97 protein-coding genes and 1 pseudogene (1 of these 98 cut by a window edge) are annotated in these 114,049 nt (G+C 71.7%); 52 read left to right on the top strand and 46 right to left on the bottom strand.

Features of this window, described 5'->3' with window-relative positions; translation table 11 throughout:
• Positions 1–421 carry the 5' portion of a glycoside hydrolase family 127 protein gene (locus tag EXU48_RS08485; protein ID WP_235856915.1) on the bottom strand. The gene continues 1,943 nt to the left of window position 1, outside the view, so the window shows 421 of its 2,364 coding nt (coding positions 1–421); its start codon is at positions 419–421; its stop codon lies off the left edge, out of view.
• 363 nt (positions 422–784) lie between these two features.
• Between EXU48_RS08485 and EXU48_RS08480 the strand changes: the two genes are divergently transcribed.
• The 4 genes and pseudogenes from EXU48_RS08480 to EXU48_RS24990 form a co-directional block, all read left to right on the top strand.
• The gene (locus EXU48_RS08480; protein WP_133107232.1) at positions 785–2,242 is read left to right on the top strand and encodes a lipase maturation factor family protein; all 1,458 of its coding nucleotides are present in this window, start codon (positions 785–787) and stop codon (positions 2,240–2,242) included.
• 23 nt (positions 2,243–2,265) lie between these two features.
• A complete protein-coding gene (locus tag EXU48_RS08475; RefSeq protein WP_235856914.1) occupies positions 2,266–2,607 on the top strand; it encodes an L-rhamnose mutarotase in 342 nt (113 codons plus the stop codon).
• A 52-nt stretch (positions 2,608–2,659) separates the two neighbouring features.
• A complete protein-coding gene (locus tag EXU48_RS24995; RefSeq protein WP_235856913.1) occupies positions 2,660–2,923 on the top strand; it encodes a hypothetical protein in 264 nt (87 codons plus the stop codon).
• Between the two features lie 52 nt (positions 2,924–2,975).
• Positions 2,976–3,350 (top strand): annotated as a pseudogene (locus EXU48_RS24990) (PIN domain-containing protein); the annotation flags it as partial.
• Here the strand turns inward: EXU48_RS24990 and EXU48_RS08465 are convergent.
• Positions 3,323–4,606 (bottom strand): outer membrane protein assembly factor BamB family protein, encoded by a 1,284-nt coding sequence (locus tag EXU48_RS08465; RefSeq protein WP_133107230.1) that lies wholly within the window; start codon positions 4,604–4,606, stop codon positions 3,323–3,325. The pseudogene EXU48_RS24990 and the gene EXU48_RS08465 overlap by 28 nt on opposite strands.
• 85 nt (positions 4,607–4,691) lie before the next feature.
• Between EXU48_RS08465 and EXU48_RS08460 the strand changes: the two genes are divergently transcribed.
• From EXU48_RS08460 to EXU48_RS08450, 3 genes are all read left to right on the top strand, one after another.
• Positions 4,692–5,426, top strand: a complete 735-nt coding sequence (locus tag EXU48_RS08460; protein WP_133107229.1) for a hypothetical protein — start codon at positions 4,692–4,694, stop codon at positions 5,424–5,426.
• Positions 5,427–5,629: 203 nt separating this feature from the next.
• Positions 5,630–9,829 carry a DUF11 domain-containing protein gene (locus EXU48_RS08455; RefSeq protein ID WP_133107228.1) on the top strand — a complete coding sequence of 1,400 codons (4,200 nt, stop codon included), beginning with the start codon at positions 5,630–5,632 and terminating at the stop codon, positions 9,827–9,829.
• A 144-nt stretch (positions 9,830–9,973) separates the two neighbouring features.
• The gene (locus tag EXU48_RS08450; RefSeq protein WP_133107227.1) at positions 9,974–11,599 is read left to right on the top strand and encodes a helix-turn-helix transcriptional regulator; all 1,626 of its coding nucleotides are present in this window, start codon (positions 9,974–9,976) and stop codon (positions 11,597–11,599) included.
• Positions 11,600–11,607: 8 nt separating this feature from the next.
• On the opposite strand, the gene EXU48_RS08445 is transcribed toward EXU48_RS08450, so the two are convergent.
• On the bottom strand, positions 11,608–11,850 hold the full coding sequence (locus EXU48_RS08445) for a ribosomal protein L7/L12 (protein WP_133107226.1): 243 nt from the start codon (positions 11,848–11,850) through the stop codon (positions 11,608–11,610).
• A 73-nt stretch (positions 11,851–11,923) separates the two neighbouring features.
• On the opposite strand from EXU48_RS08445, the gene EXU48_RS08440 reads away from it, so the two are divergent.
• From EXU48_RS08440 to EXU48_RS08430, 3 genes are all read left to right on the top strand, one after another.
• Complete coding sequence (locus tag EXU48_RS08440) at positions 11,924–13,582, top strand: nuclease-related domain-containing DEAD/DEAH box helicase (protein WP_133107225.1); 1,659 nt, start codon at positions 11,924–11,926, stop codon at positions 13,580–13,582.
• 49 nt (positions 13,583–13,631) lie between these two features.
• Positions 13,632–14,525, top strand: coding sequence for a sugar phosphate isomerase/epimerase family protein (locus EXU48_RS08435; RefSeq protein WP_133107224.1), 894 nt, complete (start codon positions 13,632–13,634; stop codon positions 14,523–14,525).
• 145 nt (positions 14,526–14,670) lie between these two features.
• Positions 14,671–15,783, top strand: coding sequence for a DnaJ domain-containing protein (locus EXU48_RS08430; protein WP_328591634.1), 1,113 nt, complete (start codon positions 14,671–14,673; stop codon positions 15,781–15,783).
• A gap of 130 nt (positions 15,784–15,913) precedes the next feature.
• Here the strand turns inward: EXU48_RS08430 and catA are convergent, their stop codons facing one another.
• Positions 15,914–16,567 carry a type A chloramphenicol O-acetyltransferase gene (catA, locus tag EXU48_RS08425; RefSeq protein WP_133107223.1) on the bottom strand — a complete coding sequence of 218 codons (654 nt, stop codon included), beginning with the start codon at positions 16,565–16,567 and terminating at the stop codon, positions 15,914–15,916.
• Positions 16,568–16,641: 74 nt separating this feature from the next.
• Between catA and EXU48_RS08420 the strand changes: the two genes are divergently transcribed.
• Positions 16,642–17,175, top strand: a complete 534-nt coding sequence (locus tag EXU48_RS08420) for a GNAT family N-acetyltransferase (RefSeq protein WP_133107222.1) — start codon at positions 16,642–16,644, stop codon at positions 17,173–17,175.
• 49 nt (positions 17,176–17,224) lie between these two features.
• Positions 17,225–21,691, top strand: coding sequence for an ATP-dependent RNA helicase HrpA (gene hrpA / locus EXU48_RS08415; RefSeq protein WP_235856912.1), 4,467 nt, complete (start codon positions 17,225–17,227; stop codon positions 21,689–21,691).
• Between the two features lie 25 nt (positions 21,692–21,716).
• Here hrpA and EXU48_RS08410 read toward each other — a convergent pair whose 3' ends face one another.
• From EXU48_RS08410 to EXU48_RS08400, 3 genes are read right to left on the bottom strand one after another with little or no spacing between them, the layout of a single operon-like run.
• The gene (locus tag EXU48_RS08410; RefSeq protein WP_165962730.1) at positions 21,717–22,616 is read right to left on the bottom strand and encodes a carbohydrate ABC transporter permease; all 900 of its coding nucleotides are present in this window, start codon (positions 22,614–22,616) and stop codon (positions 21,717–21,719) included.
• The gene (locus EXU48_RS08405; RefSeq protein WP_133107220.1) at positions 22,613–23,551 is read right to left on the bottom strand and encodes a carbohydrate ABC transporter permease; all 939 of its coding nucleotides are present in this window, start codon (positions 23,549–23,551) and stop codon (positions 22,613–22,615) included. Before EXU48_RS08405 ends, EXU48_RS08410 begins: the two co-directional genes overlap by 4 nt.
• Positions 23,548–24,948, bottom strand: a complete 1,401-nt coding sequence (locus EXU48_RS08400) for an extracellular solute-binding protein (RefSeq protein ID WP_235856911.1) — start codon at positions 24,946–24,948, stop codon at positions 23,548–23,550. Before EXU48_RS08400 ends, EXU48_RS08405 begins: the two co-directional genes overlap by 4 nt.
• 358 nt (positions 24,949–25,306) lie before the next feature.
• Between EXU48_RS08400 and EXU48_RS08395 the strand changes: the two genes are divergently transcribed.
• A complete protein-coding gene (locus tag EXU48_RS08395) occupies positions 25,307–25,780 on the top strand; it encodes a SprT-like domain-containing protein (protein WP_133107218.1) in 474 nt (157 codons plus the stop codon).
• A gap of 70 nt (positions 25,781–25,850) precedes the next feature.
• Here EXU48_RS08395 and EXU48_RS08390 read toward each other — a convergent pair whose 3' ends face one another.
• Positions 25,851–28,406: a glycosyl hydrolase gene (locus tag EXU48_RS08390; RefSeq protein ID WP_133107217.1), complete on the bottom strand. Its 2,556-nt coding sequence runs from the start codon at positions 28,404–28,406 to the stop codon at positions 25,851–25,853.
• A gap of 196 nt (positions 28,407–28,602) precedes the next feature.
• On the opposite strand from EXU48_RS08390, the gene EXU48_RS08385 reads away from it, so the two are divergent.
• Together EXU48_RS08385 and EXU48_RS08380 are read left to right on the top strand one after the other, a co-directional pair.
• Positions 28,603–29,214, top strand: coding sequence for a protein-L-isoaspartate O-methyltransferase family protein (locus EXU48_RS08385; RefSeq protein ID WP_133107216.1), 612 nt, complete (start codon positions 28,603–28,605; stop codon positions 29,212–29,214).
• 67 nt (positions 29,215–29,281) lie between these two features.
• Positions 29,282–29,764 (top strand): NUDIX hydrolase, encoded by a 483-nt coding sequence (locus tag EXU48_RS08380; protein WP_133107215.1) that lies wholly within the window; start codon positions 29,282–29,284, stop codon positions 29,762–29,764.
• Positions 29,765–29,814: 50 nt separating this feature from the next.
• On the opposite strand, the gene EXU48_RS08375 is transcribed toward EXU48_RS08380, so the two are convergent.
• From EXU48_RS08375 to EXU48_RS08365, 3 genes are all read right to left on the bottom strand, one after another.
• Positions 29,815–30,519, bottom strand: coding sequence for a DUF998 domain-containing protein (locus tag EXU48_RS08375; protein WP_133107214.1), 705 nt, complete (start codon positions 30,517–30,519; stop codon positions 29,815–29,817).
• A gap of 117 nt (positions 30,520–30,636) precedes the next feature.
• Complete coding sequence (locus tag EXU48_RS08370) at positions 30,637–31,188, bottom strand: hypothetical protein (RefSeq protein WP_133107213.1); 552 nt, start codon at positions 31,186–31,188, stop codon at positions 30,637–30,639.
• A gap of 90 nt (positions 31,189–31,278) precedes the next feature.
• Positions 31,279–34,191: an FAD-binding and (Fe-S)-binding domain-containing protein gene (locus tag EXU48_RS08365; protein ID WP_133107212.1), complete on the bottom strand. Its 2,913-nt coding sequence runs from the start codon at positions 34,189–34,191 to the stop codon at positions 31,279–31,281.
• Between the two features lie 194 nt (positions 34,192–34,385).
• On the opposite strand from EXU48_RS08365, the gene EXU48_RS08360 reads away from it, so the two are divergent.
• From EXU48_RS08360 to EXU48_RS08350, 3 genes are all read left to right on the top strand, one after another.
• A complete protein-coding gene (locus tag EXU48_RS08360; RefSeq protein ID WP_133107211.1) occupies positions 34,386–34,958 on the top strand; it encodes a hypothetical protein in 573 nt (190 codons plus the stop codon).
• A gap of 110 nt (positions 34,959–35,068) precedes the next feature.
• Positions 35,069–35,941, top strand: a complete 873-nt coding sequence (locus tag EXU48_RS08355) for a carbohydrate ABC transporter permease (RefSeq protein WP_133107210.1) — start codon at positions 35,069–35,071, stop codon at positions 35,939–35,941.
• Entirely contained in the window at positions 35,938–36,810 is an 873-nt protein-coding gene (locus tag EXU48_RS08350; protein WP_133107209.1) for a carbohydrate ABC transporter permease, read from the top strand. The genes EXU48_RS08355 and EXU48_RS08350 overlap by 4 nt, the downstream gene beginning before the upstream one ends.
• Positions 36,811–37,172: 362 nt before the next feature.
• On the opposite strand, the gene EXU48_RS08345 is transcribed toward EXU48_RS08350, so the two are convergent.
• The 3 genes from EXU48_RS08345 to EXU48_RS08335 are packed head-to-tail and all read right to left on the bottom strand — an operon-like array spanning position 37,173 to position 40,237.
• Entirely contained in the window at positions 37,173–38,387 is a 1,215-nt protein-coding gene (locus EXU48_RS08345; RefSeq protein ID WP_133107208.1) for a Gfo/Idh/MocA family protein, read from the bottom strand.
• A gap of 51 nt (positions 38,388–38,438) precedes the next feature.
• Complete coding sequence (locus EXU48_RS08340; protein ID WP_133107207.1) at positions 38,439–39,260, bottom strand: ABC transporter permease; 822 nt, start codon at positions 39,258–39,260, stop codon at positions 38,439–38,441.
• Positions 39,257–40,237 carry an ATP-binding cassette domain-containing protein gene (locus tag EXU48_RS08335; protein WP_133107206.1) on the bottom strand — a complete coding sequence of 327 codons (981 nt, stop codon included), beginning with the start codon at positions 40,235–40,237 and terminating at the stop codon, positions 39,257–39,259. The genes EXU48_RS08340 and EXU48_RS08335 overlap by 4 nt, the downstream gene beginning before the upstream one ends.
• A gap of 126 nt (positions 40,238–40,363) precedes the next feature.
• Here EXU48_RS08335 and EXU48_RS08330 point away from each other — a divergent pair, with 126 nt between their 5' ends.
• Entirely contained in the window at positions 40,364–41,017 is a 654-nt protein-coding gene (locus EXU48_RS08330) for a UPF0158 family protein (RefSeq protein WP_133107205.1), read from the top strand.
• Between the two features lie 2 nt (positions 41,018–41,019).
• On the opposite strand, the gene EXU48_RS08325 is transcribed toward EXU48_RS08330, so the two are convergent.
• Complete coding sequence (locus EXU48_RS08325) at positions 41,020–41,466, bottom strand: hypothetical protein (protein WP_133107204.1); 447 nt, start codon at positions 41,464–41,466, stop codon at positions 41,020–41,022.
• 148 nt (positions 41,467–41,614) lie between these two features.
• Between EXU48_RS08325 and EXU48_RS08320 the strand changes: the two genes are divergently transcribed.
• Positions 41,615–42,562, top strand: a complete 948-nt coding sequence (locus EXU48_RS08320; RefSeq protein ID WP_133107203.1) for a helix-turn-helix transcriptional regulator — start codon at positions 41,615–41,617, stop codon at positions 42,560–42,562.
• An 18-nt stretch (positions 42,563–42,580) separates the two neighbouring features.
• On the opposite strand, the gene EXU48_RS08315 is transcribed toward EXU48_RS08320, so the two are convergent.
• A complete protein-coding gene (locus tag EXU48_RS08315) occupies positions 42,581–44,143 on the bottom strand; it encodes a peptidoglycan DD-metalloendopeptidase family protein (protein ID WP_133107202.1) in 1,563 nt (520 codons plus the stop codon).
• A 90-nt stretch (positions 44,144–44,233) separates the two neighbouring features.
• The gene (locus EXU48_RS08310; RefSeq protein WP_133107201.1) at positions 44,234–46,036 is read right to left on the bottom strand and encodes a gamma-glutamyltransferase family protein; all 1,803 of its coding nucleotides are present in this window, start codon (positions 46,034–46,036) and stop codon (positions 44,234–44,236) included.
• A gap of 244 nt (positions 46,037–46,280) precedes the next feature.
• Here EXU48_RS08310 and EXU48_RS08305 point away from each other — a divergent pair, with 244 nt between their 5' ends.
• On the top strand, positions 46,281–46,736 hold the full coding sequence (locus EXU48_RS08305) for an Hsp20/alpha crystallin family protein (protein WP_133107200.1): 456 nt from the start codon (positions 46,281–46,283) through the stop codon (positions 46,734–46,736).
• Between the two features lie 188 nt (positions 46,737–46,924).
• Entirely contained in the window at positions 46,925–48,265 is a 1,341-nt protein-coding gene (locus EXU48_RS08300) for an ABC transporter substrate-binding protein (RefSeq protein ID WP_133107199.1), read from the top strand.
• A gap of 112 nt (positions 48,266–48,377) precedes the next feature.
• On the opposite strand, the gene EXU48_RS08295 is transcribed toward EXU48_RS08300, so the two are convergent.
• Positions 48,378–50,117, bottom strand: a complete 1,740-nt coding sequence (locus EXU48_RS08295; protein ID WP_165962729.1) for a collagen-binding domain-containing protein — start codon at positions 50,115–50,117, stop codon at positions 48,378–48,380.
• Positions 50,118–50,286: 169 nt separating this feature from the next.
• Between EXU48_RS08295 and EXU48_RS08290 the strand changes: the two genes are divergently transcribed.
• A complete protein-coding gene (locus EXU48_RS08290) occupies positions 50,287–50,706 on the top strand; it encodes a GNAT family N-acetyltransferase (RefSeq protein ID WP_133107197.1) in 420 nt (139 codons plus the stop codon).
• 12 nt (positions 50,707–50,718) lie between these two features.
• On the opposite strand, the gene EXU48_RS08285 is transcribed toward EXU48_RS08290, so the two are convergent.
• The 3 genes from EXU48_RS08285 to EXU48_RS08275 are packed head-to-tail and all read right to left on the bottom strand — an operon-like array spanning position 50,719 to position 52,511.
• Positions 50,719–51,510, bottom strand: a complete 792-nt coding sequence (locus EXU48_RS08285; RefSeq protein WP_133107196.1) for a deoxyribonuclease IV — start codon at positions 51,508–51,510, stop codon at positions 50,719–50,721.
• Between the two features lie 45 nt (positions 51,511–51,555).
• Positions 51,556–52,011, bottom strand: a complete 456-nt coding sequence (locus tag EXU48_RS08280) for a hypothetical protein (RefSeq protein WP_133107195.1) — start codon at positions 52,009–52,011, stop codon at positions 51,556–51,558.
• Positions 52,012–52,067: 56 nt separating this feature from the next.
• Positions 52,068–52,511, bottom strand: a complete 444-nt coding sequence (locus EXU48_RS08275; RefSeq protein ID WP_133107194.1) for a methylglyoxal synthase — start codon at positions 52,509–52,511, stop codon at positions 52,068–52,070.
• A 129-nt stretch (positions 52,512–52,640) separates the two neighbouring features.
• On the opposite strand from EXU48_RS08275, the gene EXU48_RS08270 reads away from it, so the two are divergent.
• Entirely contained in the window at positions 52,641–53,237 is a 597-nt protein-coding gene (locus EXU48_RS08270) for a hypothetical protein (RefSeq protein WP_133107193.1), read from the top strand.
• An 88-nt stretch (positions 53,238–53,325) separates the two neighbouring features.
• On the opposite strand, the gene EXU48_RS08265 is transcribed toward EXU48_RS08270, so the two are convergent.
• Positions 53,326–53,955: a transcriptional regulator gene (locus EXU48_RS08265; RefSeq protein ID WP_328591633.1), complete on the bottom strand. Its 630-nt coding sequence runs from the start codon at positions 53,953–53,955 to the stop codon at positions 53,326–53,328.
• Positions 53,952–54,350, bottom strand: a complete 399-nt coding sequence (locus tag EXU48_RS08260; protein WP_133107191.1) for an SANT/Myb-like DNA-binding domain-containing protein — start codon at positions 54,348–54,350, stop codon at positions 53,952–53,954. Before EXU48_RS08260 ends, EXU48_RS08265 begins: the two co-directional genes overlap by 4 nt.
• A gap of 70 nt (positions 54,351–54,420) precedes the next feature.
• On the opposite strand from EXU48_RS08260, the gene EXU48_RS08255 reads away from it, so the two are divergent.
• The 3 genes from EXU48_RS08255 to EXU48_RS08245 all read left to right on the top strand — a co-directional run bounded on the left by EXU48_RS08255 (position 54,421) and on the right by EXU48_RS08245 (position 57,262).
• Positions 54,421–55,674, top strand: a complete 1,254-nt coding sequence (locus tag EXU48_RS08255; protein WP_133107190.1) for a PEP/pyruvate-binding domain-containing protein — start codon at positions 54,421–54,423, stop codon at positions 55,672–55,674.
• A gap of 373 nt (positions 55,675–56,047) precedes the next feature.
• Positions 56,048–56,356: a DUF6412 domain-containing protein gene (locus EXU48_RS08250; RefSeq protein ID WP_133107189.1), complete on the top strand. Its 309-nt coding sequence runs from the start codon at positions 56,048–56,050 to the stop codon at positions 56,354–56,356.
• Positions 56,357–56,464: 108 nt separating this feature from the next.
• Complete coding sequence (locus EXU48_RS08245; RefSeq protein ID WP_133107188.1) at positions 56,465–57,262, top strand: YidC/Oxa1 family membrane protein insertase; 798 nt, start codon at positions 56,465–56,467, stop codon at positions 57,260–57,262.
• On the opposite strand, the gene EXU48_RS08240 is transcribed toward EXU48_RS08245, so the two are convergent.
• On the bottom strand, positions 57,244–58,338 hold the full coding sequence (locus EXU48_RS08240; protein WP_133107187.1) for a hypothetical protein: 1,095 nt from the start codon (positions 58,336–58,338) through the stop codon (positions 57,244–57,246). The genes EXU48_RS08245 and EXU48_RS08240 overlap by 19 nt on opposite strands.
• A gap of 300 nt (positions 58,339–58,638) precedes the next feature.
• On the opposite strand from EXU48_RS08240, the gene EXU48_RS08235 reads away from it, so the two are divergent.
• Both EXU48_RS08235 and EXU48_RS08230 read left to right on the top strand, forming a co-directional pair.
• Positions 58,639–60,588: a hypothetical protein gene (locus tag EXU48_RS08235; protein ID WP_133107186.1), complete on the top strand. Its 1,950-nt coding sequence runs from the start codon at positions 58,639–58,641 to the stop codon at positions 60,586–60,588.
• 73 nt (positions 60,589–60,661) lie between these two features.
• Complete coding sequence (locus EXU48_RS08230) at positions 60,662–61,417, top strand: phosphotransferase (protein ID WP_133107185.1); 756 nt, start codon at positions 60,662–60,664, stop codon at positions 61,415–61,417.
• A 7-nt stretch (positions 61,418–61,424) separates the two neighbouring features.
• On the opposite strand, the gene EXU48_RS08225 is transcribed toward EXU48_RS08230, so the two are convergent.
• Positions 61,425–63,170 (bottom strand): ABC transporter ATP-binding protein, encoded by a 1,746-nt coding sequence (locus tag EXU48_RS08225; protein ID WP_133107184.1) that lies wholly within the window; start codon positions 63,168–63,170, stop codon positions 61,425–61,427.
• The gene (locus EXU48_RS08220; RefSeq protein WP_133107183.1) at positions 63,167–64,876 is read right to left on the bottom strand and encodes an ABC transporter ATP-binding protein; all 1,710 of its coding nucleotides are present in this window, start codon (positions 64,874–64,876) and stop codon (positions 63,167–63,169) included. Before EXU48_RS08220 ends, EXU48_RS08225 begins: the two co-directional genes overlap by 4 nt.
• A gap of 256 nt (positions 64,877–65,132) precedes the next feature.
• On the opposite strand from EXU48_RS08220, the gene EXU48_RS08215 reads away from it, so the two are divergent.
• Genes EXU48_RS08215 through EXU48_RS08185 form a run of 7 tightly spaced genes read left to right on the top strand, consistent with a single transcriptional unit; the run spans position 65,133 to position 74,408 of the window.
• Positions 65,133–66,335 carry a glycosyltransferase family protein gene (locus EXU48_RS08215; protein WP_133107182.1) on the top strand — a complete coding sequence of 401 codons (1,203 nt, stop codon included), beginning with the start codon at positions 65,133–65,135 and terminating at the stop codon, positions 66,333–66,335.
• Positions 66,322–67,614: a glycosyltransferase family 4 protein gene (locus EXU48_RS08210; protein WP_207947668.1), complete on the top strand. Its 1,293-nt coding sequence runs from the start codon at positions 66,322–66,324 to the stop codon at positions 67,612–67,614. Before EXU48_RS08215 ends, EXU48_RS08210 begins: the two co-directional genes overlap by 14 nt.
• Positions 67,611–68,810 carry a glycosyltransferase family 4 protein gene (locus EXU48_RS08205; RefSeq protein ID WP_133107181.1) on the top strand — a complete coding sequence of 400 codons (1,200 nt, stop codon included), beginning with the start codon at positions 67,611–67,613 and terminating at the stop codon, positions 68,808–68,810. The genes EXU48_RS08210 and EXU48_RS08205 overlap by 4 nt, the downstream gene beginning before the upstream one ends.
• Positions 68,797–70,653: an ABC transporter ATP-binding protein gene (locus tag EXU48_RS08200; protein ID WP_133107180.1), complete on the top strand. Its 1,857-nt coding sequence runs from the start codon at positions 68,797–68,799 to the stop codon at positions 70,651–70,653. The genes EXU48_RS08205 and EXU48_RS08200 overlap by 14 nt, the downstream gene beginning before the upstream one ends.
• Entirely contained in the window at positions 70,637–71,932 is a 1,296-nt protein-coding gene (locus tag EXU48_RS08195; protein WP_133107179.1) for a phosphotransferase family protein, read from the top strand. The genes EXU48_RS08200 and EXU48_RS08195 overlap by 17 nt, the downstream gene beginning before the upstream one ends.
• The gene (locus tag EXU48_RS08190; protein ID WP_133107178.1) at positions 71,929–73,044 is read left to right on the top strand and encodes a phosphotransferase family protein; all 1,116 of its coding nucleotides are present in this window, start codon (positions 71,929–71,931) and stop codon (positions 73,042–73,044) included. Before EXU48_RS08195 ends, EXU48_RS08190 begins: the two co-directional genes overlap by 4 nt.
• The gene (locus EXU48_RS08185; protein ID WP_133107177.1) at positions 73,041–74,408 is read left to right on the top strand and encodes a UDP-glucose dehydrogenase family protein; all 1,368 of its coding nucleotides are present in this window, start codon (positions 73,041–73,043) and stop codon (positions 74,406–74,408) included. The genes EXU48_RS08190 and EXU48_RS08185 overlap by 4 nt, the downstream gene beginning before the upstream one ends.
• Before the next feature lie 89 nt (positions 74,409–74,497).
• Here the strand turns inward: EXU48_RS08185 and EXU48_RS08180 are convergent, their stop codons facing one another.
• Complete coding sequence (locus EXU48_RS08180; RefSeq protein WP_133107176.1) at positions 74,498–75,379, bottom strand: Fpg/Nei family DNA glycosylase; 882 nt, start codon at positions 75,377–75,379, stop codon at positions 74,498–74,500.
• Between the two features lie 160 nt (positions 75,380–75,539).
• Between EXU48_RS08180 and EXU48_RS08175 the strand changes: the two genes are divergently transcribed.
• The gene (locus tag EXU48_RS08175; protein WP_133107175.1) at positions 75,540–77,597 is read left to right on the top strand and encodes an elongation factor G; all 2,058 of its coding nucleotides are present in this window, start codon (positions 75,540–75,542) and stop codon (positions 77,595–77,597) included.
• Positions 77,598–77,609: 12 nt separating this feature from the next.
• Here EXU48_RS08175 and EXU48_RS08170 read toward each other — a convergent pair whose 3' ends face one another.
• From EXU48_RS08170 to EXU48_RS08145, 6 genes are all read right to left on the bottom strand, one after another.
• Positions 77,610–78,989, bottom strand: coding sequence for an ABC transporter substrate-binding protein (locus EXU48_RS08170; protein ID WP_133107174.1), 1,380 nt, complete (start codon positions 78,987–78,989; stop codon positions 77,610–77,612).
• 11 nt (positions 78,990–79,000) lie between these two features.
• Positions 79,001–79,945, bottom strand: a complete 945-nt coding sequence (locus EXU48_RS08165; protein ID WP_207947667.1) for a carbohydrate ABC transporter permease — start codon at positions 79,943–79,945, stop codon at positions 79,001–79,003.
• A 19-nt stretch (positions 79,946–79,964) separates the two neighbouring features.
• A complete protein-coding gene (locus EXU48_RS08160; RefSeq protein WP_133107173.1) occupies positions 79,965–80,879 on the bottom strand; it encodes a carbohydrate ABC transporter permease in 915 nt (304 codons plus the stop codon).
• Positions 80,880–80,958: 79 nt separating this feature from the next.
• Positions 80,959–82,200 (bottom strand): Gfo/Idh/MocA family protein, encoded by a 1,242-nt coding sequence (locus EXU48_RS08155; RefSeq protein WP_235856910.1) that lies wholly within the window; start codon positions 82,198–82,200, stop codon positions 80,959–80,961.
• A 79-nt stretch (positions 82,201–82,279) separates the two neighbouring features.
• Positions 82,280–83,476 carry an ROK family transcriptional regulator gene (locus EXU48_RS08150; RefSeq protein ID WP_165962728.1) on the bottom strand — a complete coding sequence of 399 codons (1,197 nt, stop codon included), beginning with the start codon at positions 83,474–83,476 and terminating at the stop codon, positions 82,280–82,282.
• 39 nt (positions 83,477–83,515) lie between these two features.
• Positions 83,516–84,964 carry a Gfo/Idh/MocA family protein gene (locus EXU48_RS08145; protein WP_165962727.1) on the bottom strand — a complete coding sequence of 483 codons (1,449 nt, stop codon included), beginning with the start codon at positions 84,962–84,964 and terminating at the stop codon, positions 83,516–83,518.
• Between the two features lie 113 nt (positions 84,965–85,077).
• Between EXU48_RS08145 and EXU48_RS08140 the strand changes: the two genes are divergently transcribed.
• A complete protein-coding gene (locus EXU48_RS08140; protein ID WP_133107169.1) occupies positions 85,078–87,192 on the top strand; it encodes an alpha/beta hydrolase family protein in 2,115 nt (704 codons plus the stop codon).
• Here the strand turns inward: EXU48_RS08140 and EXU48_RS08135 are convergent.
• The 5 genes from EXU48_RS08135 to EXU48_RS08115 all read right to left on the bottom strand — a co-directional run bounded on the left by EXU48_RS08135 (position 87,181) and on the right by EXU48_RS08115 (position 94,764).
• Entirely contained in the window at positions 87,181–89,112 is a 1,932-nt protein-coding gene (locus tag EXU48_RS08135) for an ABC transporter ATP-binding protein (RefSeq protein WP_133107168.1), read from the bottom strand. The genes EXU48_RS08140 and EXU48_RS08135 overlap by 12 nt on opposite strands.
• Positions 89,112–90,293, bottom strand: coding sequence for an ABC transporter permease (locus EXU48_RS08130; protein ID WP_133107167.1), 1,182 nt, complete (start codon positions 90,291–90,293; stop codon positions 89,112–89,114). The genes EXU48_RS08135 and EXU48_RS08130 overlap by 1 nt, the downstream gene beginning before the upstream one ends.
• A 4-nt stretch (positions 90,294–90,297) precedes the next feature.
• Entirely contained in the window at positions 90,298–91,290 is a 993-nt protein-coding gene (locus tag EXU48_RS08125) for an ABC transporter permease (protein ID WP_133107166.1), read from the bottom strand.
• Positions 91,291–91,390: 100 nt separating this feature from the next.
• A complete protein-coding gene (locus EXU48_RS08120) occupies positions 91,391–93,346 on the bottom strand; it encodes an ABC transporter substrate-binding protein (RefSeq protein ID WP_133107165.1) in 1,956 nt (651 codons plus the stop codon).
• 191 nt (positions 93,347–93,537) lie between these two features.
• Complete coding sequence (locus tag EXU48_RS08115; protein ID WP_133107164.1) at positions 93,538–94,764, bottom strand: Gfo/Idh/MocA family protein; 1,227 nt, start codon at positions 94,762–94,764, stop codon at positions 93,538–93,540.
• Positions 94,765–94,998: 234 nt separating this feature from the next.
• Between EXU48_RS08115 and EXU48_RS08110 the strand changes: the two genes are divergently transcribed.
• On the top strand, positions 94,999–95,988 hold the full coding sequence (locus tag EXU48_RS08110) for a LacI family DNA-binding transcriptional regulator (protein ID WP_133107163.1): 990 nt from the start codon (positions 94,999–95,001) through the stop codon (positions 95,986–95,988).
• A 45-nt stretch (positions 95,989–96,033) separates the two neighbouring features.
• On the top strand, positions 96,034–96,537 hold the full coding sequence (locus EXU48_RS08105; protein ID WP_133107162.1) for a hypothetical protein: 504 nt from the start codon (positions 96,034–96,036) through the stop codon (positions 96,535–96,537).
• A gap of 23 nt (positions 96,538–96,560) precedes the next feature.
• Here EXU48_RS08105 and EXU48_RS08100 read toward each other — a convergent pair whose 3' ends face one another.
• The 3 genes from EXU48_RS08100 to EXU48_RS08090 form a co-directional block, all read right to left on the bottom strand.
• Positions 96,561–97,853, bottom strand: a complete 1,293-nt coding sequence (locus EXU48_RS08100; protein ID WP_133107161.1) for an N-acetylglucosamine-6-phosphate deacetylase — start codon at positions 97,851–97,853, stop codon at positions 96,561–96,563.
• Positions 97,854–97,965: 112 nt separating this feature from the next.
• Positions 97,966–98,745 (bottom strand): 6-phosphogluconolactonase, encoded by a 780-nt coding sequence (locus tag EXU48_RS08095; protein ID WP_133107160.1) that lies wholly within the window; start codon positions 98,743–98,745, stop codon positions 97,966–97,968.
• Positions 98,746–98,990: 245 nt separating this feature from the next.
• Positions 98,991–99,725, bottom strand: coding sequence for an HAD family hydrolase (locus EXU48_RS08090; RefSeq protein ID WP_133107159.1), 735 nt, complete (start codon positions 99,723–99,725; stop codon positions 98,991–98,993).
• A 521-nt stretch (positions 99,726–100,246) separates the two neighbouring features.
• On the opposite strand from EXU48_RS08090, the gene EXU48_RS08085 reads away from it, so the two are divergent.
• Together EXU48_RS08085 and EXU48_RS08080 are read left to right on the top strand one after the other, a co-directional pair.
• On the top strand, positions 100,247–101,167 hold the full coding sequence (locus EXU48_RS08085; RefSeq protein WP_133107158.1) for an LLM class F420-dependent oxidoreductase: 921 nt from the start codon (positions 100,247–100,249) through the stop codon (positions 101,165–101,167).
• A gap of 4 nt (positions 101,168–101,171) precedes the next feature.
• Positions 101,172–102,155, top strand: a complete 984-nt coding sequence (locus EXU48_RS08080; RefSeq protein ID WP_133107157.1) for a hypothetical protein — start codon at positions 101,172–101,174, stop codon at positions 102,153–102,155.
• A gap of 22 nt (positions 102,156–102,177) precedes the next feature.
• Here the strand turns inward: EXU48_RS08080 and EXU48_RS08075 are convergent, their stop codons facing one another.
• Genes EXU48_RS08075 through EXU48_RS08055 form a run of 5 tightly spaced genes read right to left on the bottom strand, consistent with a single transcriptional unit; the run spans position 102,178 to position 105,757 of the window.
• A complete protein-coding gene (locus tag EXU48_RS08075; RefSeq protein WP_133107156.1) occupies positions 102,178–102,585 on the bottom strand; it encodes a helix-turn-helix transcriptional regulator in 408 nt (135 codons plus the stop codon).
• On the bottom strand, positions 102,582–102,968 hold the full coding sequence (gene fliW, locus EXU48_RS08070; protein WP_133107155.1) for a flagellar assembly protein FliW: 387 nt from the start codon (positions 102,966–102,968) through the stop codon (positions 102,582–102,584). Before fliW ends, EXU48_RS08075 begins: the two co-directional genes overlap by 4 nt.
• Positions 102,965–103,846 carry a flagellin N-terminal helical domain-containing protein gene (locus tag EXU48_RS08065; protein WP_133107154.1) on the bottom strand — a complete coding sequence of 294 codons (882 nt, stop codon included), beginning with the start codon at positions 103,844–103,846 and terminating at the stop codon, positions 102,965–102,967. Before EXU48_RS08065 ends, fliW begins: the two co-directional genes overlap by 4 nt.
• 5 nt (positions 103,847–103,851) lie before the next feature.
• On the bottom strand, positions 103,852–105,267 hold the full coding sequence (gene flgK, locus EXU48_RS08060) for a flagellar hook-associated protein FlgK (RefSeq protein WP_133107153.1): 1,416 nt from the start codon (positions 105,265–105,267) through the stop codon (positions 103,852–103,854).
• Positions 105,268–105,274: 7 nt separating this feature from the next.
• A complete protein-coding gene (locus EXU48_RS08055; RefSeq protein WP_133107152.1) occupies positions 105,275–105,757 on the bottom strand; it encodes a flagellar protein FlgN in 483 nt (160 codons plus the stop codon).
• A 186-nt stretch (positions 105,758–105,943) separates the two neighbouring features.
• Between EXU48_RS08055 and EXU48_RS08050 the strand changes: the two genes are divergently transcribed.
• The 10 genes from EXU48_RS08050 (at position 105,944) to fliG (ending at position 113,903) form a co-directional block, all read left to right on the top strand.
• A complete protein-coding gene (locus tag EXU48_RS08050) occupies positions 105,944–106,747 on the top strand; it encodes a sigma-70 family RNA polymerase sigma factor (RefSeq protein ID WP_133107151.1) in 804 nt (267 codons plus the stop codon).
• A gap of 119 nt (positions 106,748–106,866) precedes the next feature.
• A complete protein-coding gene (locus EXU48_RS08045; RefSeq protein WP_133107150.1) occupies positions 106,867–107,697 on the top strand; it encodes a flagellin N-terminal helical domain-containing protein in 831 nt (276 codons plus the stop codon).
• A 147-nt stretch (positions 107,698–107,844) separates the two neighbouring features.
• The gene (fliD, locus tag EXU48_RS08040; protein WP_133107149.1) at positions 107,845–109,236 is read left to right on the top strand and encodes a flagellar filament capping protein FliD; all 1,392 of its coding nucleotides are present in this window, start codon (positions 107,845–107,847) and stop codon (positions 109,234–109,236) included.
• A 57-nt stretch (positions 109,237–109,293) separates the two neighbouring features.
• Positions 109,294–109,713: a flagellar export chaperone FliS gene (gene fliS / locus EXU48_RS08035; RefSeq protein WP_133107148.1), complete on the top strand. Its 420-nt coding sequence runs from the start codon at positions 109,294–109,296 to the stop codon at positions 109,711–109,713.
• Positions 109,713–110,069: a hypothetical protein gene (locus tag EXU48_RS08030; protein ID WP_133107147.1), complete on the top strand. Its 357-nt coding sequence runs from the start codon at positions 109,713–109,715 to the stop codon at positions 110,067–110,069. Before fliS ends, EXU48_RS08030 begins: the two co-directional genes overlap by 1 nt.
• A 190-nt stretch (positions 110,070–110,259) precedes the next feature.
• Entirely contained in the window at positions 110,260–110,601 is a 342-nt protein-coding gene (locus EXU48_RS08025; RefSeq protein WP_133107549.1) for a flagellar basal body rod protein FlgB, read from the top strand.
• Positions 110,601–110,990 carry a flagellar basal body rod protein FlgC gene (locus EXU48_RS08020; RefSeq protein ID WP_133107146.1) on the top strand — a complete coding sequence of 130 codons (390 nt, stop codon included), beginning with the start codon at positions 110,601–110,603 and terminating at the stop codon, positions 110,988–110,990. Before EXU48_RS08025 ends, EXU48_RS08020 begins: the two co-directional genes overlap by 1 nt.
• Positions 110,990–111,298: a flagellar hook-basal body complex protein FliE gene (locus tag EXU48_RS08015; protein WP_133107145.1), complete on the top strand. Its 309-nt coding sequence runs from the start codon at positions 110,990–110,992 to the stop codon at positions 111,296–111,298. Before EXU48_RS08020 ends, EXU48_RS08015 begins: the two co-directional genes overlap by 1 nt.
• The gene (gene fliF / locus EXU48_RS08010; RefSeq protein ID WP_133107144.1) at positions 111,298–112,887 is read left to right on the top strand and encodes a flagellar basal-body MS-ring/collar protein FliF; all 1,590 of its coding nucleotides are present in this window, start codon (positions 111,298–111,300) and stop codon (positions 112,885–112,887) included. The genes EXU48_RS08015 and fliF overlap by 1 nt, the downstream gene beginning before the upstream one ends.
• Positions 112,884–113,903 (top strand): flagellar motor switch protein FliG, encoded by a 1,020-nt coding sequence (fliG, locus tag EXU48_RS08005; RefSeq protein WP_133107143.1) that lies wholly within the window; start codon positions 112,884–112,886, stop codon positions 113,901–113,903. Before fliF ends, fliG begins: the two co-directional genes overlap by 4 nt.
• Positions 113,904–114,049: the final 146 nt, after the last annotated feature.

Below are 114,049 nucleotides of genomic sequence, written 5' to 3'. Positions count from 1 at the left end.
GCCACCAGCCGTCCTCCATCCAGCCGAACAGTTCGGGGTCGTCGTCGACCACGCTGTTCGCGAGCGGAGCGAGGAGCTGCAGGTACTGGCCGAACACCTGCTCGTTGGGGGCGAACGCCGCCCGGTCCGGTGCACCGTCCGGCAGCGGGTCGACCAGCGGCAGCACGGTGCCTTCCGAGGTGGCGAGGGCGTCCGGGGCGACGAGGGCGCCCGCGCCCAGGGCGGTGAGGGTGGCGGCGCCGATCCCGAGGAAGCCGCGCCGGGTCAACGGCGCCAGCCTGGCGCCGGGCCCGGCCGGCGGTGCGACCGCGGCCCCATGGCTGCCCGGTCGACCTGCTCCGCGCGGGCGCCCAGCCGTCGGCTCCGTGGCGCGCCGGGCGGCGGTGACGGCGGCGGGTTCGAACGGATCTGGCTTCGACATGGTGACCTCCCGGTTGCGGCTCTGCACGACGGTGCGGCGAGCGGACCCGCCTGACTTCGACCGGTGATGCAACGTTGCCATCACCAGCCGGATGCAAGGTTGCATCATCCGGGCCGCGATGTCAAGACACCAACCCGCCCCCCAGCCAACCATCGGGCCCGCTCGGCTCCGCCTCACTCCCCGGCCAGCCCCCGCATCCCAGCCTCACGCCCTCCACCCGGCCCAACTCGCCCACCCCCCACTTCGCCCCAACGGCCCGGGCGAGCGCATCGGTGACCGTTGCGCGGGGTCGGCGGACGGTCAGCACAGCTGCCGTCCGGGACCGCGGTGGCGTCTCGGTTCGCGAGCGAGCAGGCTTGGCCCATGGAGGCCTGGCTCGCCCCGGGCGGGTCGTTCGGGTGGTTCGGAACCGAGAACTACGACGCCGCCAGGTTCGTGCTGCAGCGCGGCATCGCCGCGATCTACCTGGTCGCGTTCGTGGCGGCGCTGCGGCAGTTCCCGGCCCTGCTCGGCGAGCGCGGGCTGCTTCCGGTGCCGCGGTTGCTGGACCGGGTGCCGATGAAGGGCGTGCCGACGTTGTTCCGGCTCGGCTACACCGACCGCAGGCTCCGGGTGATGTGCTGGGCCGGCGTTGCGCTCGCCGCGAGCGTGGTCGTCGGCGTGCCGCAGGCCGGCCCACCGTGGCTCCCGATGATCACCTTCCTGGCCATGTACGGGCTCTACCTCTCGCTGGTGAACGTCGGCCAGGTGTTCTTCGGATTCGGCTGGGAGTCGCTGCTGCTCGAGGCCGGGTTCCTGGCGGCGTTCCTCGGCTCGGACCAGACGCCGACCCCGATCATCGTGATCCTCGCGTTCCGGTGGCTCGCCTTCCGCGTCGAGTTCGGCGCCGGGCTGATCAAGATCCGCGGCGACCCGGTCTGGCGGGACCTGACCGCCCTGTACTACCACCACGAGACCCAGCCGATGCCGGGCCCGCTGAGCTGGTACTTCCACCACCTGCCCAAGCCCCTGCACCGGGCGGAGGTGGCCGCGAACCACGTGGTCCAGCTCGTGGTTCCGTTCCTGCTGTTCGCGCCGCAGCCGGTGGCGACCTGGGCGGCCGCCGCCGTGATCGCCACCCAGGCCTGGCTGGTGATCTCCGGGAACTTCGCCTGGCTCAACTGGCTCACCATGCTGATCGCGTTCTCCGCGACCGGCGACGGCGTGCTCTCGGCGCTGATCCCGACGCTCGCCCCGACCGAGGCGACCCGGGCCACCCCGGCCGCGTTCGCCGTCGTCGTCGCGGGAGCCGGCCTCCTGACCCTCGTGCTCAGCTACTGGCCGGTCCGGAACCTGCTCTCGCGGCATCAGCGGATGAACGCCTCGTTCAACCACTGGCACCTGGTCGGCGCGTACGGAGCCTTCGGGTCGATCACCCGGCGGCGGCACGAGATCGTGGTCGAGGGCAGTGCGGTCGCCGACCCGGGCGACGGCGACTGGCACGAGTACGTCTTCGCGGGCAAACCCGGTCCGGTCGACCGCAGGCCGCGCCAGTTCGCGCCCTACCACCTACGCCTGGACTGGGGCATGTGGTTCCTCGGGCTCGGGTCGGCCTCGCAATACGCGTGGTTCGACCCGTTCCTGGACCGGCTGCTGCTCGCGGATCCGGCGGTACTGCGGCTGCTCGCCGATGACCCGTTCGACGGCGCCCGGCCGGCCTGGGTGCGTGCGCGGGTGTTCGCGTACCGCTACTCGACGCCGGCCGAACGCCGCGGGAGCGGCGCGTGGTGGGTGCGGCGGGAGGTCGCGGACCTGGCCCGGCCGCGACGCCTCACCCCCTGAAGGGCGCCGCTACGATGCCGGGCGTGGAGACCGAACCAGCACCGATGAAGCGCGTCGCATCCGTGATCGGGGTGGCGCCCGAGCACATCGAGGCCTACGAGCGGCATCACGCCGCCGTCTGGCCCGGGGTGCTGGACCGCCTCGCCCGCTCGCACATCCACAACTACTCGATCTACCGGTTCGGCGAGATCCTGTTCTCCTACTTCGAGTACCGCGGCGAGGACTACGAGGCGGATCTGGCCGCGATCTCGGCCGACCCGACCACGCGGGAGTGGTGGTCGGTGGTGAACCCGCTGCAGCGACCGATGAACGAACAGGCGGCGGGGCAGTGGCTGGACCTGCCCGAGGTGTTCCACACCGATTGACGTGGGCGCACCGAAGTGGGTCACCTCTAGCGTCGGTGGCACACTTGCGTTCATGCCCACCAGCCGGCGTCGGCACCAGATCACGGAGACGGCCGAGGTGGAACGCGCCATCGACCTGGCGTTGCGCCGCTGGCCGGGACAGTCGCGCTCGCGGGCGCTGCTCAAGCTGATCGACGCCGGGGCGGCCACCATCGATACCGACCTCGGAGCCAAGTCGGCCGACCGCCGGGTGCGGCTCGAGCGGATGGCCGGCACGTACGGACCCCTGCTCTCGACCGAGGCACTCGCGGGGTTGCGCGCGGAGTGGCCGCGGTGATCGTTCTGGACGGGAGCCTGGTGCTCGCGGCGCTCACCCGAACGAACGCCGACACGCCGAGGCGGTCGACCTGCTGTCCCGACCCGGCGAGGACTTCCTGACGCACTCCGTGAATCTCGCGGAGGTGCTCGTCCTCGCCGAGCGAGAGGGTCACGGTGAGCACCTGGCCGACGACCTGGCCGCCGCCGGCATCCGTTCCGCCGAGACCGAGCCGCTCCGGCTTGCCGGGACGCGCGTGCGGAGCGGCCTGAGGATGCCCGACTCCTGCGCCCTGAGCCTGGCCCGGGCGCACGGTGTTCCGGTCGCGACGTTCGACGGCGCACTCGGCCGGGCCGCCGTGACCTGGGTGTCCCCGCCCTGCCCTGATGCCGACACGGGTGGAATCCGCGCCCGTCGGCGTCAGTTCCGCGCGTACAGGCTGAGTTGATCGTCGAGGAGCACGGCGACGGCGTCCTCCGCGTCGCCGATGACGGCACCGTCGGGCATCGGCATCTCCCAGAGGATCTTGCCATCGGCGATGCTCATGCCGACGAGTCGGGTATTCGTCAGCGCGCCGTCGGGATCCACCTCGAAGGCGTAGAGCAGGAGCCCGGACGCGTCGCCCCGACACGGGCACAGCATGTTCTCGGGGGTGGTCCAGAGCAGTTCGCCGGTCCGCGGTTCCCGCCCCGAAACGGTACTGGAGCCGAGGATCACCAGCACGCCGCCGAGACGTGCCAGGGGGATGCCGTATGGCACCTGCCAGAGCACCTGACCGTCCGCATCCATCGCCTCCATGACGTCACCGGTTCCCTGGGCGAGCGTCACGGGCGGAACCGAGCCGTCATCGACCAGCGCCGGCCAACCGAGACCGGGTAGATCGAGCACCCGATCGGTGCCGGGCGGGATGTACTGGGATCGGCCACCGCCCCACGAAATCAGCGGAGCGTCCTCGAGCTGGTACGACCAGGAACCCGGGATGTGTTCGCCGGTCCGGGCGCGGTAGAGCGCACCGTTGGACACCAGCACCAGGTCGTCGCGCATGATGACGCCCGGCCGCCCCAGGCTCCTGAACTCGTCGGCGGCCTCGACCGCCGTGGACCATCTCAGCTGGTCCAGATCGAGACCGACGTGGAGCGTGAGGTCGTCCCCGGCGGCGGCACCCTCGGTCAGGAGGATGAGGTCGCCACGGTACAGCGTCGCGGCCAGCGCGCCGGGTGCCGGCACCGTCCGCACTGTGCCATCGTCGTCCACCACCGAGACCACGGCATCGGCGCCCGACCCGGACAGGCACACGAAGAGTTCTGCACGCACGCAGTCATGCACCTCGGCGATGGACCAACGGAGTTCGCCGTCGGTGCGGCCATAGGCATCGATGCGACCGTCGTCCGCAACGAACACGTGGGCATCCTCCACCACCAGGCGGGGCGACGACATGGTGGCGGACAGGGGCACGCTCCAGCGCTGCTCCGGTGGCTGCGACCAGGCCGGACCCACCCGCCAACTCGGGACCGGTGGCGGCGGCGCGACCACGATCCCGAGGACCACGAGGAGCACGGCGAAGGACCCCCAGAGCACCGGTGAGCGCCAGCCGGCCGAGGCGCCGGCGCTTCGGCTAGTCGTTCCGGCGGGCCGACCAGGATCGGCGGCGAGGGCGGGCTCGTCGAAGTCCAGCACGAACTCGTCGACCCGGCCCCGTCCCATCGATTCATCCTGCCACCCCTCCCGGGGCCGGGTGTGGCCTCATCCGACCTTGACGCCGGAGTGCCGCGACTGGTGGGATCCGCCCATGAACCGTGCCCGGGCGCTGGTCGCCGGCAGTTGTCTCGTCATGGCCGCCCTCGTCGGCTGCTCGCCGACCGAGCCCTCGGCGATCGGGCCCAGGTCCGGATCCGCAGCCGAGGTGGCGCCCGTCCAGGAGAACCCGGCCCCCGAGCCGACCGCGGACGTGAGCACGACACCGGCCGAGGAGCCGAGCCCGTCGGACGTCGACGAGGTCGCAGACGCGTGCTCACATCTGGGCGCGGATGCCGTAGCCACCCTCGCCGGCGCGGAACTGGAGCCGCGGCCCCACGACGTCGGTGGGGTACCCGCTTGTATCTGGGGCAATCTCAACACGATCGGCGTGCAGGTCATCCTGGTCGGAGCCGAAGTCTGGGCGACCGGTCTGCCATCGAACGCCGAGCAGTTGCTCGCCGAGCCGCTGTATGCCGACCAGATCTCCGAGGACGAGCGCGCCACCTTGGAGGAGGCCATCGCGGCGGTCGAGGCCGGTGAGCAGATCGAACCAGCCCGAGCCTGCGAGATGTTCGAGCTCATGCTGTTCCACGACGCCCAGCTCGACGGCGCGAACTACACCGTTCGGATCGTTCCCAGCGCGGACGACCCGCAGGCGATCACCGCCCAAGGATGCATCGAGGGTGTCTTCGGCTCGGTGTTGCTGGTGCGGCCCGACCTCACCGGCAGCGACCACGAGGCCGAGCGGGTCGGCGACGTGGCCCTGACCCTGCTCGACGCCGAGTGAGCTGACCGGCCCGGCGGAGCGAGCACCTGCCCACACGTGCCCGCGGGGTGCCCACGCTCCCCGGGTGAGATCCGGGGTGAGATGCCCCGGAAACGATTGCCCACTCGGATCCCGGGACGATTGGCTGGCCAGGACGTCGTGTTGAGCCGCTTCGAGCGAGCCTTCGGCGTCGTCATCACTGGACAGCGGGGGAGGACTCATCCATGGGTATCGCAGGTGTGCGCTCGGAGCGCGATGGGCATCGCAGGAACACAGCACGGCCGCGACGGCCGCGACGGTCTCGAGGCTCCGGCGGCGGCGTCCTGTCCCGTCTGGCGCGTGGAGCTCTCGCCGTCGCGCTGACGGCGACCGCACTGACGGCGGCGGGCACGCTGGCGACGACGACGGCTGCCAACGCGGCCGACGGCGACCCGTTCGACCCTGACGTGGCAGCGGTCTTCCTGGCGCAGGACCGACCGACGACCCTCTACCGGGCGGAGCAGGTCGGTGCCGACCTCACCTTCGTCGCCGAGGGCACGGCGGCCGTCCCCTACAACGCCATCGGCTACAACACCGTGGACAACTACCTCTACGGCGTGCAACAGGACACCCAGCGACTGCTGCGTATCGGGCAAGGCGGTGCCGTGACCGACCTGGGTGCGATCACCGGACTGAACGTCGATTCGTACTACCAACAGGGAACGTTCGGCGCCGGCGACGATGACGCGAACACGCTGTACGTGCGTGGCACGCTCGACCTCGGCACGGTCTACGCGATCGACCTCACCACGCGCGTGGCCACCCCGATCACGCTCAGCGAAGAGGTACCGAACACCTCCGACCTCGTGGTCCTGGAGGGCTACCTCTGGGGGATGGGCAACGACAGCCGCATCTGGCGGGTGGATCTCGACTCCGGAGCGGCTGCCTCCTGGGAGACGAACGTTCCGGCGGTCACCTACGGCGGGCAGTGGGTCTACGGAAACGGGAACCTCGGGCTCTCCGCCAACGACTCGGGCGACGTGATCCAGCTCGGCATCACGAACGCGACCTCGGCGAACCCAACGTTCACGATCCTCTCGACGGTCAACGGCCCGACGCCGAACTCGAACAACGACGCGACCAGCAACCCCGGACCTGACGTCGACCTCGCGATCCTGAAGACAGTGCGGAGTGCCCACACGCCAGGCGGCACCATCACCTTCGGCATCCACGTCATCAACGACAGCGCAGTCACGTCGTCCGGCCACTACTTCCAGGACGAGCTGCCGGCCTCGCTCACAGACCTCTCCAGCCCGAACACCGAGTGCTCGTTCGTCGGCAACCTCATGACCTGCGCGTACGGCACGATGGCACCAGGGGAGCAGCGCAACTTCGAGGTGACCGCAACGGCGCCGAACAGCATCGACCCGATCACGAACACCGTGACGGTCACGGGTAACGAGAACGACCCGAACCTGGACAACAACACCGCGACGGTCACGACCACCCCGGACTACGCGCCGGGCGTCTCCGTGGTGAAGTCGGCCGTGCTCGACGACGGTTCGGTCTTCGCCGACGGCGGCACGCTCGAGTACAGCTTCCTCGTCACGAACACCGGCAACACGGACCTCACCGCGATCACCATCGACGAAGGCGCCTTCACCGGCACCGGTGAGCTGGGCGACATCAGCTGCCCGACCACGACGCTGGCATCGGGGGCGTCCACGACCTGCACCGCGGACTACACCCTCACGCAGGCCGACGTCGACGCCGGCGGCGTCACCAACACCGCCTCGGCGAACGGCACCCCGCCGCTGACCCCGCCGATCACGTCGGTGCCGTCGACCTTCGACTACGAGGACGAGGCGGACGACGCTCTGACGGTCGTCAAGACCGCCACCCCCGCCTCCAGCGGCACGGTCGGGCAGGAGATCACCTACCGGTTCGCCGTCACCAACACCGGCGGGACCACCCTCACGGGCGTGGCCATCGACGAGGGCGACTTCAGCGGCTCCGGCGACCTGTCCGCGATCGAGTGCCCGGCCACGACGCTGGCCCCCGGCGCGACCACGACCTGCACGGCGACGTACGTGCTCACGCAGGCGGACGTCGACGCGGTCGGTGTCACGAACACCGCCACCGCCACCGCAACCCCGCCCGGCGGCGGCACGGTCGACTCACCGCCGTCCTCGGTCACGGTTGAGACACCGGACTCGCCGGCGCTGACTCTGGTGAAGTCGGCGAGCCCGGCCGAGGTATCCGCCATCGGCGACACGATCACGTACGGCTTCGCGCTGACGAACACCGGCAACGTCACGCTCACCGGCGTGCACGTCGACGAGACCGCGTTCTCCGGCTCGGGTGAGGTGTCGGCGATCACCTGCCCGACGACCACCCTGGCTCCGGACGCCTCCACCATCTGCACGGCGTCCTACACGCTGACGCAGGCCGACATCGACAACGGCGGGGTCACGAACACCGCGACCGGCGGTGGCACGCCGCCGGGCGGCGGCGACACCCAGACCCCGCCGTCGACCGTCACGGTCGACGCACCGGAGAACCCGGCGCTGACGGTGACCAAGACCTCGTCCCCGGTCGGCGCCGCGGCCGGGAACACCGTGACGTACTCGTTCCTGGTGACCAACACCGGCAACGTGACCGTCGACGCGATCGCGATCGTGGACGAGGACTTCTCGGGAACGGGTCAGCTGTCCGCCATCAGCTGTCCCGCCACGACGCTCGCCCCGAACGCGAGCACCACCTGCACGGCGACCTACACGCTGACGCAGGCGGACGTCGACAGCGGAGAGCTGCACAACGGGGCCACCGTCACCGGGAACACCCCGTCGGACGGTGAGGTCGACTCGCCGCCGTCGGAGGTGCAGGTGGAGCTGCCGCCGAACCCGTCGCTGAGCGTGGTGAAGACCGCGACTCCGGCCTCGGTCGACGACGCGGGTGCTGAAGTCAGCTACAGCTTCCTGGTGATCAACACCGGCAACGTCACTCTCGACGGCATCGCCGTCCAGGAGCAGGACTTCACCGGCACCGGGGAGCTGTCCGAGATCGTCTGCCCGACGACCACGCTGGCTCCCGCGGCGCAGACCACCTGCACGGCGACGTACGAGCTGACGCAGGCCGATGTCGATGCCGGTGGCGTCACCAACGTGGCCACGGCGACCGGAAACCCGCCGGGTTCCGATGTGCCGGTGACCTCTCCGCCGTCCGAGACGACGGTCGGCAGCGAGCCCGCCCCCGGTCTCAGTGCCGTGAAGACCTCGAGCCCGGCCTCGGTGGCGGCCGCCGGCGACGTGATCACGTACAGCTTCCTGCTGACGAACACCGGCAACGTGACGCTGTCGGACGTGGCGCCCGTCGAGGGCGAGTTCTCCGGTACCGGCGAGCTGTCCGACATCGAGTGCCCGACCACCACTCTGGCCCCGGGCGAGGACGTCACCTGTACGGCGACGTACGAGGTCACGCAGGAGGACGTGGACGCCGGCGGTGTGACCAACACGGCGACGGCCACGGCGACCCCGCCCACGTCGGACCCGGGCGGCACCCCGGTGGAGGCTCCGCCGTCGGAGACCGAGGTGGACGTGCCGCCCGCGCCCGGCGTCAGCCTGGTGAAGTCGGCCGACCTCGAGCGGTTCACGAGCGCCGGGGAGGCGGTCGTGTTCACCTTCCTGGTCACGAACACGGGCAACGTCACGCTCCGTGATGTCGTCGTCGACGACAGCGACTTCTCCGGCACCGGCGACCTCGGTGAAGTCGTCTGCCCGGCCGGCGTGCTGGCCCCGGCGGAGTCGGTCACCTGCGAGGCGACCTACGTCGTCACGCAGGCGGACGTGGACGCCGGGCTGCTGAGCAACACGGCGACGGCGGTCGGCACGCCACCGGGGACCGGCACCCCGCCGGTCGACTCGCCGCCGTCGCTGGTCACCATCGAGGCGCCGCACACGCCGGGACTGACCCTGGTCAAGACGGCGGACGTCCCGACGGTCACCTCCGTGGGCCAGACCGTCACGTACAGCTTCCTGGTGAGCAACACCGGGAACGTCACACTCGGTGACGTGGCCGTCACGGAGGGCGCCTTCTCCGGTGCCGGCGATCTCTCCGAGGTCACCTGCCCGCAGGGCGCCGTGCCGCCCGGCGCGCAGATCGTCTGCACGGCGACCTACGCCGTGCAGGAGGCCGACCTGACGGGTGACGCCCTGTCGAACACGGCCACGGCCAGCGCGACGCCACCGGGCCAAGGCGAACCGATCACCTCGGACCCGTCGACGACCGAGTCCGGTTCGCAGGAGCCGGACGCGAGCCTGCCGACGACGGGCACCCGAGCCGGCTCGGTCATCGCCCTGGTCGCCGCGGTTCTGCTCCTGGCCGGCGGTTCGCTCCTGTTCCTCGGCCGCCGCGGACGCGGATACCACGGCGTGCGCCCCCGCTGATCCGGACCGGTGGGCCCCGCGCACGACTCGGCGCGCGTGGGGCCCACCGGGCGCATGCCCTAACCTCAGTCCTGGACCTCGGAGCGCGGCCACCCGGCCGGCGCCGAGCAACGAACGTCTGCTAGGACCTGCCGAGGGGGCAGCATGTCTTCGTACGACCTGACCACCCAGCTCCTGAGCGCGCAGCCTCGAGCCGGCGCCCCGCGGCCGCGGACGCGGGAAGCCGACCCCGTCACCGCCTTGCGGGACGCGCTCGCGACCGGCCGGTGGTCGGATGCCGCGAGGATCATCGGCGGCGCCTGGGGGATGCTGATCGAGGAGTTCCCCGCCGACCTGGACGCCGCCTTCCAGACCCTCCCCCTGGAGTCGCTGCGCACGGCCCGCGGCGTGGCCGCCGTTCGCGAGATCTGGCTCGCCACCAGCATCGAGCCGCAGCACATCGTCCCGGCGGACGCGCCGACCCCGCCGATGGCCTACGCCGAGTCGCTGCACGACAGCGATGCCCGGCACCAGGCGCTGGCCGACCTCACGCTCGCTTGCGCCCACATGGTCGCGGCCCGCATCGGCGGCCGATATCCCGAGGCACTCGAGCACGCGGACCGGGTGGGTGTCCTCAGCCACCTCGTGGAGACGACGGTGCCCGCGGCGCGGCGGGTCCGGCAACCGCTCGCCCTGCTGCAGGCCGGCATCACCCGCGGGCTGGCCGGCGACGTCGACGGCGCGGTTCCCCTGCTGCAGAGCGCGTACGAGCGGTGTCCCTACGGGCGCTCCCCCTACGTGGCCAAGGGCGCCGCCGGCAATCTCGCCCTCCTCAACGCGATCCGCGGTGACGTCGACATCGCCCGCCGGTGGCTGGCCCGGCACGACGAGATCCCCTCGACCGCCTCGCCGCACACCGAGCGCGTCCTGTTCACCGGGGACCTCGCCCGTGCGCTCGTCGCGATCGAGACGCTCGACGGCGTCGGCGCAGCCGAGGCGCTCTCGCGGCTCGAGCAGGGCGTCAACGTCGAGCAGAGCTGGGGGCCGGTGGTGACGTTCCTGCACGCGCGGCACGCCCTGGTGTGGGGCGACCGGCACCGGGCCCTGTCCTGGCTGCGGCGCGACTCCGAGCGCTACGCGGCCCGGCTCGGGCCGGCCAGCACAATGGGGCCACTGCTCGCCGCGGCACAGGTCGATCTGCTGCTCTCCGTGGGGCGGGGCGACCAGGCCCTGGCCCGGCTGAACCGGATGGCGCCCGATCCGATCCTGACGGTCGGCCGCGCTCGCCTGGAGCTGCTCGCCGGCTGCCCGGAGGAGGCGGACCGGCTGGCCGCCGAGGCCGTCGCCGTCACGCACACCTCGCGGGTCCGCCTCGAAGGGCTTGTCGTGCGGGCGGCCGCGGCCGTGCGTGGTGGCCGACTCCGCGAGGCCCGTGAGGCGTTCGCCCTGGTGCAGGAGGTGACCGGTTCGACGGGGCTGCGGCTGCCGCTCGCGGGGCTGGCCGACCCGGACCGGCGGGTCCTGCTGCCGGAGTTTGGAACGGCCGCGCCACCCGCGGACGGCCGGGAGCGGTCGATGTTCCCGTCCGAGGTCGCCGTGGTCCGGCTGACCAACCAGGAGTTGCTGATGCTGCGCGGGCTGGCGTCGTTCCGCTCCCAGAGGGAACTCGCCGACGCCATGTACCTGTCGCTCAACACCGTGAAGACGCATCTGCGCGCGGCCTACCAGAAGCTTGGCGTGTCCAGCCGCGCCGAGGCATTGACGGTCGCGGCGGGCGCCGGACTGCTCTGACGCGGGGCTCAGCGCTCGAAGCGGTCGACGGCGTCCTTGGCCTCCTTGAGACCGGCCCCGGTCTCCTCCCGGTAGGCCTTGATCGCCTCGATCTTCTTGCCGCGGGCCAGCAGGTCGGCGACGCGCGACGAGGGCCCACCCTCGGCGACCCAGCCGTCGAAGGAGTACGGCGCCTGCAGGCCGGCCTTGTTGTAGAGGACGTCGATGTGGTGCTCGATCGCGCTGAGGCGGGCCTGGATGTCGTCGGTCATGGGTCATTCCTACCTCAACGTCCGGGCGACCGTTGTGGCCCGGGACCGGCCCGTCTCCGCTAGAACTGAGGTCATGGCGATCCTGTGGCCCGAGGCGCCCGACTTCGGGCGGAACACGGCCGAGGAAGTGCTCTGGCGGGCGCTGGCGGAGCAGCTGCCGCCGGATGCCACCCTGCTCCACTCGGTCAACCTGCTCGAGGAGAGCACCGAGCGGGAGATCGACCTGCTCGTCCTCTGGCCGGGCGTCGGCATCGCCGCGATCGAGGTCAAGGGCGGTCAGGTCTGGCACAACGACCAGGGCTGGCACCAGGGCTCGGGAACCGACTCGCATCGGATGAACCCGGTCCGCCAGGTCCAGGACGCCCGGCACCTATTGCAGGAGAAACTCCGCCGGCGCGGGATCGGCGCCGGCGAGGCACGCACCGCCCACCTGGTCGCGTTCCCGCACACCCGGTTCGGGCCGGACTTCGAGACCAGCGACTGCCCGCGGTCGATGATCATCGACGCCGTGGACGTGGCCGCGGCCGCCGCTCGGGTGTTCCGGGCGATCGGAACGCACGGCCAGGGCGAACGCGGGCTCGACGCCCAGGACGCCCAGGATCTGTACGACGTGCTCGCCGGCCAGCTGGGCGCGCAGACCGACGTGCTCGGCGAGGTCCGCGCGGAGCTCGACCGGCTGGATCTGCTCACCCGGGACCAGGCCGACGTCCTGCGCTTCGTCGCCGGCCAGCAGCGGTTCCAGGTCGTGGGTGGGGCCGGGAGCGGCAAGACGTGGCTTGCCCTGGAGCAGGCCCGACGGCGGGCGCGCACGGGTGAGCGCATCGCCCTGCTCTGCTACTCCCGCGGGCTGGGCCGCTACCTGAGGCGGGTCACCGACGCCTGGCCGGCCAGGAGCCGGCCGGCGTACGTCGGCCTGTTCCACGACCTGCCGCGGAGTTGGGGCGCCGAGCCCGGCACCGATGACGACCCCGACTACTGGGAGCGTCGGCTGCCGCTCGCACTCGCCGACCTCGCCGCCGAGCGGCCGCCGTCGGACCTGTTCGACTCCGTGGTCGTGGACGAGGCCCAGGACTTCGGGGACCTGTGGTGGACGTCGCTGCTGCGCTGCCTGAAGGATCCCGAGCGCGGCGGGCTGTTCCTGTTCGGCGACGCCGGACAGCAGGTCTTCGCCCGCGGCGGCACGGCACCGATCGACCTGGCCCCGTTCGAGTTGCACGAGAACCTGCGCTCCACGAAGCCGATCGCCCAGCTGAGCGGCTCCGTCAGCGACCGCCGGATCACCGCGCGCGGCGGCGCGGGCACGCCCGTCCGGCTCATCGACGTGCCCGCCGCGGACGCCGTCGAGGCCGCGGACGACGCCGTCGACGCACTCCTCGAGGAGGGCTGGGACCCGGGCGACGTCGCCCTCCTGACCACCAGGCGAAGGCACCCGGAACAGATCAACCGGATCGACGCCGTCGGGCATGACGCGTACTGGGACGACTTCTTCGAGGGCACCGACGTCTTCTACGGGCACGTGCTCAACTTCAAGGGCCTGGAACGGCCGGTCGTGGTGCTCGCCGTGAACGGCTTCCGGGAGCAGGAACGGGCCCGCTCGATGGTGTACACGGGCCTGTCCCGGGCGAGGAGTCTGCTCGTGCTGGTCGGGCCGCGCGAGGAGATCGCGAGCATCGGTGGCGAGGCCGCTCGCCGACGGCTCATGGAGGCTGAGGCCTGGACGCCGTCGGCCTGAGCGGTGCCTTCCCAGGCGACTCCCAGCCCCAAGCCATAGGCTGCTGCGCATGGGCGAGGCGACCGTGACCGACCCGGCGACTGCCGACGGCGCACGGGCGCCGGGCATCCGGGTCACGCTGTCGAACATCAGCGTCTACCCGCGCAAGACCCCGTTCGCGTTCGAGGTGGCGGCCGAGCTCGGCTACGACGGCCTCGAGATCATGGTGCTGCCCGACTCGACCACGAAGGACGCGAAGGCCCTGAACCGGCTCGCGGCCGATCACGGGCAGCCGGTGACGAGCATCCACGCGCCGTCCCTGGTGCTCAGCCAGGGGGTGTGGGGTCGGCTGCCCGGTCCGAAACTCGAGCGCTCGGTCGACCTCGCGCTCGAGGTCGGCGCCGAGGTCGTCGTGGTGCACCCGCCCTTCCGGTGGCAACGTCGCTACTCGAACGGCTTCGTCGAGCACGTGCGCGAGCTCAGCGAGGCGACCGGGGTGATCGTCGCCGTCGAGAACATGTACCCGTGGCGTGGCCGCAAGCGCGAGGTGATGCGCGCCTACCTGCCCGGCTGGGACCCCACGGAGCATGACTACGACAACGTCACCCTGGACCTGTCGCACGCGGCCGTGGCCCGGCAGGACAGCCGCGCCCTGGCCCGGCAGTTCGGCCCCCGGCTGCGGCACGTCCACCTCACCGACGGCACCACGTCGATCATGGACGAGCACCTGGTGCCCGGCCGGGGCACGCAGCCGGCCCGGGAGCTGCTCGCCGATCTCGTCACCGGCGGCTGGTCCGGGGACGTGTGCGTGGAGATCTCGACCCGTCGGGCGCGCTCCGCTGCGGAGCGGCACGAGGACGTCGCCGCGTCCCTGAAGTTCGCCCGGACCTACCTCACTCCCGGCCCGCACTCCGACTACACCCCACCGGAGGGGGCGCCGCATCGACACCTCGATGCCTGGTGAACCGCGAAGGTCGGGTCGAGCGGTCCGGACGTCCTGACGGCACGAGTCGCCAGCGAGCGGGTTCCGACGTGGTGGGCGGTGCGGTACCCGAGCGCCAGGGTCACACCTGCGGCTCCCAGGGATTGCCCAGTGGCGCGAGCTAGTCTTGACCGCAGCATTCACCGACCCGCCGAAGGCCCTGATGACCGAACGCTCCCTCGGGGCCACGCCCTACGAGGTGCTCGGTGTTGACGCCGATGCGTCCACCGAGGAACTTCGGCGCGCCTACCGGCGGCGGCTTCGCGAGTCCCACCCGGACGTCGGTGGGGACCCGGAACTCTTCCACGAGGTACAGACCGCGTGGGAGCAGGTCGGCACGCCGGCACACCGGGCCCGCTACGACCGCGCCCACCGGCCGGGTGGAACGTCGGGAGCCTCCGGCTCGAACTGGTCGCGACCGACGGGCCCGGCCCGGCCCCCCGGCGGCGGGCCGCGGGCGACCGACACGTCGGGCAGCTCGGGTGGCGGCGGTGTCTACGGCGGGTCCGGCCCGGTCTGGACCGCCGGCTCGAGCCGGGGCAGCACGAACGTGCCGTCGCGAGCCCGCTCCCACGGGCACCCCGGTGGGTGGTCCCGCGAGCGCTACCTGACGCTGCTGCGCGAGTGGGTCGGTCGCGGAGTCGAGATCGGCGACCCGTACGCGCCCGACCTCGTGGCCCGCGCGCCCCGGGAGATCCAGCACGCGCTCGCCGACGCGCTCGCCGAGGAACGCACCGCCCGCACCCTCGGCGACCTCAGCTCGGCGTTCACGGTCTGGAACGACGTGGCCACCGGCGCCGGCAGCGGCGGCTGGGCGCGCGACGCCACCGCACCGACCACCGACCCGGCGAAGATCGACCACGTGGTCCTCGGGCCGACCGGGCTGTGGGCGGTCCAGTCCGAGGACTGGGGCGCACCGGTCACGGTGCGCCGCGGCGACCTGGTCAGCACCGGGCTGGCCACCGGCGAGCACCCGATGGCCGCCCTGGAGCGCCGGGCGAAGGTCGCGAGATCCTGGCGCACCCGCTTCGACGCCCTGCTCCTGGTGCTCCCGGACGAGGCGCTCGCCGATCCGGCCGACTGGGTCCTGGTCCGCCGTCGCGGCACGCCGCGCCTGGCCGTCCGCGCCCGCGGGCTCGCCCGCCTGATCACGGCCGGGCACCCGGCCGTGGCCCGGCCGTCGGAGGAGCACATGTTCGCGCTGCGGCCCCAACTGCGGTCCGCGATCCGGTTCGTCTGAGCCCGCGCCGCCGACAGTGCTGACGAGGCGACCGATTCAGCACTCTCACGGAAGGGTGCCGCGCACCGGCCGTCGGTGAAGGTGCCGATTTGGCGACCGATCCAGCACTCTCACCGGGCGGCCGGGTCGGTCAGGGCACCCAGGACGGGTCGGCGAACACGGCCTGGAGCTCGTTCACGAACCGCGCCGAGTGGAAGCCGTCCGCGGCGGCGTGGTGGACCTGCAGCGCGAGCGGCAGGAACACGCGGCCGTCGCCCTCCTGATAGCGCCCGAGGGTGAAGATCGGCGCGAGGTGGCGCCACGCGTCCCGGATGTTCAGGTTGAACCCGGTGAACGAGGCCCAGGGCAGGCTCGACACGTCGAACGTGTTCGGTGGCCCACCACCCACCGGGAAGAACTCGGTGCTGTCGCGGTGCCGGTCGAGCAGCGCCGCCGCGCCGTCATGGAAGGTGGCGAAGTCCGGGTCGTAGGGCGCCCAGACGCTGGAGAACGTCTCCCGCTCGGCGTTGAAGAGGGTGAACGAGGGGTGCAGCACCGGCCAGACCGCGGGGGCGTCGGACTCGGTCAGGCACATCCGGAACTCCTCGCGGGCGTTGACGATCGTGCCGAGCGCCCAGATCTGGGCGACATACGTCCGCCGGGGAGAGTTCCGCAGCGCCCTGACGAACTCGGTCACGTCCAGTTCGACCGTCATCGAGTACGTGCACGGCACCGCGTGCAGGTAGTGCTCGAAGTGCTGCCTCCGCGGCCAGGTCGCCAGGTCGATCGGGATCGGGCTGTCCATCGCTCCATCGTGACGTCCCACGCGCTGCCGATCGAGTGAATTACCCCCGATCACGGTGCTGAGACAATGCCGGAATGCCACCGCTGCCCGTTCTGACCCCGCTCGAGACCGATCGCCTCGTGCTGCGAGGCCAAGTCGCCTCCGATGCGGCCGTCCTCCACCGGTTGTGGACCGAGCGCGACGTGCGCGTCCCCGCGCACCGACAGCTCGATCCGCAGGGGCGCCCGACCGAGGCCGAGATCGCGGCCCGGATCCGCGAAGGTCAGGGATCGCCACCGGGACCGGGCCTGCTGGCCGTCGAACGCAAGGACACCGCCGACGTCATCGGGTACTGCGGGCTGGTGGTCCCGTCGGAGGGGGCACCCGACGAGCCCGAGCTCGCCTTCGAGTTGCTGAGCGCCGTCCACAACCGCGGCTACGCGACCGAGGCCGGGCGGGCCGTGATCACCTGGGCGGAGGAAGCGGGCTATCGACGGTTGCGGGCGAGCGTGTGGGACTGGAACGTCGCGTCCCGCCGGGTCCTCGGCAAACTCGGGTTCCGCGAGACGGGCGAGCCCGGCCCGCTCACCGCACACGGCCGCAGCCTGATGACCGTCCGAGAGGCCTGACCGGAACCGGCGGCGGAAAGCACTGGCGCCGTCGGGAACAATGGGGGCGGTGACGGACGCGGAGAATCGGGCGACGGACGAGACGGGGCGCGCCCCCCGCCGTCGGCGACCCCGCCGGAGGCGCACCGGAGGGCGACCCGCCGAGCAGGCGGTCCCGCCCGCGAACGCAGGCGGCGGGTCGCCCGCGGGCGAGACGTCGAGCGCGAGCGAACGGTCCGAGGGCCGCCGCCCGAGCAGGAGGCCCGACGGCGCAGGTCGCCGCGGGCGCGGAGCGTCCGGCCGCGCGGCCGGCTACCGGGCGCCGAGTGCCGAGCTGCTCGCCAAGCGCCGGGCGGCGCTGCCCACGATCGGCTATCCGGCACAGCTGCCGGTCTCGGCCCGCCGGGAGGAGATCGCCGACGCGATCCGCGACCACCAGGTGGTGATCGTGGCCGGGGAGACCGGGTCCGGCAAGACCACCCAGATCCCGAAGATCTGCCTCGAGCTGGGCCGCGGCATCACCGGCACCATCGGGCACACCCAGCCCCGCCGGATCGCCGCACGCACGGTCGCCGAGCGCATCGCCGAGGAACTGGGCGTCGAGCTCGGCGGCGCCGTCGGGTACCAGGTGCGGTTCACCGACCAGGTCTCCGAGACCACCCTGGTCAAGATCATGACGGACGGCATCCTGCTCGCCGAGATCCAGCGCGACCCGCTGCTGCGCCGCTACGACACGATCATCGTGGACGAGGCGCATGAGCGGACCCTGAACATCGACTTCCTGCTCGGCTTCCTGCACCAGCTGCTGCCGAAGCGCCCGGACCTGAAGGTCATCGTCACCTCCGCGACCATCGACTCGCAGCGGTTCGCGGACTACTTCACCCAACCCCGGCACACGGTGCCGGTCGTCGAGGTGTCCGGGCGGACGTACCCCGTCGAGGTGCGGTACCGGCCGCTGCTCGCGGACCTGGGCGACGAACTCGACGGGCCGCTCGACGACGATGCCCCGCCGTTGCCGGACGAGGACGCGATCGACCAGAACACGGCGATCTGCCGCGCGGCCGACGAACTGATGGCCGAGGGCGGCGGCGACATCCTGGTGTTCCTGTCGGGCGAGCGGGAGATCCGGGACGCCGCGGACGCCCTGGCCGACCACCTCGGGCCCCGGCACGTCGCCCCCGGCGGAGCCCGCGCCTCCGCGCACGCGGCCAACGCCGTCGAGGTCATCCCGCTGTACGCACGGCTCTCGGCCGCCGAGCAGCACCGCGTGTTCGAGCATCACACGACGCGGCGGATCGTCCTGGCCACGAACGTCGCCGAGACCTCCCTGACCGTGCCCGGCATCCGGTACGTGATCGACCCCGGCACGGCCCGGATCTCCCGGTACTCCAACCGGACCAAGGTGCAGCGGCTGCCGATCGAGCCGGTCAGCCAGGCGAGCGCGAACCAGCGTGCCGGCCGGTGCGGCCGGCTCGCGGACGGGATCTGCATCCGGCTGTACTCCCAGCGGGACTTCGAGGGCCGCCCCGAGTACACCGAGCCGGAGATCCTGCGCACCTCGCTCGCGTCGGTGATCCTGCAGATGACCGCGCTCGGCCTCGGCGACGTCGCGAAGTTCGACTTCCTCGACTCCCCCGACTCCCGCGCCGTGCGGGACGGCCTGCAGCTGCTGCACGAGCTCAACGCGATCGAGGCGGAGTCCGCGACCACCTCCAGCAACCAGCTCACCACGGTGGGCCGGGCCCTGGCCCAGCTGCCGATCGACCCGCGGCTGGGCCGGATGATCATCGAGGCCGGCCGGCTCGGCTGCGTGCGCGAGGTCATGATCATCGTCGCCGGGCTCTCCGTCCAGGACGTCCGCGAGCGGCCAACCGAACACCAGCAGGCCGCCGACGACAAGCACCGCAGGTTCGCCGACCCCACCTCGGACTTCCTGTCCCTGCTCAAGCTCTGGGACTACCTCAAGGAGCAGCAGGGGGAGATGGGGTCCTCGGCGTTCCGGCGGCTGTGCCGGTCCGAGTACCTGAACTTCCTGCGCGTGCGCGAGTGGCAGGACGTGCACACCCAGTTGCGGCAGATGGCCAAGCCCCTGGGCCTCGAGGTGCACCACCGCCCGGACACCTACCGCGACGCCACCGATCCCGATCGGGTCCACCAGGCCCTGCTGTCCGGGTTGCTCTCGCACGTCGGGTCCTGGGACGAGCGTCGCCGCGACTACGCCGGTGCCCGCGGCACCCGGTTCGTGATCTTCCCCGGCTCGCACCTGGCCAAGAGGAACCCGGCCTGGATCATGGCCGGCGAGCTCGTGGAGACGTCCCGGCTGTTCGCGCGCACCGTGGCCCGGATCAAGCCGGAATGGGCCGAACCGCTGGCCGGGCACCTCGTCAAACGCACGTACTCCGAGCCGTACTGGTCCACGAAGCAGGGCGCGGCCATGGTCAAGGAGAAGGTGCTCCTGTACGGGGTCCCGATCGTGGCCGAACGCGCCGTGCCGCTGGCCCGGGTGGATGCCCCGCTCGCCCGGGAGCTGTTCCTGCGGCACGCCCTCGTCGAGGGCGAGTGGCGCACCCACCACGCGTTCTTCGCCGAGAACACCCGGCTGCTCGAGGAGGCCCAGTCCCTCGAGGCCAGGTCCCGGCGCCGGGACCTGGTGATCGACGAGGACGGGCTGTTCGACTTCTACGACGAGCGGATCCCCGAGGACGTCACCACCGCTCGGCACTTCGATGCCTGGTGGAAGGATGCCCGACGCGAGAACCCGGACCTGCTCACGTTCACCACCGAGTTGCTGGTCCCGGACGCCGACACCCTGGACGCGAACGCGTTCCCGGACACCTGGCGCCAGGATGACCTGACCCTGCCGCTGACCTACCAGTTCGAGCCGGGCACCGAGGCCGACGGGGTCACCGTGCACATCCCGATCTCGATCCTGAACCGGCTCCGACCGGACGGCTTCGACTGGATGGTGCCGGGACTGGTCGACGAGCTCGCGGTGGCGACGATCCGGTCGCTGCCGAAGGCGCTGCGCCGCCAGCTCGTGCCCGCGCCGGACGTCGGCCGGGAGATCGTCGCGCAGCTGCCGGCGTGGTCCGAGGCCGCGCCTGCCGGGTCCCCGACGTTCACGGAGGCGTTCGCCGAGACCGCCCTGCGCCTGCGTCAGGTGGAGATCGGTCCCGACGACTGGGCCCCCGACCGGCTGCCCCCGCATCTGCGGATGACGTTCCGGGTGCAGACCGACCGCGGCGCCACCCTCGCCGAGGGCAAGGACCTGGTGCTGCTGCAGCGTCAGCTCGCGCGCGAGTCCCGCGATGCCGTGCGCACCGCCGTCCGCACCGCGCTCACCGAGGCGCAGACGGCGCACCCACGCCCGGGTGAGCACGGCCCGATGCCCGACGGCGCAGGTCACCATGGCGCGACCGGCGCCTCGGGTGGTCGTGGCCCCGGTGGTGGACCCGTGGGGTCCGGTGGCGGCCGCGCCGGGGCAGCGGCCGGTCAGGACCGCGACAGTGGGCACCCAGGGCCAGCAGGGTCGGCCGGGTCAGCAGGGTCGGCAGGGTCGGCAGGGTCGGCACTGACGCCGGGCCTCGCCGAGCAGACCGGCCTGACCGGCTGGCCGGACCTCCCGGGCGGCCGGATCCCCGAGACGGTGTCCTCCGTCGGCGCCGCCGGCCTGGAGATCCGTGGCTACCCCGCCCTGGCCGACGAGCCCGGCGCGTCCGGCCAGTCAGGCAAGTCAGGCACGTCAGGCACGTCGGGCACGTCCGGCACGTCCGGCACGTCAGGCACGGTCGCGCTGCGGGTGCTCGCTAACGCCGCCGACCAGGCGGTCAGCCACCGGGCCGGGGTGCTGCGGCTTCTGTACCTCGGCTCGGCCCTGGCCGTCGGCCGGGTCACCTCCCGGTGGAACGCCGCGCAGTCCCTGGCCCTGGCGGCGAGCCCCTACCGGAACACCGACGCCCTCGTCGCCGACCTCCAGGTGAGCGCGATCTCGGCCCTCGTGGCCGGCACGGACCTCGCCGGGGTCCGCGACCGCGCCGCGTTCGACGCCCTGCTGGCGCGCATCAGGCCGGCGCTCGAGGACGAGGTGCTGCGCGTCGCGGACCTGACCGTGCGGATCCTCACCCGGTCCCGGGAACTGGAGGAGACGATCCGCGCCACCACGTCGATGACGCTGCTGAACGTGCTCACCGACGTGCGCGACCAGCACGCCGCCCTCGTCCACCCGGGCTTCCTCGTCGACACCCCACCCGAGCACCTGGTGCACCTGCCCCGCTACCTGCGGGCCGCCGTCGTCCGCTTGGAGAAGGCGGCCGAGAACCCGAACCGGGACGCCGACCGCGCCTGGACCCTCGGGGAACTGCAGGAGGCGTGGTGGTCGGCGAAGCAGGCCGCAGCCCACGACCCGGTGCGTGCGGCCCGGCTCGCCGAGATCCGCTGGCAGCTCGAGGAACTGCGGGTCAGCTATTTCGCGCAGCAACTCGGGACGCCGAAGACCATCTCGGACAAGCGGATCCGCAAGGCCCTCGCCGACGCCTGAGGCGTCCGCTCGGCGCCGCCGTGCCTCAGCCCTTGATGCCGCCGGCTGCGGCGAACCCGGTGCCGAGGCTTCGCCCCATGAACAGGTAGAGCACCACGACCGGCAGCGAGTAGAAGATCGAGAACGCCGCGAGCTGCCCGTACGCGACCTGCCCGTACTGGGAGGAGAACGTGTACAGGGTGACCGCAGCGGGTAGCTGGTCGGGGCTCAGCAACAGCATGAACGGAACGAAGAAGTTCCCCCACATGCCCACGAACGTGAAGATGGTGGCGACCGCGAGCCCGGACCGCATCAACGGCAGCACCACCGACCAGAGGGTCCGGAGCAGGCCCGCACCCTCGGTCCAGGCGCTCTCCTCGATCTGGATCGGGACCGCGTCGATGAACCCCTTGGTCAGGAAGATCGCGTACGGCAGCGCGGACGCGCCGAGGAACAGGATCGCGCCGACCATCGAGTCGATCAGGTTGACCCGGACGAACAGCGAGTAGACCGGGATCATGATCGCGGTGATCGGCAGTCCGGTGGAGAAGATGATGGTCAGCAGCAGCGGGCGCTTCGCCCGGAACCGGTACCGGGAGAACGGATAGGCGCACAGCACGGCGGCCGTCATCGTCACCAGGGTCGCCCCACCGCACAGGATCAGCGAGTTCGTCAACGGCCGGAATGTCGTCTCGGCGTTCCAGATCGCCTGGAAGTTGCCGAGACTCCATTCGGAGGGCCAGCTGACCGCGAGGCTCGCCTCGGTGTCGAAGGCGGCCAGCACCACCCACAGCAGCGGGATCACGAAGGCCGCGCCGAGCACGATCATCGAGATCGACGCGGCCAGGGACATGCCGCCGGCGCGTGGCGCACCGCGGTCCCGGACCCCACGGCGGGGCGACGCCGGCTCGGTTCCGGACCGCTCGGTGGTCGCGGTGGTCGTCATCGCTTCTCCTCCTCCGGCAGCAGGCGCAGATAGACGATCGAGGCCAGCGCCCCGATCCCCAGCAGCAGCAGGGCCACGGCCGTGCCGTAGCCGAGCTGCCCGTACGAGAACGCCTGCTCGTACATGTACAGCGGTAGCGTCTGGCTGCGCTGGGCCGGCCCGCCGCCGGTCATGATGAAGATCAGCCCGAACACCGAGAGCGTCTGGAGCGTGATCAGCATGAGGTTCGTGGCGATGGCGGGGCGCATCAGCGGGATCGTCACCGACCGGAACCGCCGCACCGGGCCGGCGCCGTCGATCGCGGCCGACTCGTAGATGTCGGACGGGATGGCGCTGAGCGCGGCCGAGTACACCAGCATCGAGAACGCGGTGCCGCGCCACACGTTGGCGAAGCTGACCGCAAGGATCGGCAGCGCGAACAGCAACTCCTGGGGTGGCAGGCCGAGCGAGGTGATGATCGCGTTCAGACTGCCCTCGTCCGCGAAGAACGTGTACAGCAGGTACCCGGCCACCACCTCCGGCAGGATCCAGGCCGCGATCACGATCGAGGTCACCACGAAGCTGATCGCCCGGTTCGACTTCTCCATCAGCAGCGCCAGCAGCATCCCGAGACAGTTCTGCCCGATCACCGCCGAGACCACCGTGAACACGATGGTCAGCACGACCGAGTTCCAGAAGGCGTCGTCGGCGAACGCGTTCGTGAAGTTCTCGAAGCCGATGAACGAGGTCTCGGCCGCGCCCTCGCCACGGATCGCGTTGTCGGTGAAGGCGAGATAGAGGGAGTACAGGATCGGGCCGGCCATGAACAGCAGGAGCAGCACCAGGGCGGGGACCATCGGGACCGCCCGCCGGGTGGTCAGACCGTTGCCGAGGGTACGTCTGTTCTTGCGCGGCGTCGCCTGGGCCGGCCGCTCGGTGGTCGCGGTGGCGCTCATCGGGACTCCTCCTGCACGTTCTCGGGTCCGACGATGTCGGTGACCGCCTGGTCGTATGCCGCCTGCGCCTGCTCGGGGGTCTGCGCCATGGTCATGACGACCTCCATCGCGTCCTGGATGGCGGCGGAGACCTCCGGGTAGTTCGGCAGCGCGGGACGGTAGTAGGCACCCTCGAGCAGGCCGGTGAAGAACTCCGCCGTGGGCGAGTAGGTCCGGTACTCCTCCACCTCGGCGACGTCCGCCCGCACGGTGATGTGGTTGTCCTCGATCGCGCGCTGCACGGAGTTGTCGGTGGTCAGCAGCGCCTCGATGAAGCTGAACGCGATCTCGGGGTCGGTGCAGTACTGGGGCAGCACCCAGGACCAGCCGCCGGCGAGCGTGACCCACCCGGTGCCGTCCCCGTTCTGCGTGGGCATGCGGGCCAGGCCCAGCGTGTCGGCCCACTCCGGCCACGGGCTCGGGGCATCCTCGACCCAGTTCTGGGAGATCCATGAGCCGTCCAGCAGCATCCCCAGCTCCCCGGCCGGCATGACCGTGCTGTAGATGCTCTCTCCGATGTTCGGGTCGAGGTGCCGCGACACGGGCAGGGTGAGTTCCTCCTCGAAGACGGTGCGCAGGAAGGTGAGCGCGTCCAGGAACCCCTGGGAGCCGATGACCCACTTCTTCGCGTCGGCGTCGTAGAGGCCGACCCCTCCGCCGGTGCCGTAGAGGAGCATCTCGAAGCCCTGCATCGAGGCCTTCTCCCCCTGCGCCTTGCCCGAGAAGATGAAGAACGGTGCGACCTCGGGCAGCTGTTCCTTGATGGTGCGGGCCGCCTCCAGGATCTCCTCCCAGCTGGTCGGTGCCCAGTCCTCGGGCAGGCCGGCCTCGGCGAAGACGTCCTTGTTGAACCAGATCGCACGAGTGTCGGTGTGGGTCGGGATCGCGTAGATCTCGCCGTCCTCACCGGTGACGGCTTCCCTCGAGGCGGGCGCGACGTCCTGCCAGTGCTCCCACTGCTCGGCGTACTCGGTCATCGGCTGGACGTAGCCGGCGCCGACGTCGGAGAGCAGGATGAAGGTGTCCTCGTAGACGAGGTCCGGCGACGTCCGAGGTGAGGACATCAGGAGTTCGTTCTTGGTGAAGTAGTCGTTCTCCGCCGCGACGATCGGCACGAGTTCGACGGACCGGTCCTGGTACTCCTGGGTGTAGGCCTGAGCGGTCCGGTCGATCCAGTCCTCCATCAGGGTGCCGGATCCGAACTGCTGGTAGGCGATCCCGATGACGTTCGGATCCTGGGTGCTGGACGACCCGCAGCCACTCAGGGCGGCGAGCGGCACCACCGCACCGATGCCGGCCGCATACCGCAGGAACGTGCGCCGGTCGGTGCCGGCGCGCGGGGCTGTCGGAAGGTTCACGGGCGGGTCCTCCTCCTCGAGGGACGCGTACGAACTCGCGGACGAGTCATCGACGCTACCTCGGGGGTCCCCGGACGGCGCGGCGAGATGACTCGCCGGCCGCACCGCACCGTCCGCACGACACATCCGGCGCGACCTCCCCGGGCGCGGCATCGTCGAGCGCAGTTCCCCCGGCCCGTGCGGCCGGCACCCGTGGCAAGCGCGCGGTGGCCGGCGTGACCGGTCGGCGTGACTGGCCGGCGTGACTGGCCGGTGTGACTGGCCGGTGTGACTGGCCGTTCCACAGGTCGGATGCACGATGTCGGACGGCCCGCATAGCGTGGGTCCCAGCTGCCCCTTCGCACGAACGAGGATCGTCATGGACCTCCAGAACGCCCACGCCCTCGCTCACGAACTCCTGGCCGAGCACGGCCTGACCGGCTGGACCTTCGGGTTCGACAACGCCAAGCGCCGGGCCGGCGCCTGCCGGTATGACCGCCGTCGGATCACGATCAGCCGGTATCTGACCGAGTTGCATGCGCCGGACCAGGTGCGGGACACACTGCTGCACGAGATCGCGCACGCGCTCGCCGGCCACGGGGCCGGTCACGGGCCCCGGTGGCGCCGGATCGCCCTGTCGATCGGCTGCAGCGCGCAGCGTTGCGTGCCGGCCGGTGCCGGTGCGGTGCCGGCCCCCTGGGTCGGGCTCTGCCCGGCCGGGCACGAGCATGGCCGCTTCCGGCGCCCCAGCCGGCCGCTGGCCTGCGGACGCTGCTCGCGGCGGTTCTCCACCGCGCACCTGATCGTCTGGCGCCGACGGGAGCCGCTGGGCGCGGCACTGAACGCTCGGTGAGTTGGGGGCCGAGCCGGGTCGGGTGCGGCCCCGCGGCCGGGATCGGTCCGGGCTCAGTCGGTCGAGGCGGTCAGCGCAATGCCGGCACCACGAAGATCCCGGTTCGGGTCGGCTCGAAGGCGCGGTCGATCTCCTGCATCGTGAAGCGGTGGCCGTACGCCCGCTCCGCCGACTCGTACACCGCCCGCCACTGCGGCGACCGCATCCCGGCAACCGAGGTGCCGCTCACGTCGAGCTCGATCCGGTTCGGACCCGGTCGCAGCAGGTGGCCGACGCCGATCTCGAACGGGTGGTCCCAGAGCACGCCCGCCACCTGTCCGTTCACGCGAACCGTCGCGACGACCCCGACCGGGGCGGGATCGAGGGCCTGGTACGACTGCGACCGCGACGCGGTGCGAGCCGGGATCAGCAGCGCGGAGGCATCGAGCACGAGCCGCGTCGGGACCGCCTCGCCGAGCGTCACGGTGGTGACGTAGGTCCCGGTCCCGACGGCGTCATCGAGCCCGTCCTCCTCCCAGACGTGCGGCAGGGTGACGGCGCGCACCGCCCGGTCCGGCCCCGTGAACTCCCACGTGGGGAGCGGGATCGGGGCCGACCCGGCCTGCGCCTCGGGCCCCGGCTCCGGCGTCGCTGCGGCGCACGGATGTGGCGACGTCACCACCACGACCGCCTCGTACGGGCCCAGTTCGGCACGGATCGGACCGCTGCGAGGCGCGTCGGCCGAGCCGTCATGGGCGTTCCAGGTCTGCCAGCACGCGTGCGCGGTGCGGGGTGTGACCGCGGTGACCACGCGCCGTGGACCGGTGTTGACGACCAGGTACAGCTCCCCGTCGTCGTGCCGACGGTGCAGCACGGCCACCTCGGCGTCGTCCGCCACGACGTCCGGGGCCAGGACGGCGCCGACGGCCGCGATCAGGCCACTCGTGTCGTTCGTGTCGTTCGTGTCGTTCATGTCGTTCATAGCGACGTGGATCGCCTCGGGCAGCACCTCGGCGTCGACGACAACGACCGCGATCCCGCGCCGCGCCAGCTCCTGCAACCGTTGAGAATCCGCCTCGGGGAGGGTCGCCGAGCCGGCGACGACGATCACCCGGTGCCGGCGCAGGATCGAGTCCGCCGAGGTCTGCTCGTCGATGACGTCGAAGTCGTAGCCGGCCTCGCGCAGCGCGGCCGGAACCGCGGCACCGATGCGTTCCGTGGCCGCACGCCAGAGGTTGAGGTGCCGGCCGACGCCGAAGGCGGCGAACGTGTCCTGGTACGGCAGCCACAGGGCGACGTCGGCGACGTGTTCACCTCGCCGCAGGAGGGCGCACAAGCGTTGCAGATAGACGAACAGGTCCGGCGCTGCGGACCACCAGGCGTTGCGGTCGCTGATCGCGCCGGCGGCGTAGAAGGCCCATCCCGGTTCGACCGCATCCCGCGGCGAGTAGGGCCAGCCGTGGCCGATGAACTGGTTGATCCCGGAGAGCAGGTGCTCGTGCGCCTCGCCCTTGAGGTCCACGGGTCGGGCCCGGAACGAGGGCGAGTTGACCCAGGTCCAGGTCTCCGACGACACCACCGGGACACCGAGATGATGGGCCGCCGATGCCGCCCACTTGGTCTCCGGGATGCCGCGCCAGCCCCAACCCTCGCCCTCGATCAGGTCGACCTTGCGGTAGCTGCTGACGCGAGCCGGCGGCGCCCCGTAGCTCTGGACGCGCAGGAGCACCCCGTGCCCTCGGGCCCACGCGTGCAGCGGGGCCAGGAAGTGGTCCTCGTAGAGGTCCGAGAGAGTCCGATGGAAGTCGGCGCGGAAGTCCGCGCCCTCGGATCGCTCGCCGCGCAGGTGGAACAGCAGCGGCAGGGGGTCGTAGCCGCGCCTGGCCCGGAACTCCTCGACGATCGCCGGGGTCCAGTCGGCCTGGTAGACCTCCAGGCTGTCGCAGAAGACGGCGGTCACGTGCTCGGCTCCCGCGGCCTCCAGCAGGGGGTCGGCGAGCGCGCTCAGGTGGTGCTCGGTCGCCGCCCGCGAGTAGTGGTCGAGCACCGGCCCCTCGGCCCCGCCGGATGCCCGCTTGACCTGCTGCCCGGTCGGTCCGGAGGTCGCGACGAGCAAAGACCGCGGTCCGGTTCCGGCCGGGACGATCACGATGTCGCCGTCGATCGCTGCGGGCGAATAGGCGTGCGGGTTGTCCTCGGGAACACCGTCGGCGAGGTAGGCCGCGACCAGGCGGTCCTCGGGCCAGCGTCCCGGCAACGACACCTGCTGCGCGCCCGGACCGACGGCCCGCTCCTCCCAACGCAACCGCTGCGCGGCGTGCGCGGGTGGGATGTGCCCGCCGCCGAACGACCAGCCGCTGCCCAGCGTCAGGTCGAAACGCAGGCCGAGATCTCGGGCACGGCGCGCGGCATACCCGATCAGCCGCCCGAACGCCGGCGAGCCGAACCCGGGCTGTGGCCCCACCTCGAGCGGGTACACGAAGGCGAGTTCGACACCTCCGAGCCCGCTGCGCGCCATCGATCCGAGCTGATCGTCGATCCCGCTCTCGGTGACGGCTCCCCCGAACCACCACCAGCGCACCATCGGGCGCGCGTCCTCCGGCGGGTCCGTCAGATCGGTCAGCAACGAGGGCAGCAGGACATCCATCGGCGTTCGGCTCACTTCATCGGGTCACGAAACTGAATCGTTACAACCTATCGTTCGGGTGGTCCCATGTCACCCCCGCTGCCTGCCCGGCCTCGACCCAACGGTCCCGTTCGCTCGGCCGCCCGGCCGGGCCTCGAGGGTCCGAGTCGGTCGAGCGGGGCTAACCTGGCCTGATCCGACCGGGAGCAGGTGCTCGATGGAACCGTCGGCGTGCACGAGGGTCACCGCTGCGATGCGGTCGGTCTCGCGCGCCGATTTCCTCCCACCGCGCCAACGGCGCAACACCGCCCTGGACCAGCCCCTGCACCTGACCGACGGTCAGACCTGCTCCCAGCCGACCACGGTGCGGATCATGCTCGAACTGCTTGCCATGGAACCGGGACAACGCGTGCTGGACGTCGGCAGCGGGTCCGGGTGGACCACCGCCCTGCTCGCCCGACTCGTCGGGCCAACCGGTCGCGTGGACGGCGTGGAACTGCGGCCGGAGCTCGCCGAGTTCGGGCGCTCGAACCTCGCCCGGGCCGGTCTGCCGCAGGCCCAGATCCACCTGGCGGTCGACGGCGTGCTCGGTTGGCCGTGGCTCGCACCGTACGACCGGATCCTGGTCTCGGCCGAGGCCCGCGCGGTGCCCCGGGCCCTGGCCGAACAACTCGCCGACGGCGGCCGCATGGTGATCCCGGTGCGTGGCCGGATGACGGTCGTGACCATGGCCGATGGCGTCCCGTCCGCCGAGCAGGCACCTGGCACCTATCGGTTCGTGCCCCTCATCGAGCCCGAACCGGGAGCAGGGCAGGTCGATGGCGGGTGAGGGGCGCCCGACGTCCGGCCACGGCACCCCGCGCAGTGCCCGATGACAACGCCGCTACCGTGAACCCGTGACCGGTCGCTTCCGGGTGGTGCCCGCCGCCTACGTCCTGCTCCGCCGCCCCGCCCCTGCCGGCGAGGAGGTGCTGCTGTCGCTGCGCCGGGGCACCGGGTACATGGACGAGCACTGGGCCCACGCCGCGGCCGGGCACGTCGAGGCCGACGAGTCGGTGCACGCCGCGGCGGTGCGCGAAGCCCGGGAGGAACTCGGGATCACGATCGCCCAGTCCGACCTGGAGCCCCTGTGCGCCATGCATCGCACGCACGGCAACGGCCGCGCGATCGACGAGCGCGTCGACTTCTTCTTCTCCTGCCACACCTGGTCCGGCGAGCCGCGCCTGATGGAGGCGGACAAGGCCGCCGAGCAGGCCTGGTTCCCGCTCGATGCCCTGCCGGACCCGGTGGTCCCGCACGAACGGACCGTCCTGGAGGCCATCCGCACGGACAGCATGACCCCGATCATGACGTTCGGGTTCCGTGCGCCGCAACCGTGACCGACCGCGACGGTCGGGCCGGCCACGGCTCGCCCGAGATACCGCGCGCCTCAGGCGGAACCTGAACGAGCGGCAGCGGTAGCACTGGGGAGCGGAGGCCGACCGGTGAGCACCGAAAGGCCGGTGAGCATCAGCCACACGATCACCGCATAGACCGTCAGTCGCTGGACGGTGCCAGGGCCGACCGTGGCGATGTTGAGCGTATCGATCGCGATACCGAGCAGCCCCGGGCAGGCGAGCACCGCGGAGGCGAGGGCGTACCCCCTCCAGATGTGCCGGGTCGCCACGGCGGCGAGGAGCATCAGCAGAAGCCCACCCCCGATCGCCGCCAGGGTGCCGACCGAGTGCCACAGCATCCGTCGGGTGTCCCCGCCGATCGCCTCCACGATCGAACCTGGGAACAGGCCGACCATCGCCACCCCTGCGGCGTGCACGAGAGCCACCGCGAGCACCGGCCCACGCCACCGGGGACTGAGGACGGGCGCGAGCGCGATCGATCCCAGCGCGATGAGGACGCCCATGAGCACCAGGGCAGTGTTGAAGAGCAGGTGCCACGGCGAGCAGACGCTGCCTCGCGTCAGGTCCGCGCACTGGGTCAGGCCGAGGTCACTGATGAAGTTCGTCGACCAGCTGTAGCCGCCCGCCCAGGCAAGCGCCACCACGATCTCGACCACCGGATAGAGCATGCCCGCAAGGTAGGCGAGAGCCCCCAGAGTGCGCCGCATCGACCCCAGTTCCCGGCGGACGTAGGTCACGGTGTCGAGCCGAGTCGGCACGCTATGGGAGGCGAGGGCGGCGACCGGAGCCCGATCGGGCACCCGGGCGGGGCACCGGCGTTCCGCCCGACCCCCGGGTCGAACGACACAGTCAGGTCAGGCCGGCGGGCGTTCCGTGCGGCGGGGTTCGACGTCGGGCTCGTCCTTGGTGGCCACATCGCGAGCGCTGCGCCCGGCCGTCGGATCCGCGACGCGGGCGTCAGGGTCCGGATCCGCCGACCGCAGGGCTTCCGCCCGGCCTTCCGACACATCCGGATCGGCCCGGTCGGCCTCGCGCAGCCGCTCGTCGGCCTCGGCCCGGGCCGCCTGTGCGTCGGCGTCACGGACCTGCGACTCGCGCCGGCGGGTCTCGGCATCGACTCGGGCACGCTCGGCATCGGCGACCGCACTCGCCGCCTCCGCCTCCGCGACGGCCGCGTTCGCTTCCTGCTCCTTCGCGTCGGCGGCCGACCTGGAGACCTCGGCCTCCCGGCGCTGGGCCTCCAGGGCCGCAGCCTCACCGTCACGCCGGATCTCCGCGGCCTCGTGGCGCTGCTGGGCCAGGGCTCGCTCCCTGCGGCTACGGCCGGTGAGGCCCCACACGATCGCGACGATCAGGAGCAGCGCCACCACAGCGACCACGATCCAGATGATGCTCGAGGTGTCCATGTCGATCTCCCTTCACAGGCATCCAACCGCGGTCCGCGCCCGTCCGCACGACGAGATGCCGCCGCTACGCCCATCCGGCCGGACGCCGACCTAGGAGATCGACGGCCGGGAGACCTCCTCCAGGAGTTCGAGCACGTGCCGGTACGGTCGGCCGGTGGCCCGGGTCATGCCCATCTCGCAGGTGCGGTTGCAGGAGGCATGGGCCGCGAACGGCCCGTCGGTCGCCTCGAGCTCGGCGAGTTCGGCCGCCTCGGCCTCGGTGGCGCCCGCGGTCAGCTCGGGGTGCAGGAGCCCGCGGTCGCCGGCGAAGCCACAGCAGCCCCAGGTGTCCGGGACGCGCACGTCGCGGGCCACCGCGCCGGCGACGACGACGAGATCATCGGTCGCGCCCAGGTGCACGGTGGAGCAGGTGGGGTGCACCGCGAGCCTCGACAGCCGTTGGTCGGTGGGCACGTCGAGCCGGGGCAGAACCTCCCGGCGGACGTAGGTGACGGTGTCGAGCACCCTGAGCGTGTCCCACCTCGCCGCGCGCATCGGGTCCAGGTGCGCGGCCAGGGTGTCCAGGCCGTGCGTGCACGAGGACGCATCGCAGACGAGCGGACGACGCCCGTCGTCGGTGGCCGCCCAGACCCCGTCGAACACCCGGGCGGCCATCGCGGCCTGCCCGTCCACGAATCCCTTCGACTCCCACGGGGTGCCGCAGCACAGCCCATCGACGCCGTCGGGCAGGACGGCCCGCAGCCCGGCCCGCCCGCAGAGCGTGAGGAAGGCCGCCGCGGCGCCCTCCCCGCCGCCCTCGGGGCCGAACATGGCGCCCGTGCAGGACGGGAAGAACACCAGATCGACGTCCGGCGACTCAGCAACGGAGCGGCCGCCGTCGCCGGCCCCGGACGGATGCGCGGGCGGCGGGGCGACCACGGCGGGCAGCTCCGCCAGCCCCGACCGGGCCGCGCCCGGGCCGGGCAGATCCGCCCCGAGCTGGGGCACCAGTTCGTGGGGCAGCACCGTCCGGGCCGCGGAGGTGGCGCCGGCGAGGAACGCCGACGGCAGGGCTCCCGCGAGGCCGAGACCCAGGCGCAGGCCGGTCGTCGCCGGGCCCCAGGCACCGGTGGCGGCGGCACCGGCTCGCTGGGCGGTCCGACCGTGGCCGGCGGCCCGGAAGGACTTCATCACCTTGCCGGTGTCGATCCTCACCGGGCAGGCGGTGACACAGAGGGAGTCCGCCGCGCAGGTCTGCACGGCGTCGTAGTCGAACGCGGCCTCGAGCTCGGCACGGCGCTCAGGTCCGGCGGCGGCGATCTCGCGCATCAGGATGATCCGCTGCCGCGGCGTGGTCGTCGTGTTCCGCGACGGGCAGCCAGGCTCGCAGAAGCCGCACTCGACGCAGGAGTCGACGGCGCGGTCGACCTCCATGACGGTCTTGAGGTTCTCCAGGTGCGCCCTCGGGTCGTCGTCCAGGACCACGCCGGGGTTGAGGATCCCGCGCGGGTCACACAGCCGCTTGAGTTCGGCCATCACCTCGTAGAGCTCGTCGCCGTACTGGCGGCGTACGTAGGCGGACATGATCCGGCCGGTGCCGTGCTCGGCCTTCAGGGTGCCGTTCGCGCCGAGGATCAGGTCGACGAGGTCCTCGGTGAAGGCCTCATAGGTGGCGACCTCGCGGGGGTCGTCCAGGCGCGGGTTGATCATGAAGTGCAGGTTCGCGTCCCGGGCGTGCCCGAACGTGACCGCATCGTGGTAGCCGTGCCGAGCGAGCAGGGCGCCGAGCCCACGGACGGTCTCGGTGAGCACCGCCGCCGGCACCGCGACGTCCTCGAGCAGGTTCGTGGTGCCCGGCGGGCGGGCGCCGGCGACGGTCGCGTACAGCCCCTTGCGCACGGCCCACAGGCCGGCCCGCTCGGTCGCATCCCGGGTGAGTGCGGCCGGGGCGGACAGGTCGAGGCCGCGGATCACCGGGTCCGCGGCGTCGGTGAGGGCCGCGAGCGCCGGAGCGTCCGCGGCCTGGAACTCCACCAGCAGCGCCGTGTGGTCGAGGACCGGGATCGACGCGATCGAGGCCGGGGCGTCGCCGCCGGCCTGGGCCACGCGCAGCGACGCCGCATCCATCAGCTCGACGGCACGGGCGCCGGCAGACAGGAGCGCGGGCAGGGCGTCGGTGGCCCGCTCGATGGAGTCGAAGACCAGCAGCGTGGTGGCGGCCCGAGTCAGGACCGGCACCGTGTCCAGCACCACCGACGCGACGTACCCGAGCGTGCCCTCGGAGCCGATCATCAGGTGCGCGAGCATGTCGGCGGGCTCGTCGTGGTCGAGGAGGGCGTTCAGGCCATAGCCCATCGTGTTCTTCATCGAGAACTGGTGGGTGATGATCTCGCGCAACCGCGGGTCCGCTCGGACGGTGTCCCGGAGCCGGATCAGGCCGGCGTGCAGAGTGGGTTCGAGGGCGCGCAGGCGGGCATCGGCATCCGGGTGGGCGGTGTCGATCGTGGTGCCGGACGGCAGCACGAACTGCATCGAGTGCAGCGTCCGGTAGGCGGTGGCGGTGAGCGAACTGGTCATCCCGGAGGAGTTGTTCGCGACCACGCCGCCGATCGTGCACGCGATCTCGCTGGCCGGATCGGGTCCCAGCTTGCGCCCGTACCGGGCGAGCGTCGCATTGACGCGCCGGAGGACGGCCCCCGGTCCACACCGGACCCGAGCTCCGCCGTCGAGCACCTCCACCTGCGCGAGGTGACGGCGCACGTCGATGAGCACCCCGGATCCGCCCGCCTGCCCGGACAACGACGTGCCGCCGGCGCGGAACGTGACGGGCTGCCCGGCGCCGTTCGCGGCCACCAGGGCGGCGACCAGTTCGGGCAGGGAGGCGGGCGTGAGGACGGCCTGCGGGCGGAGCAGGTAGTGCGAGGCGTCGTGCGCCATGACGGCCAGGTCGGCGGCCCGCTCACTCCAGGCCAGGTGGCCGGCGGCACGGCGCACCTGAGCGAGGGACTCCGTGGTGACGGTCATGGGCCAAACCTAGACCGAACCCCGCGGGGCCGTCGTTCGCGCCCACCCGGTGTGCTGCCGCACCGCCGGGACAGGTCGCTCGACCGCCCGTCACCCATGAGCAATGTCATACCGAACCCATGAGCGAGCGCCCTGGCGACCAACCCGGGTCGCCGCGAGACTGGAGACATCCCAACCGAAAGGCGTGCTCCCCGATGTCCGACCTCCTGATCGATCTCCAGGCGTTCACCGAGTCCCTGCCTCCGCTGCTGCGCTGGGTGGGCGTCCTGCTCGCCGGGCTCATCCCGTACGTCGAGGCGGAGGGTGCTTCGGTCATCGGGATCGTCGCGGGTATACACCCTGCGATCGCGATCCCCGCGGCGGTGATCGGGAACGCCATCGCACTCCTGGTGGTTGTCAGCGTCACGTCGGCCGTCCGCTCGGGCGTCAAGGCCGCCGCCGGTGCCGCGAGCTCGGCCGGCAGCGCGCGCTCAAGGACCGCCGCCGGCTCGACCGGGGCCGTGGACACGATCGACACCACCGCGACGGCGGTCGATGAGTCCAACCCCAAGCGGCAACGCATGCGGCGGGTGTTCGACCGCTGGGGCGTCCCCGGGGTGAGCTTCCTCGGCCCGCTGCTGCTGCCCAGCCACGTCACCGCCGCTGCGATGGTTGGATTCGGCGCCCCGAAGGCGCGGGTCTTCGTCTGGGGGGTCGTGGCCGTGGCGGCCTGGGCCGTGGTGATCGGGGTGCTGGTCTACCTCGGCGTTCAGGTCGCGCTGCACTGAGACCGTTGCCGCCGGTGGCACGTCACGGCGCGAGACGATCGCCGCGCCGGCCGTGCCCACCGGCCCGATCTGGCTAGGCTCGCTCCACCGACAGCCGGGGGAGTGACCGCATGAACGCACGCCAGCGCCACGAGGCGCGTTCGGCGTACGCGATGCTGCTCCCGAGCCTGATCGGCGTGATCGGCTTCCTGTTGCTGCCGGTGCTGATCGTGCTGGCCCTGTCCTTCATGCGGTGGAACCTGATCAGCCCACCGGAGTGGATCGGGCTGGAGAACTACGCCTACATCCTCACCTGGCCCCGGTTCGGCAACTCCCTCCTGGTCACCGGGCTGTTCGTGCTGATGGCCATCCCGGCCTCGATCGCGATCGGCCTGCTGCTCGCGATCGCGATCAACCGGGGCCTACCCGGGACGAGTTGGCTGCGGGTCCTGTACGTGCTGCCCTGGGTGTGCGCCCCGCTGGCTCTCGGCGTCGTCTGGAAGTGGATCTTCGACCCCACGAACGGCGCCCTGAACGCGATCCTCGGGCGCCGGATCGAGTGGCTCACCGACCCGGACCTCGCGCTGCCCGCCGTGGTCTTCGTGCAGATCTGGTCGACGGTCGGCTACATTTCGCTGTTCTTCCTGGCCGGGCTGCAGCAGATCCCGCGCGCCGTGTACGAGGCAGCCATGCTCGACGGCGCGGGGAGCGTCCGCACGCTCGTGTCGATCACGCTGCCGCTGCTGCGTCCGACGATGTTCTTCGTGACGGTCACCTCGGTGATCTCCTCGTTCCAGGTGTTCGACTCGATCTACGCCATGACCGGGGGTGGCCCCGCGTTCCGCACCGACGTGATCGCCGCCCGGATCTACGACGAGGCGTTCGTCGGGCTGCGGCTGGGCCGGGCCGCCGCGATGGCCGTGGTCCTGTTCGTGGTCCTGGTCGGCGTGACCCTCGTCCAGCAGCGCTACTTCCAGCGCCGGATCACCTACGACATGTCATGACCGAGCCCACCCGCACCCGTCGGTCGGCGACCGCCTCCTGGGGCTCGTCCCGGCTGTTCGCGAACGTCCTGACCTACGCGTTCCTGATCGCCGGCGGCCTGCTGATGCTCGGCCCGTTCGTGTTCTCCGTGATGACGTCGCTGAAGACCCCGAAGCAGTTCAACACCAGCTGGCCGCTGACCCCGCCGGCCCCGGTCACGGGCGAGAACTTCGCGGCGTTGTTCTCCGAGCAGTACAACTTCGTGGTGCCGATCGCGGTGACCGCGCAGGTGGTGCTGGTCCTGGTGGTGGGCCAGATGCTCACCTCCATCCTGGCCGCGTACGCGTTCGCGCAGCTGCAGTTCCCGGGCCGGGACACCCTGTTCTGGGTGTACCTGTCCACCCTGATGATCCCCGCCGTGGTCACGGTCATCCCGCTGTACTCGATGATGACCTCGCTGGGCCTGAAGAACTCCTTTGCGGGCCTGGTGGTGCCGTTCCTGTTCGGCTCCCCGTACGCGATCTTCCTGCTCCGGGAGAACTTCCGGTCCACGCCCTCGGACGTGCTGGACGCCGCCAAGATCGACGGGGCCGGGGTCCTGCGGCGACTGTGGCAGGTGATGGTGCCGATGAACAAGCCGATCCTGGCCACGCTGCTGCTGATCACCGTGGTCAGCCAGTGGAACAACTTCATGTGGCCGCTGATCATCGCGCCGGCGCCGGAGTGGAACGTGATCACGGTCGCCACCGCCGCACTGCAGACCCAGTACAACGGGAACTGGACTCTGGTCATGGCCGCGACCACGATCGCCCTGGCGCCACTGGTGATCCTGTTCCTGGTGTTCCAGAAGCAGATCACGTCCTCGCTCGGGGTGACCGGAGTCCGCTGAACGGACCCCTCGCGGCCCGCTCTCCGCGCCCGCCCCGCCTCGTGCGGTGTGATTGCGACGCACCAGGTACGTCGCAATCACACCACTAGCGCTGCGCGGTTACGGATGCCCGATCGCGCGCCCACCCCTGTGGACCGCCACGCGTCGGCGTCGCGCCTGTGCGGTACGGGTCGAGCGTCACCGGCGTGCCGACGGTGGCACACGCCAGGCCGCGAGCACCCCGGGGATCGCTGCCCCTTCGCCCGCGCCGCGCACCGGTTCGAGCGTCAGCCGTGTGACTCCGACGCACCGGGTACGTCGGAATCGCACCACAACGGTCGGGCCCACCACCAGGGGATGGCGGGCCCACCAGGTCCCGGCGTCTACCAGGCTGGGGCCGGCCCCGCTCCCAGGTCCGGGATCGCCAGGCGGGCGCCGCCCTGCCTCGCCGACTCGTAGGCGATCACACCGGGCAGGGTGAACCGGGCCGCCGTCCATGCGTTGACCGGCGGCTGCGTGTTCGTGGTGACCGCGCGCACGAAGTCGTCGGCGAGGAAGTGGTGGGCGCCCTCGTGACCGTTGTGGGCGCCGTCGAACTCCTTCGGCAGCCGCGAGCGGTCGTGGACCTTCGCCAGGCCCGAGCTGAAGCTCTGCATCAGGGCGGGGTCGACGTCGCCGAAGCCCTCGGGCACCTGGCCGGCCTTGGTGTAGAACAGGTCGCTGATGTCGAGGGTGTCGCCCTTGGCGTAGTCCTCGCCCTCGGTCTTGATGCTGAGCGTCGCACCCTCGCCGGTCTGCTCCATGACGGCCTCGGTGCCATAGAACCGGAACCGCGACTCGTGGCCCTTCCAGTACCCGACCCGACGGAACTCGTTGGTGCGCATGGCCCCGCCGTCGGCGAGCTCGAAGAGCGCGCTCATGTTCGAGAACGTGTTGCCCCACCGGGACACCTCGGCGTCGAACACGCCGTCACCCCGGTCGTCCGGGATGCCGATGCAGCTGACGCTGGTGGCATACGTGGGCAGGGCGCCGAGCACGCCGCCGAGCGCGTGGGTCGGGTACAGCATCGGCGGGTAGCTCGCCGTCGATTTCCAGTCGTCCCCGCCGCTGTAGCGGTACGCGGCGTAGAAGCCGTTGTCCATGTCGTGGACGTAGTCGCCCTCGGCGTAGAAGACCCGCCCGAGCTCCCCGGCGGCGATCTTCTGCCTCGCCCACACGACGGCGGGGTTGTAGTAGCTCGTCTCCCCCATCATGTAGATCAGCCCGGTGGCCTCGACCTCGGCCACGATCGCGGTGATCTCCTGCTCCGTCATCGCCATCGGCACCGAGGAGTAGACGTGCTTGCCGGCCCGTAGTGCCTGCAGGACGAGCTCACCATGGCTCCACCGCTGCGTCATCACGGCGACCGCGTCCACGTCCGAGGCGAGGAGCTCCTCCGCCGTCGCGAACGAGCCGGCCAGGCCGTACTTCTCCACGTGCTCGGCGGCCCGCTCCGGCACGAGGTCGCACACGTACACCGCGTCGACCTCGGGATGGAGCTGCCACAGGGAGATGAAGCTGCGCGCGAACTGGCCGGTTCCGATGACACCGATCTTCATGTCGCAATCCAACCATGTATGCGCGCCCCGGGCAGCCACGGGTCCGATGGCTCAGCCGGCGCTGCGCCGCATCCCACGGATGCCGACCGCGAGCCCGACGGCGAGGGTCGCCACCGCGGCGAGCGCGCCCCAGGCCACTCCTCCCGAGGCGAGCTCGCCGGAGAACAGGGCCCGCTCGGCGTCGACGATGTAGGTGAGCGGGTTGAACCGGGACAGCACCTGCATCCAGCCGGGCCCGGACTCCAGGGGCAGCAGCATCCCGGACAGGATCATCAGCGGGAACAGGAACGTCTGCTGCACCACCCAGAACATCCAGTCCTGCTTGCGCACGGCGATCGCGAGCGCGTAGCTGAGCGAGCCGAGCCCGATCCCGAACACCGCGAGCAGCACCAGGCCCAGGAGTGCGCCGGCCGGGTACAGCCGGAATCCGAACGGCACCATCACGGCCACGATCAGGACCGCCTGCGCGCCGAGGGTGACCATCTCCTTCAGGGCCCGGCCCACCAGCAGCGACGAACGGGACAGCGGCGTGACGAGCATCCGTTCGTGCGCACCGGTCTGCATCTCGTAGAGCAGGTTCGACCCCACGGTCGAGGATCCGAACAGCGCGGTCATCACCAGGATGGCGGGCACGAACCACTGCCACACGCTGCCGCCGGGGACCGAACCGGCCAGGCTACCGCCGAGCAGCGGGCCGAACAGGGCCAGGAACACGATCGGCTGCACCAGCCCGAAGATCAGCGAGAACGGGTCCCGGAGCATCGGCCGCAGCTCGCGCATCAGCACGATGCCGGTGTCGCGCGCCAACGAGCTCCGCTCCGCCGTCGCCTCGGTCGCCACCATCGGGTTCGGGGTCAGGGTTGTCGTACTCATGCCGCCACCTCCTCGTTCTCGGTCCCGCTCTCGCGCAGGCTCCGTCCGGTCAGATTCAGGAACACGTCGTCAAGGGTGGGGCGGCGCACCTGCACGTCGGCGAGCCCGACGGCGGCCGCGTCGGCCGTGTGCACGAGCTCGGCCACGCGGGTGGTGCCGTTCGCGATCCGCGCGGTGATCCGGGTGCCGGTCACGGCGACCTCGGTCGCGCCCTCCCAACGCTCGACGATGTGCGCGAGGTGCGCGGCGCCGTCGGGCTCGTCGGCGATGACCACGAGCAGGTCGCCGGCGAGTTGGGTCTTCAAGGCGTCCGGTGTGTCGTCGGCGATCACCTCGCCGTGGTCCACCACGACCACCCGCTCGGCCATCGAGTCGGCCTCGTCGAGGTAGTGGGTGGTCAACAGCACGGTGATGTCGAACGCGGTCCGCATCGCGGTGATGTGCTCCCACAGGTTGGCCCGGTTCTGCGGGTCCAGTCCGGTGGAGGGCTCGTCGAGGACGAGCAGCGGCGGGGCGTGCATGAGTCCCATCGCCACGTCCAGACGGCGTCGCTGACCGCCGGAGAGGTCGGTCACCTTGCGCTGTGCTTTGCCGGCCAGATCGAGGGAGTCCAACAGTTCGCCGGCCCGGCGGCGCGAGTCCGCACGGGACAGCCCGTACGTGACGCCCTGGGAGTACAGCTCGTCCGCGGCGCGCTGGTTGTGGCCAGCCCCGTTGCCCTGGCCGACGTAGCCGATCCGGCGGCGCACGTGACCCGGCTGGGTGAGCACGTCGAACCCGGCCACCCGCGCCGAGCCGGAGGTCGGCGCGAGCAGCGTGGTGAGCATCCGCATCGTCGTGGTCTTGCCGGCCCCGTTCGGCCCGAGGATCGCGACGAGTTCGCCGGGTGCGACGTCGAGATCGATGCCGCGCACGGCGTGCACGGTCTCCTTGCGGCTGACGACGAAGTCCTTCGTCAGGCCTTCGGTGTGGATCATGTGGTCCCTCCTCGGTGGTGGTGAGGACCACGCTAGGGACGGTAGAGGTCAGCTCCGGTCCGCTACTTTGGACGATGTTCGGGCTGGTCCTGTCGAGGATGGCGGCGCGCGGGCACGATTGGGCAGATGAACGAGGAACGCCCGACACTCGACCCTGAGAGGGTCGACCTCGACATGCTGGCCCCTCTCATGGACGCCTCCGACTACGGTGCCGGGCACTTCGATCCGGCTACCGGTCAGGTGATCCCCTCCTTCGAGGGCGAGGCTCTCGACGCGGACGGCGAGCCGGCAGACGCCGGCGAACAGGACTGGGTCCCGGTCGAGCCGGTCGGTTCCCGAACTGGCTACGGGGACATGGAGGTGTTCACGGCTGCCGTGGCCGACCCCGCGGTGCGGCGTCGCCTGGAACTCGCACTCGAGGGACATGGTCCGTTCCGACGATTCCGGGACGCGCTCCACGAAGCCCCCGAACCGCTGCGCGCCGCGTGGTTCCGGTTCCGGGACGCCCGGGCCGAGTCGCGTGCGATCGAATGGCTCGTTCGACTCGACCTGGTCGAAGCCGAGCCCGCGGCAGCGATCGTGCGAGACCGGGCGGAGACCGCCGATCGCGCGCTGACCGAGGTCGCCAAGCGCGATGGACTGCAGGTCGAGGAGCGGGACGCCCCGCGCCGCTGGCCCGAGATCCTGCGGGCGCTGGGCGACGGCCGGCCCGTGCGGTTGACCAGCGGCGGCGAGCCCTGGGCCGTGATCGAGCCGTTGAACCGGCCCGGGACTCGTTAGCGTCAGGAGGCTGCGTCGACCTCGAACGGCTCCTCGGGGGTCTCGCAGTACACCAGTGGGTCCTCGCCGGCGCCGTGGTAGGCGTACTCCTCGCCGCCCGAGGTGAGGATCAGCCGCCGGCCCTCGACGAGCGCCTGCGTGTACGCCTGGTCCGGCACCGGGCAACCGATCGCGCCGTCCCGCCAGGTGACGGATTCCAGAGAACCCGCCTCGATGTCGTCGGCGGCCACGTCGAGTCGCTCGGCGAGATCGTCGACGGCGGCGCTCACCGCGGGATCGACGTCGTCACCCGGGTCGTCGGTGTCGTCATCGGTCGGTTCCTCGGACCCGGTCGGCTCAGTGGTCCCGCTCGGTGGATCGTCGACGGGCTCCTCGACGCCACATCCGGACAGGCCGAGCAGCGCGCCGAACAGGAACGCTGCCACCACCACGGTTCTGGTACGCCTCACGCTGACCACCCCTCGTTGGCTCCCGAGTCTAGGTCGCCGCGCGCCCGGTTGCGATGCCGCGCACGCAACGATCCGGCCACGAACCTTCGTCGACGGCGCTCCACGGAAGCGGACAGGTGCTGGCCGCTTCCGGTGCCAGACTGGTGGCATGTGGGAGACGTCCGGACGGTTGCTCAAACTGCTCTCGTTGCTGCAGGCGCGCCGGGACTGGCCCGGCGCGGACCTCGCCGAACGGCTCGACGTCAGCCCCCGCACCGTCCGCCGGGACGTCGACCGGCTGCGCGAGCTGGGCTATCCGGTGCAGGCCACGAAGGGACCCGACGGCGGCTACCGCCTCGGCGCCGGCACCGAACTGCCACCGTTGCTGCTCGACGACGAGCAGGCCGTCGCCGTCGCCGTCGCCCTGCAGACCGCGAGCAGCGGGGTCGCCGGTATCGAGGAGGCGGCGCTGCGCGCGTTGACCACCGTGCGCCAGGTGATGCCGTCCCGGCTGCGGCACCGGGTGGATGCGCTCCAGTTCACGTCGGTGCCGACGGCGGCCCAGGCGCCCCAGGTCGATGCCGAACTGCTCCTGGAACTCGGTGCGGTGTGCCGGGACCACCAGGTCCTTAGGTTCGACTACGTGGCCAAGGACGGAACGCCGTCGTTGCGGCGGACCGAGCCACACCGGCTGGTCAGCTGGGGCACCCGCTGGTACCTCGTCGCCTGGTGCCTGGACCGCCAGGCGTGGCGCACGTTCCGGGCGGACCGGATGACGCTGCGGATCCCGCACGGTGCCCGGTTCACCCCGCGGGAGCTGCCCGAGGAGGACCTGGCCGACTACCTCCGCAGCCAGGTGGCCGGATCCACCCAGTGGCCGGCCCGGGGCCGGGTCCTGCTGCACGCGCCGGCGACCACCGTGGCCCCATGGATCCGCCAGCAGGGCACGGTCATGGCCCGTGACGAGGAGTCCTGCTGGGTCGAGGCCGGCTCCTGGACCTACACCGCGCTCGCCGCCTGGTTCTGCATGTTCGACGCGGAGTTCAGCGTGGAGGGCCCCGACGAGCTCCGTGCGGCGGTCGGCACCCTGACCGCTCGGCTCGGCCGAGCCGTCTGAACTGCCGGGCCACCTGACCTACAGCACCTGGGCGAACGTGGCCCAGCCCCTCCCGACCGGCACCGCCGATCCGACCCGTCCCTTCCCGTCGCCCCGGTACAGGTAGGCGGCGCCGGTGGTGTTGTTGATGCCGAGGAAGTCGGAGTAGGTGTCCCGGTTGAAGTCGCCGACCGGCACGAGCGTGAAGTTCCCCCAGCCCTGGCCGATCTGCTGGGCGGAGTTCATCGCCCCCTGCGAGTTCGCGTAGTAGACGAACAGTCGGCCATTGGCGTCGATGGCGATCAGGTCGGACGCGCTGTCGTCGTTGAGATCGCCGCCGGCCAGGATCCGGGAGAATGCCTGCCAGCCGTGCCCGATCTGGGTCCGGGCGCCGACCCGTCCGTTGCCGAGCCCGGCATAGCGGAACATCCGACCCGAGGAGTCCACGGCGATCAGGTCGGTGCGCAGGTCGCCGCTGAAGTCGGCGATCGCGAACAGGTGGGTGAAGGAGCCCCAGCCGTGCCCGATCTGCACACGGCCGGCGAACCCGCCGCGCCCGGTGCCCGGGTACAGGAACAGCCGCCCGGACGGGTCGACACCGAGCAGGTCGGCGCGCCGGTCCCCGCTGAAGTCCCCGGTGGCAATGATCTCGAACCCCGTCCAGCCGTTGCCGACCTGCCGCATCGACAGGAAGCCGCCGCTGCCGTTGCCCGGGTACTGCAGCAGCGCGCCGGACGCGGTCACGGCCAGCACGTCCGGGACGCCGTCGCCGGTGTAGTCGTGATCACCGAGCAGGTGCCGCCGGGTGTAGATGTCGTCGGTCGGCGTGACGTTCGCGCGCGGCGCCCACCCGGTGATCCGGCCGGCGGTGACCTGGATGAAGTTGCCCGAGGACGCCCCGGGCGTCGACGTCAGCACGGTGCGTGCCGGCACGGTCCCCCGGACCGTGGAGGAGGTCGACGCGCTCCGGTAGATCGTGGTGGTCCCCTGCGCGTAGTAGAGGCACTGGGTGGGCGTGCGGACCTGGGTGATCAGGTCCGCGTTCGCGCGCAGGTCGATGCCCTGCTGACGGAACCAGGCCTCCGGGTCGAGCAGGGTCCCGCCGTAGTCGCCGCGCCAGACCTCCAGGTGCAGGTGCGGGGACGTGGAGACCCCGGTGTTGCCCATGGTCGCGATCCGCTGCCCCTGCGAGACCCGCTGACCGACCCGCACGTACTGGGTGGCGTTGACCACGTGGGAGTACCCGATCGTGATCGTGACCCCGTCGATGACGTGCCGGACCGTGATCCACTGGCCGGCGGCGGAGTCAGGCTGGGCCCGGGTGACCACGCCGTCGGCGACCGCGTACAGCGCGTTCCCGACCGCGCCCCCGAGGTCCTGGCCGTTGTGCCAGGTCGTCGCATTGATGATCGGCAGGCAGCGGGGTCCCTGCGCCGAGGACATCCGGTACGTGCCGGTGTCCACCGGGGCGGTGACGTTGCCGGACGTGGCGGGCGCCGCCGTCGCCGGCATCGCGCCGAACAGGGACGCGACCAGCGCGAGGGCAAGGGCGGCGGTGACCGATCGACGCAGCCGACGGGGGCCTGGGGGCGCAGGACGCACGAGGTTCTCGCTTCCTCGGGAGGGACGACTCGTTGCGTGGACGGTACCAGCGCCGTTCGTCGAGGCGAGGACGGCGCGTCGGCCGCGTGGTCAGCGCCCGACCGCGTAGCCCTGCATGCCGCGCGGGTTGGCGGCCGCGACAAGGAGGCCGTCGGGACGGATCCCGGCGGCGCTGACCCGCCCGAGCGACCACGGGTCGGCCTCCGTCAGTTGATGTCCGCGACGGCGCAGGTCCGCCAGCACGCCGGCGCCGAGCCGGGACTCGGCGCGCACCCCGAAGGGCTCGGCGACCCGGGGCGCGAACGAGGACGGGCCATGGGTGGTGTGCCAGGTCGGGGCGTCGATCGCGGCCTGCAGGTCCATCCCGAAGACGAGGTGGTTGATCAGGAACGGCACCGTCCACTGGTCCTGCTGGTCCCCGCCGGGGGTTCCGAACGCCAGATACGGGCGACCGTCCCGCAGCAGCATGCTCGGGCTCAAGGTGGTCCGGGGACGCCGGCCCGGCGCCAGCGAGGACGCCAAGCCCTGCTCCAGCCAGAACATCTGGGCCCTGGTCCCGAGCGCGAACCCGAGGTCCGGGATGCTCGGCGAGGACTGCAGCCACCCGCCCGATGGGGTCGCCGACACGACGTTGCCCCAGCGGTCGACGACGTCCAGGTGGCAGGTGTCCCCGCGGGCCACGGTCGGCTCACCCTGACCCGGCACGGGCGGCGTCGCCAGACCATCCGGCCACGCGCCGCCGTCGGCCATCGCCGCGAGCACTGCCCGTGGAAGGTGCGGCTCCCGCCCGCCGGGTGAGCCGGGGCGCAGCGCGCCGTCCGCCATCGGCCCGATCAGCCGTGCGCGCTCGGCGGCGTAGGAGGGTGAGGTCAGTTCGCCGGTCGGGACGTCCACGTGATCCGGGTCGCCGTAGCAGGCCTCCCGGTCGGCGAACGCGAGCTTCGCGGACTCCACAACGGTGTGCACCAGGTCCGCCGAGCCGGGGCTCATGGAGGCGAGGTCGAAGGTCTCGAGGATCCGCAACTGCTGCAGCAGGACCGGGCCCTGCCCCCAAGGCCCGGTCTTGGCGACCTGGACCCCGGCGAAGTCGGCGACCAGCGGCTCCTCCTCGCTCGCCCGCCATCCGTCCAGGTCGGCACCGGTGAGCAGGCCACGGTGGGTGCCGGTCGGATCCCACTGCTCGGTGGCGGCGAAGTCGTGGATCGCCTCGGCGACGAAGCCGGCGTAGAACGCGCGCCGGGCCCCCTCGATCTGCGCCTCCCGGGTGGTCCCGGCAGCCTCGCCCTCGGCGACCAGGCGATCCAGGGTGTCCGCGAGCATCGGGTTGGCGAACCGTGACCGCGGCTCCGGTGCCCGCCCAGCGGGGGTATAGATCTGCGCGGAGGTCTGCCAGTGCTCGGCGAACACCGGGGCCACCGCCGCGATCGTGTTCACGGCCTGCGCCACGAGGGGGTAACCGTCCCGGGCGTAGCCGATCGCGTAGCCGAGCACCTCCCGCAGCCGCATCGTGCCGTACCGCTCCAGCATGAGCATCCAGGCCCCGAACGTGCCGGGCACGGTCGCGGCGAGGAGGCCGGTGCCGGGGATCTCGGCCAGGCCCTCGTCGGTGAAGACCTCCGGAGTGGCGGCGGCCGGCGCAGTGCCCTGGCCGCAGACGACGAACGTCCGTCCGGTCCGGGCGTCGTGGCAGATCGCGGGCATGTCCCCGCCGACACCGTTGAGGTGCGGCTCGACCACGTGCAGCACGAAGCCGGCCGCGACGGCGGCGTCGTAGGCATTGCCGCCCGCCTCCAACACGGCCATCCCGGCCGCCGAGGCGAGCCAGTGGGTCGAGGCCACCATCCCGAACGTGCCGAGCAGTTCCGGGCGGGTGGTGAATGCGCTGGCGGGCATCGGGCCAGTATCGCAGCGGGCCGGGCCGGCGACCACGGTGCCCCGGATGACCAGCAGAAGGGTCCTCCGCGGGGCGTCGGCTCAGGCCGACGCCTGTTCGCGGGCAGCGAACAGGTCAGGCTGGCACTCTCGGGTGCCTAGTGCTAAATCTATGCGTCGTAGCCACCCGTCATCGGAATCCCGGTGACGGGATCGTGACCGGGCCTCGAAGGTCGGGGCCCACCTGATGAGGAGGTGATGAGCGATGGCTACCCGCTTCGACCCGTTCCACGAGATCGACAGGATGCTCACGGCGCTGTCCACGAGCAGCCGAGACGCGGCGGTGATGCCGATCGATCTGCAGCGCGAGACCGACCACTACGTGCTCTCGATGGATCTGCCCGGGGTGGACCCGGGATCGATCGATATCTCGGTCGAGGACCGGATTCTGACCATCCGAGCCGAGCGCACGGCTCCCTCGGCCGAGGCCGACTGGCTGGTCCGCGAGCGCCCTTCCGGCACCTTCGCCCGGCAACTGACGTTGGGTCAGGGGCTGGCGCTCGACCAGATCTCGGCTAGCTACGCAGACGGTGTCCTGTCACTCACGATCCCGGTCAGTGAGCAGGCCAAGCCTCGCCGCATCGAGGTCGCCCATACGACGTCGCCGTCGCAGATCGGTGCAGGTGCGTCGACAGCCGGCGAGACTGCGTCGACCGGCTGACTCTCGCCCGTGGCGGCCCCGGGCTCGGACAGGGCCGAGCCCGGGGCGTCAGCGGTCCGGCGGCCCCGGCCGCCGACCTCCGTATCACGATTCGGTCGCGACTCGGGCTGCCGTGGGCTCCTGGGACCGCACCGGGCTACCGTGCCTCGAGGGGACGGGCACACCGCCCGGCGCGAAAGGAATGACCGATGAACATCCGTAGGAGCAGGCTGCTCGGTGCCGCGGGCGCCATCGGAGTCACCGCGGTGGTGCTGGCGGCGTGCTCGCCCGGCAGCTCCGGCGACTCCGGGGACGACGGCTCCGGGGACGGCGATTCGACCACCGTCACGTTCCGGCTCTGGGACGACGCCGCGGCCGCGGCCTACGAGGAGTCGTTCGCGGCGTTCACGGAGGCGAACCCCGAGATCACCGTGGACGTGGAGGTGGTCCCCTGGGCGAACTACTGGGAGCGGCTGCCGCAGGACATCGGCTCCGGCACGATGGCGGACATCTTCTGGACGAATACCTCGAACTTCGCCCTCTACGCGGACAACGGCAACCTCATCGACATCACCGAGGCGCTCGGTGACGACCACGACGAGTGGACCCAGTCCGTGGTGGACCTGTACACCCGGGACGGTTCGCTGTGGGGGGTACCGCAGCTCTCGGACTCGATCGCACTGTTCTACAACAAGGACCTCGTGGACGCGGCCGGGATCGACCCGACCACGCTGCGGTGGGACCCCACGGGCGCGGACGACACATTCCTGCCTGCCGCCCAGCAGCTCACGCTCGACGCCGCCGGAGTGACCGCCGCCGATCCCGCGTTCAACGCCGACGACATCGCACAGTTCGGCTTCAACGCCCAGAATGACCTCCAGGCCATCTACATCGACTTCCTGGCCTCCAACGGGGGCGTGTTCCAGGACTCCGACAACCAGTTCGCGTTCAACTCCCCCGAGGGAGAGGCCGCCTTCCAGTACGTCGTGGACCTGATCAACACCCACCACGTCTCCCCCTCGGCCGCGGACACCAGCCAGAACGGCGACCTCGCCCGCGACCTGTTCGTGCAGGGCAAGATGGCGTTCTTCCAGTCCGGTCAGTACTCGCTGCCGGCGATGGCGGACGCCGAGTTCGAGTGGGGCCTGGCCCCGATGCTCGAAGGACCCGAGGGCCGTGTCGGCGTGGTGCACGGGGTGGCCGCGCTCGGCAACGCCGCGACCGAGCACCTGGAGGCGACCACCGCCGTCCTGGCATGGCTCGGCTCCGCCGAGGGCCAGCTCCCGCTCGGCGCCAACGGGGCCTCGTTCCCGGCGGCCGTGGACGCGCAGTCCTCGTTCACGGACTACTGGACCGAGCAGGGCGTCGACACCCAGGTGTTCCTCGACGCCGCCGCCGGTGACACCGCCGCCGCGCCTGTCGGTCCGCGGGTGCAGGCCGGCATGAACGCCTACGGCCCGTTCTTCGAGGAGATGTTCGCTGGTCGCCTCGACGTCCCGACGGCGTTGCAGCAGGGGCAGGACGCCGGCAACGAGGCACAGGCCGAGTAGGGCGGCGCCTGCGGCGCAACGCACGACGGCGGCCCGTCACCTCGTGGGGTGGCGGGCCGCTCTCGTTGTGGTCGGCTCAGGGGCCGCTGGCGCCGGCCTTGGCCCGGTCGGGTCAGGACCTCCGGATCCGGGCCAGCCGCCGCACGCCGAGCCCGGTCCCTGCGAGGGCCCCGGCCAACAGGAGCAACGCGGCTGCGTCGGCTCCGGTCGTCGGCAGCTCCTGCGTGGATCCGGTCGAATCCGACTGATCGCTGTCGGCCGGTGTGCCGCCCGGCTCCTGGGCGTCCGGGCTCGGCGGGACCTGCTCGTCGGGGCCGTCGGGTTCAGTGGGGTCCGGGTCGACGGGGACCGGGTCCGTGGGATCCGGGTCCGTGGGATCCGGGTCCGTGGGATCCGGGTCCACCGGTGTCGCCGTGTTCGTGACGGTGAGTTCGACGACGGACGAGCCCGTCACCGCGAACCCCACCGAGCCGTCGGCGTCGGGCGCCAGCCCGGCACCGTCGACGCTCCAGGTCGGCGCCGCCCACGCCACCTCGTCGCCGTCGGCCGGCCGAACCTCCCGCAAGCTCACCTCGGTCCCGATCGGGAGACCGGCGATCACCGCGGACGTCTCGCCCGGGGCGAGCGTCAGGGAGACCGGTGCACCGCCGTCGAGCGCGTACTCGACGGTGAACACGGCGTCGGCCGGCACCAGGTCGGCACCGTCACCGGTGACGACCTTGGTCACCGTGAAGCCGCCCGTCTGCTGCGGCACGGCGCACGGGAGCGAGCCGCGGAAGAAGTACGCGTGCGCCTCGCCGGAACTGTCGGACAGGTGCAGGTCGTCGGCGATGATCTGGCCGTCGATCGGCTGGGCGTGCAGGGTGAGGTCCACGTTCGGTGCATAGACCGACCCATCGATGCGGGAGTTCGCGGCCCGCACCTCGACCGCTCCGGTGACTGCCGAGAGGTCCCACATGAGGTACGGCGCGTACCCGGCCGGGTCGGCGCGGGCCGCGAGCACGGAGGTGGTCCCGGCGTCGACGCGAACGATGAGAGGGTTGGTGACACCCGGGGTCACGCCACCACTGAACTGGATGACGCCGGCGCCGACGAGGTCCCCGTAGTTCACGACGTTCACGCGGTCCGCGGCGAGCGGCTCGAGAACGACCCGGTCACCGGTGTCCTCGGCGACTGCGACGTGGTTCGCCAGACCGGTGTCCGGATCCGTGACATCGGCCAGGCACCGGGCCGCCTCGTCGTAGGTCCAGGACATCTGCGACTCGACATAGGTCGCCACCGTCGGTTCTGCCGTGGTGAGTTGGGCCGCAGCGGACTCGGCGTCCCCCGGCCAGGCCTGGCCCCTGGCGTCGATGAGCGGCGGCTGGTCGGCCTCGGCGCCGGCGAGCCGGTAGCGGATCCACCCACCCCGCTCTTCGTACCCGAAGGGTGAGTCCTGCGGCTGCGGGGTCAGCTTGACCGTGCCGACCTCGCTCGAACCGGCGCCACTGACCTCCACGCGACCGTTGTCCTCGGCCGCGAAGCCTCCGATCAGCAGCCGGTTCGGCTCACCGTCCACGACCGGCAGGATGTAGTCCCCGGTGCCCGCCGCGACGTGCAGGACCCCGTACCCCCCGCCGTCGGAGCGCACGGCGAGGGTGCCCCCGACGGCGATCGCACCCTCGGTCTCGGCGTTCCCGAGCAGGGCATCGGATCGGGCGTAGATGCTGTAGCCACCGGCGGCGGTGAACGGGTTGAAACCCTCCTCCGGCACGGCCGCATCGGCCGGCGCGCTCACGGCGAAGCTCGCCCCGAGCGCAAGCACCATTGATGTTGCCAGGGCCACTCCACGGGCCCGGCGGATCGCACGCATTCCTGTCATCTCCTCGGTCCGGACACTGCCGTCCGGTTCTGATTCAATGGAACGCCACGGGAAGCGGCATGAGCCGGGCCCTACGTCCCGCGCGGTCTGATCAGCGACGTGTGCCTGGTCACAGACTGTGCGGACCGGCCCGTCCGGCACTGTCCGGCAGGATCGGGATATGACCGCAGACATCCGTGTGGCCGGGGACCACGACCTGGCCTTCCTCGGCGCCCACGACCAGCACATCGCCCGGGGCGAGCTGGACGCCGTCGTCTCACGTGGCCGGGTATTGGTCGCCGTCGACGGCGGCACACACCTCGGGTGGTTGCGCTGGGGCTTGTTCTGGGACGAGGTCCCGTTCATGAACCTGCTGTTCGTCGTCGAGGCCGGGCGCGGGCGAGGCCTCGGGCGCCTCCTCGTCGACGACTGGGGGGCCCGGATGCGGCACGCCGGTCGCGCCAGGGTCATGACGTCGACGTTGTCGGACGAGTCAGCGCAGCACTTCTACCGACATCTCGGGTACCGCGACTTCGGGGCACTCCTGCTCCCCGGGGAGGCCACCGAGCTCATGCTGCTCAAGGAACTGACGGGCCGGTGATCCACTGGCAGATCAGAGGCGCTCGCGCAGCCAGGCGATGTCGGCGGCGTGCTCGGGCGCCGCGCCCGGCGTCTCCACGATCACCGGGGTGCCGGCCTCGCGGATGAGGTCGATCAGGTCCGCCTCGGGCAGGGAGCCCTGGCCGAGGTTGGCGTGCCGGTCGGCGCCGGAGTCGAAGGCGTCCCGCGAGTCGTTGGCGTGCACCAGGTCGACCCGGCCGGTGACGGCCTTGACGCGTTCGACCAGGCCGGCCAGTTCCTCGCCGCCGGCGTAGGCGTGGCAGGTGTCCAGACAGAAGCCGACGTCGGCGCCACCGTCCGCCTCGAGCACCGAGGCCCACAGCCGCTCCAGCTTCTCGACCCCGCGGGCCATCGAGTTGGTCCCGCCCGCCGTGTTCTCGATCAGCACCGGGATCGGCATGTCCAGACCGTCGACGCACTTGCGCCAGTTGTCGAACCCCTTGGCCGGGTCGTCCGCGGCCAGCACCTGCCCGCCGTGCACCACGATGCCCGCGGCCCCGATCTCGGCCGCGAGGTTCACGTGCTGCTGCAGCAGTTTGCGGCTCGGGATCCGGATCCGGTTGTTCGTGGTCGCCACATTGATGACGTACGGCGAGTGGACGTACAGGGTGACCCCCGCCTCGGCGGCGGCCGCCTTGAGAGCCGATGCTCCGCCGTCGTAGGCGACCTCCGGGCCCTTCCACCCCTGCGGGTCGCCGAGGAAGATCTGCACCGCGTCCGCGCCACGGGCGCGGGCCTCGGCGATGGGATCGGTCTGGTCGACGTGGGCTCCGATGACGGTCATGCCGTCGAGCCTAATCGCCTCCCCAGACACCGCGCCGGGGAGCGGTCAGCTGGTGAAGTTGAGGAAGATCGGGATCAGGCCGACGGCAGCGAGCACGATGCCGAAGTACTGCATCGGGATGAAGAAGATCGTGTGCCGGTTGCGCAGTTGCTTCCTCGCGGTCGCCCGCTCGTTCTCGAGCATCTGTCCGGCGAGCTGCTGGGCCTCGGCGTGGTCGCGCGGCTGATAGCCGGGCACCGGCTGGAACCGGCCCGAGGCGACGGTCGCCTCCACCTCGGCCTGCCGGGCGAGCATGTAGTTCTTCGTGCGTCGCTCGGCGTCCCAGTCCTGGAACCAGCGGCCGGCGAAGAAGCACGCGACGCCGCCGAGGATCAGGCCGATCCCGACGGCGAGCGAGGAGTTCTCCTCACCGAGGATGAGCGTGAACAGTCCGCCGAACGCGATCGCGCCGAGCGGGATGAACAGGATTGCGAGGATTCCCCATCCCCTCCAGATGACCATGAGGCTTGAGATTAGCCGGTCCAGGTGACCGAAGTGTCGGCGGCCGATGGGGAGCACTACCCGCCTGCGGGACGGCCGTCCTCCCAGGCACGCGGGGTGAGGTCCGGGCGGCGGTTCTCGTAGTCGCTACCGAGCAGCGGGGAGGAGATCATCAGGTCCGCCGAAGCCACGTTGCACGCCATCGGCACGTTCCACACGGTGCCGATCCGCAGCAGGGCCTTGACGTCCGGGTCGTGCGGCTGCGGCTCGAGCGGATCCCAGAAGAAGATCAGCATCGTGATCTGGCCCTCGGCGATCTTGGCGCCGATCTGCTGGTCGCCGCCGACCGGGCCCGAGAGGAACCGGTGCACGGGCAGCCCGAGCTCGAACTCGAGCATGGTGCCGGTGGTGCCGGTCGCGTACAGGACGTGCTCGGCGAGGGTGTCCCTGTTGAACTCGGCCCAGCGCAGGAGTTCGACCTTCATGTTGTCGTGGGCGACCAGTGCGATGTGGCGGGGCATGAGGTCTCCGTCGGTCGACGTCGTGGGTCTCCAGCGTAAGGATCCCGACGTCGACGTACAGGCGATCCGACCGCGTCGGAGCACGCGGCAGGCGCCCCGTCGGAGCGGCCCACGTGCTCTACTGGCGTGATGTCCCCGGGGAGCGCCGGCCGACCACCCGTCGTCACCATCTGCAAGCAGAAGTTGCGTGGCGGTCGTGGCTGTTGGCAGGCATACCTGGTCGAGCTCGACCACGACGGCATCTGGCTGTTCACGCCGGCCGGCTCCCGCTACAGGTCGAGCGATGGAACCAGCGAGGACTCCTGCGAGGTCGAGGGAGGAGCCGGCCCAGGACTCGACTCGCTCTCCCTCGTGCCCGGTCCGTCGGAGAGGTGGCTGGCCACCTGGCGGGTGCCGGAGCGACCGCTGCAGGTCAGTGTGGAGGTCTGCGACTGGGTGCGCCGTGACCGGGACGTCATCGTCTTCATGGATTGGGAGCTCGACCCGTTCCGGCTCCGGTCCGGACTCGTCGCGGTCGAGGATCTCGACGACTTCGCCGACGTCCGGGCGCACGGCCTGCTGGGTCGGGATCAGGCGGAACTCGCACTGGCAGCGGCCGCGTCGACCGAACGCGGGATGAAGTTGCGGACCGCACCGTTCGACGACCGTGGGGACCTCCGGTTGGCGGCGTGTGGGGAGGCCGCGCTACCGGCACTGGTCGACGTTCCCCATCCGTTCGACGTCTGACACCGGATCTCCCCGGCTCGGGTGGCCGGTCTGGGTAGCGTTCTCCGGGTGTCGCTCAACCCCGCAGCTCGCGAGCTGCCAGACCCCCTCAGCCCTCGGCACCGCGGTCCAGACCGAGGGTCGCGATGAGGTCCTCGTGGAGTTGGAACCACACGCGATGGCAGGAGTCGACGTCCGTCCCGTCGACCCACTCGCGCTGACCGGCGCGGGCTCGGTCAAGGGCCGCGTCGAAGCGTGCGTGGTACCCGCCGAACCGCACCAGGACGCGGGACAGACGCTCGTCCAACGGAGCCAGCGCGGCGCCGATGGTGGTGAGCTCGTCGAGGATCCGGTCATCCCAGTCGGGGTCGGTGTGGTCGTTGGCGGCGAGCCGGCCGGCGGCTGTCGGCTTCAATTGCCAGTTGGTGCACGCGCGCTGGAGCGAGGCATTGAGCGGGAGGAATTCGCGGTAGGTGGTCGCGATGAGGCCACCTGGGTCGACCGAGTCCCGTTCCCGGGCGAGTTCGCGTTCGTTCTCGCGCCTGCCCTCGTCGGTCAGCCACCAGCCGCCGAGATCGCCGAACGACGAGCGTTGCAGCCAGCCGCGCCCGGCCGCCTCCTCCAGGAGCGTCGCACTCTCGGCCGGGTCGGTGCCGGCGCGGTCGGCGACGGCGGGGGTGTCACCGAAGCCGAGGAGCCGCACTGCGTGCAGCACGAGCAGTCGCGGTTCTGAGGTCATGCCCATGACTGGTCTGCCTGCCTGTCGGCGAGTCGCACGAAGTGCTGTTGGCAGGCCTGCGGCGACCGGAAGCCCATCGCCTCGGCGATCTGCGCCCAGGTCAACCCCGCGGCGCGGGCGGTGAAAAGCAGTCCGGACTCAACGCCGTCGACCTCCGCCCGCGCAGCGGGCAGCAGGGTGAGCACGCTCAGCAGGTCGGCCGGGTCGAGGTCAGCGGAACGCCAGAGCGCGAACTGCGTGAGGTCGACGGCGGTGGGCGGAACCGGGGCCGGTCGCCATGGCCGCGGATCCAGGGCGTCGGCCCCGAGGGCCAAGAGCCGGTCCTGTGCCTCGCGTTCTTGTCGTGCCCGGGTCTGGTCGTTGCCCTGCGCTTGGACCTCGTGCTTGCGTGCCATCCTCCGATCCTGCACAATCAACACAATGTTGTCAACGAACTGTTGTCAACCTTTCATTGATGGGTAGCGGATGCTCACGGATCTCTGGGACGCGACCGCAGCGGCCTGTGGTGGCAAGGCTGCGGCGCTGGGCACGTTGCTGAGGGCCGGGCTGCCGGTGCCCGACGGCTTCGTCGTGCCGTTCGCCGTGCACTGCGCCGGGACCGGGTCGGCCGGCTCCGACGCGCTCCGGGCCGCGGTCGCCCGGCACCTGGCACGGCTCGGCGACCCGGCGGTGGCGGTCCGCTCCTCGGCCGATGCCGAGGACCGGCCGGACGCCTCAGCGGCCGGCATGTACGAGAGCGTGCTGGGCGCACGGGGCACGCCCGCGGTGGTGGCGGCCGTGCGAACCTGCTGGGCGTCGCTGCACTCCGACCGCGCCCTGGAGTACCGGAGCAGCCGCGCGGCGTCGCCGGCAAGTGAGCCGATGGCCGTGCTCGTCCAGCGCATGGTCGATGCGGACGCCTCGGGCGTGATGTTCACGCCGGCCCACCCCGGCGCGAGCACCCGCGTCGAGGCATCCTGGGGCCTCGGTCCGAGCGTGGTCGGCGGCACGGTCACCCCCGACACCTACGAGATCGCCGTGGACGGAAGCATCCGGCGCACCATCGGGCGCAAGGCCACGCGTCTGGATCGGGGTCGCGATGGCACCGGTCCCACGGCCAGCGAGGTACCGGAGTCCCAGCGGACCCGGCCGGCGCTCGACGACGCGACCGCCCGCGCCCTCACCGCTCTCGGTCACCGGATCGCCACAGAGCTCGACCGACCCCAGGACGTCGAGTGGGCCCTCGTCGACGGTGGGCTCTGGATCCTGCAGGCCCGGCCGATCACGGCGCAGGCTCCTGCGCTGCCGACGGGTCCCGTCGCTGGCGGCACCACGACACTGTTCGGCGCGCCCGGCTCCCACGGCACCGCGACCGGGCTCGCCCGCGTCCTGCACGGACCGTCCGACTTCGGGCGGGTCCGGCCCGGGGACATCGTGATCTGCCCCTACACCGACCCGGCCTGGACGGCGCTGCTGCGCGTGGCCGCCGGCGTCGTCACCGAGACCGGGGGCGTCCTGTCCCACGCGGCGATCGTCGCCCGCGAGCAGGGCATCCCCGCGGTGCTGGGGATCCCGGACGTCACCACCACGATCACCGACGGCGCCCTGGTCCTCGTGGATGGCACCGCTGGCACGGTCGCCCTCTCCACGCCCCGACCCACCACAGAAGGGATGAGCGGCGGCCGATCATCGAGTACCGAGTTGCCCTTCCGCCAACCATCGTCATGTTCAACGAATTGAGCCACCCCGACGCTCTGCGATGGACGGGACTCCCACGAACTCTTCGCGCCCGAGCCGTGGGCACGGCGAGGACGGGGAGGTCAGCCGAGCAGCGGAAGGTCCAGGTCGTGGGCGCGCACGACCGACGTGCCAGCAACCGCTCCTGGTCCTGGCTCAGGAAGCCGAGAGTGCGCCCCAGCAGGTCGACGGGAATGGTCACCACATGGTCCAACGGGACCACACACTCGGCCGGACCGTGATCTGAGCCGTCATCCCCCACGCGTACCGGGCGCATCACGAATTGGGATTCAGGCCCTGGGACACCTCTGCTTCCCGATCGGCCGGCCGACGCCGGTGTAGCCTCGTCCAGACAGCGCCGACCACCGAGAGCCCAATGCCGCAGATCTTCGAGCATCTCGAGCACCTCGCCCGATTCCTGATCGTGGTGCTCGGCTTCGACGTGTCCGCGCAGGGTCTGGGTACCCTCGCCGTCGCCGGCGCGGTCGGTCTGGCCGCGGTGGCTCTGCTCGCCGCGACGCTCGACCACGTCGCGGTGGCGGCCACCTTCGGCGGGCTGCGTGGGCCACGGATGCGCCTGGAGCACGCGCGCGCACCCGAACCTCGCCCGCAGAGCGCGCCGGACACCCCCGGCAAGCCGCGCCCCCGGGCGCCGGGCCGCGTCCTCGCGGTCGCCGCGCGCTGACCCGCCGCCAACCCACCCGACCCGACCTCCGCCGTCGGGCACCGTTGCGGTGTCATGCCCGCGCGACCATACGGCCCCCACCCGCCCGTATGACGCAAGGACCAACCCATGAACCTGTACGAATTCGCGCCGATCAGGGCGCTCATCTCCGTTGCCAACTCCGTCGTCACCACGCTGACGGACCTGCTCGAACCGATCGCCGCCGGGAGCGCGGCAGCCCTGGCGATCGTGGTCTTCACCCTCCTCGTGCGCACCGCCCTGATCCCCGTCGGGGTGTCCCAGGCCCGCGCGGAGCGGACCCGGCGCCGGATCGCGCCGAAGCTCGCCGAGCTGCAGAGGCGGTACAAGAAGCAGCCCGAGGTCCTGCAGCGCAAGATGATGGAGCTCTACCGCGAGGAGAAGTCCAGCCCGTTCGCCGGGTTCGGACCCGTGCTGCTGCAGATGCCGGTGCTGCTCGCGGTTTACGGGCTGTTCATCACCCCGACGATCGGCGGCGAGGCGAACCACCTGCTCGAGAACGAGCTGCTCGGCAACCCGCTCGGCACCAGCCTGATCACGGCCGTCGGCGCCGGCACGACCACCGCGCTGACCTGGGTGCTCTACGGCGTGATCGTCGTGGTGATCGTCGCCGCCGCGCAGGCGTCGCGCAAGCTGCTGATGCCGTCGCCGATGCCGACCGCGACCGAGCGGCAGCCGGGGGTGCCGGATCTGTCCGGGCTGACCAAGGCCCTCGGGTTCCTGCCGTTCCTGACGGCAGTGTTCGCCACGTTCGTGCCGCTCGCCGCCGCCCTCTACCTGATGGTCACCACGACCTGGACGCTCGGTGAGCGGCTGGTGCTGCGTCGGCTGCTGAACCCACCGGCCCCGGCCGCGGCCGCGGGGGAGGTTCAGCCGAACGCCGGGTAGCCGGCCGGACGCACGGCACCCCAGTCCCGTTCGACGCCCGCGACGGCGTCGGCGAGGAAACCGGCCGCGGCCGGGAAGTCGGCGGCCAGGTGGCGCGCTCCCCACCGCCACCGGACCAGCACATGCTCCCGGAACGTCAGGGCCGGGGTGTCCTTCGGACCCAGCCGACGATCCGGGTCGTCCGTGTACTGGAGCAGGACGCTCGCCATCATCAGCAGCCAACCCAGGCAGGCAGTCCGCACCTGGACCGGCCAGCGCGGGTCGGTGTCCACCCCGGGCAGATGCGCGGCGAGGCCTGCGGTGAAGTTCTCGAGGAGGTCTTCGACGAACCCGGGCGGCGGGTCGTAGACGCACCAGCAGGTCGCGAATGGAAGGAGCGTGTACGCGGCGTCCAGGGCCGGATGGTGGACGTCCGTGCCCTCGAGGTCCAGGAAGACCACCCGCCCGTCCGGCTCGAGCAGGGCATTGTCCGGGCAGGTGTCACCCGGCGACGCGACCAGCACGCTGCGGTCGTCCACCAGGTCGAGGACGGTGGCGATCTCGGCCGCCATGCCATCCGGCACGACGGCGCCACTCACCTGCGCGATCCGGTCCACCCCGGTCCTGATCCGGTCGGCGACCCCGTGGTCCGGCGGCGTACCGAGGGCGTCGGCGATGGTGCCGACGGCGGAGGTCGAGCCGCCGCACAGGTCGCCGAGGGCGCGGGCCCAGCGGGCCGCCGCGGCGCGCGCGACGTCCGGGTCGGTGCCGCGCAGCAGGTCCGCCAGGGTGGGCGCCGAGCCGGCGTCGGTCATCACCAGCAGCCGCGCGGCCGGGTCGGCCGCGAGCAGGTCCGGCGTGTGCTCCAGGTGGACCAGCCCGGCCGCCTCCCGGCGGTAGGCACCGTCGCCGTCCTCACCGCTCGCGCCCCCGCCGTCGGGCTCGAAGTGCTTGATGACCACGCTCGTCCCCTCGGTCGTCCGCGCCCGCAGCACCAGGGACCGGGTCGACCCTCCTAGCGGGACCGGGTCGGTCAAGGTGCGACCGAGGGCGGCGGAGGCGAGGCGCAGGGTCGCGGCGATGTCGGGTTCGGCCATCCCCCAACTCTGCCAGTAGGTGGGGACAGCACGTTGCACCGCCGATGCGGCACCACGCGCCGGGAGGAAGGCCCGGGCGGCGGATGCAGTGCCCCGGCGAGGGCAGGAGTCCGGCCCGAGCGGGATGGACTGCGTCGGCGTCCTCCGCGCCGACCCTTGCGCGAGCTCCCGCCCTGTCGCTACGTTGATGCAACGCGACATCAGAGGTCGCGCACTCTCATCGACCGCGCACGAACCACTGCCTCGTGCGCTGGTGAGATGCGCCCACAGGGCGCCGGCCACGTCATCGAAGGAGATACCGTGCACAGCCAGCAAACCCCCGTCACCCTCCCGTTCTCCCGCCGCACCCTGTTGCGCATGAGCGCGGCCGGCGTCGCGGGCATCGCACTGGCCATTCGGGCCCGCCCGGCGGCGGCCGACATCGGGGACGTGTCCACGCTGCCGATCCCGGACATGGACCCGTACGACATCGCCACGCTCGACCGTTCGCTGTTCACTCCACAGGAGCAGCGCATCACCCAGTACTTCGTGAGCCTCGCCGACATCGCGAACAACATGGAGGACACCGACCCCGAGACGGTCGGGTGGTTCAACGGTGGTTACTCCGCCTACGCGCCCGACCCCTGGAACGCGCGGAACCAGGAATCGGTCTACACCCTGGCGTTCTTCTACACGCACGAGGCGGACTGGAACCCGTACTACCTCGACCCGGTCCTTCGCGATCACGTGTACGCCGCGATGCGCTACTACCTCCAGCTCCAGGGACCGGAGGGGTGGTGGCCCGCCTACAGCTACACGGACAAGAACCGGGCAGCGACCGGCTTCGGCCTGATCTACCTCGGCGAGGCGGCCGTGATGATGGAGGAGGTCGGCTGGAACCCGCAGGTCCGCACCGAGGTACTGGCCTCGCTCCAGCTCGGCGCCGAGTACCTGCTCGACCCGACCGTCGCGGACGTCTGGGACGCCGGCATGCGCTACGTCAACCAGATCATCGGCGGGATGACCGGCATCTCGGCGTTCCTGCATCTGATGCCCCCGCACATCGAGGCCGCCTACCACGAGCGGCTCGACTACCTGATGGCCAACGGGCAGAGCCAGGGCGCCGGCTACATGTACGAGTACGCCGCGTTCGACGCCCACTACTCCCTCTACACCGGCCTGCGCGACCTTGCCGTCGCCTTCGAGCGCACCGGGGACGACCGCTACCGACAGATCGCCCTCAAGCACCTGGACTGGTGCCGGTACAACTACCTCTGGGAGCCCGACGGCGCCGGCTGGACCGTGAACGGCATCTCGAGCCGCACCTCGATGCGCTCACTGGCCGCCCTGCGCGGGGCCGACACCAGCAACTATCCCGACCACCTGAACATCTTCAAGGAGTCGCACATGGTCCGGGCCCTCAACTGGCACGCCGAGCACCTCGCCGCCCTGCAACAGGCATGGGCGGACGGTGAGGTCGAGGTCACCCGACTGAGCGCCAGCGGCACCGCGCCGCAGAACCTCCGCCTCACCGTGGACGAGCCCGTCTACCCGACCCTGGCCGAGCGAGAGGCGGCGATCGCGTCCCTGCCGTACATGGGCTCGGGTTCCTTCGTCGAGGCCCGTTCCGACGAGCGGTTCGACGCCCACTACGTGTTCACCAAGCGGCCCGGGTACTACTTCGCGACGCATCATGGTCGGGCCCTCTCGCCTCGAGTTGTCCGCGGCCCGTCGTTCTTCTATCACCATGCCACCGGCGCCTTCGTCGCCACCCAGATGGGCACGGACAGCGCCTGGACCACCATCCTTGCCGACGGCCACAGCGATGCGTCCAGCAGCACGGTCCAGACCGGCGGGCGTTACCACCAGAGCCTCCCGTTCACCTACACCTACGCCGACGCCGAGGGCCGGATCCACCGCACCTTCCGGTGCCTGCCCGAGTGCGTCCGGATCGTCGTCGAGGCACCCGCCGAGGCCGCCTTCACCGAGCGGGTCCCGCTCGTGGTCGGACCCAGCGACACGGTCACCTTCGTGGTCGCCGAGGGAGAGACCCCGGCCGACGGCGCAGGGTCGACTCTGGCGCATGGCGTCCGGGTCCGGCGGGGCGAGCACACGTTCGATCTCACGATCGGCGACGGCACTGCCGTCGAGATGAGCCTCACCCCGACGGCGGTCACGCTGTTCAGTGGCAACCAGGCACGCGTCATCACCAACCTGGACATCTCGAGCGGGTCGTCCTCGCTCACCTACAAACTGCAGATCCACACCTAGGGATCGACGTGCCGGACCGGCGGCGGACCAGCACCGGCTCTGCCGCCGTGGTCGGGACGGCTAGCCTCGCACCATGGCCGAGGAACAGGTGTTGACGGGCGGCAACGTCAGCACCGTCGTGCGGGTCGGCGACACCGTGCGCAAGCCGTGGACGGCGGCGACGCCGCACGTGCACGCCTTCATGGGTGCCGTGCGCGGCGCCGGTGTCGACGTGCCGCAGACGCTCGGGCGTGACGATCGCGGCCGGCAGGTCCTCGAGTACGTCCCGGGCCGCCCGGCCCTCGACTCCGATCCGCTCACCCTGGCGGAGCTGTCCCGGGTCGGGCTGCTCGTCCGCGCCATCCACGACGCCGGCGCGGCATTCCGGCCGTCCCCGGACGCGCACTGGGACGCCGTGATCCCCGCCCCGGGCGACGACGTGATCTGCCACAACGATCTGACGCCCTGGAACCTGCTCCTCGGCGAGCGCTGGACGTTCATCGACTGGGACGGCGCCGGGCCGAGCACCCGGGTGTGGGACCTCGCGTACACGGCCCAGTCCTTCACGCTCTCCGACACCACGCAACCGCCCGCCGAGGCGGCCCGACGACTCCTCGCGCTCATCGACGGCTACGGTGCGGACGTGGCCATGCGGTCAGGGCTCGCCACGACCCTGGCGCCCCGGACGGCAGCGATGTACGAGCTGCTCGAGACATCACACCGCTCGGGCCGCCAACCCTGGGCGGCCATGTTCACGTCGGGACACGGCGACCATTGGCGGGCCGTCCACCGGTACGTCGAGCGGCACGAGGAGGCGTGGACCGGCGCGCTCACCGGGACTCCGGGATGACGCTCGCTCAGGGTCGGTGACGCTGCCAGGCCGACCAGAGCTCGGCGTACGCGCCACCGGCGGCGACCAACTCGTCGTGGGGGCCCTCCTCGACCACGCGCCCGTCGGCCATCACGACGACTCGATCGGCGCGCACGGCCTGGTCGAGCCGGTGGGCGATGATCAGCGCGGCGCGCTCGGACATGACCGCGTCCGCGGCGCGGTCGAGCATGGCGCCGTGGGCGGAGCCGGCCTCCGCCGTCGCCTCGTCCAGCAGCACCAGCTCCGGGTCGGCCAGGTGGGCTCGGGCGAGCGCCACGAGCTGAGCCTGCGCCACCGTGAGGGTGTGGGCGTGGGGGCCCACCTCGGTGTCGAGCCCGTGCGGCAGCGCGGCGACCTCGTCCGTGGCGCCGACCGCCCCGAGCGCAGCCCGGATCTCGGTGTCGGTGGCCTCCGGTCGGCCCAGGGTGAGGTTGTCGCGAACCGTCCCCGCGAACACGTGCACCTCCTGGCTGATCAGCACGGTCCGCGCATGCGCTGCGTCGCTGACGCTCACCGCGCCCGACCACGGGGCGTGCACTCCGGCCACGAGCGCGGCGAGCGTCGACTTGCCGGCCCCGGAGGTGCCGACGACCGCCACTCGTTCCCCGGCGCGCACCCGCAGGTCGACCTGGTGCAGCACGGCGGCACCGTCGTAGCCGAACCGGACGCCGGACACGGCCACCGGCAGTTCGCCGTGCGGCCGGCGCTGGTCGTCCGTGCCCGGTTCCATCCGGGTGACGCCGACGATCCGAGCCAGCGAGGCGAGCGCGGACTGCAGCTCGTCGATGAGTAGCAGTACCCCCATCATCGGCCCGAAGAGCTGGAGGAACAGCAGCATCGCGGTCGTCGCGCCACCGATCGTGAGCTGGTCGCCGCCCACCAGCACGAACGCGACCACGAGGATCGTGGACATACCCACGAGCTCAGCGGTGTTCAGACGCGAGAAGAAGGTATTGACCACCGCGCGGGCCCGCAGCGACAGCTGCACCACCTGCCAGGACGCGAACCCGATCCGGGCGGAGTGCACGGCGCCGAGCCCGAAGGCCTGCACGGTGGGCAGCCCGCGCAGCGCCGCGAGCACGTGGTGGGCCCGGACACCGACCGCGGCGCGCTCGGCGGCGTAGATGGGGGGCGCGTTGCGCAGGTAGGACCGCAACGCGATCACCTGGAGCGGCACCACCGTGAGCACCACGAGCGCGAACCACGGGTTCAGCACCGTGAGGGCGATGACCGTCAGCACCAAGGTGAAGCCGGACGCCGCGACCGTGGGAATGGCGTTGGGCAGACCGGCCGCCACCTGGGCGACGTCGTCACTGGCCCGGGAGGTGAGGTCGCCCGTGCCCACCCGCTCGACAACCCGTCGCGGCAGTCGCAGCGCGCTCGTGACGAGCCCCTCGCGCAGTTCGGCAAGCAGGTTCTCCACCAGGGCGGCGGCCCCGAGCGACCCCGCGCCGGTGGCGAGGGCCTGGACGATCGCGCCGGCCGCCATCCAGGCGCCCAGCCGCCACACGTCGGCGTCGGTGCTCGAGGGTGCCGTCGCGAGATCGACGATCCGACCGAGGGCGGTCGGCAGCACGAGGCCCGCTGCCGCGGCGACCACGAACGCACACGCGACGGCGATCACGAGCCATGCCCGACGGCGCAGCAGGCTCGTGCAGGTGCGCCAGACCTCGCGGGTGGTCGCCACCGGGATCGTCGCGATCACCTCACCCGATCCGCTCGCCGCAGTCATCGTGCCCCCGACACATCGACGGCGGCCGGGTGCTCGATCACACGGTCGCAGGCAGCGAGCAGAGCTGGGGAGGTGGTCAGCAGCAGGGTGGTGCGGCCCGCGCGCAGCCGGGGCAACCGCTCCGCGATCAGAGCCTCGGTCACGGAGTCGACGGCGGTGGTCGGCTCGTGCAGCACGAGCACCGGCGGGTCCATCACCAGGGCCCGCGCGAGCGCGACGCGCTGCCGTTGCCCGCCGGACAGCCGCAGTCCGCCCTCGCCGACCACGGTGTCGAGCCCGTCCGGAAGTACCCGGAGGACGTCGTCGCACGCGGCGGTGCGCAGGGCGACCTCCAGCAGGTCGGCCCGGTGCCCGGGGAGGGCGAGGTTCTGCTCGACCGTGCCGTCGAACAGGGACGCCTCGTGCGGGGCGACGAGCATCCGGGCACGGGCGGTCTCGGGTGTGCCCGGATTGACGGCGACGTCGCCGACCAGGACCGATGCGCCGTCGTCGAGCGGTCGGCGGGCGGCCAGGGTCTCGGCGAGCGCCACGGCCCGCGTGCCCTCGACGTTGATGCCCACCAGCTCACCCGGCGCGATGTCGAGGTGGATCCGCTCGCCACCGCCGAGGTCCACGTCGGCGACTCGGACCGGCAGCGTGTCGGTGGCCGGTGCCGTCGGGGCGCCCCTGGCGGTCGTCTCGTCCTCGGAGAGCAGGTCGAGCAGGCGCGACGCGCTCGCCTGAGCTGCCGACCAGACCGGAGCGACGTTGCGCGCGAACGCGGTGATCGGGTTCATCAGTAGCTGCGTGAGCCCCACCACGGTGATCAGGCCACCAACCGTGAGGTCGCCACGCACCGCCAGCAGCCCGGCGCCCACCGCGATGCCGACCAGGAACAGGCCGGTGATCGCGCCCAGCCCGGCGGTGAGCCCGGACTGGTGGGCCCGGGCCCGCATCGTGGCGTGCAGCGTCTGGCGCGAGGTGTCCCGGTAGCGGGCCGCCGCGACGTCCTGCGCCTGGATACCGGCGAGCACCCGGTGCCCGGCGAGCAGATCGGCGGCCGCGCCCGACGCGTCCGCGATAGCGGCGGCCTCGGACTCCGCCCGGCGGCGCAACGGGCGGCCGAGCAGGTCGAGCAGCACCAGCAGCACGGGTGCGCCCACGAGCACCGCGACGCCCAGCGGCACCGACTGCAGCAACAGCAGGGTGCCGCCGACGATGATCGCCGCGGCCTCGCCGACGGGGTAGACCATCAGCGTGGTCGCCATCGTCAGCCGTCGGACGTCGTTGGTCGCCAAGGCCAGGGCACTGCCCGGGAGCCGGTCGGTGCGGGCCCGCGGGTGCAGCAGGCGGTCGGTGACGTCCGTGCGCAGCTGGTGCTGCATCGTCTCGGCGCCGAGCTGGCCGTACCAGGTGCCGAACCGCACCACCTGCGCGAGCAGCACGAAGTTGACCACGAGCAGCCCGAGCCACAGCGCCAGCCCCCGGACGTCGCCCGCGACGACCGCGGTGTCGATCGCGCGTCCCATGATCACCGGCACCAGCGCCTCACACACCTGGTGCACGACCGCCGACCCCGCTGCGGGCAGTGCGAAGCGGCGTGTTCCCCACATCGCCCGCCGTACCAGCGCACGCGGGGTTGCCGCCGGCAGCGGGTCTGGAAGGACGACAGGCGTGTCGGAGATCTCGCCCCGCCGCACACTGATGACGGCACGAGGACGGCTCATGTGTCGGCAGCGTAGCGCCGTGGAGCCGGGCCCCGGCCGACCGTCTCGCGGCTGGGACGGGCCAGGTCGGTGACAGCGACCGAGCGCCGGCCCGGATCGTCACAGGCACGCGTGCGTTGCTCCCTTTGGTGGTCGGCGCCCCAGTGAAGATGAGGGCCTTCTCATCGGGCGTTCACGTCCGTTTCACCCTGGCGCCGAATCGTGGTCATCCTCGCGGCAGTCCCACCCGGGCCGCCCCCGACCACGTGGAGGACCGATGACGCGTCGGCGAATCGCGCTCTACTCGCACGACACCCAGGGCCTCGGACACATCCGGCGGAACATCGAGCTGGCCGCCGCCCTGGTCGACGCGGACGCGGACACCGACGTGCTCCTGCTCACCGGAGCGCCGGAGGCCACCGCCCTCCCCCTGCCTGCCAACACCGAGGTCCTCACCCTGCCGACGGTCGCGAAGGACTCCGACGGCGGCTACGGCGCCCGGGTGTTCGACCTGAGTCTCGCCGAGGTGCTCGAACTGCGCAGCCGGATCATCGCGGCCGCGCTGACCTCCTTCACCCCCGACCTGTTCATCGTCGACAAGGTCGCGCGCGGGCTCGGCGGCGAACTGGACCGCACCCTGCGCACGCTCCGCGGCAACGGCCGCACCCGGGTGGTGCTCGGCCTGCGGGACGTGCTGGACAGCCCGGACGTCACCCGGCGCGAATGGCGCGACGCCAACACCACGTCGGTCCTGCTCGCCTCCTACGACCAGGTCTGGGTCTACGGGGACGCCGGCGTCTACGACCTGGTCGCCGAGTACCGGCTCCCCGGACCCGTCGCCCGGATGACCCACTTCACCGGCTACCTCGGCCACGGACGGGGGCGCACCGTCGGAGCCCGCCCCCGCCGTGACACCTCCGCCGTCGGGGTGCCGGCCGATCCCTACGTGCTGTGCATGGTCGGCGGCGGGCAGGACGGTTCGGACCTGGCCCGCGCGTTCACCCACACCCCGCTGCCCGCCGGCCACCGGGGCGTGCTGGTCACCGGCCCGTACATGGACGCCGCCACCAGGACCGAGGTGCACCGGGCCGCCGCCGACCGCGACGACCTGTCCGTGCACGAGTTCGTCACCGACGCGGTCGACCTCGTCCGCGGTGCTCGGGCGATGGTCACGATGGGCGGCTACAACACCGTCTGCGAGGTCCTCGCCTCCGCCCGCCCGGCCCTCGTGGTTCCCCGGGAGCGGCCGCGGATGGAGCAGGCGATCCGCGCCGACCGGCTCGCCGGGTCCGGCTACCTCGACACCATGCGCGCGCACCGCGCCGACCCCGAGCGCCTCGGCGAGTGGCTCGCGGAGGCGGTCCACCGAGGCCCGCGTCCCCACCCCATCGACCTCGACGGCCTGAGCAGCGTCCCTGCGCTCGCCCGCCGTCTTCTCACCACCCCCCTCACCCTGGAGTCCCCCCGTGTATCCGCCTGAACCCCGCATCGGCTACGTGCTGAAGATGTACCCGCGCTTCTCCGAGACGTTCATCGTCACCGAGATCCTCGCGCTCGAGGAGCAGGGAGCCGATCTCGAGATCTTCTCGCTGCGTCCTCCCGCCGACGGCAGGTTCCACGAGGCCCTCGCCCGGGTCGCGGCGCCCGTCACCTACCTGCCGCACCACCTCAAGGCAACCGAGCTGTGGCAGGTGCTGCGGGCCGCCCGGGCCGAGTTGCCCGACCTCGAGGCGCACCTCGACGAGCTCCTCGCCGCGGCCCCGGACGACGCCGCGGCGGCCGTCGAGCTCGCGGCCCAGGTCCGCCGCCGTGCGATCACCCACCTGCACGCACACTTCGGCTCGGTCTCGACCACCGTCGCTCGACTCGCCGCCCGGGTCGCGGGCATCACCTACAGCTTCACGGCCCACGCGAAGGACATCTTCCACGCCGACGTCGACCCGGCCGACCTGCGCCGCAAGCTCGCCGACGCGGCCTTCGTGATCACCGTGAGCGACTACAACCTCACCTACCTGCGGGGCACGTTCGGCGCGGCCGCCGACGGTGTGGTCCGGCTGTACAACGGCCTGGACCTGGATGCCTTCGCCCACCGCGCGGCTCTGCCGCACCCGAACCAGGATCCGGCGATCGTCGGGGTCGGCCGCCTCGTCGAGAAGAAGGGCTTCGTCCACCTCGTCGACGCCCTGGCACTGCTGCGGGAGCGCGGTTCAGCCGCCCGGCTCGAGCTGGTCGGCAGCGGCCCGGAGGAGTCCGCGCTGCGCGCGCGGGTCGCCGCCCGCGGGCTGGGCGACCGCGTCACCTTCCACGGCCCGCTGCCGCAGGGCCGGATGGCCGACGTCGTCTCCCGCGCCAGCGTGTTCGCCGCACCGTGCGTGGTCGGTTCCGACGGCAACCGCGACGGCCTGCCCACCGTGGTGCTCGAGGCGCTCGCCCTCGGCACGCCCGTGGTCGCGACCCCGGTGACCGGGATGCCCGAGGCGGTCCGCAACGGCGAGACGGGACTGCTCGTGCCCGAGGCCGACCCGGTCGCCCTCGCCGACGCGCTCGAGTACGTCCTCTCCGACCACGACGCCGCCCGCGAGCGCTCCGCCGCCGGTCGGCTCCTCGTCGAGGACCTCTTCGACACCCGCCGCAACGCGGCCCGGTTGCAGGCCAGGTTCGCGGCCACGGCCAGGTTCGCGGTCGCTGCCACGGATCACCGGGCCCCGGAGGCACCGGCCGTCGGCCCGGCGCCCGACCTCGCGGGGGTGGCCCGATGACCCGCGTCGCCTACGTCACCACCGACCCCGGTATCAGCGTCTTCGGGCGCAAGGGCGCGTCCGTGCACGTGCGCGCCGTCATCCGGGTCCTGGCCGCCGCCGGTGCCGAGGTGCACCTGATCACGCCCCGCACGGACGGTGAGCCGCCGGCCGACCTCCGCGGCGTCACCGTCCACCTGCTGCCCGAGGTCTCCGGCGCGGATGGTGCTGACCGGACGGACCGGGAGCGCGCCGCCCGGCACAGCGACGCCGCGGTCGCGTCCGTCCTCGACCGGCTGCACGCGACCGGACCCCTGGACCTCGTCTACGAGCGCTACGCGCTCTGGGGCCGCACCGCGACCGCGTGGGCGCAGGAGAAGGGCGTCCGCGCCGTGCTCGAGGTGAACGCGCCGCTGGTCGCGGAGGCGTCCCGCCACCGGGGCCTCGTCGACATCGCCGGGGCGGAGCGGGTCGCGAGCGACGCGATCGGCCGCGCCGACGCCGTCGTCTGCGTCACGGACCCCGTCGCGGACTGGGCCCGCGATCGCACCCACGCCCCCGAACGGGTGCACACCGTCGCCAACGGCGTGGACACCCGGGCGATCACACCGGCCGGCCGGCCGGTCACCGCGGCGGATGCGACCACCTTCACCGTCGGCTTCGTCGGCACCCTCAAACCCTGGCACGGCGTCGACGTGCTGATCGATGCCCTCGCGCTACTGCTGCGCCGCGACCCGAGCTACCGGCTCCTGCTCGTCGGTCACGGCCCCCAGGCGCAGGCGCTCGCCGACCGAGCCGGCCACCTCGGCATCGACCGGGCGATCGAGGCGACCGGCGCCGTCGACGCGGCGGAGATGCCCGCCCTGCTGCACCGCATGGACGTGGCCACCGCGCCCTATCCCGAACTGGCGGACTTCTACTTCTCCCCGCTCAAGGTCTACGAGTACCTCGCCGCCGGCCTACCCGTGGTCGCGTCCCGGATCGGAGGGTTGCCGGCACTCCTGGGCGACGGCCGCCTGGGGACGCTCGTGGACCCGGGGGACGCCCGGGCGCTGGCCGACGCGATCGCCGACCTGCGCGCCGATGCCACCCGCCGGGCCGACCTGGGCCGCCTCGGTCCCGAGAACATGGCCGCCAACGACTGGAGCCGCGTGGTCGAGCGCATCCTCGACCTCGTCGGCATCCACCTGGACGTGAGCGCCGATGACCTCGTCTAAGCCCACCACCCTGCGCGGCGCCCTCCCCGGGCTGCGCCGCACCGCCAAGCACGTGGCACCCCACCTGCGCTCCGAACGCCCCCTGCTCGCGGGCGGACTGGCGGCCATGTTCGCCGAGGTGCTGATGCGACTGCTCGAACCCTGGCCGTTGAAGTTCGTGCTGGACGGCGTGATCGCCTCCAGCGGAGCCGAGATCGCCGGCGAGGCACCGACGAGCCTGACCACGGTGCTGCTGCTGGCCAGCACCGGCCTCCTGGTGGTCGTGGCGCTGCGGGCGTTGGCCGCCTACCTGATGACGGTCGCGTTCGCGCTCGCCGGGAACCGGCTGCTCACCAGGGTCCGCGGGCAGGCCTTCACGCACCTGCAGACGCTGTCGATGGCCTTCCACGACAACTCCCGCACCGGGGACCTGGTGGCCCGGGTGACCTCCGACGTGGGCCGGCTCAAGGAGGTCGCGGTCACCGCGGCGCTCCCCCTGATCGGCAACGTCGTCACCATGATCGCCATGGTCGGCGTGGTCTTCGTGCTGGACGCCCCGCTCGCGCTCGTCATGATCGCGGTCCTGCCGGTCTTCCTCCTCACCGGGGCCCGGGTGTCCAAGCGGATCAACGGGGTCTCCCGCCAGCAGCGCAAGGCCGAGGGTGCGCTCGCGTCCATGGCCACCGAGAGCCTGTCCGCGATGCGCGTGATCCAGTCCTACTCGCTCGAGGACAAGATGAGCAGCGCCTTCGCGAGTAGCAATCAGAAGACCCTCAAGGACGGCGTGAAGGCCAAGAAGCTCTCCGCCGGACTGGAGCGCAAGACCGACCTGCTGGTCGGCATCGCGACCGCGGCGGTGCTCTACATCGGCGCCACCCGGGTCCTGGCCGGCGCCCTCACCCCCGGTGAGCTCGTCGTCTTCATCACCTACCTCAAGGCCGCGTTCAAGCCGATGCGGGACCTGGCCAAGTACACCGGCCGGATCGCGCAGGCCGCGGCATCCGGGGAACGGCTCGTGGACGTCTTCGAGCAGACCCCGAAGGTCGTCAACAGCTCCTGGGCCCGCCCGGCCCGACGGTTCCGCGGTGACGTCTGGCTCCGCGGCGTGTGGATGTCCTATACGCCGAGGCACCCGGTGCTGCGCGGCATGGACCTGCACGTGCACCCCGGCGAGCGGGTCGCGGTGGTCGGGCCGTCCGGGGCCGGCAAGTCCAGCCTGGCCATGCTGCTGTCACGGCTGCGCGACCCCGAGGCCGGTCAGGTCTGCATCGACGGGATCGACGTGCGCGACCTCACCCTGGAGTCCCTGCGACCTCAGATCGCGATCGTGCTCCAGGAGAGCCTGCTGTTCGCCACCACGATCCGGGAGAACATCGCCGATGGTGCCCCCGGGACCACCGACACCCAGGTGGAGGAGGCCGCCCGGCTCGCCGGCGCGCACGACTTCATCATGGCCCTGCCGCACGGGTACGAGACCGTCGTCGGAGAACGCGGCACCACGCTCTCCGGTGGCCAGCGCCAGCGCATCGCGATCGCACGCGCCGCCGTCCGGGATGCGCCGATCGTCATCCTCGACGAGGCGATGACCGGCCTGGACAAGGGCACCGAGGATGAGGTGATCGCGGCCATGAACCGGCTCACGCAGGGCCGCACCACGATCATCATCACCCACGACCTGGCCGCCGCCCGTGACGCCGACCGGGTGTTCTGGGTGGAGGGCGGCGTCGTGACCGACTCGGGCCGTCCGGACACCGTCCTGGACCGACGCACCGGTGCGGCCGCGGCGACGGGCCCGGAGGCCGAGCCCGAAGCGAACGCCGAGACCACCGAAGGGAAGGAGCAGGACCGTGCTCTCACGACCTGACCGCGCCCTGGCCGCGCGCGACCCGCGGCTGACCGCGCTGCCCGTGCTGCTCGACCGGCTCGCTCTCCAGGAGTGGCTGAGCACGCTGCTGGGCGCCGACCTGCACGTACGGCCCCGCTACCTGCGGTACAAGCCGGGCACGAGCTGCGTGGCCGCGATCGAGGTGACCGGCCACGCCGGCGTTTCGCCACCCGACGCGTTGGCGAGCGTCCCGGTGACCCCGGCCGGCAGCCGCACCGTCATCGTGACCGCGCACGGACCCGACGGCGTCCGCAAGCTCGGCAAGACGGTCGACCGGGCGCCGCGTGGGTCGGTGCTCGCGGCCGACCAGCCGCTGAACGCGATCGTCACCACCGTGATCGCCGACCGGGACCTGCCCGCCGTCGCCGCGTGGCACGACCGGACCCGGACCGAGCGGGCCGTGCAGCGGGCCACACGCGGCGCCGTCGGCGGCCTCCAGCGCGGCACCGGCGTCCGTCAGCTCGCCTACAAGCCCCAGCGCCGTTGGGTCGGCACCGTCCGCTCCGACGACGGCGCCGACCTCCTGCTCCGCGCCTACCGACCGCGGGACCTCGCCGCGGCGACCGACCGTGTCCGCGCCCTCGAGCGGGCCGGTGCTCCTACTCCGCGGCTGCTCGGCCGGTGCACCCGCTCCGGCCTTGCGGTCCTCGAGTTCCGCCATGGTGCGCCACTGGAGGGGTCCGCGCCCGCCGCCGACCTCGCCGCGGTGGGTGCCGCGCTCGGGGCCCTGCACGCCACGCCCGCGGACCTGCCCGTCCGCGACCAGCGCTCCGACCTCGCCGGCGCACGGCGGACCACCCAGCAGGTGACCGTGTTGCTTCCGCACCTGGCCGAACGGGTGGACCGGCTCACGACGGCGCTGACCGAGCGTTGGCCCACGCCGGACGCCGGAGGGCAGGTGAGCCTGCACGGTGACTTCTCCCTCGACCAGGTGGTCCGTACCGGTGCCGGCACGGTGGGCCTGATCGACCTCGATCACGCCGCCCGCGGCCAGGCCGAGGTGGACCTGGCCAGCCTGGGCGCGCAGGCCGTGCTCGACGGCGCGACGGAGCCGGAGACGCTCATGGCCGCCGTCGCGGCCGGCTACCCCGACGAACCGGACCCGGCCCGGCTACGGCTCCACCTCGCCGCGCAACTGCTGCGCCGGGCGGCCGAACCGTTCCGTAGCATGCGTGGCGACTGGGCGGAGCGGACCGAGGACGTGCTCGTCCGGGTCGAGGGCCTGCTCCGGCACGGGCGGCTGGGAGTGGCGTCGTGACCGGCACCTTCGACCTCATCGTCTCCGACCTGCGCGCGGCCGGGCACACGCTCGAGCGGGCGATGCCCCGCGACGAGGGGCACGCACTGTTGATGGTGCGCACCCGCCCGGGCGCCGGCGTCGCCGGCCAGTGGTTCGCCGACCCGGACCGGGCCACCCACGTCGCGGCCGCCACCACCCGCCGGCCGGGCGGCACCCGGCACGTCCAGGGCGTCGGCGAGCATGTCATCCTCCAGGCCGGGGGAACCGACCGGCGCCTCACGGCGCTGCACGATCTCGCCTCGGCACCCGGCGCGCACCTCGTCGCGCACCGCCCGGAGCGCCGCGGTGTGGTGCGGCACGAGGTCGGCGGCCGCATTGTGTTCACGAAGGTGGTGCGGCCCGGACGGGTCGACGGCCTCGTCGACACGCTCGCCACGACTACCGGCGCTGGGGTCCGCGCACCCCGGGTGCTCGGTGCCGACGAGACCACCCTGACCACCGAGGCAATGCCCGGCCACACGCTGCACGAGGCGCTCGCCGCACCGGGTGCCGAGCCGGCCGACCTGACCGAGGCGGGCCACGCCGTCGGGACCCTGCTGCGCCGGCTGCACGCGGTGCCCCCGCCCGCGGGCGGCGTCGCCGTCCATGACGGCGCCGCCGAGTTCGCGGTGACGCGACGCTGGTTGGGGCTCGCGCAGGCGTACGGGGTGCTCCCGCGCACCGCCACGGACGTGCCCGCGGCACTCGCTCGCGCCGAGGCGTCGCTCGTCCCGTGCGCCCGACCGGTGCTCCTGCACCGGGACCTGCATGACAAGCAACTGCTCACCGCGGGGGCGGAGGCCGGTGTCCTCGACCTCGACCTCCTCGCCCTCGGCGACCCGGCCCTGGACCTGGCCAACCTGCTCGTGCACCTCGAACTGCGTGCCAGGCAGGGGGTCACCACCCCGGCCCTCGCCCGCGCCTGCGCGAGCGGTGTGCTGAGCGGCTACCGGCCCACCGCCGTCGAACGGGCCACGCTGCCCGGCTACGCCATGGCGACCCGCCTGCGACTGCTCGCCGTGTACGCCTTCCGACCCGCCACCACAGAGGCCGCGACGAGCGTCCTCGACGACCCCTGGGAGCTCCCATGACACTCACCATCAGCGTGATCGGCACCGGATACCTCGGCGCCACCCACGCCGCCTGCATGGCCGAACTCGGCTACGCCGTCGTCGGCGTCGACACCGACCCCGCGAAGATCGCCGACCTGAGCGACGGCCGGCTGCCGTTCTACGAGCCCGGACTGCCCGAACTGATCCTCGCCCACACCAGCGCAGGTGCCCTGCGGTTCACCACGGAGGTGGCCGAGGCCGCCGATGCCGACGTGCACTTCCTCTGCGTGGGTACCCCGCAGCGGCCCGACGGCCTTGGCGCCGACACCTCGCACGTGCGGGCGGCCGTCGCCGGGCTCGTCCCGCACCTGCGGCGGGACGCGCTGATCGTCGGGAAGTCGACCGTGCCGGTCGGCACCGCGCACGAACTGCAGGACCTCGCGGACTCCCTCGCCCCCGAGGGCGTGCGGGTCGAGATCGCCTGGAACCCCGAGTTCCTGCGGGAGGGCCGCTCGGTCGAGGACACCCTCCGCCCGGACCGACTCGTGTTCGGCGTCGCCAGCGACGCGGCAGAACGGAGCCTGCGCGCAGTGTACGAACGAGTCCTCGGCGCCGGGACCCCCCTGGTGGTGAGCGACCTGGTCAGCGCCGAACTGGTGAAGGTGTCCGCGAACGCGTTCCTGGCGACGAAGATCTCGTTCATCAACGCCGTCGCCGAACTGTGCGAGGCCACCGGTGGCGACGTGACCGCCGTGTCCGAGGCGCTCGGTCACGACGCCCGGATCGGGCACGCCTTCCTCAAGGCCGGGCTCGGCTTCGGCGGTGGCTGCCTGCCCAAGGACATCCGCGCGATGATGGCGCGCGCCGGCGAGCTCGGGGTGGACCAGGCCCTGACGTTCCTGCGCGAGGTCGACGACATCAACATGCGCCGCCGGCACCGGGTGGTCGAGCTGGCCACCGAGGAGGTCGGCGGCAGCCTGCTCGGCCGGAGGGTCGCCGTGCTCGGGGCGGCGTTCAAGCCGCTCACCGACGATGTCCGCGACTCCCCCGCACTGAACGTGGCGGCTCAGTTGCAGCTGCGCGGCGCCGGCGTGCGCGTCTACGACCCGCAGGCGATCGACAATGCCCGGGCGGTGTTCCCGACACTGACCTACGCGGACTCCGCGGCCGAGGCGCTCGCCGACGCCGACCTGGTGCTACTGCTCACCGAGTGGTCGGAGTTCCTCGAGCTCGACCCGGAGCAGGTCGGTGGCCTCGTGGCGCAGCGCCGCGTGATCGACGGCCGCAACGCCCTCGACACCGACGGCTGGCGGCGTGCCGGCTGGAGCTACCGCGGGTTGGGCCGGCCGCGGATGGAGCCGATCGTCGAACCGGCCGCGCCCGAGCCGGTCCTAGCCGGCTGAGCGGGTACTTCCGCCTGTCGCGCAGTACCCGAGGCCCGAAGCGGAACCGCACAGGGGTCTGCCTCGGGGGCGAAGGACTGCGCCGACGGCTATCGACGGCGCTGGCAGCGGCCGCACCAGTACAGGGTGCGGCCGGCGAGCGGCTTCGCGCGGACCTTGGAGCCGCACACCAGGCAGGGTTCTCCGGTGCGCTTGTACAGGAAGAACCGACGTTCGAAGTGGTCGCCGAGCCGTTCCCCGGTGAGGTCGGCGGTGTGCCGGAGCGCCTCGCCGGCGGCGATCTCGGCCTCCGCGGCCTCGATCTGGTCGTCCATGGTGAGGATCTGGTGGTAGATCACGCCGAGCGGCAGGAGCCGCACCAGGTCGTCCCAGATCGCCCGCCAGGTGGACCTGCGGATCTCCTTGCCCGGGCGCATCGGGTCCACCCGGTGCCGGAACAGGACCTCACACCGGTACACGTTGCCGACGCCCGCCACCACGGCCTGGTCCATGAGCAGCTCGGCGACCGGCCGAGCGCTCCGGCTCACCTTCGCCCAGCCGAGGTCGGGGTCGGCGTCCGGCCGCAACGGGTCCGGGCCGAGCCGGCCGGTGAGCGCGGCGATCTCGCCCGGGGCGACCAGCGCGCAGGTCATCGGCCCGCGCAGGTCCGCGACGTGCCCGTGCCCCGCGATCCGCAGCCGCACCGCGCCCGAGGTCGGCAGTTCCGACGGGTCGAGACCGCGCAGGTCCACGGGCAGCGGCACCACGGGGAACACCCCGATCAGGCCGAGGTGCACATGCAGCCAGACGTCGCCGTCGAACTCCACGAACAGGTTCTTCCCCCACGCGCCGGCCTCGACCAGGACGCGCCGGTCGAGGATCTGCGCGCCGCCCGCGAACCGGCCCTGAGGGCTGGATGCCCGGACCTGCTCCTGAGCGAACGCACGGTTCAGCCGGCCCGCGAGGGCGTGGATGGTGTGGCCTTCGGGCACGCACGCTCCCAGGATCTTGGACGTCGCCGGACTCCAACGTAGGCCACCACGGGCGGCCGCAGGCGCCCCCGGAGCTCCGGAGGGTCACCGAGCACCTCCCCCGGAACGCCGTGCGGGTCTAGCATCGTCAGTCCCGGCGTCCCCAGCTGAACGGACCGAGATGGACGACCCGCGCACGCAGGACATCCGCACCATCGCCGTGATCGGCCACGGCGGCTGCGGCAAGACCACGCTGGTGGAGGCGCTGCTGCAGCGCGCCGGCGTGATCGGCCGGATGGGCCGCACCGAGGACGGCTCCACCGTGTGCGACACCGACCCCGAGGCGACCCGTCGGGGCATCTCCACCACGCTCGCCCTCGCCCCGCTGGACTGGACGACCGCGGGTCGCGGCTACCGGGTGAACGTCATCGACACCCCGGGTCACGACGACTTCGGGCACGCGGTCGACGTGGCGCTCTCGGTGGCCGACCTCGCCGTCCTGGTGGTCGCCGCCACCAGCGGCGTCGAGCCGGGCACCCAGCGCGCCTGGGCCAGGTGCGTGGCGCTGGGACTGCCCCGACTGGTGTTCGTGACGAAGGAGGACAAGGCCGGGGCCGACTTCCACCGGGTGCTCAGCGACCTCCAGGACCGGTTCGGCCCGACCATCCGGGCCGTCGAACTGCCACTCGGCGAGCGTGACGGCTTCCAGGGCATCGCGGACCTGCTCACCGACACCGACACCGACTACGACGGCGACGGCCGCTCACACCCGGTCGCCGCCCCGCCGGAGATCGCCGCGCAACAGCACCGGCTGCACGAGGACCTCGTGGAGGAGGTGGTCACCGGTGACGACGACCAGTTGGAGCGCTATCTGGCCGGCGATCAGCTCACCCCGGCCGAGATCCGGGCCACGCTCGCCGCCGAGGTGGCCGCCGAGACCGTCGTTCCCGTCCTCGTCGGCTCCGCGGTCACGGGGGTGGGCATCACCGAGCTGCTCGACCAGGTCTGCCTGCTCGGCCCACCACCACGACCGACCCGGGTGCTCGTCGGTGGCCGGGAGACGGAGGTGCCGGCCGATCCCGACGGGGAACCACTGGTGCACGTGTTCCGCACGGTGACCGATCCGTTCGTGGGGCAGGTCTCGGTGATCAAGGTGCTCAGCGGCACGGTGCAGGCCGAGGACCACCTGACGAACACCGGCACCGGGGCCTCCGAACGGCTGCACGGTCTGTTCCGGATCCGCGGCACCGAACATCTCCTGGCCGTGCGGGTGCCCGCGGGCGACATCGCCGCCGTCGCGAAGCTGACCGACTCCCCCACCCGTACGCTGCTGGCCCGCCCCGGCCGACCGGTCACGCTCGGAGAGCCGAGCTGGCCGGAGCCCGGCTACTCCGTGGCGGTGCACGCCGCCACCCCCGCGGAGGAGGACCGGCTGCCGGAGGCGCTACGCAGGCTGTGTGCGGAGGACCCGGCGCTGGCCACCGAGCACGTCGCCGACACCGGGCAGATCCTGCTCAGCGGAACCGGGGACACGCACCTGGACGTCTCGCTCGAGCGGCTGGAGCGCAAGTTCGGGGTACGCGCCGTCTCCGAGCCGGTCCGGGTGGCGTTCCGGGAGACGCTCGCCACCGCAGTGGAGGTGGAGGGCCGGGTGAAGAAGCAGTCGGGTGGGCACGGGCAGTTCGCCGTGGTGCGGATGCGGTTGCGCCCCGCGCCGCGCGGCACCGGCCTGACCTTCGAGAGCAAGGTCGTGGGCGGCGCGGTGCCGCGGCAGTACCTCCCCGCCGTGCAGCGCGGCCTGGCCGAGGCGATGGCGGCCGGCGGTGCCCACGGGCACCCGGTGGTGGATGTCGTGGCCGAGTGTGTGGACGGCAAGTACCACTCGGTCGACTCCTCGGAGATGGCGTTCCGCGCGGCTGCGGCACACGCGCTCCGCGAGGCGGTGGCCGAGGCCGGCACGGTGATCCTCGAGCCGATCGACTCGGTGCAGGTGACCGTCCCCGACTCGAGCACCGGGGACGTGCTGGCCGACCTGGGTGCCCGTCGCGCCCAGGTGCTCGGCACCCGCACCCTCGACGGCGGCACCCAGGTCATCGAGGCGCTCGTCCCGGCCGCCGAACTCGGGCGGTACGTGATCGACCTGAGGTCCCTCACCGGCGGCTGGGGGTCGGTGCGGACCAGCCACGACCACTACGACGTCCAGCCGACCCGCCTGACCGGGCGCGCCGCCGGCCGGTGAGCGCGGGGCGCGCTATCCCCCGCCGAGGATCGAGTTCACCTGTTCGTTCACCTCGGTGAGCGTGCCCACGTCCCGGCTCCCGATGTAGATCTCGTCCATGATCGGGGTCACCAGGGCGGAGATCTCGCCGTAGTTGTCGGTCACCGGGAAGAACACCGTGTACCCGTTGTCCACCAGGTCCGTGAACGGCGAGACGTCCAGACCGCGGTCGGCGAACGCCTCGATCGCCGCCTCGGTGCCGGCCGGCCGGGCCGGGAACACCACACCCGCCTCACCGACCAGCCGCTGGCAGTCGTCCGACCCGAGGAATGCGACCCAGCGGGCCGCCTCCTCCGGGTCCGGGGACTGGGCGCTGATCGAGTCCCCGAGCCCGTTGTACATCGAGACCGGATGCCCCACCGGCCCGCTCGGCAGCGACGCGATGCCGAGATCGATGCCCTCGAGGTTCGCGTAGGTCCCGAGCATCCAGGACCCGTTCGCGGAGAGCGCCGCCCGGCCGGAGCCGAGGGCCTGCTGCGGGTTCGGCGCGGTTCCGACCTCCTCGAACGGGGCCATGAAGCCCTTGTCCACGAGCCCGAACAGCCAGGCCAGGGAGTCCTGGACCCGGGGGTCGTCGAAGTGGTACTCGGTACCCCAGACATCGGCGTTGGTGTAGTTCCAGCCGGTCGAGGCGGCCAGCCAGGACCACTGGGTCTGCCCGTCGGTGCCGCCGGACCCGTTCGAGGCCATCCCGTAGACGGCCACGTTACCGGCGTCGAAGCCCTCCTCGTCGCCACGCACCCCGGCCTCATCGACGCTCAGGTGCGCGATCACCTCCTCGAAGGAGCCGCCGTCCTCGGGATTCCAGTCCAGCCCGTCGAGATCCTCGGGGCTCAGGCCGGCCTCCTCGACCAGGTTCCGGTCGTAGAACAGCGCGATCGTGTCGAAGTCCTTCGGCATGCCGTACAGCCCGTCGTCCTGACCGGTCCAGAGGTCCGTGAGGCCGGCCTGGAAGCCGCCCGGGTCGGTGTCGGCGGTGGCCTCCAGGGTGGACAGGTCCACCAGCAGGTCACGCTGGGCGAACTCCGGGTACCGGGTCAGGTGGTCGGTGAACACGTCCGGTCCGGCACCGGCCACGAAGCCCGCGGTGAGCTTGCTCCAGTAGTCGTCCCAGCCGTACTGGCTGATCCGCACCTGCAGATCCGGGTTCTGCTCCTCGAACGCCTCCGCGCACCGTTGGTAGGCCGGAAGCTGATTGGCGTCCCAGAGCCAGTAGTCGATGGCGGTGCCACCGCCGTCGCCCTCGGCCGGGCCGGAGCACCCGGCCGCCACCAGCGCCGCGGCGGCGAGTGCCGCCGACGTCCGCGCGACGCGCGGGGCGAGCCCCCGCCGTCGGGAATGTGTCCTGTTCATGATGTGCCGCCTCACTTGATCCCACTGAAGCCGATGGAGTTGACGATCCGTTTCGCGAACACCAGGAACAGCGCGATCATCGGCAGCGCCGCCACCAGGGTCGCGGCCATCAGGCCGGACCAGTCCGGCCCGGTCTGCGGCGTCTGGGCGTTGAAGTTGCCCAGGGCCACGGTCAGCACCCGGGACTCGTCGGTGTAGGAAACCATCAACGGCCAGAAGTAGTCGTTCCACGAGCCGATGTAGGTCAGGATCGAGATGGTCGCGATCGGCCCGACGGACATCGGGATGATCAGCGAGAAGAACACCCTGACCTTGCTGGCGCCGTCGATCAGTGCCGCCTCCTCCACCTCGGTGGAGATGTTCATGAAGAACTGCCGCAGGAAGAAGATCGCGAACGGGGTCATGAACAGGCCCGGCAGCATGATGCCGAACAGGGTGTCGATCAGGCCGAGATCACGGATGAGCACGAAGTTCGGCAGCAGGGTGAAGATCACCGGGACCATCAGGGACAGCAGGAACACGCTGAACACGGTGTTCCGGCCCTTCCAGTGCAGCCGCGAGAACGCGTAGGCGGCCATCGCGGAGAAGAACACCTGGCAGGCGGTGACCACGGTCGCCACGATCACCGAGTTGCGCAGGTAGAGCCAGAAGTCGATCGAGGCTCCCGAACCGCCCTGGGCGATCGCCTCCTCGGTGGTCTGCAGGCCGAAGACCCGCTCGAAGCCGCCCCAGCTGAAGTCCACCGGGAGCAGCGAGGTGGCGTTCGCGTACAGGGCGCTGTTGCTGGACAGTGCGGTGCGCAGCATCCAGTAGAAGGGGAACAGGGTGATCAGCAGCAGGACGATCATCACCACCCAGGCCACCACCTTCCCGACGGTCGGGCGGGGCCGGCGTCGCGGCTCCGGGGTGGTGCGGACCTCGTCCTGGACGGGATCGAGGCCGGTCGTTGCGGTCATTCCGGTCATGGTCGGCTCCTCAGCTCAGGTCCGTCTGGCCCGCACGCGTGATGCGGTACTGGAGGAACGTGACGACCATCAGGATGATCAGCAGCGCCACGCTGAGGGCGGACGCGTAGCCGAAGTCGAACTGCGCGAACGCCTTGTCGTAGATGTAGACCTGCAGCACCCGGCTGGCGTCCACCGGCCCGCCGCTGGTGGTCACGGCCACGGTGTCGAACACCTGGAACGACCCGATCACCGAGACGATCAGGACCAGGCCGAGGATCGGGCGCAGCAGCGGCAGGGTGATCCCGAAGAACATCCGGGTCTCGGACGCCCCGTCGATCCGGCCGGCCTCGTACATGGTCGGCGGGATGGTCTGCAGGCCGGCGAAGATCAGCAGCGCCGTGTAGCCCATGTGCCGCCACACGTTCACCAGCGCGATGGTCGGGATCGCCCAGGCCTCGGTGGTGAAGAACCCGATCCGGTCCAGCCCGATCCACTCCAGGAGCTGGTTGCCGATGCCGAGCTGGAAGTCGAGGATCCACAGGAACACCAGCGCCGCGACCACGTTCGAGACCAGGTACGGCGTCAGCACCAGGCCACGCATCAGGGTGGACTGGCTGAGTCGCTGCATCAGCACGGCCAGGAGCAGCGCCACGACCGTCTGCACGCCGATGTTGATGACGACGTACTGGATCGTGACCCGCACAGCGTTCCAGAACACCGGGTCGGAGACCATCCGCACGTAGTTGTCGCCGCCGATGAACTCGACCGGACTGAGCAGGTCCCAGGACGTGAAGCTCAGGTAGATGCCGCGCAGCAGCGGCCAGAAGTAGAACATGACCAGACCGATCGTGGCCGGGAGGATGAAGGCCAGCGCGAGCCGGGTGTCGTCCCGCCGCCGACGGCGTCCCTCCCGTCCGGCGCGGGTGGTGGTTGCCAGGGCCATGGTCTACTCCTTGCGTCGTTGCAGGCGTCGTTGCAGGCGTGGTTGCAGGCGTTTCAGGTGTGGCGGGTGGTGCTCGGGTTCAGGCGGTCGGGTGGGCGTAGTCGGGGATCGGCAGCCGCTGCCCGCCGGCGAGCGCGGAGGCGTGCGCCACGATCCCGGGGGCGGTGAACATGGCAGCCCGGCGGGCATCCACCGGAGGCGCCACGCCGGTCACGACGGCGCGCACGAAGTCGTCGGCGAGGTAGTGGTGCGCGCCCTCGTGCCCGTTCGGGGCGTCGGCGTAGACGGCCGGGAGCCGGCTGCGGTCGTGCACCGGGGCGGAGCCGGAGGTGAACGCCTCCCGCAGCGCCGGGTCGACGTCCGCCAGTTCCTCACCGTTCGTGTCGCTGCGCAGCGGCACGAACTGCTCGGAGATGTCGATGGACTCGGACTTGTCGTTCCACACGCTCTGGTGGGCGAGCTGCTCGAAGCTGGCCTCGGTGCCGAAGAACCGGAACCGGGACTCGCGGATGTGCGAGGGGTAGCCGACCCGGCGCATCTCGTTCGTGCGCATGGTGCCGCCGTCGGAGAGCTCGAACAGCGCGGTGGCGTTGGAGAAGCTGTTGCCGAACTGGCTGACCTCCCGGTCGAAGACGCCGTCGCCGCGGCGGTCCTCCACGCCGAGGCAGCTGACGCTCACCGCCTGCGTGGGCAGCGCACCGAGGACCCCACCGACGGCGTGCGTCGGGTACAGCATCGGCGGGTAGCTCGCCGTCGCCTTCCAGTCCTCGCCCCCGCTGTACTGGTACGCGGCGTAGAAGCCCAGGTCCATGTCGTGGACGTAGTCGCCCTCGGAGTAGAACACCTGCCCGAGTGCGCCCTCGGCGATCTTGTTCCGCAGGTGCACGGTGGCCGGGTTGTAGTAGCTGGTCTCACCCATCATGTAGGTCAGGCCGGTGCGCTCGGTCTCGGCGATGATCGCGTCGAGGTCGGTGATCTCGGTGGCCATCGGCACCGCGGAGTAGACGTGCTTGCCCGCGGCCAGGGCCGCGAGCACGAGCGGGGCGTGGGTCCAGCGCTGGGTGAAGATCGCGACGGCGTCGACGTCGCCGGCGAGCATCTCCTCGAAGCTCGCGACCGTGGTGGCGCCCTCGTAGCGTGCGGCGAGCTGCTCGGCCCGCTCGGGCACCAGGTCGGTCACGACGAGGCGGCTGACGTTCGGGTGCAGGTCCCAGAGGGTCGCGAAGCTCTTGGAGAACTGGCCGGCTCCGACGATGCCGATGCTGAATGTGCCGGCGTCGGGGTCGAGGGGGCTCTGCGGTTCGGGTGGGAACGTGGTCACTGGTGCTCCTGATCGGGGGTCGGGTGGTGGGTTGTCGGTGCTTCGTCGGGTCATGCGGGCGGGCGCCGAGTCGCTCTGCTCAGACGCCCGACGGCGTTCGTTGGCTCGGTCGGTGGGTGCCGATGGTCTCGGGTGCGGCGAGCACCCATTGGCAGGCGACGACCGCGGCGCCGCGGGCCCACTCGTCGAAGGTCGAGTCGAACTCCTCGACGCGCGGGGCGCGGGTGCCGGGGTCGAGGTGCTCGGCGAGCGCGGCGGCCATCGCGGGCCGGGCGGTAGGCATGATGCCGAGACCGTCGCCGGCGAGGATCACGGCGGGCAGGTCGAGCAGGTTGACGATGACCGCGATCAGGGTGCCGAGCGCCCGGCCGGCGTCCTCCAGCGCGCGCACGGCGGCCGGGTCGCCGGCGTCCGCGAGCGCGACCACGTCGGCCAGGTCCAGGTCGGCGCGCCCGTGTGGCACGCCGACGGCGCCGGTGATCGCGGCGGCGTTCAGCACGGCGGCGGCACAGCCGCGGTGGCCGAGCTCGCAGAGTGGTCCGGACTCGGTGATCGGGGTGTGCCCGACGTGGCCGGCGGTGCCGTGCCCACCCGCGCGGACCTGGCCGCCGAGGACCAGACCGACGCCGATCCCGACGCCGATGGTGACCACGGCGAAGTCGTCGTAGCCGCGGCCGGGCCCGGACCACTGGACCCCGGCGGTGAGCGCGCGAGCGTCCCCGCTGAGTACCGTCGGGACGCCGGTGGCGTCGGTGATCATGCGTGCGAGCGGGACGTCGTCCCAGCCCAGGTAGCCGTTGTCCCGGACCGTGTCGTCGAAGTGCAGCATCCGGCCCGCCAGCCCGACGCCGAGGGCCTGAGCGCTACCGTCCGGGTCGAGTTCGTTCATCACTTCAACTATCTGACCGGTCACGGTCTCGACGTCCGTGCCGAGCAACGCCCGGTGCACCGCCTTCTGCACGGCCCCGCCGGCGTCCGTGGCGACCGCCCACAGTTCGTCACCGGTGATCTTGATGCCGAGGAAGCGGTGCCGTGCGACGTCCATCACGAGCGGCGCCCCCGGGCGGCCCGGTCGGGCGGATGGCGCGGATTCCTCCCGAACCAGACCGGAGTTCACCAGCGGTCTGGTGAGCTTCGTGAGGCTCGCCGGGGAGAGGTCGAGGCGCCGCGCCAACTCCGCCCGGGACAGCGGCCCGACGCGCAGGAGTTCGCGCACCACGGCCCTGGTCGAGGGCCGCAGGCTCGCGAACGAGGTGATCTCGGTGCTGCGGTGCACGAAGCCATCGTGACCCCGTTTGTTCACCTTGTCAAGGAACTAGGAATACTCGCCATTCAACAGTTCCGCGATCGAGAGGATCCGACCCTCCCCGATCGACCGCCAGATCGCCTCCCCCGCAGCCACCGCGAGCGCCCCCTCCCGGGCCGAGGCGCCCAGGCCGAGGGCGACGGACTCGGCATCCGGTCCGACGAAGAGATCCCGTCGCATCAGCGGGTCCGCGCCGTCGTGCCCGCCGGACACGCTCTCGATGTCGATCACCTCGGCCGGCCCGAACAGCGGACGGTGCACCACCTGCCCGGACCCGGGCAACGCCTCGCCGTCGGGCGTGCGCCCGGTGAACATCTCGATGGTTCCGTGCGTGCCGGTGAGCGTGGCCCGGTACCCCTCCCACGGTGAGGAGAAGTCGACGGCGTACGCCGCGGTCGCGCCGCGCTCGAACGTCAGGAGGGCGGCGACGTGGTCCTCGATGTCGATCTCGTCGTCGTAGAGGTAGAGGTCGCGCCCGGCCGGGTACTGCACCTCGTAGGGCAGGTCGAACAGGCCGCGCCGGGTCTCCCCGGCCCCGTCGGGGAACGTGCCGCTGCCGCGCTGGGCCTGGTAGTACGGGTCACGCTCGCGCACCTGCGCCGGGCTCGCCGCGTCCGGACGGTGCGGGCTGCCCGGGCCGTAGTAGTCGCGACCCCCGACGGCGTAGACGGTGCTCGGGGCGTCCGCGAGCCACCAGGAGATCAGGTCGAGGTGGTGCGTGGACTTGTGGATGGTCAGTCCGCCCGAGTTCGCCCGCTCGCGGTTCCAGCGCAGGAAGTAGCTCGCGCCGTGCCGGATGTCCACGTGGTAGTCGAGGTTCACGTGCAGCGGGCGCCCGATCGCGCCGGCCAGGACCATCCGCTTGATCTGCCGGTGGCGGGACGTGTACCGGAGGTTGTGGGTGACCCGCACCGTGCCGGCCGACTCGCGCTCGGCCTCGAGCACCCGGGCGGCGTCCGCGGCGGTGGCGACCATCGGCTTCTCCGAGATCACATCGACGCCGTGCTTCAGCGCCTCCACGATGTAGCGGGCGTGGGTGTGGTCGGGCGAGGTGACGATGACGGCGTCCGGCCGGGTCCAGCGGAGCAGGTCGCCGTACTGCTCGGGTGCATAGGCGGGCACGTCGGGGTGCCCCGGGGGCAGGATCGTGGCGGCGAACGCGCCCGCGCGGGCCCGGTCGACGTCGAGGACCGCGACGAGTTCTCCGTGGCCGGAGAAGTCGTCGGCGTCCGCGCCGTAGCCGAGCGTCGCGTCCTCCCCGGCACCGGAGTCGGAGACTCCCAGGAGCGGGCGCACGAAGCTGGCCACACCGCGGTTCGACAGGCCGACGACGGCGTAGCGTCGCCGCGGTCGGTCGGCCTCGCCAGGGTCCGTGGTGTCGGCTCGTCGGGCGCGCTCGGCGTTCGGGTGCCGGCCGCTCGCACCGGATTCGCTCGGGTGGTCCCGGAGCGTGCTCATGACATCTCCCTGACATCGTCGTAGGCTGGCTCCTGCAATTGCAGCAACCGCATTCATTCCGGCCACGATACCGTCGCGGGGCGCCACCTCGCGACACCCACGAAGGAGTGCCAGTGCCCTCGCTCGGCTTCAGAGCCAATCTTGACGGCTACGTGGACGTCTCGCAGGACCTGCTCCGGCACGTGGCCGCCCGCACGGAGGCGGAACTGGCCCGTGGCCGGGCGGACCTGCTCGCGGCGGACACCCCGGAGCTGGTCCGGGCGCACCAGGCGGCGACCCGAGCCGCGGTGGCGGCCGGCATCGGCGGCGAGGTGACCACGAGCGGCGAGGACACCTGCCCGCCGGTGACCTGGGGTGAACGACTCGAGACCGCCCACCACACGGTCGACACCCTGATCCTGGAGTCCCTGCCGGGCGTACCCGTGACGGCGAACCTGTACCGCCCGGGCACGACCGGTGCGGCCCGGGACGCCGCCGCGGGACCGGCGATCCTGTTCGTCTGCGGGCACGCGCCGCTCGCGAAGGCCGATCCCGAGTACCAGGCGGTGTGCGGGCGACTGGCGGATGCCGGCTTCGTGGTCCTGGCCATCGACCCATGGGGACAGGGGGAACGGCTCGGCTACCTCGACGCCGACGGCGAACCGCTCGTCGCCGGTGGGACCACCGAACATACCTATGCCGGCATCCAGTCCTGGTGGCTCGGTGACTCGCCGGCCCGCTACTTCGTGCACGACGCGCGCCGGGCGATCGACCTGCTCACCCATCTGCCCGAGGTGGACCCGGCTCGGATCGGCATCACCGGCAACAGCGGCGGCGGAATGCTGTGCACGCTGATGATCGCCCTCGAGCCGCGGTTGGCGGCGGCCGCGGTCGGCACCTACCTGACCAGCCGGGGCTCCTACCTGTGGTCCGGGCAGCGCCAGGACGCCGAGCAGATTCTGCTCGGTGGCACCCGCAACGGCGTCGACCACGCCGACCTCCTGGCGGTCATGGCACCCCGGCCGGTGGCGGTGCTCGCCGCCGAGTTCGACTTCTTCCCGATCGAGGGCACGCTGGACTCGGTGGCCGCGGCACAGCGCGCCTACGACGTCCTCGGCGCACCGGACGCGTTGCGTCTCGCTCGCGCACACAGCACCCACCGGTACGCACCGGAGCTCGCGCGCGCCGCGGTCGAGTTCTTCGGCTGGGCGCTCGCACCGACCACGACCGAGCCGGCCGGTGGGGTCCTCGAAGCGGCGGCAGGCCCCCCGGCGGTCGCGGCAGTCGCACCGCCGGCCAAGACCGCCCTGACCACGCCCGGCGCCGCCACGTCGGCCACAGCGACAGACCTGGGAGCCGCGTCCGTCCCGGTCGCCGAGCCCGAACTGTTCGAACCCGTCCGGCTCACGTGCACGCCGTCGGGCCAGGTCGCCCTCGACAACCCGGAGACCAGGTTCCTGTACGACCTGAACCTGACGTCCTACGAGGCGCTGCCCGAACCGACCCCGGATGCGGCGGTGGCCTGGCTACGGGACCGCGTCCACGACGGTCGCCGACCGGCCGGCGCACCCCATGCCCGCTGGCTTCCCGGACCGTCCGGGACCACCCACGGGCTGTGGCGAGCGGAGACCGACCTCTGGGGCGCCGGGGTCCTCCTGTCCGCCGATCAGAGCCCGACCGGCGGTCCGCGCGCCGTGCACATCCTCTTGCTCGAGGAGGGCACGGCGGGGCTGACCGACGACCACCCACTCACTCGACGAGACGACCCACGAGACCTCGTCCTCGCGCTCGACGTGCGCGGCCACGGCGCTCTGACGCCATACGACAAGGACGGCCTGGCACCCACCGATCAGGCGAGTTCGACCTACAAACTCCTCTGCGACCTGCTCTGGCTCGGCGACTCCCTGACCGCAGGCCGGGTCCACGACGTCACCCGCGCCGTCGACCTGCTCCTCACCGACACCCACCTGGCCCGCACCTACCCCGGCCTGGACGTGAACAGCCCCGTCCATCTGCACGGGGAAGGCGGCGGCGCCTTCCTCGCGGTGCTCGCGGCCGCCGTCGACGAACGGGTCCGCTTCGTGCAGGTGCGCGAGGAGTTCGTGGATCCCGATCGAATGCTCCGGAGCCGTGTCTACGACGAGGGCCGCGGCGGCTGGCAGTGGGTCCTGCCGGCGATGGCACACCGCGCGCCGCTGCGGCTGCTGCGGGACACGCTCGGTGAGCGGCTCCGGGCGTCAGGCCGCTGACTCCTCGGACTCACCCTCGTCCGGCCGGTAGACGACGCGTTCGCGGGTGCCGCGCACCCGCGGGTCGGCCACCGGCACCGCCGAGAGCAGGGCCCGGGTGTAGCCGTGCTGGGGGTTCGCGAACAACTGCTCCGCCGGTCCCTCCTCGACGAGGTTGCCGTAGTACATGACCGCGACCCGATCGCAGATCCGCTCCACCACGGACAGGTCGTGGGAGATGAACAGATACGTCAGGCCGAGCTCGTCCTGGAGGTCGGCGAGGAGCTCGAGGATCTGCGTGCGGACCGAGACATCCAGGGCCGAGACCGCCTCGTCCGCGATGACCAGCTTCGGGGAGGTGATCAGCGCTCGGGCGATGCCGATCCGCTGGCGCTCGCCGCCGGAGAAGGCGTGCGGGTACCGGCTCGCCATCGAACTCCTCAAGCCGACCCGCTCCAGCATCGTCTCGACCCGGTCGTCGAGCTCCGACCCCCGCGCCAGGCCGGCCACGCGCAGCGGCTCCCCGATCACCTGGCGCACCGTCATCCGCGGGTTCAGCGACCCGTACGGATCCTGGAACACCATCCGCACCTGCCTCCGATAGGGCAGCAACTGCTTCTGGGACAGGCCCGCGAGATCGACGGCGCCCGAACCGTCGTCATAGAGCAGCTCACCGCCGGTGGGGTCGTAGGCGCGCATCACGCATCGGCCGAGGGTGGTCTTGCCACACCCGGACTCCCCGACCAGGCCGAGGGTCTCCCCCTCGGCGATGTCCAGATCCACGCCGTTGACGGCGACGATCTTCTCCTTGCGGCGCCGCCCGAACATGGTCCCCGAAACCGCGTCGAACTCCATCCGCAGGTCCCGGATCCGCAGCAGCGGGCGCGCCTGTGGGTGCTCGTGCCGGACCGTCTCCCGCGGGTCGGAGACCACCTCGACGACATCGACCGAACCCGGCCGACCGCCGTCGGGCACTGCATCCCCGACGGCGGGGGTCGCCTCGGGCGCCTCGGGCTCGCCGAGCGGCGCGGACCGCTGCGGGAGGCTGGCCAGGAGCTCCTTCGTGTAGTCGTGCTGCGGGTCGTGGAAGATCTGGTCGACGGGGCCGGTCTCGACCACCTTGCCGTGCCGCATCACGACCACGTCGTCGGCGATCTCGGCGACGACGCCGAGATCGTGGGTGATGAAGATCATCGTCATCGAGAGCTCGACCTTGAGCTCGCCGAGCAGGTCGAGGATCTGTGCCTGGGTGGTGACATCCAGGGCCGTGGTCGGTTCGTCGGCGATCAGGAGCGCCGGGCGGGCGATCAGAGCCATCGCGATCATGGCCCGCTGACGCATGCCACCGGAGAGCTGGAACGTGAAGGCGTCGATGCGCTCGTCCGGGCGGGGGATGCCCACGTTGTTCAGCTCGTCGATGACGCGCTCGCGGATCTGTGCCGGGCCGAGGTCGCTGTGCAGCTCGAGCACCTCGCTGATCTGGTTGCCGATCGTGTGCACCGGACTCAGTGCGGACATCGGCTCCTGGAAGATGATGCCGATCTCACGCCCCCGGACGGAGCGGATCGCGTCGCCCTTCGACCTCAGCGCGGCGAGGTCCCGCACCGGTCCCTCCGGGTCGGCCCGGAACAGGATCCGACCGTCCTCGATCAGGCCCGGGTTGTCCACCACCTGCAGGATCGATCGAGCCGTCGCGGACTTGCCGGAACCCGACTCCCCGACGATGCAGGTGGTCCGGCCCCGCCGGACCACCAGGTCGATGTCGTCGACGGCATGCACCGTGCCCTCGTCGGAGTGGAACGTGGTCTTCAGCCCCTGGATGTCCAGGATCGCCTCGGCATCGCTGAGCTCGGCGGCGTCGACGACCGCGCCGGCGAGACCACGCTGTGCGGCGCGGGCGGCACGGTCACGCTCGCGGATACGGCGGCGCGCAGAGAACATCAGGACCTCTTTCCGTACGGGTCTGCGGAGTCCCGGAGCCCGTCTCCGACGAAGTTGAACGCGACCACGGCCAGGACCACAGCCAGCCCGGGCAGCAGCAGCCACGGCGCAGTGGCCACCACGTTCACGCTCTGCGCGTTCTGCAGCAGGACACCCCAGGACACCGCTGGGGCCCGCAGGCCGAGGCCGAGGAAGGACAGCGACGTCTCGGACAGGATCATCGCGGGCACCGCCAAGGACACCGTGGCGATGATGTGGGAGGCGAAGGACGGCAGCATGTGCCGGGAGATGATGCGGCCGGTCGGGACGCCATCGAGCTTGGCGGCCAGCACGTAGTCCTCACCACGGGTCTGCAGCAGCCGGCCGCGGATCACCCGGGCCAGCGAGGTCCAGCCCACCAGCGACAGGATGACGGTGATCATCAGGTAGGTCTGCATCGGACCCCACTGGGGTGGCACCGCCGCTGCGAGGCCGAGCCACAGGGGAAGCGTCGGGATCGACATGAACAGTTCGATGATGCGCTGGATCACCGTGTCGGTGGTGCCACCGAAGTACCCGGAGATGCCACCGAGGATCAGGCCGAGCAGCAGCGAGATCGCCACCCCGACCAACCCGATCGACAGTGAGATCTGCGAGCCGTAGATGATCTTCGAGAGCAGGTCACCGCCGCCCCGGTCCGCGCCCAGCGCGTACCACCGCTGGCCCGGGTCCTCCGGCCCGAACAGGTGGACGTTCGCGTCGACGAGGCCGAGCAGCCGGTAGGGGTCGCCCTCCACGAAGAAGCCGAGATGCACCATCTGCGAGGTGTCCTCGGTGAACACCGGAGCCAGCGTCTCGGGGTCCGTGGCGCCGGTCGTGGGGTGGACGTAGAAGCCCTCGGAGAATGAGAAGTGCGGGATCTGCGGCGGTTGGTAGGCGTGCTGCCCGCTGTAGGACGTGGTGTTGAACGGGGCGAAGAAGCCCGCGAACAGGGCGACCACGTACAGGATCACCAGGATGACCATGCCGATCATCGCCAGCCGGTGTCGGCGGAAGCGCCACCAGATCAGTTTCCACTGCGGCGCCGAGGTCACCTCGGTACGGCTGCGCCCGGTCTCGGTGTCGAGGCGGTCCGTCGTCTCGGTCCCGGTCGGGTCGTCCGACTCGGGGTCGGCAACGGGAAGTTGGGTCTGGGAGGTCATCGGATCACGCCTTCCCGAATCGGACCCGTGGGTCCACGGCGGCCAGGAGCAGATCCGAGATCAGCGTGCCCACCACGGTCAGCACGGCGATGATCAGGATGATCCCTCCGGCGAGGTACATGTCCTGCGATTTCAGGGCGGCCAGCAGGAGCGGGCCGGTGGTGCCGAGGGCGAGCACGGTCGCCACGATCACCTCGCCGTCGAAGATGCTCGGGATCGACCAGCCGACGGTGGAGATGAACGGGTTCAGGGAGATCCGCAGCGGGTACTTACGGATGTTGCGTCCTTCCGGAAGTCCTTTCGCCCTGGCCGTGGTGACGTAGGGCTTGTACAGCTCGTCGAGCATGTTCGCCCGCATGGTGCGGATGATGCCCGCCGTGCCCGCCAGGCCGATCACGAGCACCGGGATCCACAGGTGTTCGAGCAGGTCGCCGACCTTGGCGAGACTCCAGGGTGCATTGACGTACTCCGGCGAGAACAACCCGCCGACGCTCTGCCCGAAGTAGGCGAACCCGACGTAGGCGAGCACCAGGGCAGCGAGGAAGTTCGGGACCGCGAGGGCGACGAAGCCCACCACGGAGATCGTGTAGTCCGCGGCGGAGTGCTGCTTGATGGCTGAGTAGATGCCGGCCGGCAGGGCGATCGCCCAGGTGAACAGCAGAGTGGCGACGCCGAGCAGGATGGTCAGCGGAAGGCGCTCGGTGATGAGGTCGATGACCGGCCGCTGGAACTGGAAGGACAGCCCGAAGTCCCCGTGCAGAAGGATGTTGCTGATCCACTTCCAGTACTGGATCCAGAACGGGTCGTCGATCCCGTATCGGACCCGGAGGGCCTCCAGCTGGGCCGGGTCGATGCTCTCGCCCTGCGCCTCCAGCGCGGCCACCTGAGTGGTCAGGAAGTCCCCGGGCGGCAGTTGGATGATGAAGAACGAGATCACCGAGATGATGATCAGGGTCGGGATCACGTGCAGGATCCGGTGGATCGTGAATCTCAGCATCGCTTCCTCCTTCCGCTCGGTCCGGACATGTGGTCAGGCGTGGCCGCGGGCACGGCCGGCCGGGAGCGGGTTGCTCGGCTGCGGCCGTGCCCGTCGTGGCTCACGCGGGCAGGAACGAGATCTGCTCCGGCTTCGTGATGCCCTCGCGCCCGTAGTAGAAGGAGAGCTTGGGTTCGTCGTCGCGCACGCCCCGCACGTCGTTCGTCACGATGACCGGCTGGAAGGGCAGGCCGAGCAGCCCGATCGCATACACGTTCTCATCGTGCTGCGTGACGATCGCACGGCCCGCCTCCACGCGCTCGTCGTCGGTCGCGGCACCCCGCAGCAGGTCCCAGTTGTCCATCAGCGCCAGGATCTCCTCGGGAGGCTCGATACCCTCCGACCCGTTCGAGGCGTACCACTGTCCGAACCCAGGTGCGCTGTGGCTGTTCGCGCCGGTGGGGATGTACCAGACCGGCTCGAGGTCGAAGTCGTCGCTCGGCATCGTGGTGCCGTCGATGTCGAAGTCGTTCGCGCTGCGCAGCTCGGCGTACAACGTCGGGTCGACGGGCCGCAGGCTCAGCGTCAGTCCGATCTCCGCCCAGTACCGCTGCACCATGGTGAACGCGTCCGCCGTCGGCACGCCGGCGGTGCTGTCCACGTAGAGCAGCACGAGGGCGAGCGGCTGGCCGTCCGGTCGTTGCCGGACGCCATCGGAGCCGCGGGTGAGCCCGAGACCATCGAGGAGCTCGTTGGCCCGGTCCACGTCGAACTCGATGAATCGCTGCCCGGTGCCCTCGACGTAGTAGTCGGAGGTCTCGGTGGCCAGCGGCTGCCGGACGTCCCCGAGTCCCCCGAGCAGTGTGGCGTTCAGGTCCTCACGGTCGATCGCGTGGGACAGGGCTGCTCGGAAGTCGACCTGGAGGAAGAGGTCGCGGAGCACCTCGTCGGCGTGGGACAGGTTCACACACAGGGACAGGAGCGTGGCGTCGTTCTTCCAACGGAGCATCTCGTACCCTCGGTCCTCGGCGTTCTGGAGGTAGACCTGCGCCGAGTTGTACCCGAGGAAGTTCCCCTGGAAGTTCAGGTCACCGTTCGCTGCGCGCAGGTCGAGGGCATCCTGGGCGAGGACCTGCACCTGGATCTGGTCGATGAAGGGCAACTGGCGCCCATCGGGGTCGACCTTCCAGAAGTACGGGTTGCGCTCCAAGGTCGCCGTGCCGCTCTGGGCGTTCGCGGCGCTGATGACCTGGTAGGCGCCGAGGATCGGCCGCTCCGGGTTCGTCCACCAGTTGTCCCGGTCACCGAAGTACTGGTCCCAGGAGTCGAACCCGGCGGCCGCCGTGGCAGCATCCACCTCGGCCGGGTCCGTGTAGGTGGGGTGGAACTGCTCGAGGTAGTGCCTCGGCTTGAGGAACTGGTTGCTCACGGCGGGGTGGCACATGTACTTCTCGAACAACCCGAACGGCTGGGTGTAGCGGATGATCACCGTGCGCTCGTCCGGAACCTCGACCGTGGGCCGGGCGTCGCCGTCGCTGAACCAGAAGGGCGCCGCCGGGATCGTGGTCTCGTTGCGCAGCACGTCGTCGATGGTGAACTGCAGATCGGCGGAGGTGAACGGCTCGCCGTCGGACCACTTCAGCCCCTCGCGCAGGACGAACGTGAACTCCGTGTTCGTGTCGTTCTTGCTGAACTCCTCGGCGAGGCTGGGCAGGAAGCCGTCCGAGTCCCAGTTCCATTCGAGCAGACCCACGCTCGCGAAGGCGGTGAGCGCGCCGGCATCTCCGACCTCGGTCTGAGCACGGTTGAGGGTGCCGCCGTACTGGGCCGGGCCGTCCATGACCTCGACCTCCATCGGGGTGGCCGGCAGCCGCTCGGCGAGCTCGGGGAGATCGCCGGCCTCGACCCGCTCGGTGAGCATGGGTGACTCCTTGGCGTCGGCGCCGTTGCCGTCGAACGGGTTGGGTGCCTCGTCGTCGGAGCACGCGGTGAGGCCGAAGATGGCGATCGCCGCCGCACCGCCGCCACCGAACTTGAGCAGGGACCGGCGGGAGATGCTCCGGTGTTCCATCGTCATTGAATTTTCCTCCAGCTCGCGGCTCTCGCCGTGGGTCAGACTTCTCGTGGGGTGCACCGCTGGGGTGCGGAACCGGCGCCGACGGCCACGTCGGCCCGGGACTGTCGCGGTGCGCCCTGCGGCGTTCGGGACGGGACGGGGGTGATCTGAACCTAGCGACCGCAAGCGGTTGCTGCAACACCAGTACGGATTCAGTCGGGCGGGCGCTGCCCATTCTCGAAGTAGGCGCGCAGCTCTGGGTCCAGCTCGGGGACGTCCAACGCGCCGGAATCACCACGCATCGACTCGGCCGCCGTGGCACCCGCCGCGACCGCTTCGCGGGCAGCGACCGGGGAGGTCGCCGTGGGGGCGCCGGTGCGGACGAACTCCAGGAACTCGGCGAGCAGTGCCGGGTCGGCCCCGTGATGGCCGCCCTCGACGTCCGGGATGGGAAACTGTTCATCGCCCTCGGCGTTGTACTCGGTGCGCCGGTTCCACAGCCGCACCACGCCCTCGTGCCCGAGCCCGAAGTTCTCGATCCGGCCCTCGGTGCCGATGATCGTGTAGTTGCGCCAGTAGTCCGGTGTGTAGTGACACTCGGAGTAGGTGGCGTACACCCCGTTGTCCAGGCGCATGGTCATCATCGAGATGTCCTCGACGTCGATCACCGGGTTCAGCCCCTCCTGGGCGAGCGGGGGCCAGTTCTTCTCCCGGTCCAGCCACTCCGTGACCACCTGTCCGGTCCGGTCCGTCCGGGAGGTCACGTCCCCGTACACGGTGAGGGCGCCCATGGCGCTGACCCGCCTCGTGTACCCGCCGGCGAGCCAATGGATCACGTCGATGTCGTGAGCGCCCTTCTGCAACAGGAGCGTGTTCACATTCGCGCGCTCGGCGTGCCAGTCCTTGAAGAACCGGTCCCCGCCGTCGCCGACGAAGTACCGGCACCAGACCGCCTTGACCTCGCCGATCCGACCGGCGCGGACCAGCTCCCGCATGAGCATGATCACGGGCATGTGGCGCATGTTGTGACCCACGTACAGCCGGGAACCGGTCGATCTGGCGGTCTCGAGCATGCGGTCCGCGTCCGCGACCGTCGTAGCCATCGGCTTGTCCACGAAGACGTCGATGCCGGCCTCGAGCAGATTCACCACGTGGTCCGCGTGCTGGTGGTCCAGGGACGTCACGAAGGCGGCGTCCAGGTCCGCTTCCAGGAGGACGCCCAGGTCCGAGCCCACCGCCACGTCGGCGCCGAAGCGTTCGCGTGCTCGGTCCTGCGCCCGGGGATGCGGGTCCGAGACGGCCACCACGATGGCGTTCCCGTCGTCGATGCTGGCCCGCTGCGCGATCACTCCGCGGTTGCCGTTGCCCACGAGTCCGAGCCGGAGATGGGCGTCGGCACCGGGGCCGGACGGAGTCTGCGTTACCGTCGGAGATTCCATGAGCAGGGACGTTACGGGACGCAAGCGGTTGCGGCAAGCGTGCGCAGATTGTCGCAACCTGCGCCGGGCGGTCGTCTGCTCACCGCCCTGGTGCGGTAGCATCGGCGCACGTTGCGCACGCGTTCGCACAAGCACCGGCTGCGCACCCGCATGGAAGCCATCACCGAGGTCGGCGGTGGGCGCCACCGTGGGCTCGATCACCACCGTCGCGAGATCGGAAAGGGAGAGGTAGTCATGGCCGTCACGCTCGCCGACGTCGCCCGCGCCGTCGGCATGTCCGCCTCCACGGTCTCGCGCGCCCTGTCCGGTACCGAGAAGGTCAACGACGCCACGAGGGAGAAGATTCGCCGCGTGGCCCAGGAGATGGGTTACGAGCCGAATCAGGTGGCGCGGTCGCTGACGTCCGGCCGCAGCGACCTGATCGGGCTGATCGTCCCGGACATCGCCAACCCGTTCTTCCCACCGATCATCAAGGCGGTCCAGAGCCGGGCCAGCACCAAGGGCAAGACGGTCCTGATCTCGGACGTCGACGAGCACCCGGCCGACGAGATCCAGCGGGCCCGCGTGATGCGCAAGCGGGTCGACGGCCTGATCGTGGTGTCCCCGCGCACGCCCGTCGAGTCGCTGCCCGAACTGGCCGCGCTGCAGCCGATCGTCTTCGTCAACCGCAAGGTCGACGGCGCAGCGAGCGTGATCATCGAGGCGTCCGAGGGCATCCTGGAGGCCGTGGAGCACCTCGCCTCGCTCGGCCACAAGCGGATCTGCTACCTGAACGGGCCGCGGCGGTCCTGGTCGAACTCCCAGCGGCAGGCGGCGATGCGAGCCGCGTGCGCCGACCTGAACCTGGAACTGGTCGAGTTCGGTCCGTTCGAGCCGCAGATCCAGGCGGGGGTCCGGGCCGCCGACCTCGTGCACAGCCGAGACATCACCGCGGTGATCGCCTATGACGACATGATCGCGATGGGGCTGATGGCCCGGCTGACCGAACGCGGGTTGCGCGTGGGGCCGGACATCTCGGTCATCGGCATCGACGACAGCCCGATGTCCGGCATGGCCTACCCCACCCTCACCTCGATCCACGTGCCGGGCACGCGGGCCGGCGCCACCGCCGTCGACCTCGTGCTGGATCTGGTCGACCACCCCGACGACGCCCCGAAGCCGGTCGTCCAGCTCGAGACCCGGCTCATCATCCGGGGGAGCACGGCCCCCGCGCCCACGCCGTAGAATCCGGCCCGACCCTGCACCCCTCCACGAGCGGAAGCCCCACAGATGAACCAGCCCGCGCCCATGGCCACCGACCTGCGCCTGAACACGACCATGCTCACCGGCGCGACCGTGTTCCAGACGAGGAAGGTGCGCCTGGAGTGGACCCGGCAGGACCGGATCCGGATCATCGATCTGGAGAGCCCCCAGGAGCAGGTGCTGGCCGACTTCGCACCCCAGGAGGTCGCGAAGGCGTCCTACGTCGGCGGCGTCTACGGTTCCCAGCAGTCAACCCTCACCCTCAGGACGGTGTCCGGGCACAAGTTCCGCCTCATGATCGATGATGCGGTCGTCAGCCCGCAGCCGTGGGAGTCCGTCGAGCAGTACAACGCCCGGGTCGCCCGCGACGGCATGCCCTCGGCGACCTGGTGGACCGAGCGGCTCGCGTCGTTCGGGGCGAACGCCAAGCACATAGGCGCCGGCAAGATCTGGCTCTGGGGGGTGGGCGGAGGGGTGGCCCTCGTCGCCGTGATCGTGGTGATCGCGGCCATCGCCGCGGCATTCGGCTGAGCAACGCCTCCGGGGCGTGCGCCTCAGGGTGCCGGGACCTCGCGGCCCCGGACGAACGTGCGCCAAGGCGACAGGCCGTCCGAGAACACCACCACGTCCGCGTCATGTCCTGGCGTCAGGGATCCCTTGCGGTCGGCCACACCGGCCACCCGGGCCGGACGGGACGAGCCCATCGCGAGCACCTCGAGCAGCGGCCAGCCGAGATCCACGTGCAGGTGGGCCAGCATCGCGGCGAGGGTGGTGGTGCTCCCGCCGAAGGCGTCGGCGCCGATGACCATGCCGACACCATCGCGCACCTCGCAGCGGACGTCCGCGAGGCCGTAGGTGTACCCCTCCGGCATGCCGGCGCCCTGGGTCGCGTCGGACACCACGACCAGCCGCTCGCCCAGGCACCGGCGGGCGATCTCGAGGAGCGCGGGCGGCAGGTGCTTGCCGTCGGCGATCACCTCCGCGGTGAGGGTGTCCGACGCCAGGGAGGCCTCGAGCAGGCCGGGCACCCGCCAGGGGCCGCTGCGCGTGGTGCTGGACTGCCCGCTCCACAGGTGGGTGAGGTGACTCAGGCCCGCTTCGACCGCCTCGGCCAGGGTCGGGACCGTGGCCTCGCTGTGTCCGGCGGCCACGACGGTGCCGGCGGCGGTGAACGCCCGGATGGCCTCGACGGCGCCCGGCAGCTCCGGTGCGAGCGTCACCATCGCGGGGGCGAGGGCCACCAAGGACGCCACGTCCGCCGCCGCCGGCGCGCACAGCTTGCTCGGCTCGTGGGCACCGGCCTGGGCCTGCGCGAGGAACGGGCCCTCGAGGTGGACACCGAGCAGATCGGCGCCACCGGGGACGCCGCGGTCACGCCAGGCGTGCAGGGCCCGCACCTTGCCGGCCATGACGCCGACGCGGTCGGAGGCGAGCGAGGCCTGGGTGGCGGTCACGCCGACCGATGCCAGGTGGCGCAGGATCGCGGGCACCGCGTCGTCGATGGGCGCGGGCACCCCTGCGGGCACGGACGTGTCGGTGGCTGCGGGCCCCTGGGTCCGCCCGGATCCGTCGGCACTCCCCCGGCGTTCGACAGCAGGGGTATCTCCACCCAGGGCTGCCTCTTCGAACGAGCGGCCGGCGGCCCCGTGGATGTGCAGGTCGATGAGACCTGGTGCGACGATCCGCCCGTCGACGTCCAGCACCCGCGCGGACCGCAGCAGAGCAGTCGACGGCGCGGCGGTGAGCACGTCCGCGACCCGCGTTCCCTCGAGAAGGACGCAGGCGCCGTCGAGCAGTTCGCCGTCGGCGACCACCCGGCCGGACGTGAGCAGTACCCGTTCGGTCATCTCGGCCCCTTCACGATCCCGAACCTACCGGGCCGGTGGCCCCGTGGACCCTCCGTGGAGGACCGACCCGGCCCACCCCCGCCGGCCGGGTCGGCGTTCTGGCCGCCGAGCCTCAGGCCCGTGCGGCGATCAAGGACGCGGACGCCGGCTCGAGGAAGAGCCGGGCGTTCGGGGACTCGCGCAGCTTCGTGGCCGGGCAGGCCGTGCTGACCTCATCCGACAGCGCCCGGGCCACGGCCTCGGCCTTGCGGGCCTCGGGCGCGCAGACCTGAACGTGCGATGCGGACAGCAGCGCCGGAATGGTCAGCGAGATGGCGGTCTTCGGGGTGGAGGCCTCGTCCGGGAAGTGACCCTCACCGATCTGCTGCTGCACCGACTCGGGGGTCAACGTGATGACCCGGGCCCAGCGTTCGTCCTCGAAGTCCGCGTCGTAGGGCTCGTTGAAGGCCAGGTGGCCGTTCTCGCCGATGCCCATGCAGACCAGGTCAAGCGGCTTCTCGCGCAGGAGCGCCTCGTAGCGGTCCGCCTCCTGCTGGGCGTCGGGAGCGTCCCCGATGATGTACTCGACCTTGGCCGGGGCGAACGGCTGCTCGATGCGTTCGCCGATCCAACGGCGGAAGCTCGCGGTGTGGTCCTCGTCGATGCCGACGTACTCGTCCATGTGGAACGCGGTCACGTCGCCCCACGGGACGTCCTGGTCCTTGAGCGCCTCGACGAATGCGAACTGGGAGTTGCCCGTCGCGATGACCACCCGCGCGTGCCCGTTCGCGGCGACGGCGTCACGGATCACCGCGGCGGCACGGGCGGCGGCGGCCGCCCCCATCTCCCGCTCGGAGGCGTACACCTCGACGGGCAGTTCTCCGGCGACGAACTGCTGGATCGGCTCCGACACTTGACTCCTCCTGCGCTTCCACTGGGTGTGATCGGCGTCCGGGGGCAAGCCCCGGCGCAACGGAATGCAACCGTACCGCAACCGCGTGCATTCCGCGATTGCCCACGTTTTGTGATGCAGACCCGGACCTGACCGTGGACGTGCAGGACCGCTTGCGGGACGGTGCTCCCGCCCGGCTCGGTGCAGCGCGAGCGGTGGAACCGAGGCAGGTGGATGCGTCGGAACCGCACCGCAACGTGGGGCCCTCAGGCGCCCAGGGACTCCGGCGGGACCCCGTCGACGATGGCGCGCACCGCCGTCGGCAGTTCCGCGGCGGAGGCGACCGTGTGCAGCCGGCGGACGTGCTCGGGCGGGATCTCCGCCTCGAGCTCCAGCGCCCAGGTGAGGTGGTACGGGACGTGGACGCCCCAGCCGCCGAGCGCGAGGACCGGCGCGATGTCCGAGCGCAGCGAGTTCCCGATCATCACGAACTCGGTCGGGTCCGCCTCGAACTCGGCCAGCAGTCGCGCGTAGGTGGCGGCGTCCTTCTCGCTCACGATCTCGATGCGGCGGAACAGGTCACCGAGGCCGGAGTCGCGCACCTTGGCCTCCTGGTGGAACAGGTCGCCCTTCGTGATCATGACGATCGGGTGCTCCGCGGCGATCTCCTCGACGGCGGCCCGGATCCCGGGCAGGAGCTCGACCGGATGACGCAGCATGTCCTTGCTCAGCACCACGATGCGGTGCAGGTCGGCGGCGCTGATGCGCTGACCGGTGACCTCGATGGCCGCCTCGATCATCGACAGGGCCATGCCCTTGACGCCGTAGCCGAAGACGCTCAGGTTCGCCCTCTCGACGGCGGCGAGGCGGTCGAGCGCACCGGGGCGGGTGACGTACGGGGCGACGATGCGCTCGAACTCCGCCTGGGCCGCCTCGAAGTAGTCCTCGCTGCGCCAGAGCGTGTCGTCGGCGTCGAACGCGACCATCCGGATCTGCGGCATCGCTCGAGTGTAGGAGCGCTGGTCCGAGATCCGTGTCGGAAATACCTTGGCGTGCGGCGACGACGGACGTAGATTGGCGGCACACGCGAAAGGAGGTGGTCCGAGACGTGAAGAATCTTGGGACTCGTGAGGTGGCTGTCCGCTAGCCGCTCGTCAAAGTGATCGGACGGCATGCCGTCTCCACGGCGCGCGAGCGCTAGCGAGACCACGGCAGCCACCGGAGCCCCGCGGGGCCGCACCTTCGTCCAGTGCGGCACCCCGACACCACGTCGGGAACCGCGGGGCTTCTTCGTGCCCGGTGGGCGCGCCACCCTCGCCGACCTAGGACCCGAGAGGTCGAGTTCGGACCCATCGAGGGGCGATCTCACCACCTCAGGTACTAGGTCAGCCGCCTGGGGCGGGGCAGTGTCACGCAGGGGCCGCGCAGGGCAGGGCAGGGCAGGGTAGGGCAGGGCCGGGCAGGGCAGGGCCGGGCCGGGCTCGGCGCGGCCATCGACGACCGGCCGTGGCAGGGTGGACCCATGCAACTGCGCATCTTCACCGAGCCCCAGCAGGGCGCCACCTACGACGACCTGCTCGCCGTCGCCCGGGCCACCGAGGATCTCGGCTTCGACGCGTTCTTCCGGTCCGACCACTACCTGACCATGGGCGGCGACGGCTTGCCGGGGCCCACGGACGCGTGGACCACGCTCGCCGGCCTGGCCCGGGAGACCTCCCGGATCCGGCTGGGCACGCTGGTCTCCTCCGCCACCTTCCGCCACCCCAGCGTGCTTGCGATCCAGGTGGCCCAGGTGGATCAGATGTCCGGCGGACGGGTCGAGCTCGGGCTCGGCTCCGGGTGGTTCGAGGCCGAGCACACGGCCTACGGGATCCCGTTCCCGACCAAGCGCTTCGGGATCCTCACCGAGCAGCTCCAGGTGATCACGGGACTGTGGGGGACCCCGCTGGGCGAGACGTTCTCCTTCGCCGGCGAGCACTATCGACTGACCGACTGCCCGGCGCTGCCGAAACCGGTGCAGGCCTCGATCCCGGTGATCGTGGGTGGCCACGGGCCCCGGCGCACCCCGGCGCTCGCGGCCCGGTTCGCCACCGAGTTCAATCTCGGCTTCGCCGAGTTCGACGAGATCGCGTCCAAGCTCGAGCGGGTGCGCCGGGCCTGCACCGAGGCCGGCCGGGATCCCGACAGCCTCACGTACTCCGCCGCCCACGTGCTCTGCGTGGGTGCCGACGAGGCCGAGTTCGGGCAGCGTGCGGCCGCGATCGGGCGCGAGGGCGCCGAACTGCGCGAGCACGGCATCGCCGGCACCGTGGCCGAGGCCGTGGACCGTCTGGCCCGGCTGCGCGAGTCGGGCGTGGAGCGGGTCTACCTGCAGGTGATGGATCTGCAGGATCTCGACCACCTCGACCTGATCGCCCGGGAGGTCGCGCCCCAGCTGGGCTGACGCCATGCGCTTCACGATCAAGGGTCGTTCACACCACCTCACGCCCGAGAGCGTCCGCGAGTCGCTCGCGGGGCGCCGGCCCGCGCGGATCCAGCTGCACTGGGTCGCGGTGGCCGGCCTGCACTGGCCGGTCAAGCAGGCGTTGGAGCTGTGCACCGGCCTGTACCGCGCCGACTTCACGACCGAGACCGCGCGGCGGATCTTTCAGCAGCTCGGGTTCCAGGTCTCCTCCTCGGCAACCGGGCGGACCCGGCGCCGCGGGGTCCCGATCACCCGTCGACCGGAGGACGTCACCGGGGACGCCGAAGCTGCCTGGCACCATCTCGCGACGGCGTTGTTGACCCCGTCCCTGAGCCGGTTCGTGGACGACTGGGAGAGCGCGCTGTCCGGACGGACGACCGCAACCCTGACGGCGTCGAGCGGTGAGGTCGACGGCTCGGCACTGGACACGCCGGCGTCCGACCAGAATGTGGCCGCCGAGCTGATCGAGTACGCCAGCCTCACCCGCCGGCGTGCGGACCGGCTGAGCGCGGTGAGCACGGCGACGGCCGTCGCGCTCGGTCTGCAACGTATGCTGCGCCCCGGCGAGCGGATCCTCGAACCGCCGAACCTGACCGGCCGGGCGAGACCGGCCTTCGACCTCACGACGACCCACCGGCGCGCGCAGTTCGTCCTCGGCCCGCTGACATCGAACAACACGGTGCGGCAGCGCCGGGCCATCTCCTCGGTGGTGCGCCTGGCGCTGGACACGTCCGGAACCATGCGCGAGCTGTGGACGTCCGACCCGCTCTTCGCCGACTTCCTCCGCTCGACCGACGAGACCGTCGAGTGGGGCCTCTCGCGCTCGCCGCGGGCGCTGCGGGAGGCGTTCGAGGACGCCTACGCCTCGACGAGGATGCCGGTGCGGACGTTCGTGAACGGGCCGGCGAGCGACGTGGAACTGCAGGACCTGTCCGACCTCGTACCCCAGGCCCGCCTGCTCGACTGATCCCGGCGCGGCACCACGACGCTCAGTCGCCGGTGTCCAGCGCGGCGACCAGTCCGTGCGCGTACGGTTCCCGGAGGTGTCGGCGGGCCCTGCCGACCCGCCCGGCGGCCCGGCGGGCGACGTAGTCCGAGGCTCGCACGACCTCGATCGAGCCATCGGGCCGCAGGCGTGTCATCGTCGGCGAGAAGGGCCGGGCCGCGAGCCATTCGCGCACCTCGTCGACCCGCCAGAGAGGGGTGGCGCCGGCCCGCCAGGCCGGCTGTGGGAAGCCCGTCGAGGAGTCCCGGCGGTAGGACCGCAGGGTCCCGACGGCGATCGCGGCCAGTGCGGCGATCTCGCGCAGGCTCAGGTAGCCGGGTAGGGCCGGGGTCACCGACGCGCCCGCGTCGTCGGTGTCGGCGACGGGGTCCGCCCGGTCCGGCTCGCTCATCGTGGGCTCACCGGCTCGCCGAGGGGGTGCTGCAGCGGCCAGTCCTGGTTCTCCAGGATCACCTGGAGCGCGGCCCCGCTGCCTCGGTGCACCACGACCGGCGCCATCAGGTTGACGGTCGTGACCTCGCCGGCGGGGTTGGCGACCACGAAGACCTCCGCCTCGGCCGCGTCCGAGAGGCCGAGCCGGGTGCCCTGCTCGGCGGAGAGCACCGGGGTGTACCCGGACAGGTGCGCCTGCGCGTCGACGAGGAACAGCCGGAGCCCGTCCGCGCCGGGCGCGGTCAGGGTGAGCAGGCCGGTCGCTGCCGGCACCGGGGTCAGCTCGAACTCGACGTGCGGGGCTAGTCCGGGGGGCGGCGAGAGGAACGTGACGGCGCTCATCGGAGGAAGTCCAGCAGGCTGTTCTGGAGCACCCGAGCACTGACGCCGAGCGCACCCTGGTAGGCGACCTCGGCCGACTTGAGGTCGATGATCGTCCTGGCCATGTCCACCCCTTCGACGGCGGAGAGTCGGTTCTCCAACCCTCCCATGCGCTGCTCGTTGGCCGCTTCGGCCACCTCCAGCCGGTTGTACCTGGTGCCCACGGCGGTGAGCTCGCCGAGCATCTGCTGCTGACGCCCGTCGAGCTCGGCGAGCCGCGGGGTCACGTCCACCCCGGAGCGCAGGTCGGCCGCGATGTCCGTGAGGAGCGAGAACACCGAGCCGGTCCCGGACCCGAACACCGCCACGCCGTCGCCATCGACGCGGACGGTCGAGTCCGGGCCGATCCGGCGCTGCACCGTGGCGCCGGGGACGCCGTTGTGGGTGCCGTCGGTGTCGAACGCGGTCGGCGCGTCCGAGGTGCCGGCGAACACCGACCGGCCGCCGTGGGTGCGGTTCGCCTGGTCCATCATGGCCTCCCGGAGCGAGTCGATCTCGGTGGCGAGCGCCTCGCGGGCCGCTGGGGAACTCGCCCCGTTGGCACCGGTGAGGGTGAGGTCCTTGGCCCGGCCGATCAGGTCGATCCCGGTCTGGATGGCGTTGTCGACCACGGTCACCCAGCCGAGGCCGTCCTGGGCGTTGCGGGCATGCTGCTGGGCGACCCGGTGCTCGCCGCGAAGACGCAGGGACTCGGCCGTTCCGCTCGGGTCGTCGGACGGGCGTGAGATCCGGGTGCCGCTGGTCGCCTGCTCGGTGAGCCGGTTCAGTTGGGCCAGCGAGGCCTGCAGGTTCTGTGCCGCCGTGCGGGCGGTCAGCTGATGCGTGACTCGGGTGATCATGGCGCTCACCTCCCGACGATCCCGGTCCGGTTGATGAGGGTGTCGAGCATCTCGTCGATCGCCGTCATCACGCGGGCCGAGCCCTCGTAGGCACGTTGGAAGGTCATCATGTTCATGGTCTCCTCGTCGAGGTCGACGCCGGCGGTGCCCAGTTGCAGGTCAAGGGCCGAACCGGCGGCTAGAGCCGCGAGGGCGGCGCTCTCGGCCTCACCCCGCGCACGGACACCCGTCTCGGTGACGAACGTGGCCCAGAGCGCGTCCGGAGCCTGCGAGCCGGAGCCGATCTGAGCGAGCGTGTCCGCCACCGAACCGTCCTGGCCACCGGCACCCGGGGCCCCGGTGGCCAGCGCGGTGGCGACCACCCGCAGCCCCGCCGCGGCCGGCGCGCCCGCGCTGAGGCCGAAGAAGTTCCCGGCCGGGACGCCGTCGGTGGTCAGACCGGGCGCGTGCACGGCGTTCACCTTCGCGGCGAGGTCGGTGGCGAAGGCGTTGTAGGAGGCCGCGGCCTCGGCGAGCACGCCGCCGGTACCGTTGCCGTTGGCCGGGGCGAGCAGCGAGACGGTGCCTGCGAGCTCGCCACCGCCCAGCCCCGCCGAGGTGCCGGGCCGGTGGGCCCAGGCCACCCGTACCGGGTCGGTGGCGGCATCGGCCAGCCGGCCGGCTCCGGCGACCACGACCGGGTTGTGCGTGGCCCCGGAGACCAGCGGGTTGCCGCCGACCAGGACATCGACCGTGCCGTCCTCACGCTGGCGCACCTCACCGCCGGCGATCGCCGCGATGGTGGTGGTGAGATTCGAGCGCTGGTCGATGAGCTCGTTCACCGATCCGCCGGCGGCCGCCGTGGACCGGATCCGTTCGTTCAGTTCCGCCACCGCAGCGGCCGCGCCGTTGAGCTCGCCGACGAGGGCGTCGGCCTGCTCCCGGGCGCGGCTCCACTGCGCGTCCACCTCGGCGTAGCCCTGGTTCACGGCGACGGCCACGCTCGCGGCGGCCTCCCGCACGACGATCGCAGCGGACGGGTCACCGGGCCGGTTCGCCAGGTCCGACCAGGACGCCCAGAACTGGTCGAGCTTCGCGGCCAGGCCGTTCTCACCCGGCTCGCGCAGGGACTCCTCGAGCGCGGCGAGCGCCGTGGCCCGGACGGCCCCGAAGCCGTGCGAGGAGGCGGTGCCGCGGACCCGGGCGTCGACGTAGGCGTCCCCGAGCCGGGTGACTCCGTCCACCCGGACACCACGCCCGGGCTCCGGAGCACCGGCGAACAGCCCGAGAGTGGCCGGCGAGCCGACGCCGGAGAGTTCCACCCGCTGGCGGGTGTACCCGACGGTGTTCAGGTTCGCGACGTTCTGGGCCACCACGTCGAGGGCACGACGTTGGGCCGTGACGCCGAGGAAGGCGGTGTTCAGTCCGGCGAAGGTGCTCATCGTGTCCTCACAGTCTCTTGTCCACGAGCCGGGCCGCGCCGGTCTCGGCGCGGCTGGCTCCGTGGGAGTCGTACGTGCCGACCGCCCCGTCGAGCCCGGCCAGCGTCTCCTGGGTGGCTCGCAACCCGGTGCGCAGGAACTGCGCGTTCGCGTCCCGCAGGTCGCGGATCCGGGCGGTCAGCGAGGTCAGTGCGGTGAGGTGCTCGGTGAGCACCTCGTCCCAGGGCGACGGCGCGTGCTGGATCAGCTCGCGCAGGCTGGCGCCGTCGGCCGCTCCCCACCGACCGGCGACCCCGGCGGCCTCGACATCCCGTGCGAGTCCAGATTCGTATAGACGCTCGACTACCTGTTCCACCTCCCGGGTGGCATTGGCGAGCCAATCGGTGCGCCCAGCGGTGAGCAGCAGCTGCTCCTCGGTCAACTTGAACAGAAGCAACTCGAGCAAGTTCCTTTGGTGCCAAATGGCGGCAGACAGCTCCTGCGCTCCCATGTGATCCCCGATCCGGTCCGTCGCGAGGACTCGTTCCCTCGCATGATCCACTCTCGGCATCGATCCTGCGCTCGTAAGGTCTAGTCCAACGTCTATACATGCGCTATGGTCGTCCCTGCACGATCAGCGGCCGGTCCCGGCCCGACACCGAGCGTGCGTCCGTTCTGAGGTCCCGGGGGTCGAGTCGTGAATCGTGCCGAGCGCAATGCGGTCGTGGTGGAGAACCTGCCGCTGGTCGGCTATCTCGTCGCCGACGTCTGCCGTCGGGCCACGCACCTGAGCCGCGACGACCTGGCTTCGGCTGGCGCGGTCGCCCTGGTGACCGCCGCCGACGCGTTCGACCCGACCCTCGGGGTGCCCTTCGGGGCCTACGCGCGGCAGCGGATCATCGGCGCGCTCGCCGACGAGATGCGGGCGGGCGACTGGGCGACCCGCTGCGCCCGTAGCCGGATCCGTCAGACACTGTCGGCGAGCGAGCAGCTGCGCGGCACGCTCGGCCGCGAGCCCTCCCGCGAGGAGCTCGCGGACGCCCTCGGGGTCGAGGTGGCCGGCGTGGACGCCGCACTCGCGGATGCGGCCCGGACGGTGCACTCGCTCGACGACGTCACCATCGACCGCCTCCACGACACCGACGGCTCGCCGCAGGACGCGGTCATGGTCGCCGAGCGCGCCACGTACGTGCGGGCCGCGGTCGCGGCACTGCCGGAGCGGATGCGCTACATCACCGAGCAGGTGTACTTCGCCGACCGCACCGTGAACGAGATCGCCGCGGAGCTGGGCATCTCGCACGCCGCGGTGTCCCAGCAGCGCGCCGAGGCGGTCCGGTTGCTGCGGGACGGGCTCGCCACCCACTACCGCGACGACGACGGCGACGCCCCGGACCCGACGTCACGGGTGGCGCCGTCGCGCCGACGCGCCTTCCTCACCGAGCTCGCCGCCCTGACCCAGGGCGGCTTCACCCGCCCGGAGGCCGTGCGCGCCGTGTCCTGAGGACCCCGCGACGGTCGTCCGAACGGACTCCTTACATCCCGAGCGACGCTGCCGAGAGGTAGCGCTGACGGCCCACGGATGGGCCGGACACGATCAGCCCACTCACGGAGGAAAGCATCATGGGTTTCGCAATCAACACCAACACCTCGGCGGCCAACACCTACCGCAACCTGGCCATCACCCAGGACCAGCAGGCCAAGTCCCTGGAGAAGCTCTCCTCGGGTCTGCGGATCAACCGCGCCGGTGACGACGCGGCCGGCCTGTCCATCGCCGAGGGCCTGCGCAGCCAGGTCAACGGCTACACCGTGGCCGCCCGCAACGCCCAGGACGGCATCAGCGTCGTCCAGACCGCCGAGGGCGCGCTCGGTGAGGCACACTCGATCCTGCAGCGGATGCGTGACCTCGCCGTCCAGGGTGCGAACGACACGAACAACGCCGACTCGCGCACCGCGATCTCCAACGAGCTCGGCGACCTCACCGACGAGCTCACCCGGATCGCCGACAGCACGAACTTCAACGGCATCCAGCTGCTTGACGGCACCGCGGCCGACCTCACCATCCAGGTGGGTGCGGACTCGGGCACCAGCTCGCAGATCACGATCGGCCTCGCGACCAACAACCTGACGGGGGTCGTCACCACCCTGGGCACGCTCGACGTGACGGACGCGACGACGGCGCAGGCCGCCATCGACTCGATCGACACGGCCATCGCCTCGGTGTCCACCGGCCGTTCCGAGCTCGGTGCGACGCAGAACCGCCTCGAGTACGCGGTGAAGAACATCAACGTCTCCATCGAGAACCTGACCGCGTCCGAGTCGCGCATCCGCGACGTCGACATGGCCAAGGAGATGGTGGACTTCACCCGGTCGCAGATCCTGTCGCAGGCCGGCACCGCGATGCTCGCGCAGGCCAACCAGGCCTCGCAGGGCGTCCTCCAGCTGCTCCGCTGAGCCACGGCCGGCCGGTGATCCCCCCACCGGCCGGCCACCGGTTCCATCGGCAGCAACCGACGCCCGGGGTGGGAGCCGTCCCGTCCGGCCCCCACCGCGGGCGTCCTCGTCCCACCGGCCTCGTCCCATCTGATCGGAGTTCTCGCGATGGCCTCCTTCGGCATCGACGGCATCATCAGCGGCCTCGACACCACCTCGCTGATCAATGCACTGATCACGGCCGAGGCCGGGCCCCAACGGCTCCTCGCCTCCAAGCGCACCACCGCGGACAGCCTGATCGCGGCCTGGCAGTCCCTGAACACCAAGGTCGCCGCCCTCACCGAGCGGGCGAAGGACCTCACCACCGACACCGGGCTGCAGCCGCGAACCGCGACCAGCAGCGACCCGAGCGTGACCGTGACCGCGGCGAAGGGCGCCGGCGTCGGTGAACTCTCCGTCGTGGTCTCATCCGTGGCCCGGACCCAGTCCTCGGTGACCGCCGCGATGTCCGCATGGGGCACCGACCCGGCCGTGCTCACCGTCCGGTCCGCGAGCGGCGAACTCACCGAGATCACCGCCGGCAGCGGCGACCTCGACGCCGTGGTCGCCGCCGTCAACTCCGCCGACGCCGGCGTGCGCGCCTCGAAGGTGGCCGCCGGGGTCGACCCGGTGACCGGCGAGGCACTGCACCGGCTCCAGTTCACCGCGGCCGGCTCCGGTGCCGACGCCGCGTTCGAGGTCTTCGCCGGGTCGTCCGCCGATGTGACGGCGGGTACCGCCGAGGACCTGTTCACCCGCCCGGGTGCCGCCCACGTACGCGCCGGCGCCGACGCCGTCGTGACGCTCTGGGCCGGAACGGCGGCCGAGCAGCAGGTCACCTCGGCGACGAACACCTTCACCGACCTGATGCCGGGCGTGGATGTGACCGTCTCGACCGCCGGCCCGGACCCGGTCACCGTCACCGTGGCCGCCGACGCCGACGCCCAGGCCACGACCGCCGAGGAGCTGGTCGGCGCGCTCGCGGAGATCTTCGCCGAGATCGCCACCCGCAGCCGGGTCGCCGCCACGACCGGCGCGGACGGCAAGCCGGTCGTCAGCGGCGGCCTGTTCGCCGGGGAGTCCACCGTGCGCGAGGTCTCATCACGGTTGCTCACGGCCGCGACCGCACCGGTCGAGGGCCGGTCCCCGTCCGAGATCGGCATCGTGATCACCCGCGACGGCACCGTCGAGTTCGACGAGACCGCCTTCCGCGAGGCGCTCGCCGCCGACCCGGACCGGGTCACCAGCACGCTGGGCGCGATCGCCGGCCGCGTGAGCGAAGCCGCGGAGGCGGTGTCCGCGCCCAAGACCGGCCTGCTCAGCGTCCGGATCACCGGCGAGCAGGACCGGGTCGAGGACATCGGTACCCAGATCGCCGAGTGGGACCGCCGGCTCGTGTCCCGGCGGGAGACGCTGCAGCGCACCTTCACCGCCATGGAGGTCGCGCTGTCCCGGCTGGAGTCCCAGCAGTCCTACCTCGCCTCGCAGCTCGCCGGCCTGGCGACCTCGAACTCCGTCTGACCACCCTGACCACCCCGACCACCGAGAGGAGGCAGCCCCGACCGGGGCCCGCCACCGATGTCCACCTTCAGTGCCGCCAGGCAGTCCTATCTCCAGGACCAGGTGCTCGCCGCCTCGCCCGCCCGCCTCGTCACCATGCTCTACGACCGTCTGCTCCTGGACCTCGGCCGCGCCGAGGCGGCGAACGTGGCCGGCGACTGGAACGAGGCCCGTGGCCACGTGGTCCACGCCCAGCGCATCCTGACGGAGTTGATGACAACCCTGGACGTGGACGCCTGGGACGGTGCGGTGCAGTTGCACGCGATCTACTCGTTCGCACTGTCCCGGCTGCTCACCGCGACCACGACCCGCGACGCCGCCCTCGTGACGACCGTGCGTGAACTCCTCGAGCCGATCCGGGAGGCCTGGCACGAGGCTGCGGCGATGGTGCCGGCGCTGCGCAGCGCGGCGCCGAACGGCTCGCTCGGCGTGGCCTGATGGCCCCGACCGACGCGCACGTGCCCGTCCTCGCGGCCGTGCCCGGCACCCCGAACACCTGGGTCGAGTTCCTCGACGCCCTCGAGCACGAGGCCCGTCGTGCCGCGGCAGCGACGTCGAGCACGACCGAAGCGGCGCAGTGGCCCCTGCCCTCCGTCGCCTGGCACCCGCCGTCGGGCCTCGGCCCGCTCCCGGCCGACCTGCGCGACCGGGCGCGCGCGGTCGTGCACGCCCAGCAGGAGGCCGCGACCGCCCTCCGGGAATCGATGGCCGCGGCCCGCCGGCACCGCGCCGCGCTCGCCACCGTCCCGAGCGCCGACGCCGGGCACCCGGTCTACCTGGACGTCACGGGCTGACCATCGCGTCAAGACGCCACCTGGGCGTCTCCCTGTATGCGCGGTCACTGTCGCCTGCGACGTCTATACATTGCTCGCACGGAACCGCTTACCGACGTCACGCTGCTGCCGAGAGAGGGAACTGAGCACGGATCGCTCAGCCCCGGCCACGGATCGGCCACCGCAGCATCGACACGAAGTGAGTCTCCTCGTGCTGGAATCCGTGACCTCGCTCGCGATCTCGAGCGCCCTGGATGGCCTGTCCGCGCGGCAGCGTGCCATCGCCTCGAACATCGCGAACGTCAACACCCCGAACTACACCGCCCGCCGGGTCGCGTTCGAGGACGCCATCGCCCGGTCCGTGGCCGCGGGCGACGGAGGCGCCGAGGCGACCGAGCAGCGTTCCCTCGAGCCCACCCGGCTCGACGGCAACAACGTCAATCTCGACACCGAGACGCTGTCGAACGTCGACACCGTGCTGCGCTTCCAGTTCGCGGCGCGGGCCGCCGACGGCCCGTTCACGGCCCTGCGCACGGCGATGAGGACGAACTGATGACCTTCGACGCGATCGGCGTGGCCGGCACCGGCCTGACCGTGCACCGCAAGTGGTTGGACGCGATCAGCGACAACATCGCCAACGCCAACACCGTGACCAGCACCGGCGGCGAGGCGTTCCGGGCGCGGTACGTCCTCGCCACCGCCGGCGAGGAGGGCGGCGTGTACGTCCAGGGTGCCGCCTACGGCGACGCCGAGGGCCGGCTCGTGCATGAGCCGGACCACCCGCTCGCCGACGCCGACGGCTACGTGCGCTACCCGGACATCGACATGGCCTCCCAGATGTCGCAGCTCATCCTCGCCCAGCGCGGCTACCAGGCCTCGGCCGCCGTCGTCGACCGCGCCAAGGACACCTACACCGCCGCCCTCCAGATCGGACGCAACTGATGCCCATCGACGCCATCGGCGCACTCGGCGCCGCACAGCAGACCGGCGCACCCGCCGCCGTCGACCGGGCTGCGGCCGCGACCGGCCCGGAAGGCTTCGGCGCGGCCCTCACCGGGGCCCTCGAGGACCTGCAGGCGCTGCAGGGCACCTCGAACGAGCTGGCCATCAAGGCCGTCACCGGTGACCTCACCGACATCCACCAGGCCACCCTGGCCAGCACCCGTGCGCAGGTCACCCTCGAACTCGTCGCCACCATCCGGAACAAGGGTGTGGACGCGTTCAACGAGATCATGAGGATGCAGGCCTGATGGCGGCGACCCTGACCTCCTGGTTCGGCCGGCTCGTGGAGTCGGTCCGCGCGTTCAGCCTCGCCCAGCGCACGCTGGCCCTGATCGGGATCGCGGTGCTCATCCTCGGCTCCGTCGCGCTCTCCTCCTGGCTCTCCCGCCCGTCGTTCACCCCGCTGTTCTCCGGGCTGTCCCCCACCGACGCGAACACGATCGTGGAACAGTTGCGCACGAACGGCGTCGAGTACCAGCTGACCGACGGCGGTTCCACGGTGCTGGTGCCGGAGGAGTCGGTCTACGACCAGCGCCTCCAGGCCGCGGCTGCGGGCCTGCCGAGCTCCTCGACGGGTGGCTACTCGCTGCTCGACGACATGGGGGTGACGACCAGCGAGTTCCAGCAGGAGGTCACCTACCAGCGCGCCCTCGAGGGTGAGCTGGCCGCGACCATCGGCGCCATGTCGGGCGTGCGGACCGCCTCCGTGCGCCTCGCCATCCCCGAGGAGACCGTGTTCGTCTCCCAGGCCACGAACCCGACCGCGTCGGTGTTCATCGAGACCGACGAGGGCGTGTCCCTCAACTCCGACCAGGTGCAGGCGATCGTGCATCTGACCTCGGCGTCCATCGACGGCATGGCGCCCACGGACGTCGCCGTGATCGACGCCACCGGGCGGGTGCTCTCCGCCGTCGGGCAGGGCGCCACCGGCACCCCGGACCAGCAGGCGAGTGACCACGAGGAGCGGGTCCGCGCCCAGGTCCAGGCCATGCTCGACCAGGTCCTCGGCGCCGGGAACTCGACCGTCGTGGTGGCGGCACAGGTCTCCACCGAGTCGGCCGAACGGCTCGAGGAGAGCTTCACCGCGCCGGAGGGGGCGCCCGCGCACTCCTCCTCGACGACCACCGAGACCTACACCGGGTCCGGCGGCACCGGGGCCGGTGTCCTGGGCCCGGACAACATCGCCGTCCCGGACGGCGAGGGCGACGCCGGGGAGTACTCCTCGGAGTCCGAGGTGAACGACAACGCGCTGAACTCGGTCACCCAGACCACGACCATCCCGGCCGGGACCCTGATCCGTCAGTCGGTCTCGGTCGCGGTGGACACCGCCGCCGCGGCGCCGGTGAACATGGCCGAGCTGTCCGCGTTGGTCGCCACGGCCGCGGGCGTGGACATCGCTCGCGGCGACGAGGTCACGGTCACCCCCGTGCAGTTCGACACGTCCTCCGCACAGGAGGCGCAGGACGCGATCGCCGCGGCCGCGGCCGCGGAGACGGCCCAGCAGCGCGCGGACCTCACCCGCACCGGCATGATCGTCGCCGCGGTGCTGGCCGCCGTCATCGTCGCGCTCGTGATCTACGCCCGCCGCAACCGCCGCCAGAACCGGGAGTCGATCGACCTCGGCCCGGCCACCATCGAGACGATCGAGGACGGGGCGCGACCGGAACTGCCGGCCGACCCCGAGCCCCGGTTCGAGCTGCCGCCGCCTCCGTTCCTGGACAACGGCCCGGAGGACCTGGTGCGCAAGCGCGCCGAACTCGACTCCATCGCCGAGCACGACCCGGACCGGATGGCCGAGGCCCTGCGTGACCTGATGGACGAAAGGCGCCCGGTATGAGCGTCACGGACACCGAACTGACCGGTGTGCAGAAGGTGGCCCTGCTGCTGATGCAGTTGGAACAGGAGCGCGCTGCCAAGGTGATGCAGCGCTTCACCGAGGCCGAGGCCGAGGAGATCACGGCGGAGATCGTCCGGCTGCGCCGGGTGGACCGGTCGGTGGCCGATGCCGTGGTCACCGAGGTGCACGACTCCACGATCACGAGCCGGTTCCGCTCCCGCGGGGGCAAGGACGTGGCCACCGGTCTCCTGGAGGCCTCGTTCGGCTCCGAGCGGGCCGCCGGCGTGATGACCCGGGTCGAGTCGTCGATGGCCGGCCAGCAGTTCGAGTTCCTGGACACCGTCGAGGACCCGCACCTCGTGCAGCTCCTGGAGGGGGAGCACCCGCAGACGGTCGCGATCGTGCTGGCGCACCTGCGTCCCGAGCGCGCCTCCGGGGTGCTCTCCGTGCTCCCGGACCACCTGCGGCCCCAGCTCGCCAGGCGCATCGCCACCATGGGCCCGTCGTCACCCGAGGCCGTCTCGATCGTGGCCGAGACGCTGAAGCAGCGGGTCGGCGCCGCCACCGCGTCCCGTGAGGCGGCCGACAACGTCGGCGGGGTCGTCCCCCTGGTGGAGATCATCAACCGGGCGGACAAGCGCACCGAGACCGCCGTGCTCGAAGGACTCGACCAGCTCGACCCGGACTTGGCCGAGGAGGTCCGGGCCCAGCTGCTGACGTTCGCCGACGTGGTCCACGTCGAGGACCTGGACATGCAGAAGGTGCTCCGCGGGATCGACCCTGCGATGCTCGCGATCGCCCTGCGGGGCGCCACGCCGGCGATCTCCGACAAGATCACCGCCAACATCTCCAGCCGCAACCGGGAGATCCTCGACGAGGAGACCGCGCGCCCCGTGCGCCTGCGCGCCTCCCAGGTCGAGGACGCCCGGAACGAGGTGGTCCTGGCGATGCGGCGCCTCGAGGCGAGCGGCGAGCTCGTGGTCGTGCGCGGCTCGGAGGATCGCTATGTCGACTGACTCCCCCGCGGCCGCGGCCAGGTTCGCCCCGGCCGTCTTCCCCAGCACCGGGGCCGGCGCGGACCCGCGCGGCCAGGAGCAGGCGCAGCGGCGCGGGCACGCGGCCGGGTACGCCGCCGGCCTGCGCGCGGCCCGGGCCACTCTCG

Source organism: Occultella glacieicola (assembly GCF_004353825.1).
In the GTDB taxonomy this organism is placed as follows: Bacteria; Actinomycetota; Actinomycetes; order Actinomycetales; family Beutenbergiaceae; genus Occultella; species Occultella glacieicola.
Note: the sequence above shows the minus strand (reverse complement) of the source record. Positions and strands in the feature narration are given on the sequence as shown.

Bases quoted from the DNA above. Each gene is read 5' to 3' on its own strand.
- EXU48_RS08480 (WP_133107232.1), top strand. From the start codon at position 785: ATGGAGGCCTGGCTCGCCCCGGGCGGGTCGTTCGGGTGGTTCGGAACC.
- EXU48_RS24995 (WP_235856913.1), top strand. From the start codon at position 2,660: ATGCCCACCAGCCGGCGTCGGCACCAGATCACGGAGACGGCCGAGGTG.
- EXU48_RS08465 (WP_133107230.1), bottom strand. From the start codon at position 4,606: ATGGGACGGGGCCGGGTCGACGAGTTCGTGCTGGACTTCGACGAGCCC.
- EXU48_RS08460 (WP_133107229.1), top strand. From the start codon at position 4,692: ATGAACCGTGCCCGGGCGCTGGTCGCCGGCAGTTGTCTCGTCATGGCC.
- EXU48_RS08455 (WP_133107228.1), top strand. From the start codon at position 5,630: ATGGGTATCGCAGGTGTGCGCTCGGAGCGCGATGGGCATCGCAGGAAC.
- EXU48_RS08450 (WP_133107227.1), top strand. From the start codon at position 9,974: ATGTCTTCGTACGACCTGACCACCCAGCTCCTGAGCGCGCAGCCTCGA.
- EXU48_RS08445 (WP_133107226.1), bottom strand. From the start codon at position 11,850: ATGACCGACGACATCCAGGCCCGCCTCAGCGCGATCGAGCACCACATC.
- EXU48_RS08440 (WP_133107225.1), top strand. From the start codon at position 11,924: ATGGCGATCCTGTGGCCCGAGGCGCCCGACTTCGGGCGGAACACGGCC.
- EXU48_RS08435 (WP_133107224.1), top strand. From the start codon at position 13,632: ATGGGCGAGGCGACCGTGACCGACCCGGCGACTGCCGACGGCGCACGG.
- catA (WP_133107223.1), bottom strand. From the start codon at position 16,567: ATGGACAGCCCGATCCCGATCGACCTGGCGACCTGGCCGCGGAGGCAG.
- EXU48_RS08420 (WP_133107222.1), top strand. From the start codon at position 16,642: ATGCCACCGCTGCCCGTTCTGACCCCGCTCGAGACCGATCGCCTCGTG.
- EXU48_RS08410 (WP_165962730.1), bottom strand. From the start codon at position 22,616: ATGACGACCACCGCGACCACCGAGCGGTCCGGAACCGAGCCGGCGTCG.
- EXU48_RS08405 (WP_133107220.1), bottom strand. From the start codon at position 23,551: ATGAGCGCCACCGCGACCACCGAGCGGCCGGCCCAGGCGACGCCGCGC.
- EXU48_RS08395 (WP_133107218.1), top strand. From the start codon at position 25,307: ATGGACCTCCAGAACGCCCACGCCCTCGCTCACGAACTCCTGGCCGAG.
- EXU48_RS08390 (WP_133107217.1), bottom strand. From the start codon at position 28,406: ATGGATGTCCTGCTGCCCTCGTTGCTGACCGATCTGACGGACCCGCCG.
- EXU48_RS08385 (WP_133107216.1), top strand. From the start codon at position 28,603: ATGGAACCGTCGGCGTGCACGAGGGTCACCGCTGCGATGCGGTCGGTC.
- EXU48_RS08370 (WP_133107213.1), bottom strand. From the start codon at position 31,188: ATGGACACCTCGAGCATCATCTGGATCGTGGTCGCTGTGGTGGCGCTG.
- EXU48_RS08365 (WP_133107212.1), bottom strand. From the start codon at position 34,191: ATGACCGTCACCACGGAGTCCCTCGCTCAGGTGCGCCGTGCCGCCGGC.
- EXU48_RS08360 (WP_133107211.1), top strand. From the start codon at position 34,386: ATGTCCGACCTCCTGATCGATCTCCAGGCGTTCACCGAGTCCCTGCCT.
- EXU48_RS08355 (WP_133107210.1), top strand. From the start codon at position 35,069: ATGAACGCACGCCAGCGCCACGAGGCGCGTTCGGCGTACGCGATGCTG.
- EXU48_RS08350 (WP_133107209.1), top strand. From the start codon at position 35,938: ATGACCGAGCCCACCCGCACCCGTCGGTCGGCGACCGCCTCCTGGGGC.
- EXU48_RS08345 (WP_133107208.1), bottom strand. From the start codon at position 38,387: ATGAAGATCGGTGTCATCGGAACCGGCCAGTTCGCGCGCAGCTTCATC.
- EXU48_RS08340 (WP_133107207.1), bottom strand. From the start codon at position 39,260: ATGAGTACGACAACCCTGACCCCGAACCCGATGGTGGCGACCGAGGCG.
- EXU48_RS08335 (WP_133107206.1), bottom strand. From the start codon at position 40,237: ATGATCCACACCGAAGGCCTGACGAAGGACTTCGTCGTCAGCCGCAAG.
- EXU48_RS08330 (WP_133107205.1), top strand. From the start codon at position 40,364: ATGAACGAGGAACGCCCGACACTCGACCCTGAGAGGGTCGACCTCGAC.
- EXU48_RS08320 (WP_133107203.1), top strand. From the start codon at position 41,615: ATGTGGGAGACGTCCGGACGGTTGCTCAAACTGCTCTCGTTGCTGCAG.
- EXU48_RS08310 (WP_133107201.1), bottom strand. From the start codon at position 46,036: ATGCCCGCCAGCGCATTCACCACCCGCCCGGAACTGCTCGGCACGTTC.
- EXU48_RS08305 (WP_133107200.1), top strand. From the start codon at position 46,281: ATGGCTACCCGCTTCGACCCGTTCCACGAGATCGACAGGATGCTCACG.
- EXU48_RS08300 (WP_133107199.1), top strand. From the start codon at position 46,925: ATGAACATCCGTAGGAGCAGGCTGCTCGGTGCCGCGGGCGCCATCGGA.
- EXU48_RS08295 (WP_165962729.1), bottom strand. From the start codon at position 50,117: ATGCGTGCGATCCGCCGGGCCCGTGGAGTGGCCCTGGCAACATCAATG.
- EXU48_RS08290 (WP_133107197.1), top strand. From the start codon at position 50,287: ATGACCGCAGACATCCGTGTGGCCGGGGACCACGACCTGGCCTTCCTC.
- EXU48_RS08285 (WP_133107196.1), bottom strand. From the start codon at position 51,510: ATGACCGTCATCGGAGCCCACGTCGACCAGACCGATCCCATCGCCGAG.
- EXU48_RS08280 (WP_133107195.1), bottom strand. From the start codon at position 52,011: ATGGTCATCTGGAGGGGATGGGGAATCCTCGCAATCCTGTTCATCCCG.
- EXU48_RS08275 (WP_133107194.1), bottom strand. From the start codon at position 52,511: ATGCCCCGCCACATCGCACTGGTCGCCCACGACAACATGAAGGTCGAA.
- EXU48_RS08270 (WP_133107193.1), top strand. From the start codon at position 52,641: ATGTCCCCGGGGAGCGCCGGCCGACCACCCGTCGTCACCATCTGCAAG.
- EXU48_RS08265 (WP_328591633.1), bottom strand. From the start codon at position 53,955: ATGACCTCAGAACCGCGACTGCTCGTGCTGCACGCAGTGCGGCTCCTC.
- EXU48_RS08260 (WP_133107191.1), bottom strand. From the start codon at position 54,350: ATGGCACGCAAGCACGAGGTCCAAGCGCAGGGCAACGACCAGACCCGG.
- EXU48_RS08255 (WP_133107190.1), top strand. From the start codon at position 54,421: ATGCTCACGGATCTCTGGGACGCGACCGCAGCGGCCTGTGGTGGCAAG.
- EXU48_RS08250 (WP_133107189.1), top strand. From the start codon at position 56,048: ATGCCGCAGATCTTCGAGCATCTCGAGCACCTCGCCCGATTCCTGATC.
- EXU48_RS08245 (WP_133107188.1), top strand. From the start codon at position 56,465: ATGAACCTGTACGAATTCGCGCCGATCAGGGCGCTCATCTCCGTTGCC.
- EXU48_RS08240 (WP_133107187.1), bottom strand. From the start codon at position 58,338: ATGGCCGAACCCGACATCGCCGCGACCCTGCGCCTCGCCTCCGCCGCC.
- EXU48_RS08230 (WP_133107185.1), top strand. From the start codon at position 60,662: ATGGCCGAGGAACAGGTGTTGACGGGCGGCAACGTCAGCACCGTCGTG.
- EXU48_RS08225 (WP_133107184.1), bottom strand. From the start codon at position 63,170: ATGACTGCGGCGAGCGGATCGGGTGAGGTGATCGCGACGATCCCGGTG.
- EXU48_RS08220 (WP_133107183.1), bottom strand. From the start codon at position 64,876: ATGAGCCGTCCTCGTGCCGTCATCAGTGTGCGGCGGGGCGAGATCTCC.
- EXU48_RS08215 (WP_133107182.1), top strand. From the start codon at position 65,133: ATGACGCGTCGGCGAATCGCGCTCTACTCGCACGACACCCAGGGCCTC.
- EXU48_RS08205 (WP_133107181.1), top strand. From the start codon at position 67,611: ATGACCCGCGTCGCCTACGTCACCACCGACCCCGGTATCAGCGTCTTC.
- EXU48_RS08200 (WP_133107180.1), top strand. From the start codon at position 68,797: ATGACCTCGTCTAAGCCCACCACCCTGCGCGGCGCCCTCCCCGGGCTG.
- EXU48_RS08185 (WP_133107177.1), top strand. From the start codon at position 73,041: ATGACACTCACCATCAGCGTGATCGGCACCGGATACCTCGGCGCCACC.
- EXU48_RS08175 (WP_133107175.1), top strand. From the start codon at position 75,540: ATGGACGACCCGCGCACGCAGGACATCCGCACCATCGCCGTGATCGGC.
- EXU48_RS08170 (WP_133107174.1), bottom strand. From the start codon at position 78,989: ATGAACAGGACACATTCCCGACGGCGGGGGCTCGCCCCGCGCGTCGCG.
- EXU48_RS08165 (WP_207947667.1), bottom strand. From the start codon at position 79,945: ATGACCGCAACGACCGGCCTCGATCCCGTCCAGGACGAGGTCCGCACC.
- EXU48_RS08160 (WP_133107173.1), bottom strand. From the start codon at position 80,879: ATGGCCCTGGCAACCACCACCCGCGCCGGACGGGAGGGACGCCGTCGG.
- EXU48_RS08145 (WP_165962727.1), bottom strand. From the start codon at position 84,964: ATGAGCACGCTCCGGGACCACCCGAGCGAATCCGGTGCGAGCGGCCGG.
- EXU48_RS08135 (WP_133107168.1), bottom strand. From the start codon at position 89,112: ATGTTCTCTGCGCGCCGCCGTATCCGCGAGCGTGACCGTGCCGCCCGC.
- EXU48_RS08130 (WP_133107167.1), bottom strand. From the start codon at position 90,293: ATGACCTCCCAGACCCAACTTCCCGTTGCCGACCCCGAGTCGGACGAC.
- EXU48_RS08125 (WP_133107166.1), bottom strand. From the start codon at position 91,290: ATGCTGAGATTCACGATCCACCGGATCCTGCACGTGATCCCGACCCTG.
- EXU48_RS08120 (WP_133107165.1), bottom strand. From the start codon at position 93,346: ATGACGATGGAACACCGGAGCATCTCCCGCCGGTCCCTGCTCAAGTTC.
- EXU48_RS08115 (WP_133107164.1), bottom strand. From the start codon at position 94,764: ATGGAATCTCCGACGGTAACGCAGACTCCGTCCGGCCCCGGTGCCGAC.
- EXU48_RS08110 (WP_133107163.1), top strand. From the start codon at position 94,999: ATGGCCGTCACGCTCGCCGACGTCGCCCGCGCCGTCGGCATGTCCGCC.
- EXU48_RS08105 (WP_133107162.1), top strand. From the start codon at position 96,034: ATGAACCAGCCCGCGCCCATGGCCACCGACCTGCGCCTGAACACGACC.
- EXU48_RS08100 (WP_133107161.1), bottom strand. From the start codon at position 97,853: ATGACCGAACGGGTACTGCTCACGTCCGGCCGGGTGGTCGCCGACGGC.
- EXU48_RS08090 (WP_133107159.1), bottom strand. From the start codon at position 99,725: ATGCCGCAGATCCGGATGGTCGCGTTCGACGCCGACGACACGCTCTGG.
- EXU48_RS08085 (WP_133107158.1), top strand. From the start codon at position 100,247: ATGCAACTGCGCATCTTCACCGAGCCCCAGCAGGGCGCCACCTACGAC.
- EXU48_RS08080 (WP_133107157.1), top strand. From the start codon at position 101,172: ATGCGCTTCACGATCAAGGGTCGTTCACACCACCTCACGCCCGAGAGC.
- EXU48_RS08075 (WP_133107156.1), bottom strand. From the start codon at position 102,585: ATGAGCGAGCCGGACCGGGCGGACCCCGTCGCCGACACCGACGACGCG.
- fliW (WP_133107155.1), bottom strand. From the start codon at position 102,968: ATGAGCGCCGTCACGTTCCTCTCGCCGCCCCCCGGACTAGCCCCGCAC.
- EXU48_RS08065 (WP_133107154.1), bottom strand. From the start codon at position 103,846: ATGATCACCCGAGTCACGCATCAGCTGACCGCCCGCACGGCGGCACAG.
- flgK (WP_133107153.1), bottom strand. From the start codon at position 105,267: ATGAGCACCTTCGCCGGACTGAACACCGCCTTCCTCGGCGTCACGGCC.
- EXU48_RS08055 (WP_133107152.1), bottom strand. From the start codon at position 105,757: ATGGGAGCGCAGGAGCTGTCTGCCGCCATTTGGCACCAAAGGAACTTG.
- EXU48_RS08045 (WP_133107150.1), top strand. From the start codon at position 106,867: ATGGGTTTCGCAATCAACACCAACACCTCGGCGGCCAACACCTACCGC.
- fliD (WP_133107149.1), top strand. From the start codon at position 107,845: ATGGCCTCCTTCGGCATCGACGGCATCATCAGCGGCCTCGACACCACC.
- fliS (WP_133107148.1), top strand. From the start codon at position 109,294: ATGTCCACCTTCAGTGCCGCCAGGCAGTCCTATCTCCAGGACCAGGTG.
- EXU48_RS08030 (WP_133107147.1), top strand. From the start codon at position 109,713: ATGGCCCCGACCGACGCGCACGTGCCCGTCCTCGCGGCCGTGCCCGGC.
- EXU48_RS08020 (WP_133107146.1), top strand. From the start codon at position 110,601: ATGACCTTCGACGCGATCGGCGTGGCCGGCACCGGCCTGACCGTGCAC.
- EXU48_RS08015 (WP_133107145.1), top strand. From the start codon at position 110,990: ATGCCCATCGACGCCATCGGCGCACTCGGCGCCGCACAGCAGACCGGC.
- fliF (WP_133107144.1), top strand. From the start codon at position 111,298: ATGGCGGCGACCCTGACCTCCTGGTTCGGCCGGCTCGTGGAGTCGGTC.
- fliG (WP_133107143.1), top strand. From the start codon at position 112,884: ATGAGCGTCACGGACACCGAACTGACCGGTGTGCAGAAGGTGGCCCTG.